The following is a 115,343-nucleotide window of genomic DNA, read 5'->3' as shown; positions in this document are numbered from 1 at the left end:
CAAGGAACTGGCCGAGACCGTGCTCCGACCGCTGGGTCTGCCCGCGGTTCCGCCCGGCAGCCACCTCGCCCTCCGCGGACAGCGCGCCTACACCGACAACAGCGGGGCCCTGGGAGAACAGAACACCCAGGAGGCGCAGGCCCTGCTCGCCGACGCCGGCTGGACCCCTGGCGGGGCGCTGCGGAAGCCCGCACCGGCAAAGGCCGGACCGAGTGCCTCGCCCGCCGCCGAAGACAGCGGGACCGACGGCAAGAACACCGGCAGAACTCCCGCCCGGGCCGCCGAGGCGACCTCCCCGGCGCTGTCGCGCCCGGACAGCCCCTCCGGCGACGGCCTCTACATCGTCGGGGACGAGGGGTCCGGCCGCGGCGCCACCCGGGTCCTCGCCCCGGCGCCGGTGACCTTCGAGGATCTCTCCCTCCAGCGCCGCGCCGACCGGATCGCCGACGTCGACGGAGGCACGGGCACCGGCCGTTCCGGAGAGAAGGACGCCAAGGACAAGAAGGGCGGGGTCACGGGCGCCTACGCTCCTGCGGGCACCGCCGCTCCCCTTGCCGCGGGCGGCCGCCTCGGCAAGGACGGCAAACCGCTGACCCTCCGCTTCGTCCTCCCCTCGGGACCCGGCTCCGAATCGCTGCGGTCCGTGGGCGAGAAGATCAGCCGGATGCTGAAGCGGATCGGGGTGGAGACCCGGATCACCAAGGTCGCGGACGAGAGCTACTTCAAGGACCACATCGCCTCCGGCCAGTACGACCTCGCCCTGTACTCCTGGCCCGCCACCGCCTACCCGGCGACCGACGCCCGCCCCATCTACGCCAAGCCGGAACCCGCCAGTGACGGTTCGCTGCTGGTCGAGCAGAACTACACCCGGGTCGGCACCGACTACATCGACCAGCTCTTCGACCAGGCCGCGGCCGAACTCGACCAGGACGAGAACCGCGATCTGGTACGCCGGGTGGACGCCAGGATCTGGGCGGCGGCCGGTTCGATTCCGCTCTACCAGCGGCCCGAGCTGGTCGCGGTCCGGCCCGTCGTACTGAACGCCGGGGCCTTCGGCTTCGCCACTCCCAGGCTCCAGGACATCGGCCTCACCAAGGCCGCGGCGCGCAAGGCCGGGCCCCCGCCGGTCCTGCCGAACCCGTCGGCGAGCCCGTCCGAAGACGCCGAGGAGGGTACGGAGGAAACGTCGGAGTAACCCGGCCGTCCGCCGCCGGACGCTGCCGGACCCCGGGAACCCGAATCCGGTGGTAACCGAGGGTAACGGTCGCTGACCTCGACAACCTCAGAAGAGCCTCAAACCTCTTGCCCGCCGGTCACCCGGCGGGCAAGATCGTGCCCGGCCCGTTGACCCCCGGTTCAGGATCCACCGCGCGTCCCCACGCGCTTCCCCGCCCCGCATCGGGCGGCCGCCCCGGTCCGCGACGACCGCCCGAGTCCGCCCGAGCCCCGCGCGTCCCGACCGGTCATTTGCCTCCCCGCCGACCCGAGTCCCGCCACCTGCCGCCGCACCCCTGGCAGCCCGCCCCACGGCCGCCCCTTCCCCGCGTCCCCGCTTCCACCGGCCCGAGAGCCCCTTGCGGTCCGCACTCCGGGCCCCCGCGCTTCCGGACGGCTGCCGCCCGACCCGGCCTTTCCTTCGCCCGGCCCCTCCTTCTCCCGGGTCCCCCGGACGGCGCCCGTACGGCTGCGCCCCCTGCTCGCGGTCCCGCCCAGCGGACCAGGAGGCCCCGAATCCCGGGGCCCCGTACCATAGGGAGAAGCCGTGGCGCGTCAGCCCCGGCGGGGCGCAGGGAAGACGCCGCCCCTCACGAACGCCGCATCCCACGATCGAGAGAAGCGCCAGCCAGCATGCCCACCCGCCACGACATCCGTAATGTCGCCATCGTCGCCCACGTCGACCACGGCAAGACCACCCTGGTCGACGCCATGCTGAAGCAGGCCGGCGCCTTCGCCGCCCACCAGCAGGTCGACGACCGGGTGATGGACTCGAACGACCTGGAGCGTGAGAAGGGCATCACGATCCTCGCCAAGAACACGGCGGTCAAGTACCACCCGAAGGCCGGCGGCGCCCCCGTCACCATCAACATCATCGACACCCCGGGCCACGCCGACTTCGGCGGTGAGGTCGAGCGCGGCCTGTCCATGGTCGACGCGGTCGTACTGCTGGTGGACGCCTCCGAGGGCCCCCTCCCGCAGACCCGGTTCGTGCTCCGCAAGGCCCTCCAGGCCCGGATGCCGGTGATCCTCTGCATCAACAAGACGGACCGCCCGGACTCCCGGATCGACGAGGTCGTCAACGAGACCTACGACCTCTTCCTCGACCTCGACGCCGACGAGGACCAGATCGAGTTCCCGATCGTCTACGCCTGCGCCCGGGACGGCGTCGCCTCGCTCACCAAGCCCGCCGACGGCACGGTCCCCGCCGACAGCGACAGCCTGGAGCCCTTCTTCTCCACCCTGCTGGAGTACGTCCCGGCTCCCGAGTTCGACGCGGCAGCGCCCCTCCAGGCCCATGTCACCAACCTGGACGCCGACAACTTCCTCGGCCGTATCGCCCTCCTCCGCGTCGAGCAGGGCGAGCTGCGCAAGGGCCAGACCGTCGCATGGATCAAGCGCGACGGCACCATGTCCAACGTCCGCATCAGCGAGCTGATGATGACCGAGGCCCTCACCCGCAAGCCCGCCGAGGTGGCGGGCCCGGGTGATATCTGCGCCGTCGCCGGTATCCCCGACATCATGATCGGTGAGACGCTCGCCGACCCGGAGAACCCGGTCGCGCTGCCGCTGATCACCGTGGACGAGCCCGCGATCTCCATGACCGTCGGCACCAACACCTCGCCGCTGGTCGGCCGGGGCGGCACCGGCAAGGGCGCGGACAACAAGGCCGCGGTCAAGGACCGCAAGGTCACCGCCCGCCAGGTCAAGGACCGGCTGGACCGCGAGCTGGTCGGTAACGTCTCCCTCCGCGTTCTGGACACCGAGCGCCCGGACGCCTGGGAGGTGCAGGGCCGTGGTGAGCTGGCGCTCGCCATCCTGGTCGAGCAGATGCGCCGCGAGGGCTTCGAGCTGACCATCGGCAAGCCCCAGGTCGTTACCAAGGAGGTCGACGGCAAGGTCCACGAGCCCGTCGAGCGCATGACGATCGACGTTCCCGAGGAGCACATGGGCGCCGTCACCCAGCTCATGGGTGTCCGCAAGGGCCGTATGGACAACATGTCCAACCACGGCTCCGGCTGGGTCCGCATGGAGTTCGTCGTGCCTTCCCGCGGCCTCATCGGCTTCCGTACGGAGTTCCTCACGAACACCCGCGGCACCGGTATCGCCCACTCCATCCACGAGGGCCACGAGGCCTGGTTCGGCACGCTGAGCACGCGCAACAACGGTTCGCTGGTCGCCGACCGCTCCGGTGCCGTGACGGCCTTCGCGATGACGAATCTCCAGGAGCGCGGCGTTCTCTTCGTGGAACCGGGCACCGAGGTCTACGAGGGCATGATCGTCGGTGAGAACTCCCGCTCCGACGATATGGACGTCAACATCACCAAGGAGAAGAAGCTCACCAACATGCGCTCCTCCTCGGCCGACTCCTTCGAGGCGATCGTTCCGCCGCGCAAGCTCTCCCTGGAGCAGTCGCTGGAGTTCTGCCGCGATGACGAGTGCGTCGAGGTGACCCCGGAGGCCGTGCGCATCCGCAAGGTGAACCTGGACGCCCGGGAGCGGGCCCGCGCCGCCTCCCGCGCCAAGCACGGCTGAACCACCCGATAACACCCGTACGATCCGCGGCGGCCGGCAACGGCCGCCGCGGCCGATTCCGCCGGGCCCGGCACAGGCCCCCGGCGGCTCCGCCGGGCGGACACCACGCCCGTCGTGTGATCAAAAAGACATAGCGTACGAACCAGAACGGCTCGGGCGGTCCCACATGTTGGGACCGCCCGAGTTGTTTGCCCGTACTCCACGGGTGGAAGGCTCCGGGATTGGAGCGCTCCCCAAGGCCGTTCGTCAAGAGGTTTTCGAAGAACGATTGTCCGACTATCGGACGTCGCTCACCGGAAACCTGTATTAACAGTCCGTTTCGGGGGTGTCTGTCTGTGATCCCTTTGTCCGGATTCTGGTCCTCCGGGGTTCACTGATGTTGCCAAAACGAGATGCTTTAAGTGTGGTTTACGGCGTGAACTTACCCAATAGTTGGCTTCACTGAGCTCGGGTCAACGGGTCATGCGCTGTGGGGAGCGCCGACTCACGAGCACACGGGGTACAGCTCTTCGCCGTCAGGGGTGTCGGCGGGTGTTATGTGCCCAGCCTTGCAGTGAACACGTGGACTCATGAGGAGGAACCCATGCGCGGTGCCACGAGCGCCAGCGGGGTCGGGTCGTCGCAGACGGTACGGACGACCGGTTTCCAGCGCATTCCATCCCATCGCGCCGCCATCGGCGGCGGACAGCGACTCTGAGCCCCGGTCAACCGCTCGGCTCGCGCTCCTGATGAGGGTGGGATCAATCCCTATTGACGACCTTTCCTGCCGTTTTGCCCCTGGGGGAACCCCTGGGCGTACGGTGATCCGGCTGTACCCGCCTGGCGGGTGACGGCCGACCAGGGGGGAACGTCAACCGGTGGCCATGACGGCGACGAGTGCATCGACTCGACCGTCCGAACCACCGTGCGCAGGAACGCGGGTCACCCGACACCCGTGAATGGACACACCATGACCAGTCCAATCGAGACCGAGGGCGCCGACTCCTCTGTCGCCTTGGACAAGAGCACCGCGCCCAAGACAGAGGCGGCCGACGGCCAGGCCGTGACCGGCCGTTCGCCGGGCCAGCTGATGTGGGCGCGTTTCAAGCGCGACCGCACCGGAGTGATCTCCGCCGTCGTCGTGCTCGCGTTCTTCGTGATCTCCGCGCTGGCGCCGGTGATCTCCTGGCTGTACGGCAAGGATCCGTACACGCTCTATCCCAGCCAGGAGGGGTACGAGAACATCCTCGACGACTTCTCCATGCCGGTCGGCACTTTCGGCGGAGTCTCCGGGGACTTCTGGTTCGGCGTCGAGCCCAACCTGGGCCGCGATGTGTTCACGATGCTGCTCTACGGCGTCCGGACCTCCCTCTACATGGCGCTGGTCGTGACCACGCTCATGGTGATCACCGGAGTGATCATCGGCATGGTGAGCGGTTACTTCGGCGGCAAGGTCGACTACTGGCTCAGCCGGATCACCGACTTCTTCCTCGCCTTCCCCCAGCAGCTCTTCTTCATCGCCTTCATGCCGGTTGTGGTCGCGATGTTCGTCTCTCCGAAGGACGAGACCCCCACCTACCTGCGAGCCGTCGCCATCATCCTGGTGATGTGGTTCCTCGGCTGGATGGGTCTGGCCCGACTGGTGCGCAGCTCCGTGCTCTCCCTGCGGGAGCGTGAGTTCGTCGAGGCCGCCAAGGTCTCCGGTGCCTCGCGCTGGCGGATCGTCCGCAAGGAGATCCTCCCGAACATCGTCACGCCGATTCTGGTGCAGGGCACCTACATGCTGCCCAGCTCCATCCTGACCATCGCCTTCCTCTCCTATGTCGGTGTGGGCTTCGTCGAGCCGACTCCCGACTGGGGCCGGATGTTCGCGATCGGCGCCGAGGTGTACGAGCAGAACCCCTCGTTCATGTTCTTCCCCGGCGTTGCCATGGTGACGTTCATCCTCGCCTTCAATCTTCTCGGCGACTCGGTACGGGACGCGTTCGACCCCAAGACCGGACGGTGACGTTCCAGGGCGGGGGCCGCTGCCGCCCCCGCGCCGGGCAACCGGACGGCAGGCAGCTCTTGATGAATGACAACGGACAGGTAGGTGCATCAAGCATCATGAAGCCACTTCGCTCACGTTCCGTGCGCGTCATAGTCGCCGCAGCTGCGGTCGGCTCCCTGGCGCTCACCGGCTGCTCCAACAACGACGGCAACACCAAGGACGAGTCCAAGTCCAAGAAGGACGCGGCGGCTCAGTCCAAGCCGGTCACCTACGGTGACGCTGCGGCCTCTACCGGCCCCGCGGCCGAGGTCCCGGGCGCCAAGCCGGGCGGCTTCATCAACGTGTACATGGAATCCGACATGAGCCATCTGGACCCGGGCCAGATCTATGTCAGTGATGCCGGCCAGTTCTCCAACCTGATCCACCGTGGTCTGACGAACTGGAAGGAGGACAAGGACGGCAACCTGACCGTCGTCGGTGACCTCGCCACCGACGCCGGCAAGATGTCCGACGGCGGTAAGACCTGGACGTACACGCTGAAGGACGGCATCAAGGACGCCAACGGCAACCCGATCACGTCGGCGGACATCCGCCACACGATCGAGCGTCTGTACGCGAAGTTCATCTTCGACGGCCCGACCTACGTCCAGAGCTGGCTGTCGGGCGACGACTACCGTAAGGCGCTGCCGGAGGGTCCGTACACCGGCAAGAGCCTGCCGGACACGGTCCTCGCCACCCCGGACGCCAAGACCGTCGTCTTCAAGTTCCAGACTCCGCAGGGTGACCTGCCGCAGGCGCTGGCGATGCCGGGTTACAGCATCGTGCCCAAGGCCGCGGACACCAAGGAGAAGTACGACAAGGCCCCGGTCTCCCTGGGCCCGTACAAGATCGCCGAGTACAAGTCCGGCAAGTCCATCAAGCTGGTCAAGAACACCAACTGGGACCCGAAGACCGACTCGGTCCGGAAGCAGTACCCGGACGGCTTCAACTTCACCCTCACGGTCGACCAGGGCAGCCAGACCAAGCGTCTGATCGCCGACCAGGGCGAGGCCAAGAACGCGATCCAGTTCACGGACTCGGTCGAGCCGACCCAGATCAAGGACGTCATCAGCAACGCCGGTGTCAAGGCGCGTGCCGTGATGGGCTTCCAGCCCTACGTCTGGCAGATGACCTTCAACCTCGACTCCGCGGTCATGAAGGACAAGAAGGTCCGTGAGGCCATCACCCGCGCCATCCCCGGCAAGCGGATGATCGCGGCCGACGGCGGCACCTACGGTGGTGAGCTGGCCGGCGGTCTGATGGGCCCGACGCTCCCCGGCTACGACCCGAACTACGACCCGTACGACAAGGTCAAGAAGCCGAACGGTGACCTCGCTGCGGCCAAGAAGCTGCTGGAGGAGGCGGGCGTCAAGAAGGGCACCAAGCTCACCTACGCCTACGCCACCGCGCCGCGCAGCCAGAAGCAGATGGTCATCATCAAGGAGGTGCTCGGCAACCTCGGCTTCGACGTCCAGGCCAAGGAGATCGAGCGTTCGACCTTCTACGAGCAGATCGGCAAGGTCAAGAACCCGTACGACCTGTACATGACCGGCTGGGGCCAGGACTGGCCGTCCGCGTCCACCGTGATCACCCCCGTCTACGACGGCACCAAGGTCCAGGACGGCGGCTCGAACTACTCCCACATCAACGACCCGCAGGTCAACGAGGGCATCAAGAAGGCCCTGGCGCTGCCTCCGACCGAGGCCGCGGCCGAGTGGGAGAAGGTCCACCACCGCATCGTCGAGGAGATCCTCCCGGCGGGCCCGGTCTACTACGCCAAGCAGATCCAGCTCTCCGGTTCCAACATCGGCGGTCTGCGGTACAGCACCGAGGCGAGCTACATCGACATCAACAACCTGTTCCTGAAGAACCCGTAAATCCCGGGTCGTAACCCTCCGGTTCACGGTTGATCCCGTGGGGGTGTGCGCCAGGCGGAGCACACCCCCACGGGTCCACGTCTGACCCCCGCCGCCTTCGAAGAGAGCAGCCTCCCGCGATGCTTCAGTTCCTTCTCCGCAGGTTGACCGGCGCCGTCGTGATCATGTTCCTGATCGGCGCGTTCACGTTCTTCCTGTTCTACACAATCCCCCAGGACTTCGCCGAGCTCGCCTGCGGCAAGAACTGCACGCCGGAGAACATCGCGGTGATCCGCGAGAACCTCGGCCTCGACAAGCCCATCACCGCCCAGTTCTGGGAGTTCATGGGCGGAATCGTGACCGGCCGGGACTTTGCCGTCGGCCACTGCCCGGCGCCTTGCCTCGGTGTCTCTTTCGACTCCGGAGACTTCGTCTGGGAGTCGATCGTCGACCGCTTCCCGCTCACCCTCTCGCTGACCGTCGGCGGTCTGGTGGTCTTCCTGGTCCTCGGTCTGGGCTCGGGCATGCTGGCCGCGTGGAAGCGCGGCACACCGGTCGACAAGTTCGTCAGTGGCGCCTCGATGGTGCTCAGCTCCTTCCAGATCTACTTCCTCGGCCCGATCGTGCTCGGCATCTTCGTCTACAGCACCGGCTGGATGGACTCCCCGAAGTACACCCCGATCGGCGAGGACCCCGTCGCCTGGTTCACCGGAATGCTCATTCCGTGGGCCGTGATGGCGACCATCTTCACCGCGCAGTACACCCGTATGGCGCGCTCGACGATGATCGAGCAGCTCCAGGAGGAGCACGTCCGCACCGCCCGCGCCAAGGGCATGCGTCAGCGGTACGTCTTCTTCCGCTACGCCTGGCGTGGTTCGCTCACTCCGATCGTCACGATCCTCGGTATGGACATCTCCGCGCTGCTGACCGGCGCCGTGGTCACCGAGTTCACCTTCGACCTGGCCGGTGTCGGCCGGCTCGCGGTGGACTCCTCGCTGACCAAGGACCTGCCGATGACCATGGGCGTGATGCTGTTCGGAGCGTTCTTCATCCTGCTCATGAACATCATCGTGGACATGGCCTACGCCTACATCGACCCGCGCGTGCGCCTCGCCTAGGAGAACGACCGTGACCACTCTGACCAAGACCGAGGGGACCCCGGCCCCGACCGGACCGGATGCCTTCCTCTCGGTGCGCGACCTGCGGGTGCGGTTCTCCACCGAGGACGGCGTCGTCAAGGCAGTCGACGGGCTCTCCTTCGACGTCGAGCGCGGCAAGACGCTCGGCATCGTCGGTGAGTCGGGCTCCGGTAAGTCCGTCACCAACCTGACGATCCTCGGCCTGCACAGCAAGAAGAACACCGCCATCGACGGCGAGATCTACCTCGACGGCCAGGAACTCGTCGAGGCGCCCGAGAAGGAGATGGAGAAGCTCCGCGGCAACAAGGTCGCGATGATCTTCCAGGACCCGCTGACGGCGCTCTCGCCGTACTACACCGTGGGCCGCCAGATCGCCGAGCCTTATATGAAGCACACCGGCGCCTCCAAGAAGGAGGCGAAGGCGCGTGCGATCGAGATGCTGGCCAAGGTCGGTATCCCGCAGCCCGCGACCCGCTTCAACGACTACCCGCACCAGTTCTCCGGCGGTATGCGCCAGCGGGCGATGATCGCCATGGCACTGATCTGCGACCCGGACCTGCTGATCGCCGACGAGCCGACGACCGCGCTCGACGTGACCGTGCAGGCCCAGATCCTCGACCTGCTCAAGGACCTTCAGCAGGAGTTCGGCTCCGCGATCGTCTTCATCACCCACGACCTGGGCGTTATCGCCAATATGGCGGACGACCTGCTGGTGATGTACGCGGGGCGGGCGGTGGAGCGCGGCAGCGTCCAGGAGGTTCTCCGGACCCCCAAGCACCCCTACACCTGGGGTCTGCTGAGTTCGATGCCGCGGCTCGGGAGCGATGTCAACGAGGCGCTCATGCCGATCCCCGGCTCTCCGCCCAGCCTGCTGAACCCGCCGTCCGGCTGCCCCTTCCACCCCCGGTGCGCCTTCAAGGACGAGGTGGCGGGCGGACTGTGCTCGGCCGAGCGTCCCACGCTGGCCACCGGGCGCGCGGCTGCCTGCCATCTGTCGGACGGGCAGAAGCAGTCCATTTTCATTGATCAGATCAAGCCCCGGCTGGGCTAGGGAGACGCAGAGACATGAGCGAGAACGTCACTCTGCCTAAGCAGCAGGATGCGACCGGCGGAAGCCCGGGCGGCGAGCCTTTGCTCTCCGTCGAGGGCGTGAAGATGCACTTCCCGATCTACGGGGGGTTCCCCTTCAAGCGGAAGGTCGGCGCCGTCAAGGCCGTCGACGGCATCGACTTCACGGTGCACGCCGGTGAGGCCCTGGGCCTCGTCGGTGAGTCCGGCTGCGGCAAGTCGACCACCGGGCGGATGGTCACGCGGCTGCTGGAGCCGACCGAGGGCAAGATCATCTATCGCGGTCAGGACATCGCGCACGCGGGCCGTCAGCAGCTTGCGCCGATCCGCTCCGAGATCCAGATGATCTTCCAGGACCCGTATTCGTCGCTGAACCCGCGGCAGACCGTCGGCACCATCATCAAGAGTCCGATGGAGGTCAACGGGATCAACCCGCCCGGTGGCCGTGACTCCAAGGTCCGTGAGCTGCTGGAGGTCGTGGGTCTCAACCCCGAGCACTTCAACCGCTTCCCGCACGAGTTCTCGGGCGGTCAGCGGCAGCGCATCGGTGTGGCCCGGGCCCTGGCGCTCCAGCCGAAGCTGATCGTCGCCGACGAGCCGGTCTCCGCGCTGGACGTGTCCATCCAGGCCCAGGTCGTCAACCTCCTGCAGAAGGTGCAGGAGGAGATGGGGATCGCCTTCCTCTTCATCGCCCACGATCTGGCGGTCGTCCGGCACTTCTCGCAGCGGGTCGCGGTGATGTACCTGGGCAAGGTGATGGAGATCGCGGACCGCGACTCCCTGTACAACCGGCCCCGCCACCCGTACACCCACGCCCTGCTCTCCGCCGTGCCGGAGCCGGACATGGACACGAACGCGCAGAAGGACCGGATCCGGCTGGCCGGCGATGTGCCGTCGCCGATCATGCCGCCGTCCGGCTGCCGCTTCCGCACCCGGTGCTGGAAGGCGCAGGACAAGTGCGCGACGGAGGAGCCGCCGCTGGTGCGCCTCTCCGGGAACGAGGAGGGCCATCTGACGGCCTGCCACTTCCCCGAGGACCCGTCGGCGGAGGCACGCGACATCGTGCTCGACCCGGCGCTCGCCGCGCTGGAGGAGAAGGACTGATCCCTTCCGGAGCCCCCGGGGGCCCGTGGCCGGACGGCTGCGGGCCCCCGATCCGTTCCGGGGGCCGTACGACCGTTCCCGGGCTCCCGCGCCCGCCCGCCCGCTGCGGCCGGCGCGCCGCCGGTGGTTGCTACGGCCCCACGCCGCCGGTGCCGAAGCCCACGGCCGGTGGTTGCTACAGCCCCACGCCGCCGCTGCCGAAGCCCGCGGCCGGTGGTTGCTCCGCCCGCCCCCCGGGGGCCGTACCCGTACCGAAAACGCGTTGCGGCGGCCCCTTCCGGCGGCCCAGAGTGAGGGGATGACTTCCTCCTCGACCTCCCCTGTCGTCGTGCGCCCGGCCGAGCCCGGGGACGCCGAAGCCGTCTGCGCCCTGCTGAACGCCGTCGACGTCATCGAGGTCGGAAGGCCCGAGACCGACCTCGTCTCCGTACGGGCCGATCTGAGCCACCCCGAAGCGGACCTCCCGAACAATTCGTGGCTCGGCTTCCGCGACGGCGAGCCGGTGGTCTACGGACTGCTGTGGGACGACTCCGGCGCCGAGCGGATCGACATCGACCAGTACGTCCTCCCCGAGCACCAGGACGCGGCCGCCGCTGTCCTGGCGCTCCAGGAGGAGCGGGCCCGCGCCAAGGCCGCGGCGAACGGCGCCGAGCGGGCCGTCCTCCACCTCCACCTCAACACCGCCCCCACCCTCGACACCGCACTGCTGGTAGGCCGGGGCTGGTCGACCGTCCGCCGCCACCACTCCATGGTCCGCGCGCTGGACCCCGCGGCCGACACCGTCCCCGTGCCGCCGCCCGGCGTGACCCTGCGGGACTGCCGGGACGAGGCGGACCGCAGGATCGCCCACGCCCTGCTCCAGGAGACCTTCGCCGACCACTACGACCACCAGGGCCGTTCGTACGAGAAGTGGCTCGCCGATCTGGGCGAGCTGGTGGACTGGGAGCTGGTGTGGATCGCCTCCCTCGACGGCGAGGGCGACGCCGCCGTGATGGTCACCGGCAACCACCGCGAGGCCTACGGCTGGATCAGCAGCCTCGGCGTCCGCCGCCGGGCCCGGGGCCGGGGGCTCGGGGGCTTTCTGCTCCGCCATGCCTTCGGGGTGTACGCGGGCCTGGGCCGCGACGCCCTCGGTCTGGGCGTGGACACCGACAACGTGACGAAGGCCCTGGGACTGTACGAGGCCCACGGCATGGAACTGCACTTCGCGGTGGACACCTGGGAGGCGGTGCTTCCGGTGGCTCCGACGGCCGCGCCCCGGGAGGGCGCCGGGGCCTCGGCAGTGGGGTGATGTCTCCTCCGTTCGGGTGAGCGGACATGCGGTCTGCCCCACTTTGCGGGGATATTCGGTCCTGAGTGGGAGAGCGCCGGCTCAGGACCGAGGAGGCACCGGATGGGGCGAGTCACGCACGTCCTCAAGGCCGCGGGCGGTGCCCTCGCCACCGTCCTGGCCGCCACGGCCCTGACCGGGTGCGGCGGGGGAGTCTCCCGGGGCCCCAGCGGCCCGGACGGCATCGTCAGCTCCTCCTGGGGCGACCCGCAGAACCCCCTGGAGCCCGCCAACACCAATGAGGTGCAGGGCGGCAAGGTCCTCGACATGCTCTTCCGCGGTCTGAAGCGGTACGACCCGAGGACCGGCGCGGCCCAGGACATGCTCGCCGAGCGGATCGACACCACCGACTCCATCACCTTCCACATCACCGTCAAGGACGGCTGGAGCTTCAGCAACGGCGAGAAGGTCACCGCCCGCTCCTTCGTCGACGCCTGGAACTACGGCGCCTATCTGAAGAACGGCCAGAAGAACGCCTACTTCTTCGGCTACATCGACGGCTACGACCAGGTCCACCCGGCCGAGGGCGACCCCACCGCCACCACCCTCTCCGGACTGACCGTCACCGGGGACCGGACCTTCACCGTCCGGCTCAGCCAGAAGTTCTCCACCTGGCCCGACACCCTCGGCTACGCGGCCTTCGCCCCGCTCCCCAGGGCCTTCTACGACGACCACGCCGCCTGGCTGGCCAAGCCCGTCGGCAACGGCCCGTACGCCGTCGACTCCTACGTCCGCGGCTCCCAGATGTCCCTGCGCCGCTGGGACGGCTACCCCGGCCCCGACAAACCCCTCAACGGCGGTGTCGACCTGAGGGTCTACATCGACAACAACACCGCCTACACCGATCTCGTCGCCGGCAATCTCGACCTCGTCGACGACGTCCCCGCCTCCCAGCTCCGGAACGTGAAGCAGGATCTCGGCAACCGCTATATCAACACCCCCGCGGGCATCATCCAGACCCTCGCCTTCCCCTATTACGACAAGCGGTGGAACACCCCGAAGAGCTACAAGCTCCGCACCGGCCTCTCCATGGCCATCAACCGCCCGAGCATCACCGCCCGCATCTTCCGCAACACCCGTACCCCTGCCAAGGACTGGACCTCACCCGTCCTCGGCACCGAGGGCGGCTTCGACGACACCCTCTGCGGCAGTTCCTGCGTCTACGACCCGGCCCGCGCCCGCCAACTGGTCGAAGAGGGCGGCGGAATCCCCGGCGGCACCATGAAGATCTCGTACAACGCCGACACCGGCTCCCACAAGGAGTGGGTCGACGCCGTCTGCAACAGCATCAACAACGCCCTCGGCAACGACCGCGCCTGCGTCGGCAACCCCCTCGGCACCTTCGCCGACTTCCGCAACCAGGTCACCCAGTCCAAGATGAGCGGCCCCTTCCGGGCCGGCTGGCAGATGGACTACCCCCTCATCCAGAACTTCCTCCAGCCCCTCTACTACACCGGCGCCTCCTCCAACGACGGCAAGTGGAGCAACAGCACCTTCGACGGGCTGGTCGACCGGGCCAACGCCGAATCCGACACCGCGACCGCCGTCCACACCTTCCAGCAGGCGGAGAAGGTGGTACGCGACCAGATGGCGGCCATCCCCCTCTGGTACCAGAACGGCAGCGCCGGCTATGCCCCGCGCATCTCGAACGTCTCCCTCAACCCCTTCAGTGTCCCGGTCTACAACGAGATCAAGGTCGCCTGACGGCAGCCTTCGGGAGCCCCCATGGGACGTTATGTGATCCGGCGTCTGCTCCAGATGATCCCGGTCTTCTTCGGCGCCACCCTTCTCATCTTCCTGATGGTCAATGTGATGGGCGACCCCATCGCCGGGCTCTGCGGCCAGATCCAGTGCGACCCCGCCACCACCGCCCAGCTACGCGCCCAGTACGGCCTCGACCAACCCCTCTGGCAGCAGTACGCGACCTATATGGGCAATGTCTTCCAGGGCGACTTCGGCACCGCCTTCAACGGGCAGCCCGTCACCGAACTGATGGCCGCCGCCTTCCCCGTCACCATCCGGCTCACCCTCGTCGCCATCTGCTTCGAGATCGTCATCGGCATCAGCCTGGGCGTGCTCACCGGGCTCTGGCGCGGCCGCCCGATCGACACCGGCGTCCTGCTGCTCACCCTCGTCGTGATCTCCGTGCCGACCTTCGTCACCGGTCTGCTGCTCCAGCTGCTGCTCGGCGTCGAATGGGGCATCATCAAACCCGCCGTCTCACCCGGCGCCCCCCTCGACGAACTCATCGTCCCCGGACTGGTGCTGGCCTCCGTCTCCCTGGCGTACGTCACCCGCCTCACCCGCACCTCCATCGCCGAGAACGCCCGCTCCGACTACGTCCGCACGGCCCGCGCCAAGGGACTGCCCCGCCACCGCGTCGTCACCCGCCATCTGCTGCGCAACTCCCTCATCCCGGTCGTCACCTTCATCGGCGCGGATGTCGGGGCCCTGATGGGCGGGGCGATCGTCACCGAGCGGATCTTCAATATCCACGGCGTCGGCTACCAGCTCTACCAGGGCATCGTCCGCCAGAACACCCAGACCGTCGTCGGCTTCGTGACCGTACTGGTGCTGGTCTTCCTGCTGATCAACCTGCTCGTCGACCTGCTGTACGCCGTACTCGACCCGAGGATCCGCTATGCCTGAGCCGCAGTACGATCCCGACGGCACCCTCGGCGGCGCGATCGCGCCCACCGGCGCGGGCGGCACCATGGACCTGGCCACCTCGGAGGGCGCGACCCTGGAGCAGGCCCCCGGCGGCGGACCGCCGGGCACCGGACCCGCGGCCAAACCCCGCAGCCTCTGGTCCGACGCCTGGCACGATCTGCGCCGCAACCCCGTCTTCATCATCTCCGCGCTGGTCATCCTCTTCCTGGTGTTCATCGCGATCTGGCCGCAGGCCATCACCTCCCAGAACCCCCTCGACTGCGATCTCGCCAAATCGCAGGAGGGGTCCCAGTCCGGCCACCCCTTCGGCTTCGACGGCCAAGGCTGCGACGTCTACACCCGGACCGTGTACGGGGCCCGGGCCTCGGTCACCGTGGGCTTCTGCGCCACCCTCGGCGTCGCGCTCCTCGGCTCCGTCCTCGGCGGTCTCGCCGGATTCTTCGGCGGCGCGGGCGACGCCGTGCTCTCCCGGGTCACCGATATCTTCTTCGCCATCCCGGTCGTCCTCGGCGGACTCGTCCTGCTCTCCGTCGTCACCAGCAACACCGTCTGGCCCGTCATCGGCTTCATGGTCCTGCTCGGCTGGCCGCAGGTCTGCCGGATCGCCCGCGGCTCGGTGATCACCGCCAAACAGAACGACTACGTCCAGGCCGCCCGCGCCCTCGGCGCCTCCAACAGCCGGATGCTGCTCCGCCATATCGCGCCCAACGCCGTCGCGCCCGTCATCGTCGTCGCGACCATCGCCCTCGGCACGTACATCTCCCTGGAAGCGACCCTGTCGTACCTCGGCGTCGGCCTCAAACCCCCGACCATCTCCTGGGGTATCGACATCTCCGCCGCCTCCCCCTACATCCGCAACGCCCCGCACATGCTGCTCTGGCCCGCCGGGGCGCTGGCGGTCACGGTGCTGGCGTTCATCATGCTCGGCGACGCGGTCCGCGACGCCCTCGACCCCAAGCTGCGCTGAGGAGAGTGCCGGGATGCTGCTCGAAGTCCGCGATCTCCAGGTCGAGTTCCGTACCCGCGACGGTGTCGCCCAAGCCGTCAACGGCGTGAGTTACGGCGTCGACGAGGGCGAGACCCTCGCCGTGCTGGGCGAGTCCGGCTCGGGGAAGTCCGTCACCGCCCAGGCGGTGATGGGCATCCTCGACAGCCCGCCCGGCCGGGTCTCCGGCGGCCAGGTGCTCTTCCGCGGCCGCGATCTGCTCACCCTCAAGGAGGCCGAGCGGCGCCGGGTGCGCGGTGCGGAGATCGCCATGATCTTCCAGGACGCGCTCTCCGCCCTCAACCCCGTCCTGAGCGTCGGCACCCAGCTCGCCGAGATGTACACCGTCCACCGGAAACTGAAGCGCAAGGAGGCCCGCGCCAGGGCCGTGGAGCTGATGGAGCGGGTCGGTATCCCGGCCGCCGCGGAGCGTGCCGGTGACTATCCGCACCAGTTCTCCGGCGGTATGCGCCAGCGCATCATGATCGCGATGGCGCTCGCCCTCGAACCCGCCCTGATCATCGCGGACGAACCCACCACCGCTCTGGACGTCACCGTCCAGGCCCAGGTCATGGAGTTGCTCGCCGGGCTGCGGGACGAATTCGCCATGGGGCTGATCCTGATCACCCACGATCTCGGTGTCGTCGCGGACGTCGCGGACCGGATCGCCGTGATGTACGCGGGCCGGATCGTCGAAACCGCCCCGGTCCACGCCATCTACCGCGCCCCCGCCCACCCCTACACCCGCGGACTCCTCGATTCCGTCCCCCGGCTCGATCAGAAGGGGCACGAGCTGTATGCGATCAGAGGGCTGCCGCCGAATCTTCAGCGGATCCCCCCGGGCTGCGCGTTCCACCCCCGCTGCCCGATCGCGCGGGACATCTGCCGGACCGATGTACCACCGCTGTACGAGGCGGGACCGGGCCGCCTCAGCGCCTGCCACTTCTGGCGCGAGACGCTGGCGGGTGCAGCGGGTGCGGCGGGACCGGGTGGTGCGGCGGGTGCGGCGGGTGCGGCGGGACCGGGTGGTGCGGGCGGTGCGGGCGGTACGGGCAGTGCAGGCGGTACGGGTGGTGCGCGGGGCTCAGGAGACGGCGGTACGGCCGCGGAGCCCGGCGCCGCCGCAGGTCCGGACCCCGGCCCCGCCACCCCGGGCGGCGAGGAGGCGGACGGCCGTGACTGAGACCACCGTTCAGCGCTCGGCCGGCGGCACCACGGCCGAGCCGATCCTCGAAGTCCGCGAACTGGTCAAGCACTACCCCCTCACCCAGGGCATCGTCTTCCGCCGCCAGGTGGGAGCCGTCCGCGCCGTCGACGGAGTGGACCTCGACCTCTACGGCGGCGAGACCCTCGGCATCGTCGGTGAATCCGGCTGCGGCAAATCCACCCTCGCCCGCATGCTGGTCCAGCTCGAACGGCCCACCGCGGGCCGGATCCGCTACCGGGGCGAGGACATCACCCGGCTCTCCGGACGGGCCCTCAAGGCCGTGCGCCGCAATATCCAGATGGTGTTCCAGGACCCGTACACCTCCCTGAACCCCCGGATGACCATCGGCGACATCGTCGGCGAACCGTACGACATCCACCCGGAGGCGGCACCCAAGGGGGACCGGCGGCGCCGGGTCCGGGAACTCCTCGACACCGTCGGCCTCGACCCCGACTACATCAACCGCTACCCCCACCAGTTCAGCGGCGGCCAGCGCCAGCGCATCGGGATCGCCCGCGGTCTGGCGCTGCGCCCGGAGATCGTGGTCGCCGACGAACCCGTCTCGGCCCTCGACGTCTCCGTCCAGGCGCAGGTGGTCAACCTGCTGATGCGGCTCCAGCGCGAGTTCGGCCTCAGCCTGGTGTTCATCGCCCACGACCTGTCGATCGTGCGGCATATCTCCGACCGGGTGGGCGTGATGTACCTGGGGCGGGTGGTGGAGCTGGGGCGCCATGAGGAGATCTACGACCATCCGACGCATCCCTACACCCAGGCGCTGCTCTCCGCCGTGCCCGTACCGGACCCGGAGGCACGGGCCCACCGGGAGCGGATCATCCTCGGCGGGGATCCGCCCTCGCCCGCGCACATCCCCTCCGGCTGCCGCTTCCGGACCCGCTGCTGGAAGGCGCAGGAGCGGTGCGCCTTGGAGGTGCCGCTGCTGGCGGTCCCGGCGGAGTTCCGGCTCGCGGAGGAGGGTCCGGTACGGCACCCCTCGGCCTGCCACTTCGCGGAGGAGCGGCAGGTGGTCCCGCCCGGGGGGCCGGCCGGCCCCGACCGTCCGCAGGACCCCGGAGGCCACCCCGGCCACCCCGGCCCCACGGGTCCCGGCGCTCCGCCGAACGGCTGACACTCTTTTACACGGCGGCAATCCTGTTGTCTCCGCGCCGATATACGGGCCCGGCAGGCTGCGGGGCGTACGGCCGTGCGGGTGTCGTACTCCGGCCGGGGCCTCCTGGAGTGGCCCCGGCCGGCACCCGCCCCGGACCGCCCCCTCAGCTCGCGGACCGGCCGGTGCCGAGGCTCCGCCGGAGGAAGTCCACCTGGAGGTGGAGCAGGTTCTCCGCCACCTCCTCCTGCGGCGTCATATGGGTCACCCCGCTCAGCGGCAGCACCTCGTGCGGGCGGCCCGCCGCCAGCAGGGCGGCGGACAGGCGCAGGGAGTGCGCGACCACCACATTGTCGTCGGCCAGACCGTGGACGATCATCAGCGGTCTGGCGGGCTCCGCCGCGCCGCTCAGCCCCTCGTCCGTGACGAGCGAATTCGCCGTGTACACCTCGGGGTGCTCGTCCGGGTGGCCGAGATACCGCTCCGTGTAGTGCGTGTCGTACAGCCGCTGGTCCGTCGCGGGCGCCCCCGCGACCGCCGCGTGGAAGACATCGGGCCGGCGCAGTACGGCCATCGCGGCGAGGAAGCCGCCGAAGGACCAGCCCCGGATCGCGACCCGCCCCAGATCGAGCGGGAAATCGCCCGCGAGCGCGTGCAGCGCCGCGATCTGGTCGTCGAGGACCACACCGAAATCGCCCGCGACCGCCTTCTCCCAGGCCGGGTCCGGACCGGGGGTGCCCCGCCCGTCGGCGACGACCACCGCGAACCCCTGGTCGGCGAACCACTGGGAGGTGAGATGGGCGTCATGGGCGGCGACGACCTTACGGGCCCGGGGGCCGCCGTAAGGGTCCATCAGCACGGGCAGCGGCCCCCGGGCCCCGTCGTAGCCCGTCGGCAGCAGCACCGCGCAGGGGATGCGCCGTTCGCCGGCGGCGACCAGCCGGGGCCGGGCGGTGAGCAGCGGCTTCTCGGCGTACGAGGCGATCGAGGCGACCCGCTTGCCGTCCCGCAGCACCGCGTACTCCGTACCGGGGGCGCCGGGGCGGGCGGAGACCAGTACGGTCACCGGGCCCGAGCGGACCGCGGTATGCACCCCGGGGCCCTCGGAGATCCTTGCCGCGCCCCGTTCCCCGACCCGGTAGACATGGACCTCGCCCAGCTCCGGCGCCGCCGCCCCGGCCCCCGCCGCGGCCGCCACGAGGACGTCCTCGTCACCGATGCCGAGAACGGCCCGGACCTGGAGTCCGGCGCCGGTCAGCGCCCGGTCGCCGACCACCAGCACCCGCGCCCCGCCCTCGTCGGCGATCCGGACGAGCTGCCCGCGGGGTGTCCAGGCGGGCACCGCAGGGAAAAGTTCAAGCCAGATCGGATCCTCGTCCAGATGGACGGTACGGGTCTCGCCGGAGCCGGTGTCGACGGCAAGACAGCGCTGGGTGCGCTGGTCCCGCGCCTGCACCAGCAGCAGCGGCGCACCGGCCGCCGACCAGTGCACCCGCGCCAGATAGGGATAGGCGTCCCGGTCCCAGACCACCTCGGTCCGCGCCCCGCCGCCGACGGGCACCAGGAAGAGCCGCACCTCGGCGTTGGCGGTACCGGCCGAGGGGTAGGCGACCGGGCGCGGAGCCCGTTCCGGCCGCGCCGGGTCCGCGATCCACCAGCGCCGTACCGCCCGGTCGTCGACCCGCGCGACCAGCAGCCGGTCCGACTCCGGGGCCCACCAAAAGCCCCGGTCACGGCCCATGCTCTCGGCCGCGATGTACTCGGCGGAGCCGTACGAGACCCCGCCCGCCCCGCTCTCCCCGCCGTCCCCCGCCTCCCCGGGCGAGGGCGCCGCGACGGCCCGGTCCCCGGCGCCGTCCGAGCCGACGACCCGCAGCGCGCCGCCGGACACATAGGCGATCAGCTTCCCGTCGGGTGACGGCCTCGGGTCGATCACCGGCCCCCGTACGGGTAGTTCGCGGGATACGCCGGTGCGCAACTCCGCCGTGAACAGACGTCCGGAGAGCGCGAAGGCCGCCCGTTCCACCCTTCCGTCGACCGCATAGCCCACGATGCCCGCCGACCCGTCCCGGCTCCGCTCCCGGCGGGCCGACTCCGCCGTCGGCAGTTGCTCCTGCGAATTCCCCAACAGGGCACGGGGATCGGCCACCGACCGTTCCCGGAAAGCCCCTTCCGGCCCTACCGTGGTGGGGTGGTCGTCGAGGTCGAGCACCCACAGCCCGCCCTCCCGGTCGGTTCCGGACACCGAACGGATAAAGACCACACGGGAGCCGTCCGATGCCACCGTGAACGAGCGTGGTGCACCCAGGGAAAACCGCTGGGTACGGGCGAACTGGCGTGGAAAGGAGCTGTGTTGCCTCATGGTCATGCCGTTGAACCTAGTGCGCTGTGCGCCCCCGTGTGCTGCCGTGCACCGACTGATGCGTTAGTACGGATAGTTATGATCCGTAGCGCGAGATGGGTAGGAACCATCTGCGCGTGCAACCTGCCTGTCCCGATCGAATATCTGTGGAGGTGAACCGCCGTGGCACTCTCAGTTTCGGCGGTGGTGCTGCTGGCGATCGTCGTCTTCCTGCTGGTCCGGAAGTCCGGACTCAAGGGCGGGCATGCGGTTGTCTGCGTATTGTTCGGTTTCTTCCTCGCCAGCTCGTCCTTCGAGCCGACGATCACCGATCTGACGACGAGTGTCAGCGACATGATCGGTGACCTGAAGTTCTGACCGGGCTCCCGCCCGTGTGCGGGGGTCCTTCTTTTTGGCCGCTTCCGGCTCCGCGCCGGTTCAGCGCCGGTCCTGCGCCCTGCGTGCGCCGGTCCAGCGCCGCTCCGTCCTGCCCGGCGGCCGTCCGCTCTTTTCCCGACATTCCCGACGCTCCCGACATCCCCGACCCCTGCCGACCCCGACCCCGGAACGCGCGCCGGGCCGCGACTGCGACCCCGCCGCGATCCCGACCCCGCCGCGATCCCGGCCTCACCGGCCATGGGCCACCCTCCGGCCGGGACCACCTCCGCCCCGGCCCGACCCGACCGTCCGGGCCGGGCGACCCTCCCGCGATCCGGACGTACCCGGGCGGTTCCCCGGCCGGCCCGGAGGGACCGCCGCGGGATCGCGTTGCATCCGCATCGCATGGGCTGCGAAGCCGCCCGCGACTGCGTCCGACCGCCCTCGACCGCCCTCGATCGCCTTCGACCGTCGGACGAGCGGTGCCGCCCGGATCCGACCTCCGGCGGTTCATGGACCGACCGGCCTGTGACCGGGGGACTCCACGTTCCGCCACGCGCTCCGGCCCGGCCTCGTAGGCTGTGTCCATGAAGGATCTTTCCACCCGTCGTCTGCTCCTCGTGCACGCGCACCCGGACGACGAGTCGATCACCAACGGCGCCACGATGGCCCGGTACGCGGCCGGTGGTGCCCGGGTCACCCTCGTGACCTGCACCCTCGGCGAGGAGGGCGAGGTCATCCCGCCCGGCCTCGCCCATCTCACCGCCGACCGCGACGACTCCCTCGGCGAGTACCGCATCGGTGAGCTGTCCGCCGCCATGAAGGAACTGGGCGTCACCGACCACCGCTTCCTCGGCGGCCCCGGGCGCTTCCGGGACTCGGGAATGATGGGCCTGCCCCAGAACCGCCGCGACGGCGCCTTCTGGAACACGCCCGTCGACGACGCGGCCCCGTACCTCGTGGAGATCATCCGCTCCGTACGCCCCCAGGTCATGGTCACGTACGACCCCCACGGCGGCTACGGCCACCCGGACCATATCCAGGCCCACCGCGTCGCCGTGCGCGCCGCCGAGCTGGCCGCCGAACGGGCCTTCCGGCGCGATCTCGGGGACCCCTGGACCATCGCCAAGATCTACTGGACGCGGATGCCGCGCTCCGTCGCCGAAGAGGGCTTCGCCGCGCTGAGAGCGGCCGGGGCCGGCTTCCCCGGTGTCGCGTCGGTCGACGATGTCCCGGGTGTCGTCGAGGACGACGAGATCACCGCGGCGATCGACGGCAGCGCCTATGCGGAGCGCAAGGCGGCCGCGATGCGCGCGCACGCCACCCAGATCGCCGTGGACGGGCCGTTCTTCGCCCTCTCCAACGACCGCGGCCAGCCGATCTTCACCACCGAGTACTACCAGCTGGCCGAAGGCGAGCCCGGAGTTCCCCGGGGCCGCCGCGAGGACGACCTCTTCGCGGGGATCCCGGACGGCGCAGGCCCGGAGGTCCCCGGCACGGCCGGGGTGCCCGCATGAGCACGGCGCCCGGTACGGGCCTGACCCGGGACTGGTCGGCGCAGAAGCCGCGGCCCGGCCGGATCGCCGCGTACCTCCTTCTCGTCCCGCTCGGCGCGCTCGTCGGCACCGCCGGGTCCCTGGTCCAGGCGGCCTGGTTCCCGGCCGGGCTGCTGCTCGCCCTGCTGGGCTCCGCCGGGCTCTTCTACGGAGCCCGTACGGCACTGGGCAACCAGCTCGGTGTGGCGGCGGCGGGCATCGGCTGGCTGGCCGCGATCGTGCTGCTGAGCCTCGGACGCCCCGAGGGCGACGCACTGTTCGGCGCCGGGATCGGACCGCTGCTCTTCATCCTCGGAGGGATGGTCGTCGCTGTGATGTGCGCCACCCTGGGGGGAGCGGCGCAACCGGGCCCCGGTGCGGGGCGACTTGAGAAGTAGGGCGCCCCGTCCACGGGACGCCGCGGGAGCGGGACACCGTCGAACCGGTGCTGCTCCCGGCGGCCCGGAGGCCGTCCGGACAGGCGGACCTCCGTCCGACGGCGGGCCGGAGCCGGTGTCGCGGCGGCCGAACCGCCGTCCGTACGGGCCGAACCCCCGTCCGTACGGGCCGCGCTGACGGCCGGAGCGATCCGGCAGTCGTACACCAGTAGTGGAAGAGGGCCGATCCGGTGCCCTTTCCACAGTCGCGGCGTGCGTGTCACCGGCGGCCAGTATGGTGGTGCGCGCCGCCGAGCCGCCCAGCGAACGAGGACACAGTAAGAGACGGGCGGCGGAGCCAACCGGGAGATCCTGCTTTGAGTCGTGAAACTGATAGTTCGTCCTCCGGGCCCCAGGGGCGCGGTGGAGCCGCCTACCCCTCCGGGACACCGCCGTACGGGTCCGGCCGCTTCGGCGGCGGCGCGGCGGCCGAAGGCGAGCCGAAGAAGCCGGACGCGGCCAAGTCCGAGCCCAAGACCGAGACGACGATCACCACCCGGATCCGGATCAACATCCCCGGATCACGGCCGATTCCGCCCGTCGTGGTGCGTAAACCGGCCCATGAGCCGGGTGCCGGGGCGGCGGACGCCCCCGCGGCGCCGGGCGGCTCCGGCGGTGAGGCCGAGGCGGAGCGTACGGCTGCGATGCCGGTGGCGTCGTTCGGTGGTCCTGGCGGTCCTGGTGGCCCCGGCGGTCCGGTGCCCGCGGACGGCGGAGCGCCCGCGGGCGACAAGGCGGCGAACGACTGGTTCGCGCCGCGGAAGTCCGGGACCAACGGCGCCGGCATCAAGGTGCCCGGCGATCCGGGCGCGGGCGTTCCCGGCGGCGCCGGTGCGCCAGTCGGTGCGGGGCCCGCCCCGGGCGGACCCGGTGCGGCCGGCACCCACAGCGCCCTCAGCGACCTCTCCGGAGGGGCGCCCGCCGGAACGGCCGCGCCCGCCGGTTTCGCCCCCGGCTCCGACGCCCCGTCGCACGGTGTGCGCCCGTCGGCCGGTGCCGGCCCCGACGGGCCGACGACGGGCCCGGCCCGCGGAGCCATGCAGACCGGTGCGCCGGTGCACGCGGGCGCTGTCGCGGCCCCGCCGCGGCTGTCCGACGACACCGCCGTCCTGACCCCGCAGCGACCCGTACCGGGCCGCCCCGCGGGTCCCGGCGGCCCCGGGGCCCCCACAGATCAGGGCGGGCCCGGGGACCATGTCTCGGGGGATACGCTGACCAGCGGAGTGCCGGCCGTCCGGCCCGATACGGAGTCGCCGTTCCCGGCGGGTCCCGGCGCCGCCGCCAAGCCCTCCGGCCCGGCGGGCCCGCCCGCCGCTGCGTCGTCCGCGCCCGCTCCGGCCTCCCGTCCGGCGCCCCCGCCGCCCGCCAAGAAGGGCCGCTCCAAGACGGCCCTGATCGGGGTCGCCGTGGTCGGCCTGGCCGGTATCGCCTACGGCGCCGGACTGCTGCTGAACCACTCCGATGTGCCCAAGAGCACCACGGTCCTCGGCGTCGACATCGGCGGCGGTACCCGCGACCAGGCCGTCGACAAGCTCCAGGGCACCCTCGGCAAACGTGCCGCAACCCCGCTCCAGCTCTCCGTCGGCGGCAAGAAGATCACGCTCGCCCCGGACAAGGCGGGCCTGTCCTTCGACGCCCAGACCACCGTGCGCAATGCGGCGGGCAGCGACTACAACCCCATGTCGGTGATCGGCTCCCTCTTCGGCGGCGCGCGCGTCGCCGAGCCGGAGATCGTCATCGACGAGGAGAAGCTGCGGGTGGCCCTCGCCGATCTGGCGGGCAACTCCGGCTCGGCCGTCGAGGGCACGATCAGGTTCGAGCCCGGGAAGATCGTCGTCGTGCCCGGCAAGGCCGGTCAGGGCATCGACGTCAACCGCTCGCTGACGATGGTCAAGGACGCGTACCGGGCCCAGGTCGAGTCCGGCCGTCCGAACGCCGTACAGCTTCCCGTCGCCGGTCTCCAGCCGTCGATCGGCCAGGCGGAGCTGGACCGGGCCGAGAAGGAGTTCGCCGAGCCCGCGATGTCCGATCTGATCACGATCAGGGCGGGCGGCCGGAAGATCGACTTCGGCCCGCAGCGTTCGCTGCCGCGGATCCTCTCCATGAAGGCCGTGAACGGCAAGCTGGTGGAGGTCTACAACAAGGAAGCCATCGAGGAACTGGTCGGCGGCACCTTCCAGGGCGTCATGGTCACCCGGGCCGACGGCAAGAAGCAGCAGCTCGACGCCGATGACATCGCCAAGGCGATGGGCCCGGCCCTGCGCGGCGAGACCCGGCAGGAACGCACGGCGGACATCAAGTAGCGACAGCGAAGGGCCCGAGCGGCCGGACAGGCGTGCGGCCTCCACCCGGATCCGGGCGGAGGCCGCACGCCTGTCCGGAGAGGACGGCCCCCCGGAAGAGGACGGCCCCCGGACGGGCCGGAGGCGTTCCACAGCCCGGGGCCCGGTCCGGCGGGGGTGTCGCGGGGGCGTCAGTTCAGCATCGCGCGCGCTGCCCGGGCCCGGCCCCGTACCGCCTCCGCCGTCGCCGGTTCGACCATCGCGACCACATCGGCGTAGGCGTCCAGCTCCGCCGCGCCGGTCAGGAAGTCTCCGCGCCGGACCAGGAGTTGGGCGCGTTCGTAGCGCAGCCGGGCCGGGTGGGAGGGAAGGAGCAGGGACAGGTCCACGGCCCAGAGGGCCACGTCCGAGCGTTCGGGGCGGGCCGTGGCCCAGGCGCGGATGTTGTTGAGGATGCGGACCATCACGTCCTGCGCGGGCGCGGGCGTGAGCATCGACGGTTCGAGACGTGTCCCTGTCGCACCCGCGACCAGCTGCGACGCATCCGACTCCGACAGCACCCGGCCACCGTCGAAGGGGTCGGCCAGAACCTGCTCCTCCGGCTCCCCGAAGCCGATGACGAAGTGCCCGGGGAGCGCGACCCCGTACACCGGTGCACCCGCCCGCCGGGCCACCTCCACCCAGACCACGGAGAGCAGGATCGGCAGTCCGCGCCGCCGCCGCAGCACCTCGTGGAGCAGCGACGAATCCAGGCGTCCGTAGTCCGCGGCGGTGCCGTGGAAGCCGAGTTCACCGCCGAGCAGCCGCTCCAGGGCGCTCGCCCAGGCATGGGGCGTACGGAGTCCGTACGGCAGCAGCCCGGCCAGGCGGTCCAGTTCGATCTGGCCGGCGTCGACCGCCGTATCGTCGTCGGCGCCGTCCGCGACCGCCCCCAGCAGCAGGCAGAGCAGGGACAGATCGGGCCGGTCGGCACGGGCCTCTTCGGCGAACCGGCGCAGATGGCCCGCGGGGTCGGCGGAGGCGGCTGAGTCGTCGTGCATAGGCCCACAGGTACCCAACGAGCCCCTGCCGCGTCCACTCGCCGCGAGAGGGATTCCCGGCGGAACCGAGCGGACGGGACGGTACGGAGCCGAATGCGCCGGACGGTACGGAGCCGGACCCGGCCGGAGCGGTAGGGGGCCGGACGCGCCGGACGGTACGGAGCCGGACCGGACCGGAGCGGTACGGGCCGAGCGGACCCGACCGGCTCGGCCCCGGGGTGCCACGGCCCGGGCCGGGTCGGGTCGGGTCGGTACGGAACCGAGCGGACCGGTTCCGCTCCGTACCGTCCCGCTCCGTGCCGTACGGCTCAGCCCCGCGGCCCGCGGTAGTGGTGGTAGCTGTGGTGCGTGGTGAAACCCATGCCCGCGTAGAGCGCGCCCGCCGCCGTGTTCTCCCTCTCGACCTGGAGCCACGCCGCCGACGCACCCTCCTCCAGCGCCCGGTCGGCCAGTGCCGCCATCACGGCCCGCGCCAGACCGCGGCGCCGCTGCGCCGGGTCGACCTCGACCGCCATGAAACCGGCCCAGCGCCCGTCGACGACGCACCGCCCGATCGCGACCGGAGTCCCGCCGTCCGCGTCCCCGGGCCCGGACTCGGCGGCCACCGAGGCGAACCAGACCGAAGGGCCGCTCTCCAGAACCCGCAGCAGGTGCGGCGCCGGGCCGCCCGGGGCCCGCTGGTACCGCCGGAGCCAGCCGCCGCCGGGCCCGCCCGCCGACCGGGACAGGGTCACCCGGCCCCGGTCCGCGTCGAGATCGGCGACCGGGGCCAGTCCTCCGATCCGTACATCCGCCGACACCTCCCGCGTCCAGCCCCGCTCCTCCAGCGCCGCGCACAGCGCCTCCTGGGTCCCGGCGGCGCCCGTGGCCGCCTGGACGTACGCGGGCAGGGACCGCTCCGCGTACCACGACCGCACCCGGTCGAGCGCCTCGTCCAGGGGTACGCCCGGATCGCCGAGGGCCAGCGCCGAGTTGGCCCGCCGGGTGAAACCGGACGCGGCCCGCAGCTCCCACTCGCCGAGCCGTTCGCTCTCCACCGGCCGCCAGGCGCGGGACGCCACCCGGGTCAGCTCCGCGAAGTCGGCGGCGGGGCCGCGGCGTCGGGCCGGGGCGGCGGGGACGGTCTTCCCCGCGACCAGCGACGCTGCCGGAACGCGGACCACCTGGCCGGAGCGCCGTGTGATCACCAGCACACCGCTCTTGTCCCATGATGTGAGAACCCCGACCACATCCGTGAACGCCCCCGCCCCCTCCGAGGGATCGACCAGGCGTCTGATTGATACCCGTTTGCCCACGTCAAGGGGTGTAATACGGACTTCGAGCCGTCCCGCGCCGATGATTTCCACTGCTCTCTACGCCCCTCCTGTTCGGATCGTCCCCAAGAACGGAGATACTAGGGGCGGGCATCGACGACGCCGCGCTCCCGCGCAAGCCACAGCCCTACCGAGGAGGAACGACAGCGTGACCTACGTCATCGCGCAGCCTTGTGTCGACGTCAAGGACAAGGCCTGCATCGAGGAGTGCCCCGTCGACTGCATCTACGAGGGTTCCCGGTCCTTGTACATCCACCCCGACGAGTGCGTCGACTGTGGTGCCTGTGAGCCGGTCTGCCCCGTCGAGGCGATCTTCTACGAGGACGACACGCCGGAGGAGTGGAAGGACTACTACAAGGCGAACGTCGAGTTCTTCGACGAGCTGGGCTCGCCGGGCGGTGCCTCCAAGCTCGGGCTGATCGAACGCGACCACCCCTTCGTCGCCGGTCTGCCGCCGCAGAACCAGTAACCGGCGGTCGGCGGTCCGCCGATCACCGCACTGCCGGTCCCGTACGGTCGACGTCCGTACGGGACCGTTGCGTTTCCGTTCCGGCCGTCCCACCCGGTACGGGTTCGTCCGCACCCGGTACGGCCCGTCCCCACCCGGTACGGGCCCGTACGAGCCCGTACGAGAAAGAGAACAGCCCGTGTCCGCAGCCTCATCCGCACCCTCGACCGGCTCCGACTCCGGCCTCGGTTCCGGCTCCGGTTCCGGCCCCGGGGGCGATCCACGCCGGGTCTCCGCGCGTCTGCCCGTCTTCCCGTGGGACCGGCTGGAGCCGTACAAGGCGACCGCCGCGGCCCACCCGGACGGAATCGTCGACCTCTCGGTCGGCACTCCCGTCGACCCCGTTCCGGAGCTGATCCGCCAGGCGCTGGTGGCCGCGGCCGATTCACCCGGCTATCCCACCGTCTGGGGTACGCCCGCGCTGCGCGACGCGCTGGCGGACTGGGTCGGGCGGCGGCTCGGCGCGACCGGTGCCGGGCACCGCAACGTCCTGCCCGTGGTGGGCTCCAAGGAGTTGGTGGCCTGGCTGCCCACCCAGCTGGGCCTGGGCCCCGGCGACCGGGTCGGCTACCCGCGGCTGGCCTATCCGACGTACGAGGTCGGCGCCCGGCTCTGCGGGGCGACGCCCGAGGTCTACGACGACCCGACCGCACTCGACCCGGACGGGCTGAAGCTGCTCTGGCTGAACTCCCCGTCGAACCCCACCGGACGGGTGCTCGCCAAGGACGAGCTGATCCGGATCGTGGCCTGGGCCCGGCGGCACGGCGTCCTGGTCTTCAGCGACGAGTGCTATCTGGAGCTGGGCTGGGAGGCCGAGCCGGTCTCGGTGCTGCACCCGGAGGTCTGCGGCGGTACGTACGAGGGCCTGGTCGCCGTCCACTCCCTCTCCAAGCGGTCCAACCTGGCCGGATACCGGGCCGCGTTCATCGCGGGCGACGAGGCGGTGCTGGGCGAGCTGCTGGCGATCCGCAAGCACGGCGGGATGATGGTCCCGGCGCCGGTACAGGCCGCGACGGTGGCCGCGCTCGGCGACGACGTACATGTGGCGGAGCAGCGGGCGCGGTACGCGGCCCGGCGCGCTGCGCTGCGGACCGCCCTGGAGGGCCACGGCTTCCGGATCGAACACTCGGAGGCCAGCCTCTATCTGTGGGCGACCCGGGGCGAGTCCTGCTGGGAGACCGTCGCGTACCTGGCGGAGCTGGGGATCCTGGTGGCGCCCGGCGACTTCTACGGCGAGGCGGGGGAGTCCTTCGTCCGGGTGGCGTTCACGGCCACGGACGAGCGGGTCGACGCGGCCGTGAAACGGCTCGCGGCAGCCGGCTGAGCAGCCCCGGCCCGCGGTGGTCCCGGTGGTCCCGGTATCGGGGGAGCGGATACGCGGGTACGGCGAAGGGGCCCGGGGAGCGGACATCCGCTCCCCGGGCCCCTTCGCGCCTCCCCGGATCAGGTGAGCGGCAGGCTCTCCGTCGGCAGGGCGCTGACGGGCAGGCTGCCCGACGTCAGACCCTCGGTGGGCAGGCTCTCGGTCGGCAGCCCGCCCTCCAGGGAGCCCGCCGTCAGACCGCTTTCGCCCAGGGCCGTCGTCGCCCCGTCCGCGGTCTTGCCGAGCAGACCGCCCGCGTTGCCCGCGGCCTCGCCCGCGGTCTCCTGGGCGGCGGGGGCCGCCGTCCGGCCCGTACCGCCGACCGCCCGGCCCGCGGCGGGGACGGTCTGCTTGACGGCTTCGCCGCCCGTCTGTCCGGCCAGTTCGGAGGTCTGCCGCGCGGCGCCGTCCAGGGTGCCGCTGACGCCGTCGGCGTCGAGCGCGGTCAGCCCGGCGACCGGTACGGCCTGCGCGAGGTCGGCGGCGCTCGCGGAACCGGCCGCACCGACCACGGGGGCTGCGCCGGCCGCGATGAGCAGTGCGGCGCGGGCGATCCGACGGGTCAGGGGGAGGGACATGATGCTCCTTGAGACGAGGGGGCATGGGGTGTTTCGCCGTGACAACCGTGGTGAGGGCGGGGGAAGTTGCGGCACCCCGAGGTAAAGAGTTGGTAATGCATCGCATTATCGGTCTCGGATGAAAGCGGGCGAATGCCGCTCGCTGCGACCGGCTGCTGAATCGTCACTTCGCTGGTTTCCCAAGGGCTGGGGAGGGGGTGGGAGGGGGTGGCGGCCATACGTCGCGCCCCTGGGGACGGGATACCGACGCTCACCCCTGCGGGGGACCTCCAGAATCAGCGTTCGAGTCGAATCCGGACTGCACCGGTGTCTGTACCCGTGGGTTGGGCGGTGCCCGGCGTCGCCGCGGAGCCCGCCGCCTCCATCCGCCCGCCGCCGTCCGGCCCGCCCCTGCTCCAGCCGTCGTCCGCATCATCGGCGCGCCACACCCGGCCGCCGTACGAGACCTCCGCGATCCGCAGCTGCTGGGCCCGTGCCACGGCCCAGTGCGCCAGCTCCCAGCCCCGCGCGGCCCCGCTGCCGGCGGCCGCGGCCCCCGGGCGTACCGGCACGGTCATCTCCCGGGCACCCCGCCCCGCCGCGGCCTCCTCCGCACCCGCCTTCGGCAGTACGGCCGGGCCGAACGCCCGCACCAGCTCGGTCCGGACCCGGGCCGGATCGCCCGCCGCCCCCGTACCGCTCCCCGGTACGCAGCTCAGCGCCGCGCCCGCCCGGCCGGTCAGCGCGGCGGCCAGCAGCGCCGCATTCGTCTCGTGCTTCGCGTACGCCTGCGGGAAACCGCTGCGCTGCACCTTCTGCGCGGCGACCGTCAGCGGCAGCCGCGAATAGCCCGGCACCGCCGCCAGACCGTCGTAGAACTTCCCGGCCGAGTACACCGGGTCGAGGATCTGCTCCGGCGTGCCCCAGCCCTTCGACGGCCGCTGCTGGAACAGGCCGAGGGAATCGCGGTCGCCGTGCGCGATGTTCCGCAGCCCCGACTCCTGGAGCGCGGTCGCCAGCGCGATGGTGACCGCACGCTCCGGCAGCAGCCGGGTGGTGCCGACCGCGGAGATCGTCGCCGCGTTCGCCGCCTGCTGATTGCTCAGCTCGTACGCGGGACCGCCCCCGCCCGAAGCGGCCCGCACTGTGCAGCCGGGGGCGCCGTTGCCGGTGGACTGCTGCACCACGACATAGCCGATCAGCGCGGCGAGCACCGCGAACCCGGCGGTGATCCGCGGAAGCCGGCGGTACGGACGGACAGCGGGGACGTTCTCTGACACAGGGCCACCGTACTAAGGGCTGTCCCGTAGTCCCCGGCGGGCGCGCGACGACAGCTACGGCCCTCCCCCTGGGCCTGGCGGCCCGGGCGGTACCCCCACGCTGCGTTGTCGGAATACCCGAATACATCCAGTATGCGGATACCCCTCCGCCTTGCGATGCACCGCATCTGACGCCGCGCGCTGATCCGCCAGGGATTACGGGACAGCCCTTAGGCAGTAGCCGTTTTGCCCCGGGTCGTGACCTCTCGCCGCGGCTCCTTCCCCGCCGCCGGTAGGGTCGCTCCCATGCGCCCCACCACGCTCGACCTCCGCCTCGACGGCCCCGCCCTCACCGCCGCCCTCGTCGATTTCCCCTCCGTCAGCGGCGACGAGAAAGCCCTCGCGGACGCCGTCGAGGGCGCACTGCGCGCGCTGCCGCACCTCTCCGTCGACCGGTACGGCAACAACATCGTCGCCCGTACCCATCTCGGCCGGGCCGAGCGGATCGTCCTCGCCGGACATATCGACACGGTGCCGATCGCGGACAACGTCCCCTCCCGGCTCGACTCCGACGGCGTCCTGTGGGGCTGCGGCACCAGTGATATGAAGTCCGGGGTCGCCGTCCAGCTGCGGATCGCTGCCACCGTCCCCGCGCCCAACCGCGATCTCACCTTCGTCTTCTACGACAACGAAGAGGTCGCCGCCCATCTCAACGGCCTCGGCCGGATCGCCGACGCCCACCCCGAATGGCTGGCGGGCGACTTCGCCGTACTGCTCGAACCCTCCGACGGCGAGGTCGAGGGCGGCTGCCAGGGCACGCTCCGGGTCCACCTCCGTACCAGCGGCGAACGCGCCCACTCCGCCCGGAGCTGGATGGGATCCAACGCCATCCACGCCGCCGCCCCGATCCTCGCCCGCCTCGCCGCGTACGAGCCGCGCCGGCCGGTCGTCGAAGGGCTGGAGTACCGGGAGGGGCTCAACGCGGTCCATATCGACGGCGGAGTCGCGGGCAATGTGATCCCCGACGCCTGCACCGTCGTCGTCAACTACCGCTACGCCCCCGACCTGGACGAGACGCAGGCGCTGGCCCATGTCCGGGACGTCTTCGCCGACTGCGGGGTCGCCGAGTTCATCGTCGACGACCACAGCGGCGCGGCCCGCCCCGGCCTCACCCACCCCGCCGCCCTCGCCTTTATGAAGGCCGTCGGCGGCACCGCCCGCCCCAAGTTCGGCTGGACGGATGTGGCCCGCTTCAGCGCACTGGGCGTGCCTGCGGTGAACTACGGGCCCGGCAATCCGCTCCTCGCCCACAAGCGGGACGAGCACGTGGCCGTGGAGCGGATCACCCACTGCGAGGAGAAGCTGCGCCAGTGGCTCACGTCCTGAGCAGCCCGCACGGCGAAAGAACGATCTACGCTTGATCAAGGTACGGCCAACGACGACGTCCGCGGTGCGGACGTCCGGCGGAGGGAGCAGGTCCATGGGCAATCCCGATGGTGCGCGCGGCTGGGAAGAGCAGCGGCAGGGGCCGGTACTGCGCCGCAGAGACCAGGTCCAGCCCGGCACCACCGACCAGCGGCTGCTGGACACCGAAGGCGACTCCGAATGGGTCCACACCGACCCCTGGCGGGTCATGCGGATCCAGTCCGAGTTCGTCGAGGGCTTCGGCGCGCTCGCCGAACTGCCGAGCGCGATCAGTGTCTTCGGCTCCGCTCGGACCCCGCAGAACACCTCCGAGTACGAGGCGGGCATCCGGATCGGCACCGCACTGGTCGAGGCGGGCTTCGCGGTGATCACGGGCGGTGGGCCCGGTGCGATGGAGGCCGCCAACCGGGGCGCGAGGGAGGCGGGTGGCGTCTCCGTGGGGCTCGGTATCGAACTGCCGTTCGAGCAGGGGCTCAATCCGCATGTCGATATCGGGGTGAACTTCCGCTACTTCTTCGTCCGGAAGACCATGTTCGTGAAGTACGCCTCCGGCTTCGTGGTGCTCCCCGGCGGGCTGGGGACCCTCGACGAACTCTTCGAGGCGCTCACCCTCGTCCAGACCGGCAAGGTGACCCGCTTCCCGATCGTGCTCTTCGGCAGCGCCTACTGGAGCGGTCTCGTCGACTGGCTGCGGGACACCGTCGTCGCCCAGGGCAAGGCGTCCGAGCGCGATCTGCTGCTGTTCCACGTCACGGACGACGTCGACGAGGCGGTGGCGCTGGTCACCAAGGAGACCTCGCGCTGAGAACGTGAACGGCGAGGGGGTACGGGGCCGGGCCCGTACCCCCTCGCCGTCATGACCACCCGCGGGTCAGGCGAGACCGCGGCGGGCCACCCGCGGTGCGCGGTGTCCGGCGATCGCGGCCACCATCTCCAGCACCTGGCGGGTCTCCGCCACCTCGTGCACCCGGTACACCTGCGCACCCAGCCACGCCGACACCGCCGTCGTCGCCAGGGTGCCGATCAGCCGCTCCTTCACCGGCCGGTCCAGGGTCTCGCCGACGAAGTCCTTGTTGGAGAGGGAGACCAGGACCGGCCAGCCCGTGTCCGCCATCTCACCGAGCCGGCGGGTGGCCTCCAGGGAGTGCCGGGTGTTCTTGCCGAAGTCGTGGCCCGGGTCGATCATGATGCCGTCGCGCCGGACCCCGAGGTCCGCCGCCCGCTCCGCGAGGCCCACGGTGACCCGCAGGATGTCGGCCATGACATCGTCGTACGCGATCCGGTGCGGCCGGGTCCGCGGCTCCACCCCGCCGGCATGGGTGCAGACCAGGCCCGCCCCGTAGCGGGCCGCGACCCCGGCGAGCTTCGGGTCGAAACCGCCCCAGGCGTCGTTGAGCACATCCGCGCCCGCCTCGCAGACCGCGGCGCCGACATCGTGACGCCAGGTGTCGACGCTGATCACGACCGAGGGGAAGCGGCGCCGTACCTCGGCGACGAAACCGACGGTACGGCGGATCTCCTCCTCGGCGGTGACCTCCTCGCCCGGTCCGGCCTTCACCCCGCCGATGTCGATGATCGCCGCACCCTCGGCCACCGCCTGCTCGACCCGGGCCAGCGCGGGTTCGTCACGGAACGTGGCCCCCTGGTCGTAGAACGAATCGGGGGTACGGTTCACGATCGCCATGATCACCGGCTCGTGCGCGGCGAATTCGCGCGTTCCCAGCCGCAGCATCAGCGGTTTCCTCCTCTGGTGGTCCGGCTGCGACCCTAACTGTCGGACCGGCGTGGCACGATCAGCACCGGACGCATCGGCCCTCGGGTCATTCCTCGGTCCTCGGGTTCCACGGGAAGGGACGCTCGCTCGTGTTCTTGTTCTTGCTGATCGCGATGGTCGTGGTCGTCGGCGCGGTGACGCTCGCCGTGCTCGGCGGCGGCGACAGCACGGCGCTGCCCGAGGCGGCGCCCGAGCGGCTGGTGGATCCGCTGCCGGAGAGCAGACCGGTGGGACGGGCCGATGTGGAGGCGCTGCGGCTGCCGGTCGCGGCCCGGGGCTATCGGATGGCGGACGTGGACGACGCGCTGGCCCGGCTCGGGGCGGAGCTGGCCGAGCGGGACGCGCGGATCGCCCGGCTGGAGTCGGCGCTGGCGGGGGCGCGGGCGACGGCCCTCGGGGGCCGGGAGCTGTTCGCCGGGGCGGCGGGGCCGGACCCGGACGCGGTGCCCGGTGCGCCCGGCGGCCCGGAGCACCTCCCGCACACCGCCGCCGGCCCGGGGCCGGATGCGGACCCGGACGCGGTGCCCGGTCCGGACCGCGACCCGACGCCGGATCCGGAGCCCGGCCCGGCCGTCGGCGCGGACGCCGGTGCGGACGGGAAGCCGGCCGGGAGCGCCGTACCGGACACCCCCGGAGAGGCATACGGGGCGGGGCTCACCGCGCCGGATCCCGGGGGCCCGGACGCCGCGGCCGAGGGGCGCGACCGATGACCGCCGGCGGAGCCGTCCCCGGGCCCGACGGGCGGCCGCGCTGCCCCTGGGGGCTGTCGACGGACGACTATCTGCGCTACCACGACGAGGAGTGGGGGCGTCCGGTCCACGGCGACGACGCCCTGTTCGAGCGGCTCTGCCTGGAGGCCTTCCAGTCCGGCCTGTCCTGGCTGACCATCCTCCGCCGCCGCGAGGGCTTCCGCCGCGCCTTCGCCGGATTCGCCATCGCCGAGGTCGCCGCCTTCACCGATACGGACCGGGAGCGGCTCCTCGCCGACGAGGGGATCATCCGCAACCGGGCCAAGGTCGACGCCACCCTCGGCAACGCCCGGGTGCTGGCGGGCTGGGCCCCCGGCGAGCTGGACCGGCTGATCTGGTCCCACGCACCCGACCCGGTGGACCGCCCCGCCCCCGCGACCCTGTCCGACGTGCCCGCCGTCACCGACGAGTCCAAGGCCCTGGCGAAGGCGCTCAAGAAGGAAGGACTGCGGTTCGTCGGACCGACGACCGCCTATGCCCTGATGCAGGCGTGCGGACTGGTCGACGACCATCTGGCGGAATGTGTGGCCCGGGGCTGAGGGCGCGCGGTGGTCGCCGGCGGCGGGGACCGGCCCGTCAGCGGCCCTCGAAGACGGGCTTCTGCTTCGCCGTGAACGCCACCACCGCGTCCCGGTGGTCCCGGGAGGCGCCCGCCCGGGTCTGCAGCTCGTCCTCCTTGGCGAGGGTCTCCTCCAAGGAGTGGGAAGCGGAGTGGGCCAGGGACTCCTTGATCGCCGCGTAGGCCAGGGTCGGGCCGTCGGCCAGGGCGCGGGCCACCGCGCGGGCCTCGGCGGCCAGGGCGTCCGCGGCCACCAGCCGGTTCGCGATACCCAGCTCGTACGCCTCCTGAGCGGTCAGGCTCCGGGGGAAGAGCAGCAGATCGGCGGCGCGGCTGTGGCCGATCAGCCGGGGCAGGGTCCAGGACACTCCCGAGTCGGCGGTGAGTCCCACCGCGGCGAAGGCGGTGGTGAAGGACGCGGTGTCGGCGACGACCCGGATGTCCGCGGCGAGCGCGAAGCCCAGACCCGCGCCCGCGGCGACCCCGTTCACCCCGGCGACCACCGGCTTCGCCATCCCCGCCAGGGCCCGGACGATCGGGTTGTAGTGGTCGCCCACCGTGCTCATCACGGCGCGGGAACCGGACTCCTCGTCCCGGGCCAGCAGCCCGGCGTGCTCCTTCAGATCCTGGCCGACGCAGAAGGCGCGGCCGTTGCCGGTGAGCAGCACCGCCCGGACGGCCCCGTCCGCCGCGGCGGCCCGGACGGCCTCCCGGAGGGCGACCTTGGCCTCGGTGTTCAGCGCGTTCATGGCGTCGGGCCGGTTGAGCGTGATGGTCGCGAGCCCGTCGGTCACGTCGTAGAGCACGGAGTCGGCCATAGCGGGATCCCCTTTTTTCGGCGTCTCGGCACGTCGGTGGCGGTGTCGCGGATGGTGGCGCGACGGCGCTCAGCTCAGCATGGCGGAGATCGCCGGGAACAGGGCCGCGGGCTGTGAGCTGTTTCAAAGAAAATTCCCGGGCGGTTCCGGTCCGGTTTCCCGTCCGGTTTCCGGTCCGCTTGCCCCCGCGTGCGGAGAAGGCCCCGGAACGCCGGAGAGGCCCGGAGGCGGGGCGGGAAGGGGTACGAGAGGGCCGCACCAGGCCGGAGACCAGCGGAGAGTCCGGTCCGGCCGATCACCGAATTGAGTGGTTTTGGGAAAGTGCGTTGCCCAAGCGATGCCGACCGATGTTGGTCATCGGGTCCCGCCATGCGGGATAATGACCTGGAAGCAATGTGTTCGATGCCGTGATGACGGGCGCCCGCGGGGCCGCCGGTCGGCAGTCGATGAGCTGGTTTCAGGAAGGGGAACGAGCATGGCGGCCATGAAGCCGCGGACGGGCGACGGCCCGCTCGAGGTGACCAAGGAGGGGCGGGGCATCGTCATGCGCGTTCCGCTCGAAGGCGGCGGTCGGCTTGTCGTCGAGCTGACTCCGGACGAGGCCGAGGCCCTCGGCGACGCCCTGAAGCAGGTCGTCGGCTGACGCGTCGGTCGTTTGAAGACCCTGGTCACTGCCCCGGTACGGTCCCGTGCCGGGGCAGTGGCACATCCGGGTCCGCCTGTGCCCGTCGGTGTCTATTCGGGTCCGCCCGTCGGTGTCTATCCGGTTCCGTTCGGGTCCGTCCGGTCCGGCAGGGCCGGTCTCAGCCCCGGCGTACCGCGCAGAGCAGTCCGTCCCCCACGGGCAGCAGCGACGGCAGCAGCTCCGGACTCTCCCGGACCGCGCGCAGCAGCTCCCTCAGTCGCAGCACCTCGGCCGGCTGGGCCGCCGCGTCGACCGTACGGCCCCGGGCGAAGACGCCCTCGAAACAGACCAGGCCCCCCGGCCGCAGCAGGCGCAACGATTCGGCGAGGTAGTCGAGGTACTCCAGCCGGTCGCCGTCGCAGAACACGAGGTCGTAGCCGCCGTCCGCGAGCCGGGGCAGGACGTCGAGGGCGCGTCCCGGTATGAAACGTGCACGGTTCCCGGCGAAGCCCGCCTCCCGGAAGGCCTGCTTGGCGAACTGCTGCCGCTCCGGTTCCGGGTCCACGGTGGTCAGTACGCCGTCGGGCCGCATGCCCAGCAGCAGATAGATACCGGAGACACCGGTTCCCGTCCCGATCTCCGCCACGGCCTTGGCGTCCGTGGCGGCGGCCAGCAGGCGCAGCGCGGCACCGGTGCCCGGTGACACCGAGGGGACGCCCGACTCCCGGGCCCGGTCGCGGGCCCGGCGCAGCGTGTCGTCCTCGGCGACGAAGGCATCGGCGAATGCCCAGCTCGTCTGCCGGTTGGCGGTAATGGGCCTCTCCTGTCCCCGTAGTTGAACGCGACGTTGACTGTATCCGCTGGAGCCGGGAACCCGCAGATGGGACCGTTCGTTGAGCGGGAGGACACCGCAAGAGGCGGAACGGCAGCGGAACAAAGGGCAACAGCCGCCGGGGATATCGCGGGATGACGCCGGGGCGGTCGCTTTCGACCGGGTGGACGGGGGAGCGCATGGAGCCGGGCCATGAGCGGGAGCGCTATCCAAATTCGCGTAAAGATTCTTATCCTGAGCTAACGGGCGAGGTGGCTATGGTAGGGGCTCCGCTGGACACCACCAGAGCCGATAGGGGAGGTGCGGCTGCACCTGCGGATCGTCGGGGAGCGCTGCGGCGTTTTCTCGCCAGGTCACCGGGTGAGCCGAAATCCGTGACCGACATTGCTGACCGTTCCACCGCCGCCACGACCGCAGCCGCCACCGCGACCTTCGCCTCGGACGCGGAATCACAGGCGTGGACACCCCCTTCGTGGGAGGAGATCGTCAGCACCCACAGCGGACGCGTCTACCGTCTCGCCTACCGCCTCACCGGCAATCAGCACGATGCCGAGGATCTGACCCAGGAAGTCTTCGTCCGGGTCTTCCGCTCCCTGTCGACGTACACGCCGGGGACCTTCGAGGGCTGGCTCCACCGCATCACCACCAATCTCTTCCTGGACATGGTCCGCCGGAAGCAGCGCATCCGCTTCGATTCGCTGGGCGACGACGCGGCGGAGCGGCTCGCCAGCCGTGAGCCCTCGCCGCAGCAGGTGTTCAACGACAGCCACTTCGACGCCGATGTGCAGCAGGCGCTGGACACCCTCGCGCCCGAGTTCCGGGCCGCGGTGGTCCTCTGTGACATCGAGGGTCTGTCGTACGAGGAGATCGCCGCCACCCTGGGCGTGAAGCTCGGCACCGTCCGCAGCCGGATCCACCGTGGCCGCTCGCATCTGCGCAAGGCCCTGAAGCACCGTTCGCCCGAGGCCCGCGCCGATCAGCAGCGTGCGCTCGCGGGGGCCGTGGGGCTCGCGGGGGAGGGTGGACCGGCGTGAGCGGATCGACCCCCCTTCCGAGGACCCCGCAGTCCTCTCGTACGTCGCGTACCTCCCCCGCCGAGCACCACCTCGGGGACCGGCTCGCCGCGCTCGTCGACGGAGAGCTGACGCACGACGCCCGCGACCGGGTGCTCGCCCATCTGGCGACCTGCCCCCGCTGCAAGGCGGAGGCCGATGCCCAGCGCATGCTGAAGGACGTCTTCGCGCGGAGTGCGCCGCCGCCGCCGTCCGCGGGGCTGCTCGCCCGGCTCCAGGGGCTGCCCGCCGGGCCCGGACCGCTGGGCTCCGACGGGGACGACCCCCGCGGCGGTCCGTTCGGCGGGGGCCGGGACCGGGGTTCCGTCTTCGCCGCGCCCGTCCCGGCGGACGGCCGCCGGCCGGTGCCCTTCGGCTATCTGCCCGGCGGTCACGGCCTCGGCGGTGCCCCGGCACCGCTCGGTGCCGGTCCCCGGGGCTTCGGGGTGCACGAGGTCGGCAGGCCCGAGGGCGAGCGTTCGCCCTGGCGCGGCCGCCGCTTCGCCTTCGCCGCCGCCAGCGCGGTCTCCTTCGCCGCGATCGCCCTCGGCGGCTCCATGCCCGTGGACGGCTCCGCCCAGGCAGGGCCGCGCTCCGGCGGTTCCGGCACCGGCGGTACGACCGCGGTGAACACCGGAGCGGGCAGCGGCACCGCGGGTACGGCCCAGGGCACCGCGACCGGATTCGGCACCTCCGCGGCGGCGAACCGGGCCGCGGAGTACGAGCGCCGCAGAAACAGCGGCCACGGGCCGACCCGCTCCGAGGAGCGCACCGCCGGCCGTTCCGTGCCCGGGGAGCCCGAGGTGCCGCTCAATCTCGCCTCCCTGCCCGCCCCGGTCGCACTGAACGCCGCCTACCCCGCGTTCCCCGCCTTCAAGGAACCGCTGATACGCCCCCTGGGGTACGCCTTCCACCTCCGCGCCCCGCACGGCTTTCTGCCGTCGGTCGCCTCGCCCGCGCCCGTGGCCCCGGCGGCTGCCGCCTCGCCCGCGCCCGGCCACCGGCTGCCGGCGTCGCAGGGCCCGGTGACCAACACCCGGTGAGCCCGGTCCCCCGGGGCCTCCTGCCGGTGATTCGCAAACCTGGTTGAATCTCCGGGGGTGTCCGCCGGGGCGCCGCCCAGGCCGGCAGTTTGCGGGGAGAGTATGGACGACGGGAAGCACACCGGACCGAGGGCGGCATGGTGGAACCGGGCCGGTGCCCGGCGCCGGGCCGAAGCGGCGTCCGCGACACCGGCCGACAGCGGTCCGGGACCGGTCGACGGCGTGCCCGGCGTCCCGGGAGCCGCGGCCGGACAGCCCCGGCCGCTCCACGAACCCGACGAGTACAGCACCCCGCCCTACGGCGGCCCCGGACCGTGGGCGCCCGCCCCGCCCGTCCAGCGGCCCGTACCGACCCCCGCGCACGGCACCGCCGTACCACCGGCCCATTCGCCCCACGACGCCCCCGGGCGGCCGCCGACGGCCGCTCCCGGGGCCCTGGGAGCGGCCGTCGTCCCGCCCGTGACGCCCGCCCCGCCCGTGACGCCCGCCCCGGCCGTGCCCGCAGCGCCCCCCGCCCCGGCCGGACCTCCCGCCGCCGGGCAGCCGGCGGACGGCGCCGGGTTCACCGCCGCACCCGCCGTGCCGGCGCAGCCCGTACCGCCGCAGACGGCGTTCGCGCACCCCGCCGCCGAGCCGCCGCCCGCCACCGGTGCGCAGTGGCTTCAGTACGACCCCTGGGGCGCCCCCGCCGGCTCCGGCGACGGCCGTCCGCCCGCCGCCCCGCTGGACTATCCGGACGGACCCGGCCCCCGCCGCAGCAGCAACCGGGGCCCCCTGGTCGCCGGGGCGGTCCTGCTGGCCCTGGTCTCCGGAGTCATCGGCGGCGGCATCGGCTCCTACACCGAACGCAACGGCGGCTTCGGCACCGACCGCGTCGAACTGGACCAGGCCCCCAGGGAGGACCGCGACCGCGCCCCCGACAGCGTCGCCGGGATCGCCGCCCGCGCCCTCCCGGGAGTCGTCACCCTCCATGTCGGAGGGGGCGGGGAGCAGGGCACCGGCACCGGCTTCGTCCTCGACAAACAGGGCCATATCCTGACCAACAACCACGTCATCGACCCGGCGGGCGGCTCCGGCCCGATCTCCGTCACCTTCAGCAGCGGCGAGACCGCCGCCGCCACCCTCGTCGGCAAGGACAGCGGCTACGACCTCGCCGTGGTCAAGGTGACCGGAGTCTCCGGGCTGACGCCGCTGCCCCTCGGCAATTCGGAGAACGTCCGCGTCGGCGACCCCGTCGTCGCCATCGGCGCCCCCTTCGACCTCCAGAACACGGTCACCTCCGGCATCATCAGCGCCAAGGAGCGCCCCATCACCGCGGGCGGGGAGAAGGAGGGCAGCGACGTCAGCTATGTCGACGCCCTCCAGACCGACGCCCCCATCAACCCGGGCAACTCCGGCGGACCGCTGATGGACTCCCGGGGCCGGGTCATCGGTATCAACAGCGCCATCCGGGCCGCCGACAGCGGCAGCGGCCCCGAGGGCAGCCAGTCCGGCTCCATCGGCCTCGGCTTCGCCATCCCGGTCAACCAGGGCAAACGCGTCGCCGAAGAGCTGATCAACACCGGCCGGGCCACCCATCCCGTGATCGGCGTCAGCCTCGATATGCGCTATAGCGGCGAGGGCGCCCGGATCAGCTCGAAGAACAGCGACGGCTCCCCGTCCGTCGTCCCCGGCGGCCCCAGCGCCAAGGCGGGCATCCGGCCCGGCGATGTGATCACCAAGGTCGACGGCCAGAAGGTGAACGGCGGTGAGGAGCTGATCGTCAAGATCCGCGCCCACCGCCCCGGCGACGAACTGGAGCTGACCGTCATCCGCGACGGCCGGAGCATAACCAAGCAGCTGACCCTGGGCTCCGCCACGGGCGACTGACCGGTCCCGGACGGCGGTGACCGGCCGCGGGGCACCCGGATGAACGGCGGATGGACGGGACGGTTCCGCGCGGATCACCCCTTACCGGCACGTGACGCGCGGAACTTCCGCCGGGTACGGTGGATCGGATCCCGTACCCATGGGAGCCGCGGGCCACGGAGAACACGAGGAGTAGCAGGGTGTTCAGTGACATAGGCGTACTGGAGCTGGTGGCCCTCGTCGTGCTCGCCGTGCTTGTCTTCGGCCCCGACAAGCTGCCCAAGGTCATCCAGGACGTATCGCGCACGATCCGGAAGATCCGCCAGTTCTCCGACAGTGCCAAGCAGGACATCCGCGATGAACTCGGACCGGACTTCAAGGACTTCGAATTCGAGGACCTGAATCCGAAGACGTTCCTGCGCAAGCAGCTCGACCAGAACGACGAGCTGCGCGAGCTGAAGGAGCTGGGCGACTCCTTCGATTTCCGCAAGGACCTCAACGATGTCGCGGACTCGGTCAACGGCACCGGGCCCGAGCCCGCGGCCGTGGCGGGCACCTCCGCAGCGAAGACCGCGCCGCCCTCGCCCGGCACCCCGGACCTGCTGAAGAAGCCCGAGCCCGGGCGGGAAGAGCGTCCGCCGTACGACGCCGACGCAACCTGACGTACCTGACTAGCGGACGGTCCGAGCGGCCGTACCGCCGGGGCCCGGAGCGCACTCACAGCGCCCCGGGCCCCGGCGCGTACCGGCATCCGCTCCGGACCGGAGGCTCCGGCGCACAGAGCCGTGAGCGACCGCGCGCGACCCGCCGCGGAGCGCGCCGAGACGCGCCCCGGCCGAGCCCCTCAAGGGTCCCTGCGGGGCTGTACGGGTCCGTACGGGGCTTTCCGGGCCGTTGGGCCAGGCGGCCGCATACCCGGGCGGGCGGGGGCGGCAGTCGGGTCCTACACGCCTCCCGACAGCGGTCAATCCCGTTGCTCCGGGGCGGGGTGGTTATTCTCTCCATCGGCCAGGACGCGAGGACGCCCGAGGGGGGCGGGTCCGCTCCCGGCCCCGGACACGGAGGAGGCGGCCCGATGGAGACGACGAGCCCCGAGGCGGACCGGACCGCGCCCGAGCGGCGGAGGCAGCAGGCGGAGCGGACGCTCGACGACTACGGCCGGGCGTCCTTCCCCTGGTACGGGCTGGACGCGGCGTTCACCGGCCCGCGCCGGCTGATGCAGGTCGGCGCCGCCGCCGACGGCATCGTCCAGCACGGTTCACTCGGCCACGGCGACACCCCGTCGATACGGTCCGCCGCCGTGGGGGACGAGGAGAGCAAGGAGCGCTTCGCCGTCGTCGTCACGGTCGCCGCCAGCCCGGTGCGCCGCGACGGTACGGGGGTGCTCGACGCGACCTCGGTCTCCTCGGCCGCCTGGCTGGCGGGCTCCGGTCTGCTGGCCCACACCTGGCCGCCGCAGATGGACCACGCCCTGCGCGACGACTGGCTGGACCAGCAGACCGAGACGGCCTTCGAACTCGCCGACGACCTCGACGGGCCGGTCTGGACGGTGCTCTCGCTGCCGGTCGACGGCGAGCCGACCCCGTTCCACTACCGCGAGACCGACTTCGGGTGGATCCTGGCGGGCTCGGCCACCGGCGGCGTGCACCTGGGCGCGTACGGGCGGGGCATGAGCGCGTACGGCCTCGGCTTCGCGGTCGTACGCGACCTCGAACCGTACGTCTGAGCCGGTCCGCCCCGGCGCCGCCCGGGGCGGACCGGCCCGCGCACCCGGCCGGCTGCCCGGACCTCTGTGCCGTACCGCTGCGGACCGGCCGGACCCGGCCCGGATCCCGGGGACCTCAGGGACCTCCGCGGGGCCGGTGGCCGGGGCGTACCGGCCGCCGCCCCGGCGGTGCCGTCAGAACTTGTTCCGCGGAGTGATGCCGAGGCTCAGCCCCGAAAGCCCCCGCTGCCGCCCGCCGAGCTTGCCCGCGATGGCCCGCAGCGCGGAGCCCGCCGGGGAGCCGGGGTCCGTGAGGACGACCGGCCGGCCGTCGTCCCCGCCCTCCCGGAGCCGTACGTCGATCGGGATGGACCCCAGCACCGGCACCGTCGTCCCGGTGGTCTGCGAAAGGCCCTCCGCGACCTTCTGGCCGCCGCCGGTGCCGAACACGTCCACCATCTCGTCGCAGTGCGGACACGGCAGCCCGGCCATGTTCTCCACCACGCCGACGATCTTCTGATGGGTCTGTACGGCGATGGACCCGGCGCGCTCCGCGACCTCCGCCGCCGCCTGCTGCGGGGTGGTGACGACCAGGATCTCCGCGTTCGGCACCAACTGCGCCACCGAGATCGCGATATCGCCGGTGCCCGGCGGCAGGTCCAGCAGCAGCACGTCCAGATCGCCCCAGTACACATCGGCGAGGAACTGCTGGAGCGCGCGGTGCAGCATCGGTCCGCGCCACACCACGGGCGCATTGCCCGGGGTGAACATGCCGATGGAGATCACCTTCACGCCGTGCGCCGACGGCGGCATGATCATGTTCTCGACCTGGGTGGGCCGGCCGTCCGCGCCCAGCATCCGCGGCACCGAGTGGCCGTAGATATCCGCGTCGACGACGCCGACCTTCAGACCGTCCGCGGCCATCGCCGCGGCCAGATTGACCGTGACCGACGATTTGCCGACCCCGCCCTTGCCGGAGGCGACCGCGTACACCCGGGTCAGCGAGCCCGGCTGGGCGAAGGGCACCTCGCGTTCGGCGGTCGTCCCGCGCAGGGAGGCGGCCAGCTCGCGCCGCTGCTCGTCGCTCATCACATCCAGCGTGACGTCGACCCGGGTCACGCCGTCGACCCGGGAGACCGCTTCCGTGACGTTCCTGGTGATCGTCTCGCGCATCGGGCAGCCGGAGACGGTCAGACAGACCGTGACGGCGACCGCTCCGTCCGCCCCGATCTCCACCGCTTTCACCATGCCGAGGTCGGTGATCGGTCGGTTGATCTCGGGGTCGTTCACCGTCGCCAGTGCCGCGAGCACCGCGTCTTCCGTAGCCATACGGAGATGGTACGGCGCGGCCCGCCGACCCGGGAAAGCCCGTCAGCGGTCGCCTTCGTCACGCCCCGGACCGCCCCGGTCCGGGAATACCCCGGGGCGGCCCGGAGCCCCCGGGCGGGCCGTGCGCTCGGGTTGCCCCGGCCGCCGGCCGTCGCCCGTGCCCAGATCCCGGAGCAGGTCCTGGAGCTCCGAGCGGATCCAGTCGCGGGTGGCGACCTCGCCCAGGCCCATCCGGAGCGCCGCGATCTCCCGGGTCAGATACTCGGTGTCCGCGATGGACCGCTCGTTCTGCTCCCGGTCCTGCTCGTGGGTGACCCGGTCGCGCTGGTCCTGCCGGTTCTGCGCCAGCAGGATCAGCGGCGCGGCGTAGGAGGCCTGGAGCGACAGCATCAGGGTGAGGAAGATGAACGGATACGGGTCGAACCGCAGTTCCCGCGGGGCCCAGATATTCCACAGCACCCACACGATGATGACCGCGGTCATCCAGACGATGAACCGGCCCGTCCCCAGGAAGCGCGCGATCCGCTCCGACAGACGCCCGAAGGCCTCCGGGTCGTACTCCGGCAGGATCGTCAGCTTCGGCACCTGCGGCATGTCGAGCCGGGCCCGGGGCCGTACCGTCGTACGGTCCTTCGGCTCGCCCCGGTCGAGCGGAGGGCCGTAGTCGCCGCTCACCGCGCCGTCCGCCCCGGGGAGCCGTCCGCAGCGCCGCCGCGGGCGGTCGCGTCCTCGTGGAACGCGGACTCCTCGAACTCGGTCTCCCGCCAGTCCTCCGGCAGCATATGGTCGAGGACGTCGTCCACGGTCACCGCGCCCAGCAGCGACCCGCCCTCGTCCACCACCGGCGCGGCCACCAGGTTGTAGGCGGCCAGATAGCCGGCCACCGCGGGCAGCGCGGAGCCGGGGGCCAGCGGCGGCAGGTCGCTGTCCACCACCGAGGCGACCAGCGTGTACGGCGGCTCCCGCAGCAGCCGCTGGAAGTGGGCCGTCCCCAGATACCGGCCCGTCGGCGTCTCGTCCGGCGGGCGGCAGACGTACACCTGCGCCGCCAGTGCCGGGGGCAGATCCTGCTGCCGCACCCGGGCCAGCGCGTCCGCGACCGTCGCGTCCGGCCGCAGCACGATGGGCTCCGTCGTCATCAGACCGCCCGCCGTGTGCTCCTCGTACGACAGCAGCCGCCGCACATCGGCCGCGTCGTCCGGGCGCATCAGCGTCAGCAGCCGCTCCTGGTCCTCCTCCGGCAGCTCGGAGAGCAGGTCGGCGGCGTCGTCGGGGTCCATCGCCTCCAGGACGTCGGCCGCCCGCTCCTGGTGCAGTTTGCCCAGGATCTCCACCTGGTCGTCGTCGGGCAGCTCCTCCAGCACATCCGCCAGCCGGTCGTCGTCGAGGGCCGCCGCCACCTCGGCCCGGCGTTTGGGCGACAGATGGTGCATCACATTGGCGAGGTCCGCCGGGCGGAGCCGTTCGAAGGTGGCGACCAGGCTCTCCGCACCCTGGGCGTCCTCCTCCAGCGAGAAGCCGGTGACCGCCGACCACTCGACGGTCAGCGTCTCGCCCTTGCGGCGCAGCGCCCCGCCCTTGCCGCGGCGGACGAAGACCCGGTCGATCTCCCAGTCGCGGCGGGCCGGAAGCCGCCGTACCGAAACATCCAGCACCGTCACCTCCTCGCCCGGTTCACCGTCTCCCGTGCCGCCCCCGACGAGCTGCACCCGCCGGTCCAGCAGCTCGCCCAGCACCAGCCGCTCGGTGGGCCGCTGCTCGAAGCGGCGGACGTCGAGCACCCCGGTGGTGATGACCTGGCCGGACTCGATACCGGTGATCCGGGTCATCGGCAGGAAGATCCGCCGCCGGGTCAGCAGCTCCACGACCATGCCGAGCAGCCGCGGCGGCCGGTGGCCGACGCGGAGCATGGCGACCAGATCGCGTACCCGGCCGACCTGGTCGCCGTTCGGGTCGAAGACGGGGACACCGGCGAGATGGGAGACGAAGACGCGGGAGGTGCTTCCGGCCATGCTGCTCTTTCGTCCGGTTCCACGGTGAACGCTGCCGTTCAGGGGTTTCAGGCTAGCCCGTACCGATTGTCGCCGCCGGTGATCGGCGTCCGTATGGCTGCGGTACGGCTCCGGTGCCCGGCCCGCGCGGCACCCGCGCGGCTCCGGCGCACGGGTCGCTCGCCGCCCCCGCGGCCGCGGAACCGAACGTACGGGCCCCTGGCCCGGGTACCGGACGAGGCCGATGCACGACACCGGTACGCTGCGCACTGCCACCCCATCAGACGCCGTCGAGAGGCAGTGTGCAGGTGACCCTTCGCGCCTCCGTTTTCCGGACTTCCGCCGCCCGGCCCCGGCCCCCGTTCCGTGCCGCCGCCCGGCCCCGGCGGGCCCTGCTCGCCGTGGTGCTGAGCGCGGGGCTCATGACCGGACTCGTGTCCTGCGCGGCGGAGGAGGACCCCGACCAGGGCACCAACGGCGTGGGCAAGCTGACCGCCGTGGAGATCGAGACCCGGGCGCGGGCCGCGGCGGACGAGGCCAAGGCGGTACGGCTCTCCGGGACGCTGGTCAGCAAGGGCGGAACGTACAAGCTGAACATGCGACTCAAGGACGGCGGCGGCAGCGGCTCGGTCACCACCGACGACCACGCCTTCGAACTGCTGCGGATCGGCGACGACCTCTATCTGAAGGCCGACGCGGCTTTCTGGAGCAACCGGGGCACGGGCGGTTCCGAACCGGCGGAGGCGGACGCGGACGCGGAGGCGGCCGGGAAGCTCGGCGGCAAATACGTCAGGGTGCCGCGCGGCGACGCGGCGTACCAGCAGTTCCGCGGTTTCACGGAGAAGGACGGGATGCTCGACGGCTTCCTCGGCATGGAGGGCGAGCTGAGCAAGGGAGACCGGACGAAGATCGGCAATGTCCGCACGGTCAAGGTCACGGCCGAGGAGGGCAAGGGCGGAGTCCTCGACGTCTCCCTGGACGGGCAGCCCTATCCGGTCCGGTTCGCCCGCGCGGGGGGTGCGGGTGTGCTGACGCTCGCCGAGTGGGACGTCGACTTCCCGCTGGCGCCCCCGGCCCGGGGCGCGGTCGTCGACTACGGAAAGGATCTGCGGGGCGGGAGCGAGGGCAAGAGCGGCGAGAGCGGCGGCAGCGGTGAAGGCGGCGGTGGCGACGGCGAGGGCGGGCAGGGCGGGGGAAGCGGCTGAGGCCCCTCCCGCCGGACTCCTCCTGCGCCCCGGTGGGCCGGGGCCTTGCCCGCCGGGCTCCTTCCGGCGCGCCCGGCGCGGCGGGTTCAGCTCCGGCGGCGGCGCAGCAGCAGTCCGGGCAACGACGCCGGAATCGGCCGGCGGGTGGTCACGGGGGTGGCAGCGGGCGGTACGGCCAGGGAGCCGTCGGGCAGCGACCCGGCCACCGACACCGGGGTGAGCCTGAGCACCCGGCAGGACCCGGCCCACAGCTCCGGCAGCCCCTCGGTGTCGGCCGCGTTCAGCCGTTTGGACTTCAGCTCGGCCACGGCGGACTCCCAGGCCTCGGAGCGGGGCGCCAGTTCGGTCACCGACGCGCTCCAGGACACCAGCCGGCCGCCCTTGTCCTTGCTGCGGACGGTGATATCGGCGGTGCCGCCCGCGACGAGACCGGGCAGCGGCTGCTCACCGGGGCCGTCGCCCACGACATGGGCCGCGCCCTCGTGCCAGATATGCCACAGCGCCCGCTCGGGAGCGTCCTGGCCGGTGCCGCGGACCCAGATCAGACCGGACTTCTTCACGGCCTCCTCGACCAGCGCGAGGGGGAAGTCCGCATCCGCTTCGGTGCCGGAGCTGCCGGAAGTGGCGGAGGCGGCGGCTTCCGGACGGGCCGCGGCGGACTGGGCGTCTGTCATGGCCGCAGCCTACCGGCGCCCGCCGCCGCGGCCGGAGCCCCCGGCCCCGGCCCGTTCTGACGCCCCGCGGTTCAGAGCCAGCCGTTCCGCTTGAGCGTGCGGTGAATGGTGAAACAGATGACGCCGATGGAGGTCAGCACCATCGGATAGCCGTACTTCCAGGTCAGTTCGGGCATGTATGCGAAGTTCATCCCGTACACCCCGCAGACCGCCGTCGGTACGGCGATGATCGCAGCCCAGGAGGTGATCTTGCGCATGTCCTCGTTCTGGGCCACGGTCGCCTGCGCCAGATTGGCCTGGAGGATGGAGTTCAGCAGCTCGTCGAAGCCGAGGACCTCCTCCTGGACCCGGGCGAGGTGGTCGGCGACATCCCGGAAGTACTTCTGGATGTCCGGGTCGATCAGCCGCATCGGCCGCTCGCTGAGGAGCTGCATCGGCCGCAGCAGCGGCGTCACGGCCCGCTTGAACTCCAGCACCTCCCGCTTCAGCTGGTAGATCCGGCCCGCGTCGGTGCCCCGGGCGCTGCTGCCCTTGGAGGGCGCCGAGAAGACTTCGATCTCGACCTCGTCGATATCGTCCTGCATCGCTTCGGCGACCGCGATATAGCCGTCCACGACATGGTCGGCAAGGGCGTGCAGCACCGCGGAGGGGCCCTTGGACAGCAGCTCCGTGTCCTTCTGCAGACCGTGCCGGAGGGCGCGCAGCGACCCTTTGCCGCCGTGCCGGACCGTGATGACGAAGTCCCGGCCGGTGAAGCACATCACCTCGCCCGTCTCGACGACGTCGCTGGTCGCGGTCAGCTCGGCGTGCTCGACGTAGTGGACGGTCTTGAAGACGGTGAACAGGGTGTCGTCGTACCGCTCCAGCTTGGGCCGCTGGTGGGCGTGGACCGCGTCCTCCACCGCCAGCGGGTGGAGGCCGAACTCGGCCGCGATCCCGGCGAACTCCTCCTCCGTCGGCTCGTGCAGCCCTATCCAGGCGAATCCGCCGCCCTCGCGGACCCGCAGCATCGCCTCCCGCGGGGTGAGACAGGCGTCGCTCTCCAGCCGGCTGCCGTCGCGGTAGACGGCGCAGTCGACGACGGCACTGGAGGCGGAGGGGTCGCGGGGGGTGTCGTATCCGGCCGGGTAGGCGGCGGTCGTGGGGTGGGTGGCATCGCCGGTCCGGCGCCGGGAGGGGCGGACGGCGGCGCGCAGGTCACGGATCATCGACATGGCTGACTCCGATCATGGAGAGCCGCCGGTGCGGGGACGGCACAGCCCGGAATGGGGACGTGGACTCACGTCCGCAAAGCGGGCGGCACCGAGGGTCGGCACGGTGACGGCGTTCGCAACAGACAGACGGACTTCGCAACAAGCAGGGTCGAGCCGGTGTGGACCGGAACGGCCGGCGGTACCGTGCCCGGAGCGGGCGCCGGAGCCGGAACGGGCCGGTGGACCGGTACACCCGGTACGAGCGGGGTCGATGCTCTTCCGCCGTGCAAAGTCGCCACCGGCGACCGGGGAACCGCCGTACGCGGGGGTACGGGGCGGCTCCGCGATCCCGTCAGCCGGACAGGCCGGGACGGGCGGGAATCACCTGGTGGGCGCGGGCGCGAACGTGGCGCCGGGACGGGGCCGTACGGAAGAGCGGCTGGTACTACACGGTCGACTTCGATCCACCGTGGATCCCACCTCCTCCGGCCGGTCCCCCGTGAGGGACGACGTACCCCCGTGAAGGGGGCTCAGATCGTCGATCGGGACACGGTTGCGCCGTATGTGACGCAACGGCCTGCTGATGTACCGACCAGCCGCCAACACTATCAGCCGACCGACGGTCAACAGGTGTCTTTGCCCGTTCCCTACGCGTTTTATGCTCCCGGCATGGCTGATGTTCTCGTTCTGGTCGAAGCCCGTTTGCGCGACGCCCTCGGGGAGCCGGACGCCCGGGCCGCGGTGACCTTCCTGGGGACGGACCGCTTCGAGGTGCTGCGGTTCCGCGCCGGTACGGAGGAGCCGCCCGCCGCCAAAGCATCCGGCGCATCCGGCGCGGCCGGAACGGGGGACGGCGGCCCTGACGGCCTGGTGCGCTACGCCACCCTCGGGATGTCCGCCCGTCCGATGGCCGAGCCGACCGCGGCCTTCGCCGATCCGGTGGCGGGGCCGCGCGCCGAACTGCTGCTGACGGTACGGTCCGGGCTCGCCGATACCGACAAGGTCCTCCGCGCGCTCACGGTGCTCGCCGCCTCCCCGCAGGTCGAGGGGGTGGTGGTGGCCCCGGGTGCCTCCCTCGACCTCGGTGCGCCGCTCTGGCCCGGCGCCCCCTTCTCCTCCGTCCTGGCCGGAGAGCCGGGCGGTCTGGTACCGGATCTGGAACTGGACAGCCCGCTGGACCCCGTCCGCTTTCTGCCGCTGCTGCCGATGACCCCGAACGAGGCGGCCTGGAAGCGGGTCCACGGCGCCGCGGCGCTCCAGGAGCGCTGGCTGCGGTTCGGCACGGACCTCCGGGACCCGCTGCGGGCCCCGGTCCGGCTCGACGACTGACGTACGGAGAGGTCCCGGGCCCCTCTCCGTACCGCGGGCCGCGTCGCTACACCGGCCGCCCACGGTCCGCAAGCGCACACGCCGGAAAGAGTGATCGTCCTTGACGCGGCGACGGCCTGGTAGGACCGTTGGGCCCTATGAGGGGCGAACCCAGTTGCCCGAAGTGCGGTGGCCGGGTCAGGGCGCCCGGTCTCTTTGCCGACTCGTGGCAGTGCGATGTGCACGGCGCCGTGCACCCACTGCAACCGGTGATCCCGCCCAGTGTCGAAGCCCTCGGCGTCGCGGTGCACCGCGCCCGGGTGCCCGTGTGGATGCCCTGGCCGCTGCCCGTCGGCTGGCTGTTCACCGGGGTGGCGTACGCGGGTGACGACCGCAGCGGCGGCCGGGCCTCCGCGGTCGCCTGCACCGGCCCGGGACCGCTCGGCGGGGTCGGTGAACTCCTGCTGATCGCCGAGGAGCTGGGCGTCGGACTCGGGGCACGCTACGCCGGAATCGACGGCCCCGACCCGGGTCCCCACCTCAGCACCGACCGCGCGCCGCAGGCGAAGATACTGGCCGCCGGCCGCCCCACCCCGCTCTGGCACGTCCTGGCCGCCCCCGACGACCGGGCGGTCTTCGCGGGCGAGGCCCGCGGGCTCTGGCTGTGGGCGATCGTCTGGCCCGGCCGGTCGGGACTGCTGATGTACGACGAACTCGTGCTGACCGATCTGCGGGATGCGGGCAGCGAGGTCGAGCTGGTGCCGTGCGGCGCGCTGTCGCCCCGGCTGCTCTCCTGAGCGCTGTCCGTGACCCGGGGGCCACATACCCCCCGGAGCGACTGCGGGATGTGACCGGAGCGACGTCCGGGGCGGCCGGTCCCGGTGGGGTCGGCCGATACACTGGAGCGCCCCCTGTCCGCCCGTCCCCCGGAGTCCGCGTGCGCATCGACCTGCACACCCACTCCACGGCGTCGGACGGTACGGACACCCCCGCCGAGCTGGTGCGCAACGCCGCCGCGGCCGGGCTCGACGTGATCGCCCTGACCGACCACGACACCACCCGGGGCCATGCCGAGGCCATCGCCGCGCTTCCCGGCCTCGACCGCCCCCCGACCCTGGTCACCGGTGCCGAGCTGTCCTGCGCCGTCGACGGAATCGGGCTCCATCTGCTGGCCTACCTCTTCGATCCCGAAGAGCCCGAACTGCTGGCCCGCCGCGAGCTGCTGCGCGACGACCGGGTGCCGCGCGCCCGGGAGATCGTGGCCCGGCTCCGCGAGCTGGGCGCCCCGGTCACCTGGGAACAGGTGGCCCGGATTGCCGGGGACGGCTCCGTAGGCCGACCCCATATCGCCGCCGCGATGGTCGAGCTGGGTGTCGTACCGACCGTTTCGGACGCCTTCACCGCCGAATGGATCGCCGACGGCGGCCGGGCCTGGGTCGCCAAACACGAACTCGACCCCTTCACCGCGGTACGGCTGGTCAAGGCCGCCGGGGGAGTGGCCGTCATCGCCCACCCGGCAGCGGTCAAACGAGGCCGGACCATCTCCGACGCCACCATCGCGGAGCTGGCGGAAGCCGGTCTCGACGGTATCGAAGTCGACCACCTGGACCACGACGAGCCGACCCGCGCCAGGCTCCGCGGTCTCGCCGCCGAACTGGGGCTGCTGACCACCGGCTCCAGTGACTACCACGGCAGCCGCAAGGACATTCCGCTCGGTCACTTCACCACCGACCCGGAGATCTACGGCGAGATCACCCGCCGTGCGACCGGGGCGTTCCCGGTCCCGGGCGCCGGGGGATCCGCCGCGTAACCGCAGACCCGCTCTGCTCCGTTCCGTTCCGCGTTCCTTACGACGGGCCCGCCGCTCCCCGGCGAGGGCTCCGGCGGATCCCGCCCACGGGTACCGGACCGCGCCCTTCCGCGCACGGTCGGCCGTGCGCCTCCCGCTCCCTTTCCGCGCTTCTCTCTCCCCCTAGGCACCACCGTGTTCGACGTCGCCGTCTTCGGCTCCCTCTTTCTGACCCTCTTCGTGATCATGGATCCGCCGGGGATCACCCCGATCTTCCTCGCCCTGACCTCCGGACGGCCCGCCAAGGTGCAGCGCCGGATGGCCTGGCAGGCGGTGGCCGTGGCCTTCGGTGTGATCACCGTCTTCGGGCTGCTGGGCCAGCAGATCCTCGACTATCTCCATGTGTCCGTACCCGCGCTGATGATCGCGGGCGGTCTGCTGCTGCTGTTGATCGCGCTGGACCTGCTCACCGGCAAGACCGACGAGCCCAAGCAGACCAAGGACGTGAACGTCGCGCTCGTTCCGCTGGGCATGCCGCTGCTGGCCGGTCCCGGTGCGATCGTCTCGGTGATCCTGGCGGTCCAGAACGCCGACGGTGCCTCGCAGCAGGTCGCCGTCTGGACGGCCATCGTGGCCATGCATGTGGTGCTCTGGCTGACCATGCGCTATTCGCTGGTCATCATCCGGCTCATCAAGGACGGCGGTGTGGTGCTGGTGACCCGGCTCGCGGGCATGATGCTGTCCGCGATCGCGGTCCAGCAGATCATCAACGGCGTCACCCAGGTCGTCCAGGGCGCCTGACGTCACCGGCGGCAGAACACGACGGTGCCCCCGCGGATCTCCGCGGGGGCACCGTCATGATGCCGGGGTCTGCCGGTGCGCCGGCCGGCGCCGTCCGGCGGCCGACGGAGCTATGAAGCGGGAGTGTCGGCCGGGCGGATGTAGAGGCGCTGGCCCTTGGCCGCCGCCTGCTGAACGATCCGGTTGACGGAGGCGGCGTCCACGACCGTGCTGTCCACGGCGGTGCCGTCGACATCGTCCAGTCGCATGATCTCGAAGCGCACGGCTTCTCCCTTCGTCTGATCCTCCTGCCGGAGGGTGATCCTCCTGCTGAAGAGCTGAGTGCTGGTACAGCACGCACAACAGACCTGGGCCGGGCAAATATTCCCTACGCTAAAGAAAACTTTTCGCTGCCTAACGAGTGCCGGGCCGCGGCCGCGCACGAACGGGCCCGCGGGGATACGCGGCCTGCGTCAGTGCCGGTCCCAGAAGGCCGCGAGCGCGGCGGCCGTTTCCGCGGGCCGGTCGGTGTTGGGCGAGTGTTCGGCGCCGCGGATCACCGTACGGAACGCTCCGAGCCGTACCGCCATCTCGTCCATCAGCGGTACCGGCCAGGCGTCGTCGCGCTCACCGCTCAGTACCTGCTTGGGCAGCGACCGTACGGCGGCCAGCTCGTCGACCCGGTCCGGTTCGGCCGTCAGCCGGTGCCCGGTGGTGATCAACTGGAGCGGGTGGGTCCGCAGCCACCGCTCCCGCAGCCGGTCCTGGGTGGCCCCGCCGCCCGGCTCCGCGGCCTCCTCCGCGTCCGCCGGGGGCTCCAGCGCCTGCATGGCCTCCCAGACCTCCGTCATCGGCAGATTGGCGAGCGCGTCCCGGAGCAGGTGGATCCGCTTCTGTTGGGCGGGGCCGACCGCGGCCGGTCCCGACGCCATCAGCGTCAGGCTCCGGAAAGGGGACGCGTCCATCAGCACGGCGGCGCGGGAGATCAGCCCGCCCAGCGAATGCCCCATCAGATGCACCGGTCCGCCGCCGTCCTCCCCGGCCACCGCCGCGGCCTGCGCCAGCAGATCCCGGGCCAGCTCGGGCTGCTCGTAGGCCCCGGGCTCGTCGGGCCCCGCCGACTCGTACTGTCCGCGCCCGTCGACCGACACGACCCGGTAGCCGGCTTCGGTCAGCGGCTGGAGCAGGGCGATGAAATCCTCCTTGCTGCCCGTGAAGCCGGGAACGAGGAGGGCGGTGCCCTTCGGCTCCGCCGCCGCGGCTCGTCCGCGCCCACCGGGCCGGGCGTCGAGAACGGCGAAGTCGCCCCGGGCGGTGCGCAGGGTCCGGGAGCGGGCGCAGGCGGGCGTGGTGAAGGTGGGTGGGCGGCTCATGCGTCGAGCCTACGGCCCCGGGCGAGGGGGAACGCCGACGGCCCGCTCCCCGTGCGGGGGGCGGGCCGTCGGCGGTGCCTTCGGATCAGCTCTCGGGCTGTGCCACGGCTGCCTTGCGGGCCCGGGGGGCACGCTTCGGCTTCTCGGCGGCGGGGGCCTCCGCGGCCTCCGCCGTCTTCTTCACCGTCCGCGTCCGCTTCGGCTTCTCGGCCACCACGGCTTCCGCGGCCGCTACGGCCTCGGCGGGTGCTTCGGCCACGACCTTCTTGACGGTCCGCTTCCGCTTCGGCTTCTCCGCGACTTCGGTGGCCGCGGTGGCGACGGCGGCCGGGGCGGTGGCCGCGGTCTTCCGGGCCCGGGTCCGCTTCGGCTTCTCGACGGTCTCAGCGGTCTCAGCGGTCTCGGTGACCGTGGCGGCCGCTGCGGCCACCACGGCTTCCGCGGCTTCCGCGGCCGCTACGGCCTCGGCGGGTGCTTCGGCCACGACCTTCTTGACGGTCCGCTTCCGCTTCGGCTTCTCCGCGGCCTCGGTGGCCGCGGTCGCCTCGGTGGCGACGGCGGCCGGGGCGGTGGCCGCGGTCTTCCGGGCCCGGGTCCGCTTCGGCTTCTCGGCAACCTCGACGGTCTCCGTGGCCCGGGCGGCCTCGACGATCTCGGCGGGGGCTTCGGCGGTGGCCTTCCGGACCGTCCGGGTCCGCGTCCGCTTCGGCTCCTCGGCCACGGCTGCGGTCTCGACGGCAGTGACCGTCTCCACTGCTTCCACCGTCTCCACCGGCCGGGCCGTACGCGTCCGGCGGCGGCGCGGCTTCGCCACGGTCTCCGCGACCACGGTCTCGGCCGTCACGGCCTCCGCCTGCTGCGGTACGGCCGGCGGAGCCACCGGCTCCACGACCGCCGCCACGGCCACCGGGGCCTCGGACGACGCACCCGCACCCGCACGGGTACGGCGACGGCGCCTCGGCGTCCGTACGGCAGAGGTGTCCGCGGCGGTGTCCACCGCGGTCTCCCCGCCGGCCGGACCCTGAGCGGGCGCCACGGACGGCACGGCGGCGGCATCGGCCGACGAGCCGCCACGGGTACGGCGGCGCTGACGCGGCGTACGCGTACGGGCCGGACGCTCGGCCGGGGCGGCGGGCTGCTGCTTGCGGCCCCGCCCACCGGTCTCGCCGAGATCCTCCAGCTCCTCCGCGGCCAGTCCGGCCCGGGTGCGCTCGGCACGCGGCAGAACGCCCTTGGTGCCGGCCGGGATATTCAGCTCCTCGAAGAGGTGCGGCGAGGTGGAGTACGTTTCGGCGGGCTCGTGGAACTTGAGGTCGAGCGCCTTGTTGATCAGCTGCCAGCGCGGGATGTCGTCCCAGTCGACCAGCGTGACCGCGGTACCGGAGGCGCCCGCGCGGCCGGTGCGGCCGATGCGGTGGAGGTAGGTCTTCTCCTCCTCCGGCGACTGGTAGTTGATCACATGGGTGACGCCCTCGACATCGATACCGCGCGCGGCGACATCGGTGCAGACCAGCACGTCGACCTTGCCGTTGCGGAAGGCCCGGAGCGCCTGCTCGCGGGCGCCCTGGCCGAGGTCGCCGTGGACCGCCCCGGAGGCGAAGCCCCGGCGCGCCAGCTGGTCGGCGATGTCCGCGGCCGTCCGCTTGGTCCGGCAGAAGATCATCGCCAGTCCGCGGCCCTCGGCCTGGAGGATCCGCGATACCAGCTCCGGCTTGTCCATCGAGTGCGCGCGGTAGACGCGCTGGGTGATGTTGGCGACGGTCGCACCCTCGTCGTCCGGGGAGGTGGCCCGGATATGCGTGGGCTGCGACATATAGCGACGGGCGAGCCCGATGACCGCGCCCGGCATCGTCGCGGAGAAGAGCATTGTCTGCCGGCGGGCCGGCAGCAGCTGGATGATCTTCTCGACATCGGGGAGGAAGCCCAGGTCGAGCATCTCGTCGGCCTCGTCGAGGACGAGGGAGCGCACCTTCGACAGGTCGAGCTTCTTCTGCCCGGCCAGGTCGAGCAGCCGCCCGGGGGTGCCGACGATCACGTCGACACCCTTCCTCAGGGCCTCGACCTGGGGCTCGTACGCCCGGCCGCCGTAGATCGCCAGCACCCGCACATTGCGGACCTTGCCCGCGGTGAGCAGGTCGTTGGTGACCTGGGTGCACAGCTCACGGGTGGGGACCACGATGAGCGCCTGCGGGGCGTCGGTGAGCTGGTCGGGCCGGGCCCGGCCCGCCTCGACGTCCGCGGGGACGGTGACGCGCTCCAGCAGCGGCAGCCCGAAACCGAGCGTCTTGCCGGTGCCGGTCTTGGCCTGGCCGATGACATCGGTGCCCGAGAGGGCCACCGGGAGCGTCATCTCCTGAATGGGGAAAGGGTGGAGGATGCCGACGGCTTCAAGCGCCTCGGCGGTCTCCTGAAGGATCCCGAGATCCCGGAAAGTCGTCTTCTGCGTAGTCAGGATGTTGCCTCTTCTGTGAGACGCGGCGCGAGGCGAGCGAAGGGGGTCGTACCGCACCTGGGTATCGCACCGGGGTGCTGTCCGGCCGCGGGTTGGCCGATGGCGCGGGACCACTGCCGTCGCTCGAGCGCTCGTGCCGCTGAGGGGGCCCCTCGTCTGCGGTCGTACGCGAGGGCGCACGGTCCGCGCGGAGGGCGGTCGGTTCGGAGCCGATCGTGCCACCGACCGGGCATCCTCATGGGGTCAGAAGGACCACCGGAGCCCGGCCGGACCTGGAAAAGCCCGGAGGATCGGCACAGAATCCTTCATCCCTCAGTCAAACACTGCGATCGCCCGCCGAACCGTTGTGCAGTCGCAGACACAACTCTCTCAACGCTCCAGCAGGCGCCATACCACTGTACCCCGGAATCGCGCATGTGTGTTGGCGGATGTCACGGAAACCGGGGGGGTCGCCGGTGGAACGCGCCCCCCGGACCGGCGGCCGACCGCTTCCCGCGGGGGTGCGGCGGGCTATTGTGCGGTTCATGGAGACGCCTGATCACGCCCCTGAACCCGATAACGCCGCGAAGGCGGAGGACGCCCCCCGGGCCGCGGGTGCCGCGGCCGGTGCCGGGGCCGATCCGAGCGCGGAGGAGGCGGCGGCGCCCACCGGGATCGCCGCTCAGGACTGGGCCACGGCCTCCGCCGACCCCCGGTACCGCGCGGCCGTCGTGGATCTGCTGGGCGCGCTCGCCTACGGCGAGCTGGCCGCCTTCGAGCGGCTCGCGGACGATGCCAAGCTGGCGCCGACCCTGGGGGACAAGGCCGAACTGGCGAAGATGGCGTCCGCCGAGTTCCACCACTTCGAGCGGCTCCGCGACCGGCTGGCCGCCATCGCGGAGGAGCCGACCGCGGCCATGGAACCCTTCGCCCGGGCCCTGGACGACTTCCACCACCAGACCGCCCCGTCGGACTGGCTGGAGGGCCTGGTCAAGGCCTATGTCGGTGATTCCATCGCCAGCGACTTCTACCGCGAGGTCGCGGTCCACCTCGACTCCGACACCCGCGCGCTGGTGCTCGCCGTGCTCGACGACACGGGCCACGGCAACTTCGCCGTCGAGAAGGTGCGCGCGGCCATCGAGGCCGACCCCCGGATCGCCGGACGGCTCGCGCTCTGGGCCCGCCGGCTGATGGGGGAGGCGCTCTCCCAGGCACAGCGGGTGGTCGCCGAGCGGGATGCGCTGTCGACGATGCTGGTGGGCGGGGTCGCGGACGGGTTCGACCTCGCGGAGATCGGCAAGATGTTCTCCCGGATCACCAAGGCCCACACGCTGCGGATGGCCGCGCTCGACCTGGCGTCCTGACTCCCCGTCCGCCGTCCGGCCCGGCCTCGGGGTCCGGGCCCGGGGGCGCGGTCAGGAGGGGATCGCGCGGCTGCGCAGCCGCCGGCCGGTGGGGCGCAGCAGCAGCGAGAGCGTGACGGCCCCGATCAGCAGGGCCCCCACCAGCGTCCCCACGGTGTGTCCGGGGCCGAGGGCGACATGCGTCACATGGGCGCCGAACAGGGCGCCCAGCGGGCCGGTGAGGATGACCGCGCGGCGCTCCGGGAGCCGGTCGGCGAAGAGGCGGACGGCCGCACACGACAGGGCGAGGCCGAGCAGGACGGAGCCGATTGCTTCCAGCAGCACTGCTGATCACCTCACGGACGGAGAACGGGGGGTGCGGTCACAGCCCGTACTACCCCCTGACCCGGTGGAACAACCCTCCGTGCCCCCTCGGTACCCCTCCGGTGCGGTCCGCTCCGGAGCCGGTTTCGCGGGCGCGGGCGGTGCTCCCGTACCCCCGTGGCTCCGTACGGTCACCACCCGGATGCCGGTCCGGGGCGGAGTTCGCCGGAACGCAGCAGGGCCCCGGCGGAGTATCCGCCGGGGCCCTGCCGGAGCGTCGGGTCAGAGCGCGCCGAAGCCCACGCGCCGCGTGGCCGACTCGCCGATCTCGACGTAGGCGATCCGGTCGGCCGGCACCAGCACCCTGCGGCCCTTCTCGTCCGAGAGGCTGAGCACCTGCGCCTTGCCCGCGAGTGCCTGGCCCACGGCGTCCTCGACCTCGGCGGCGGTCTGCCCGCTCACCAGAACGATCTCCCGGGGCGCGTGCTGCACGCCGATCTTGACCTCCACGGCTATGTCCCTCCGAACGGTCAGTGCGTTGCGCGATCACCGCGCCGTACCCAGCACACATTAGCCCGGCGGTGGGCCCCCTCGGCCACGCCGGAGCACGCCATCAGCGAACAGCGGCGCGGGGACGGCCCCCGGGCGCCGCCGGGCCGGGGGCCTCGGCAGGCCCGTGGTCCGGAGCGTGCCCCCGGCGATGTACGGCGGCCGCGGTCCGGCCCGGATCAGCGCTGGGGGCCCTCGGCGCCGTCCGCGCCGTGCAGCGGGAAGCCCGCGATACCCCGCCAGGCCAGCGACGTCAGCAGCCCCACGGCCCGGTCGCGCGGAATGCCCGTCTCACTGGAGAGCCAGTAGCGCGCGACCACCTGCGCCACCCCGCCGAGCCCCACGGCCAGCAGCATCGACTCGTCCTTCGACAGATCGGTGTCCTCCGCGATGACGGCGGAGATCGCCTCCGCGGTCTGCAGCGACACCCGCTCCACGCGCTCGCGCACCGCGGGCTCGTTGGTCAGATCCGACTCGAAGACCAGCCGGAAGGCGCCGCCCTCGTCCTCGACGTACGCGACATAGGCGTCCATCGTGGCCGCCACCCGCTGCTTGTTGTCCGAAGTCGACGCCAGTGCGGTACGCACCGCCTGGAGCAGTGCCTCGCAGTGCTGGTCCAGCAGTGCCAGATAGAGGTCGAGCTTTCCGGGGAAGTGCTGGTAGAGCACCGGCTTGCTGACGCCCGCCCGCTCGGCGATATCGTCCATCGCGGCCGCGTGGTACCCCTGCGCCACGAAAACCTCCTGGGCGGCGCCCAGAAGTTGGTTCCTGCGGGCTCGGCGTGGCAGGCGCGTGCCCCGCGGGCGCGCCGCCTCTGTCTGCTCGATGGCTGTCACGCCGCCTCCCAAAATCGTTCCGTGCGCGGTCGTCGCCGCGCCCGCCATCGTACTTTTGGGTAACCCGCCCGTGCGCGCCGCGGACGCAGAATTTCACGGACCGGACAGCCGCGGTAGCTCCCGATTCGGGGGCAAAAGGGGGCACGCCACGGGTAGCGCCGCATCCGCGAGGCCCGCTGTCACCTGCAGTCGGCGGAGGGTCACCGATAGTCGTCCTCGTCCTGGGCGGCCGTCCTGGCCTGCTCGACGGCGTCGGCCTCGTTCGCCCGGTCGCGGTCGATCCGCGGTGGTTCGTCGTGCTCGGGACGGACCTCGGTACGCTGCTCGGCGGCGTCGGCCTCCGGAATCTCCTCGTCCGGCCGGTCCGCCGTACCCGCGCCGCCGGACGCGGCTCCGGTCCGGGCCCCGTCCTCTTCCTCTTCGCCGCTCTCGCGGCCCTCGTACGCCGCGAAGGCTTCCGGATCGCCGGCATCGACGACAGCCATTGAGGCACCTTCTCCCCGGTTCGCTCTCCTGGCCCGTCCGCCCGTCCCGTGGTCACGGTCCGCCGTCGCGGGCGAGTGCGGTCCCCTTCCCCGTTCCTTGTCCGCTCCTCTCGCTGCTCTTCTTCTTCCCCGTTCCCCTTCTTCCCTGCTCCCCTGCTCCTCTGCTTCCCTTCACCTCCCTCTGCCTTCTCCCCTTCTTACGAGCGTAGGAGCAGACCTTCGGAGGCGCTATGCGATCCGCTGCCTCTTGTGACGCCGAACACACGTTTCGCGGTGTGATCCTCTCGTAACATTGCCGCATGTCTTCGACCGAGCTGCCCGGCGCCCGCGCACCCCTCGTGCCCGTGGTGCCCGACCTCGTCGCCGTGCGGATCGCCGAAGGGGAGGAGCTGCGCACCGTCACGCTCCCCGGTCTCGGGCTGGCCGTCCGGGCCCGGCCACCGGCCCGCACCGGGCTGCCACCCGCCCTCTATCTGCACGGGCTGGGCGGCTCGTCCCAGAACTGGTCGGCCCTGATGCCCCTGCTGGCGGACGTCGTCGACGGCGAGGCGCTCGACCTGCCCGGCTTCGGTGCCTCACCGCCGCCCGACGACGGCAACTACTCGCTCACCGGGCATGCCCGGGCGGTGATCCGCTACCTCGACGCCGCCGAACGCGGGCCGGTCCATCTGGTGGGGAACTCCCTCGGCGGTGCCGTGGCCACCCGGGTCGCCGCCGTCCGCCCCGATCTGGTGCGCACCCTCTCCCTGGTCTCCCCGGCCCTGCCCGAACTGCGGGTCCAGCGCAGCGCCGTACCGGCCGGACTGCTCGGCCTGCCCGGTGTCGCCCGGCTGTTCGGCCGGATCAGCCGCGACTGGCCGGCCGAGCGCCGTACGCGCGGTGTGATGGCGCTCTGCTACGGCGATCCCGGCCGGGTCTCCGACGAGGCCTTCGGTCATGCCGTGGCCGAGATGGACCGGCGGATGAAGCTGCCCTACTTCTGGGACGCGATGGCCCGCTCGGCGCGCGGTATCGTCGACGCGTACACATTGGGCGGCCAGCACGGGCTGTGGCGTCAGGCGGAGCGGGTGCTCGCGCCGACGCTGCTGGTGTACGGCGGGCGGGACAAGCTGGTTTCCTACCGGATGGCCGACAGGGCGTCCGCCGCCTTCCGGGACTCACGGCTGGTGACGCTCCCGGACGCCGGCCATGTGGCGATGATGGAGTACCCGGAGACGGTTGCGCAGGCGATCCGGGACATGATCGACGACTGCGGCAGGAGCTGATCGGGGCCCGTGGGACGACACAGCCGTAAGGGCCCCGCGCCCAAGTCCTCTCCTCGTACGGACTCCTCCGCTCCGGCGGATGCGGGGCAGGCCGCGCAGCCCGGTCCGGACACGGCACACGGTGCCGGCCCCGGGACGGACGCCGCCGCCTACGACGCCTATGACCCGGGCAGCGGTCCTTCCGGTGCGTACGGCACCGGGGGGCAGCCGGGGCAGCAGCCCGCGGGCGGATACGGCCCCGGTGGCCGTCCTCCCGTAGCCGACGGCTACGGCAACGGCGGCAGCGGCTACGGCGCGGGCGCGCAGTCCGGTGGCGGCCGCGAACGGGGCGGACAGCCGGCCGCCCGTTACGACGCGGGCGGGCAGCCTGCTCCCGGTTACGACGCGGGCGGGCAGCCTGCTCCCGGTTACGACGCGGGCGGGCAGCCGGCCGCCGGATACGGCGTGGGCGGGCAGTCCGCTCCCGGCTACCACCGGAGCGCCCACCACCCCGGCGACTACGGCACCGGTGCACACCACTCCGCCCCCACCGGTCCGGGCGCCTTCACCACCCCGCAGCAGGGGCAGGCGGGTCCGGCCGCACCCCTCGGCCACGGCGCCGAGCACACGGCCACCGGGTACGGGGTTCCGCAGGCCCGCGGTGGCCACCCCGAGCAGCACGAGCCCGGGGGCGGCTGGGGGGCCGGCCCCGGGACCGCCGTACCGCCGCACGATCCGGCGACCGCCGTGCCCCCGCACTCCGGCGCTCCCACCGGGCCGCTGCCGCGGCCGTCCGGTCCGCAGGCCCCGCCCGGGGCCGCCGCGACCGGATCCCGGATACCGGGCCCGCGCCGCGAGTTCGTCGACGCATTCGACCCGTCCGGAGCCGCCTCCGGCCCCGGGGCCGACTCCGGTACCGCCACGCTTCAGGGGGCCGAGGCACCCGGTGACCGGCCCCGGGACGCCGCGCCCGGCGCCGTACCGGACCAGCGAACTCCGCTCAGCGGTACCAAGAGCCGCACCGTCACCGGTATCGCCGCCGCGGCCGTCACGACCGTGCTGGCGATCATCGTTGCCGGGCAGGTCGCCACGGAGAACGAGCGCCGCGAGGAGACCGGGACCACGGGCGACGAGCGCGCCGAGGACACCGGACCGGCCTCGCGCTCCGACAGCCGCACCCCGCCGCAGCCCGCCGTGCGCGACACCAAACCCCAGGCCCCCACATACGAGCAGCTGATGGCGACCCGCTTCCCCATCGACCGGGAGTTCACCGGCAGCGGCACCTTCCAGGCCGTCCCGGGCTTCGACAAGGCACCCGGCAAGGGAAAGAAGATCCCCTACCGGGTGGACGTCGAGAAGGGCCTGAAGATGGACGGCCTGCTCTTCGCCACCGCCGTCCAGCGGACCCTCAACGACCGGCGGAGCTGGGCCGGGAACGGCGAGATGGCCTTCGAGCGGATCTCGTCGGGCGACCCCGCGTTCGTGATCACCCTCGCCAGTCCGGGCACCACCGACGTCTGGTGCGCCAAATCCGGGCTCAACACGTCCATCGACAAGGTGAGCTGCGACTCCGCCTCGACGAGCCGGGTCATGATCAACGCCTACCGCTGGGGGCTGGGCTCGGAGACGTACGGGCCGGGCGCGATGTTCGCGTACCGGCAGATGCTCATCAACCACGAAGTCGGCCACCGGCTCGGCCACGGCCATGTGAGCTGCCGGACCGAAGGCGCCCTGGCGCCCGTGATGCAGCAGCAGACCAAGTCCCTGAACATCGATGACATCCGCTGCAGGCCCAACCCCTGGGTTCACCCGAAGGGCTGAGGCCGCCCGCAGTCCCCGCCCGAAGGCATGGCCTGCGCTTCACCGCTGGTGACAGAGAGCGTTCATAGCGCGACAGAACGCTATCGCGCCAGGAAAGTTACGGGTTTTCACCCCTTCCGGTGGCGCGGCGGACAACCGTCCGCCGTACCCCCGTCGCACCGGCTTACGGTCGTTCCGCCGCGTGCCGCCGAGTCCAACGGCGGTGGTCGACAAGGGAGATCGGGGGTGCGTTCATGCGGATCGGACTGCTCACGGACGGTGGCTGTCAGGATGCGTTCGGTGGCTCGGCGGGCTGGTGCGACCGGCTTGTGCGCGGGCTCGCGCAGCACGAGTTCGATGTCTACGCAGGCCACGCCGTATGCGCCGGGGGAGCCTCCGGCGCAAGTGGTACGGGGCGGGCCGCGGACCCCGGCGCCCGGTGCTCTTCGCCGGCCCCGTCCCGTTCGGAACTGCCGCCGCAGGTCCGGACGGTCCGGACCGCGCCCGCGGGACCGGCGGACCGTGACGGGGGTGCCGCGCTGGGCCGCCGGGAGCGCAGACGCTTCCTCGAACACTTCTCGGATCTGGTGACGGCTGTCCGGGGTGCGGGTAACTCCCCGGCCGGCTCGGCCGGCCCGGTGGATTCGGCGGGTTCGGTGGATGCGTCGGGTGCGGCGTGGTTTGCCGAGGGGCTGTACGGGCTCGCCGAACTCGCCCGTGAACACGGCGGGCTCGCCGCCGCCCTGCGCTCCGAACCCGCCGTAAGGACCGTGGAATCCGTCTGCCGCACCCCCGGCGCACAACGGAGCGTGCACACCGCCGCCGTCACCGACTACCTCGCCTTCGCCGGGGAGTTGGAGCGGGCGCTGCGCCCCCTGTCCTTCGACTGGTACGGCGACGAGGCACTCGGCGCCGTCGACCTCTGCCATGCCGTCTCCGGCGGCACCACGGCGCTGCCCGGCCTGTTGGCCAAACGCTTCTTCGGGGTTCCGCTGCTGGTCACGGAGTACGGAGTCGATCTGCGCGCCCACTATCTCGCCACCGGAATCGCGTCCGGAAACGCCGTCGGGAGCGCGGTCGGCCACTCCGGAGGGGCGGGCACTTCCGCAGGCGTCGACACCCTCGGCAGGCCTGGGGCGCCCGCCGGGCCGTACGCGCCGGGCGTATTCGGCCCGCCCGGGGTCTCCCGTCCCCGGCTGAGCGCGCCGGTCCGCGCCCTGCTCGCGGGCTTCCGGCGGGCGCTCGCCGCCGAGGTGTACTCCCAGGCGGCCCTGATCACCCCGGGCGACGCCCGGATCCGCCGCTGGCAGCGGAAGTGCGGCGCCGATCCGGCGAAGCTGCGCACGGTCCACCCGGGCGTGGACGCCGACCGGTACGCCGCCGTCGGCGAGGCCGCCGACCCCGGCGACCCGTACACCCTCGTCTGGATGGGCCGGACCGGGCCCGGGAAGGATCTGGTGGGGCTGTTGCACGCCTTCGCCGATGTGCACCGGCGCGAACCGCGGGCCCGGCTGCGGCTGTTCGCCCGGCCCGCGGCGGGGGAGGAGGCCGGCTACCTCGCCCACTGCCGGTCGCTCGCCGCCCATCTCTTCGCCGACGGGGGCGTCGACGTCCTTCCGGCGGCCGACAGCCCGGTCTCCTTCGAGCCGCTCGGAGGAGACGGCGGTTGGACGACCGCCGAGGCCTGCGCGAGTGGTGCCGTCGCGGTTTCCGCCAGTTCCGTCGAGGGCTTTCCGCACACCCTCGTCGAGGCGATGCTCTGCGGCCGGGCCACCGTGTCGACGGACGCGGGTGCGGTCGTCGAAGTCATCGGGGGCACCGGGCTCGTCGTACCGCCGCGCAGCCCGCGGGCCCTGGCCGACGCCTGCCTCGCGCTCCTCGGCGACCCCGCGCGGACCGCCCGGCTCGGCGCCGCCGCGCGCTCCCGCGCGCTCGAACTCTTCACCTCCAACCGGAACACGGCCGCCTTCCGCGCGCTGTATCTGGAGGTGATCTCGCGTGCGCCGGTCCATCGCGACACGGTCGGTGCGTACGGCGAACCGCTGCCCTTCGCGCGTCCGGCGGAGACTCTCGTTCCGGTGAGGTGGGGCGGCAGTGCGCCGTATGCCGGCGGGGGTTCGCTGCCGCGCCCGTCGACGGTTGTCGGGGACCCGGGGGCCGGACCGGTGGGGACGGGGGGTACGTGGCCGGGGACGGTGGTCGGTGCCGGTCCCCTGTCGGGGGCGAGGCCGGGATCCGGATCGGGGTCGGAGGGTGCCGAGGGCACGCGGTCCGGTGCCGTGAGGGGCGGCGGAGGCGTGCGGTCCGGTCCGGCGCGGGCCGGGAGTCCACGGCCCGGGGCGGCGGCCGGCGCGGACACGTGGCCCGCTGGTGCGCCGGCCTGGAGTCCGGTGCCCGTGCCCGACCCTGCGCCGGACGGGAACGTGTGGCCCGGTTCTCTGTCCGGCGGGAGCGCGTGGCCCCGTCCGGCGGGTGGCGCGAGCGCGTGGCACGGTCCGGTGCCGGACGCGAGCGCGTGGCACGGACCGCTGGGCGTCGTGGTGAAGGAGGCCCGTACATGACCGCCCCCGGGGCCGCAGGACGCGGCGGAGCCTCGCAGGCAGCCGGGAGCACCGGGAGCACCGGGGGCGTCGGGGTCCGGGGAGCCTCCGGGCGCCCCGGCGAGGGCGGCCGTACCGCAGCCGTACCGCCGTCTTCCACCGCTGCCCGCACCGCCGTTCCCCGCTCCACCGCCCCCCGTTCCGCCGCGGATGCGCCGCGGCCACCGGTCAGCCACGGCGGCTGGGACGCCCGTTCCCACGCGCTCCTCGGCCCCCGCGGCGGATCCGGGCCGGCCCCCGCCCCCGTACCCGCAGCGGTATCCGCGCCGGGGAAGCCGACCGCGGCCGGGCCCCGGCCGGCCGGTGGACCCCACGGGTCCGCCGACCCCGTCAAGGCACTGCTCCACCGCCACAAGGACCTGTGCGAACGCGCCGTCGACCCGCTGGAGATCGCCGCCGGACTGGAAGCCCACGGAGTGACCGACCGGATCGCGGCCCGCTTCCGGCACCGGGACGTCTTCTCCCTCGCCGAGGAGCTGTACGCCCGGGTCCCCGGGAACACCGCCGAACCCGCCCCCCGGCCCGGCCCGGCGAACCGTCCCGCCCGCGGCGCCGCCCTCGCCCTGCTGCCCGGAACGGCCGCCGTGCTCGCCGCCACCGGCTGGGCCCTCCTCGGCGGACCCGCCCGTACGGCGGCCGCCCTGCTCGGCGCGGCCGCCGTCACCACCGCCGTCCTGCTCTGCCTCCGGCAGGGACCGCTGCGGGCCCGGGGCCGGCGGCCGGTCCGCGCCGTCCGGTCCGGAGCCGTGCGTACCGCCGTCCTGATCGGCTTCGCCGCCTGCGGTCCGGGGCTGACGGCCCGGCTCACCACGGGCGGCCCCGGGGGAGCGGCGCTGTTCGCCCCCGGCCCGTCGGTCGCCCTCGCGGTCTCCGTCGCGCCCGCTGCCTGGTGCGCCGGACTGCTCGCGGCCGGGGCCCGGCGCAGGCTCGGTGACAGCCGCAGGCTCGACGACTTCGCCGCCGGAATGCGGCCGCTGCTGCTGAGCGTTGCCGGGCTCTACACCACGGCCCTGGCCGCGGTGGCCGTGGCGACCGGGCTGCTGCTGACCGACGGCAGCACCCCCGCCACGGCCGTAACCCTCGGCCTGCTGCTCTTCACCGCCCGGCTGCTGGCGATCCACGGCTTCCCGGAGGCCGCGGCCACCGGGCTCGGCGCCGCCTGTGTCGGGCAGGCGTTCGTCCTCCTCCTGCCGCTCGCCGGACGGCTCCCCGGACTCGGCCTGCCGGCCCGCCCTGTCGACGCGGTGACGGCGGCGTGGGGTCCGGGCGCGGCCTGCGCCCTGGTCTGCGGAGCGGCGGCGGGCGGACTGCTCGTCCACACCACCGCCGTACTGTCCCGGGCTTCGGCCCACACCTGACGCCGACGGTTCCGGCGGACGGACGAGAACCCCCGGCAGGGGATCCGGAGCCCCCGCTCTCACCACGAGGCCCGGCCCCCTCCGTACCCCAGCACCTGACCGCCGCCCCGCCGTCCCCGACCGCCCGGCCCTCCCGACCGCCTGTCCACCCTGCCGTCCGCATCCCGGACCGCGCCCCGCACCGCCGAGGCACCGAACGTGTCCCGCGCGGCAGCACCGCGCACCACCCCGCACCACCCCGCACCACCTCGTACCGCCCCGCACCATTCCGAACGACCTCTGTGCGCCGTACCACCGGCTCCACTGGATCAGCCGTCGCCGCCACGAGCGCGACACCGAAGGAGAAACGCCAACATGATCCGCCAATCCCCAGCCAGGACCCGTCGTCAGGAAGGGGCCGCGCGATGAGGGTGCTGCTGCTCGGAGCCAACGGCTTCCTCGGCCGCTTCGTCGCCGACCGGCTGCTCGCCGACCCGGCCGTCCACCTGACCACTCTCGGCCGAGGCGACGACGCCGATGTGCGCTTCGACCTCGCGGGCGGCAGCCCCGGCGCCCTCACCCGCTTTCTGACCGCCGTCCACCCCGGCGTCGTCATCAACTGCGCCGGTGCCACCCGCGGCGGCGCCCGCGAACTCACCCGGCACAACACCGTCGCCGTCGCCACCGTCTGCGAGGCGCTGCGCCGCAGCGGCTGCGGGGCACGGCTGGTCCAAGTGGGCTGCTCGTCCGAGTACGGACCCTCGCAGCAGGGCTCGTCGACCGCCGAGGACGCGATCCCGCGGCCCGGCGGACCGTACGGAGTCAGCAAGCTGGCCGCGACGGAGCTGGTCCTCGGTTCCGGTCTTGACGCGGTCGTCCTGCGGGTGTTCTCCCCGGTCGGACCCGGTACCCCGGCCGGATCCCCGCTCGGGCGGCTCGCCGAGGCGATGCGGCGCGCGATGCAGTCCGGCGACGGCGAGCTGAAGCTCAGCGGCCTCGGGGTGCAGCGGGACTTCGTCGACGTACGGGACGTGGCCCGGGCGGTGCACGCCGCCTCCCTCTCCGCCGCCCAAGGCGTGGTGAACATCGGCACCGGGCGGGCGGTACGGCTCCGGGACGCGGCGGCGGTCCTCGCCAGGGTCGCGGGGTACGCGGGTGCCCTCCACGAACTGGACACCCCGCCCGGACGGCCGGGACCGGGCGCGCTCGGCGGCCCCGGCCCGCTGGGACACGGCGGCCACTCGGGCCCGGTCAGTCACGGCGGTCACGGCGGTCACGGTGGGCCGGTGGGGCACCCCGGTCACGGCCCCCTCGCCGGTCATGGCATCGGAGCGCCGCGCTCCGAATCCGTTCTGGAACAACTCGCCGCCACCCCCGTCCCCTACCCCGACGGCTGCGGCAACTGGCAGCAGGCGGACATCCGCACCGCCCGCGACCGGCTCGGCTGGCGGCCCCGGATCAACCTGGAGGAGTCACTCGCCGATATCTGGATGGAGGCGGCATGCCGCATCTGAGCACCGGCGGCGGAGCGGCCCGGTGCACCGGACGGCGCGGGGCGGCAGCGGGGCCGGGCTTCGGGGGCGATCAGGGAACCACGGAACTGCCGGGCTCCCGGGGCCCCTCGGGCGATCCGGTGGATCCGTCTGCTCCTGTCGGTCCTGTCGGTCCTGTCGGTCCTGTCGGTCCCGTCGGGGCCGGTGCTCGGGGTGCTCGGGGTTCTCAGGGTGCTCCGGTGGCTCCGGATTCGGCGGGCTTCCCCGGCATCTCGGGTGGCACGAGTGGCACGAGTGGTGTGAGTGTCCCGAATGGCCCGGGTTTCCACGGTCACCATGGTCACCACGATCACCATGGGCTTCATGGGCTTCATGGTCTTCATGGTTTACACGGTGCCCCGGTGGGCGGGCGTGGCCGGGAGGCGTCTCCGGATCCGGGCGGCGGTGCCGGTGCCGGGGCCTGGGGCCGGTTGCGGATCGGGGTGCCCGGATACGCCCATCCGCTGCTCGCCGCGGCCGAGTGGGCGGAACTCACCCGGCCGGGCACCCCGCTGGACTGGGTCGTCCTCACGGTGGCCAACGGGCCCGGCGACCGCCCGGACCCGCACTGTCTCGCGGCCGCCGGAAGGCTGGTCAACGCCGGGGTACGGGTCCTGGGCCGGGTCGATCTCGCCGGAGGCGCCCGGCCCCTCGGGGAAGTCGTCGCCGACGCCGACCGCTATGCCCAGTGGTACCGGGTCGGCGGATTCCTGCTGGACCGCTGCCCGGCCGACCCCGCCGCTCTGGAGGCGGTACGGCTGGCGGTGACGGCCGTGCGGACGGTCGTCGAGGGTGCCGGCACCCGGGCCGTGAGCGGCTGCGGACGGCGCCGGACCGGGGGCGGAGCCGGGAGTACGGGCCGGACCGGGGCCGGTAGCCCGGACGGGTACGTCGTCCTCGGCCACGGCAGTCATCCGCACCCCGCCTACGCGGACCTCGCCGACCAACTGATCACCTTCTCCGGGCCCTGGGCCGACTACCGCTGGTCGCAGGCGGCCCCGTGGACGGCCGACCATCCGCCGGAGCGGTTCGCCCACTTCGTCCACGGGGTCCCGCGCACCCATCTGGAAGAGGCCGCCCGGATCGCCCGCTGGCAGGGCGCTGCGACGGTCTTCTTCACCGACCGGCCGGGCGGCGACCCGGCCGGATTCGGCACCACGCACCCGGCAACCGCCGGGGCCCCCGGAGCCTCCGGCGGACATTCCGGGGCATTCGAGAGCCTGCCCGGCTACTGGGACGAATTCGTCTCGCAGATCGGACCAGGTGTCTCGGAATGAGGAGGTGCGTGGCAGTGTTGACGGGAGAACAACCGTATTGACTTACCCACGCAACGGAGTCCCCGTGTCGCTGCCACCCCTGGTCGAGCCCGCCGCAGAGCTCACCGTCGACGAGGTCCGCCGGTACTCCCGCCACCTGATCATCCCCGACGTCGGGATGGACGGGCAGAAGCGGCTGAAGAACGCCAAGGTGCTCTGTGTGGGCGCGGGCGGCCTCGGTTCCCCCGCGCTGATGTACCTGGCCGCGGCCGGGGTCGGGACGCTGGGCATCGTCGAGTTCGACGAGGTCGACGAGTCGAACCTCCAGCGTCAGATCATCCACAGCCAGGCCGACATCGGCCGGTCCAAGGCCGAGTCCGCGAAGGACTCGGTCCTCGGGATCAACCCGTACGTCAAGGTGGTCCTTCACCAGGAGCGGCTCGAAGCCGACAATGTGATGGACATCTTCAGCCAGTACGACCTCATCGTCGACGGCACGGACAACTTCGCCACGCGCTACCTCGTCAACGACGCCTGTGTGCTGCTGGGCAAGCCGTACGTCTGGGGCTCCATCTACCGCTTCGACGGCCAGGCTTCCGTCTTCTGGTCCGAGTACGGCCCCTGCTACCGGTGCCTCTACCCCGAGCCCCCGCCGCCGGGCATGGTCCCGAGCTGCGCCGAGGGCGGGGTACTCGGTGTGCTCTGCGCCTCCATCGGCTCCATCCAGGTCACCGAGGCCATCAAGGTCCTCGCCGGTGTCGGGGAGCCCCTCGTCGGCCGGCTCATGATCTACGACGCCCTGGAGATGCAGTACCGCCAGGTCAAGATCCGCAAGGACCCGGACTGCGCGGTCTGCGGCGAGAACCCCACCGTCACCGAGCTGATCGACTACGAGGCGTTCTGCGGGGTGGTGTCCGAGGAGGCCCAGGAGGCGGCCGCCGGCTCGACGATTACTCCCAAGCAGCTCAAGGAGTGGATCGACGAGGGCGAGAACATCGAGATCATCGACGTCCGCGAGGTCAACGAGTACGAGATCGTCTCGATTCCGGGCGCCAAGCTGATTCCCAAGAACGAGTTCCTGATGGGCACCGCGCTCGAAGGACTGCCCCAGGACAAGAAGATCGTCTTGCACTGCAAGACGGGTGTCCGCAGTGCGGAAGTGCTGGCGGTCCTCAAGTCGGCGGGATTCGCGGACGCCGTCCATGTCGGTGGCGGTGTCATCGGCTGGGTGCACCAGATCGAACCGCACAAGCCCGTCTACTGACCGGCCCGTACGCACCGTTCCGAGGTTCGTCCCGCCCCGGTACTGCCTGTCGGCCCGTCCCGCCGCTCCGGGCGGCCGGGTCGGCGGGGACGTGCGAAGGAATCTGTCCGGGCCCCCGGGGCGCATCGGCCGATGCGCCCCGGGGGCCCGCTCCCTGCCGGCTCCGTACCGGGACGGGCCGGACCGTCAGGCAGAGCAGACGGTTCCGCTCCGGGGGACCGTGCCTTTCAGCAGATAGTCGTCCACCAGCCGGGTCGCGCACTTCGAGAAGCCGTACGAGCCGTGGTTCTCGCCCTCGCTGGTGACCAGCACGCCGACCCCGGTGCCCAGACCGTCCGCCATCTTCTTCGCGCCCTCCACCGGCGTCGCCGGGTCGCCCGTGGTGCCCACGACCAGGATCGGCGCCGCACCCTTCGCCGACACCGGCGGCTTCTCCCACGCCCCGTCGACCGGCCAGTCGGCGCACCAGCCCGCGACGTCCCAGGCGAGATACGGGCCGAAGACCGGGGAAACCGCGGTGAAGTCGGCCAGATGGCGCGAGGTCACCTCCGCGGCCGTCGGCCGGGAGGCCGAATCGGCGCACGATATCGCCCGCTGGGCATGGTCCTGGGTCGAGTAACGGCCCTTCTCGTCCCGGCCGGTGTACATATCGGCGAGGGCGAGGAGTTCGGAGCCGTCACCCTTCCCGGCCGCCTTCAGCGCGTCCGTGAGATAAGGCCAGTACTGCTCGGAGTAGAGCGACTGGATGATGCCGGTCCGGGCCATGTGCTCGGTGAGGGTGCGGCGGTCCCCGGCGGGTATCGGCCGGGCGTCGAGCCGCTTGAGGAGTTGCACCGTACGCGCCGTACCCTCCGCGGCACCGATGCCGCGGCTCTTGTAGTAGTTCTCCAGGGCCCGCTGGAAACCGACGGCCTGGTTGCGCGTACCGCGGGCGAGATCGGCCGTCGGGTCGACCACACCGTCCATGGCCAGTCTTCCGACCTTCTCCGGGAAGAGATGGGCGTACACGCCGCCCAGCTCCGTCCCGTACGAGAAGCCAAGGTAGTGCAGCTTCGTATCACCGAGGACCTGCCGCATCAGGTCCATGTCGCGGGCGGTGTTCGCCGTCCCGACATGGGGGAGGACCTTCCCGGACCGCCGGGCGCAGTCCGCCCCGAAACCCGCCGACGCAGCCATGAACGCGCGCTGCTCGGCCGGGCCGTCCGGGGTGCTGTCGACCCGGTGGGAGGCCGCGATGGCCTTGTCGTCGCGGCAGACGACGGCGGAGCTTTCGGCGACCCCCCGCGGATCGAAGCTCACCAGGTCGTAGGCCCCGCCGAGCTTCTTCACGATGTCGTCACCGCCGGGCAGAGCCGCGACTCCCGAGCCGCCGGGGCCGCCGAAGTTGAACAGCAGCGAGCCGATGCGCTTTCTGGAGTCCTTCGCCACGCTCCGGATCAGGGCGATGCCCAGCGTCTCCCCGTCCGGCTCCGTGTAGTCCAGGGGCGCCTTCAGGGTCGCGCACTGCCAGCGGGCGCCCGGCTTCTCCGCGTACATCCCGTCGGCCTTGACCGGCGCCTTGCACGCCGACCAGCCGAGTTTCTGCCCGGTCAGGGCGGCGGGCAGCGCGGCGGTGGTGACGGGCGCCCGACCGGGATCCGAGGGCGGCGACGCCGGCGCGCTCGGTGCCGCGCTCGGAGCCGTACTGCCGCTTCCGCCGCCCGCAGCGGTCCCGGCGCGCTCGCCGGGACCGCCGCCTGCGCTGCCGTCCTTCGTACAGCCGAAGACCGTCCCGGCCAGCAGCAGGGCAGCCGCCGTCAGGGCGCTCGCCCGGAATCGGCCGTGCCCGATGTGCCCGATGTGCATGCTGCGTCCCCCCGTCGGGCCCGGACCTTCACGGCCCGCCGCCCGGATGTCGTACCCGTGCCGCCATCCTAGGCACCCCTACTGACAGACGGTTCCGGCCGCCGGAACCCTGCCCTCCAGCAGATAGGCGTCGACCGCACCCTTCACACAGGTGCTCGTCGCGTTGTAGGCGCCGTGGCCCTGGCCGCGATAGGTGATCTCCACCCCGACACCCGGGCCGAGGGCCTCCACCATCGCCCTGGCGCCCTCGTACGGCGTCGCGGGGTCACCGGTGTTGCCGATCACCACGACCGGGGCTGCGCCCGGGGCCGAGACGTCGGGGTGTTCCCAGGTGCCGGGCACCGGCCAGTTGGTGCAGCCGAGCATGCCCCAGCCCAGATAGTCCCCGAAGACCGGCGAGGCCGCGCGGAACTCCGGGAGCTTCGCCCGGGTCTGCGCCACCGAGTAGCGGTCCTTGGTGTCGACGCAGCTGATCGCGTTGAACGCCGCACCCATATTGTCGTACCGGCCATCCTGGTTCCGGCCGTTCATCGCGTCGGAGAGTGCGAGCAGCAGGGAGCCGTCGCCGCCGTCGGCCTCGTCGACGCCCTGCTCCAGCAGCGGCCAGAACTGCTGCGAGTACAGCGACTGGGCGATGCCGTTCAATGCCTGGGTCTGGGTCAGCTCGCGGCCGCCGCCGGCCGGGACCGGCCGGGCGTCGAGACGCTTCAGCAGATCGGTGATCTGGCCCTCGACCTCCGCCCGCGTCGTACCGGCGATCAGACACTGGTCGCCGCGGTCCACGCAGTCCTGGGCGAAGTTGTCGAGGGCGAGCTGGAAGCCCTTCGCCTGGCCGAGCGACCCCTCTTCGGAGTCCTTCGTGGGGTCGACGACCGCATCGAAGACCGCGCGTCCGACGTTCTGCGGGAAGAGGTGGGCGTACACCCCGCCCAGCTCGGTGCCGTAGGAGATACCGAAGTAGTACAGCTTCTCGTCGCCGAGGACCTGGCGCATCAGGTCCAGGTCCCGGGCCGCGTTCAGGGTGCCGACATGGGGGAGTGCGCCGCCCGAGTGCTGTTTGCAGGCGGAGGCGTACGACTTCAGTGCGTCCGAGTAGGCGGTGACCTCGGCGTCGGTGTCGGGGGTGGCGTCGAGGGAGTAGAAGGCGTCGAGCTGTTTGTCGTCCTCGCACCGGACGGGGACACTGCGGCCGACTCCGCGCGGGTCGAAGCTGACCAGGTCGTAGCGGGTGTTGAGGGCGGTGTAGTCGGTCGCGGCCGCGGGCAGCGTGGTGATTCCGGAGCCACCGGGTCCGCCGAAGTTGAAGATCAGTGAGCCGATACGTTTCTGCGGATCGGTGGCCCGGGCCCGGATCAGGGCGAGGTCGAAGGTCTTCCCGCCCGGGTCCGCATAGTCGAGCGGCGCCTTGACGGTCGCGCACTCCCAGGCCGAGCCGCCGGGCGGCGGTTGGGGCGCCGCGCCGCCGCCTTCGGTGCCGGAGGGTGCCGGACACGTCTTCCACGCCGGTTTCTGGCCGGTCAGCTCCTTGCCGAGGGGCGGGACCGGGTTCGAGGTGCCCGGTGAACTCGTCGTACCGGGGGTACTGGACGAGCCGGTCGGGGCGGCGGACCGGGACGTTCCGGACGCGGCCGCGGAGGCCGTGCTGGTCGTCCCGGCGGCCGGGTCCTGCGCCCGGTCCCGGTCACCGCCGCCGGAGCAGCCCGCGGCCAGCAGGACGGACAGGGAGGCGGCGAGGGCCGCGGCGTGTGCGGTCGCGGTGCGCACGGCGGTGGCTGAGGGAGGCATGCCGCCATCGTGCGCGCCGTGCGCCCGGCCCGCCCCCGCGGTGGTCCGGTCGGGTGGTATTCCGCAGTGATGACGGCGTGGCTCCCGCGCCCCGGCCCACTCGCAGCTCGCAGCTCGCCGGTTACGCCGGGCCGCCCCGGGGGTCCGCCGGTCCGGCGTCCCGGGGCGGCCGGATCGCGCCGGGCCCCGAGGGGCGTCCCGGCCCCGGCCTACAGGGCGCCCTTGCGCGACAGACTGCTGAACGCCAGCCAGCCCGGCAGCACCGGCAGCCACAGCGTCAGGATGCGGTACAGCAGCACCGACGCCGTCGCGACGTCCTTCGGCACGCCCGCCGCGATCAGACCGAGGATCAGCGCGCCCTCGACGGCGCCCACACCGCCGGGCGTCGGCGCGGCCGACCCCAGCGCGTTGCCGGCCAGGAAGACCACGGCGAGGCTGGCGTAGCTCAGTGGCTGGCTGCCGTCGTTGAACGCCCGGATCGACGCGTCGAGGCACATCACGAAGGCGAAGGTGAGCAGCAGCTGGCCACCGATGCCGGTGAGCAGCTTCACCGGCCGCTGGAGCACGTCCAGCATGCGCGGTACGACTCCGGCGAACAGCGACCGCAGCCGGGTGGAGACGAACTTCCGGAGGAACGGGATCGCCGTCACCACCAGTACCAGCACGGCGACCGTCAACAGGCCCGCGATCACCGTTCTGGACGGGCTGAGGGACGGGGTCTTCTCCGTGCCCGTGAGATAGCCGAAGGTCAGCAGCAGCAGGATGTGCGCCCCGAGCCCGAAGAGCTGGGCCGCGCCCACGCTCGCCACCGCGAGGCCGGGCCGGACACCCGAACGCTGGAGGAAGCGGGTGTTCAGTGCGACTCCGCCGACCGCCGCCGGGGCGACGATCTTCACAAAGGACCCGGCGACCTGGGCGAGGACGGTCCGTGGGAACGGCACCCGTTCGGGTACGAAGCCCAGCAGGCTCATCGCCGCGGCGACATAGCTCAGTGCGGAGAACGCGGCCGCGACCGCCACCCAGACCCAGTGGGCGCTGCTGAAGTCGGCGCCCAGGTTGTTGCCGGCGATCTGCGAGAGCAGGAAGTACGCGGCGACGGCACCGGCGATCAGGCTGACCAGGGTCCGCGGCCGGATCCGCTCCAGCCGGACGGGCTCCACCGGGGCCTGGGGCCGGATCAGCAGCACCTGGTGGCGGATCTGGGTGAGGAGGTCCTCCTCGCGCGCCGCGTCGAGCGCCTCCTCGACGGCGCGTTTGTCGGCACGCCGCTCCGCGTGCGGGGCGGACTTCGCCGGGTGGCCCGCGGCGGGTCCGGTGGGGGCCGTGACCGCGGGCGGGCGCGCTGCCGCTGCCGGGGGGGTACGGCCGTCCTCCGGACGGTCGCCGGCCGCGGCGGACGCCGGGGCTCCGGCGGTCCCGGTCCTGTCCGGACCAGTGCCCGCGCCTTCGGCGGTCCGGCCTGCGTCCGGGCCGGTCTGTGCTCCGGTGCGGTCCGTATCCGGTTCGGTCTGCGCTCCGGTGCGGTCCGTATCCGGTTCGGTCTGCGCTCCGGTGCGGTCCGAATCCGGGGCGGCCTGCGCTCCGGTCCGGTCCGTATCCGCAACGGTGTCTGTGATGGCGCGGTCCGTGTCCGGACCGGTCGCCGATTCTTCGGTGGCCGGTCCGCTTGCCTGGGCCGAGGCCTCCGCGCGGGCCCTGCGGGCCGCCGCCGACGCCTTCAGAACGGCCTCGCGCTCCCGCTCGGCCCGCTCCCGTGCCAGTCTCCGCAGGGTCGCACGGGTGGAGCGGCTGAGCGCGATCGGCTGAAGCAGCGGCAGACAGTCGGCGACCGCGTCCGGCCCCAAGACCTCCAGCGCCCCCGACACCGCACGCTCCGCGCCCACCCGCAGGCCCATGGTGACCAGGAGCTGGGCGACGTCCATCCGCAGCACCAGATCGCCCGCGGCGATCTCGCCGCCGCGCAGATCGGTCAGGATGACCTTGCCGGAACGATCCACCAGGATCGCGTCCCCCGTCAGCCTGCGGTGTGCGATCCGGCGCGACTGGAGCGATTTGACCTGCCGCCAGGCACCGCGGACCACATCGTCCGTGATCTCCGTGTCCTCCAGGTTGTCCAGGGACCTGCCGCCCAGGTGCTCGTAGACGAGCATCACGGCGTCCGGACCCAGCTCGGAGGTGGCGATCAGCTTGGGCGCGTTCGCTCCGGCGGCGATCGCCGCGTAGGCGAGGAGCGCCTCCTGCTCCAGCGCCTGGCGCAGCGACTGGAGGGAGGAGCGGCGGGTGGTGATGGAGCGCAGCGTGAGCCGGCGCCAGAGCCGGTAGAAGAAGCCGTGCGCCTGCTGTTCCCGGTCGACGACGGTGACGTCGAGGGGCGGGCCGTCCTCCAGGGTGACCAGATAGCGGCGTCCCCGGTCGCCCTGCTCAACCGTGCCGTCCGTGCCGTCCGGTACGTCCTCGGTGCGCATTGCGGTGACCGGGCGGAAGCCGACGTGGCGCAGGCCTGCCAGCAGGGTCTGGCCGGTGGGCCGGACATTGGGTGAGCCGACCGCGTACAGCGTGCCGTACGCCACGGTCCAGCCGAGGAGGACGGTCAGGATGATGGAGAACGGGGTGGTGTATCCGCCGACCAGCATCGCGAAGGCGTCCAGCAGCAGCACCACCCAGAGCACGACCCGCCAGCGGGGTCTGCGGGCCATGCCGACCGCTGTCATATAGGCGATGACGGGGGCGAGATAGCCGTGCACGGGGTCCGTGAGCCCGCTGCCCTGGGAGCGGGTGAGGGCTTCCTGGATGCTGTCGGGCGCCGCCTGGGCGACCCAGAGGTCGGTGGCGAGGGTGATGCCGTGGGCGAGGACCGCTGCGAGCACGCCGTCGGCGATCCGCAGTCCATCCCGTTTGATCAGCCGTTCGATAGCGAAGGCGATGGGGACGAGGAGTACCGCGATGGAGGAGACCAGCCCGGCGAGCTTCACCAGGAGTACGGGTGCCTGCTCGGTGCCCTTGCTGATGTCGTGTTCGAGGCCGGTGGTGGTGCCCTGGGCGAATGCGGCGATGGCGAGGAGGACGGCGATCGCGAGGATTCCGCCGAGGAAGCGCATGAGGTCCGAGGGGCGGTGCACCCGGGCGGCGAGCAGGGGCTCGTCACCGGAGACCCGGTCGGCATCGGTGCCGGGGGCGTCGCCGTGACGGTCCGCGTGTCCGGCCGCGGACCGCTCTTCGGAGCCTGTACCCGGGGGCCCGGCGGGCTCGCCTTCGGATGCTGCCTCGGGCTTGCCTTCGGGTGCTGCCTCGGGCCGGTGCGCGGGAGCGCCCCCCGCGCCCGTTCCCCCGTCTCCGTCCTTCGGGGCACCGTCACCGCCGCCGGACCCGTCACCGGAGTCGATACCGGGACCGCAGCCGGAGCCGTCACCGGAGCCGGTGATGTTTTCGTCCGCGCCGGGGGAGGAGCCGGGAACCCTGCCCCGGCCGTCCCCGTTCCCGTCCCCGCTGCCGTCCCCGCTGCCGTCCCCGTTCCCGTCCCCGCTGCCGTCGCCGTTCCCGTCTCCGTCGCCGTCCGCGCTCTCCGCCGGGCCGTTCCGCCGGGCGTTGCGCGAACCGTTCCGCGGGCTGGCGCCCGGACGGTCCGCCGGACCTGCGCCGGCGCCGCCCGCAGGGGGACCCGACCGGGCACGGGCACGCCGACGGCCGTCGCCGGTGCTGCCGTCGCGCCGGTCGCCGTCGTCGTCTGCCTGCTTCTTGTCCTCGATCGGTTCTACGTCCTTGTCGATGGGCATCGGGCCGTCCGTGGACGGCGCTGGTGCGCCGGCACCGTCCGGGCACGGCCCCGTACCGAAGGCGTCAGCCGCCGTGCCAGGCCGCACACCCCGCTCCCTTCCCCGCCTGCTCGGTCTCTCCCCGGTCACGCCTCACCCGTCACCGTCCGCGCACGATGGTGACACGAGCGGGCGTCCGAGAAGGTCATCAGGGTCGTCGGCGCGGGCGTGACCTGCGCAATAGTTCGCGATGAGTCGGTCATGGTCACCCTATTCGCCCCGTTTCATCCGGTCTGCCGTGGTCTGCTGCGGCCTGGCTGAGCTATCCGCTCCATCTGTTCCACCTGCTCCACCTGCTCCACCTGCTCCATCTGCTCCATCTGCTCCGTCGACGGTTCGTGGCGGGTCCGCCCGTAGTGGTCTGCCTGTCGTGGTCCGCCGTGCCGTCCGTCCATCCTGGCCGCCCGCCGCGTCCCGCGCACGGAGTTGTCCACAGGCCGGGCCGCTTGTCGGTGCGGTGCGGCAGGATGGCGGGATGGAACAGCTCGCGGAGATCCCCGACTACGCGGAGCGGGTGCTCGATGCCGCCGAGCGGATCCCGCCCGGGCGGGTGATGACGTACGGCGATATCGCCGAGTGGCTCGGTGAGGGCGGTCCGCGCCAGGTGGGCCGGGTCATGGCGCTGTTCGGCGGTGCCGTGCCCTGGTGGCGGGTGGTCCGGGCCGACGGCACCGTACTGCCGGGCCACGAGCCCGAGGCCCTGGCGCACTACCGCACGGAGGGCACCCCGCTGCGTGCCGCGCCCCCGAGCGCCGACGGCCATGTCCCGCGCATCGACATGAGGCGGGCCCGCTGGGACGGCGCCCATACGGACACGGGCCACGGCCCCGGTGCCGGTGGTGCCGGTGGTGCCGGTGGGGTGGACGGCAGAGGTGCGGCGGACGGTAGCGGCATATGACGGTGGCCGCCGGACCCTGCCGCGCCGGAGGCCCCGGGCGGGCGGGGTAGCGTCGTCGGCGTGCGGTTCCGGCCGCAACTGCTCCCTCAGCACCACCACACCCACCAGGACCGGCGATCCACGTGAGCTCCTCCTCCACCACCGGGCGTACGCCGTACCGGCAACAGGCACGGCAGGGGGATTCCGCGCGCCCTCCCAAGGGGCGCCGGGGGCGGAATCCGGGTGCCTACCGGTTGGTGCGTACCCCGCCCGAAACCCCGGATCCCCCCCTTCTGGACGCCGCCCAGCGTGCCGTGGTTGACCACGAACACGGCCCCCTGCTCGTGCTCGCGGGTCCCGGCACCGGGAAGACGACCACCCTCGTCGAAGCGGTGGCCGCCCGGATAGCCCGTGGCACCGACCCCGAACGCATCCTCGTGCTCACCTTCAGCCGCAAGGCCGCGGTGGAACTGCGAGACCGGATGGCCCTGCGCCTCGGCGGTGTGCGCGGCCCCCGGGCGACCACCTTCCACTCGTTCTGCTACGCCCTGGTCCGCTCCCACCAGGACGCCGAGCTGTTCGCGGAGCCGCTGCGGCTGCTCTCCGGTCCGGAGCAGGACGTCGCGGTCCGGGAACTCCTCGCCGGGCAGATCGGTCTGGAGGCCGACGGTCTCGCCCGCAACGAGTGGCCCGATGAGCTGAGGGCCTGTCTGACCACGCGCGGCTTCGCCGACGAGGTGCGGGCGGTTCTCGCCCGCAGCCGTGAGCTGGGTCTGGACCCGTACGCGCTGAAGCGTTTCGCGGACCGCACCGGCCGGCGCGACTGGCGGGCGGCCGCGTCCTTCCTCGCCGAGTATCTCGACGTCCTCGACATGCAGGGCGTTCTCGACTACGCCGAACTGGTCCACCGGGCCGTCCTCCTCGCCGAGAGCACGGCACCTTCGCGGAGCTTCCCGCACGACTTCCCGTACGACGCGGTGTTCGTCGACGAGTACCAGGACACCGACCCCTCGCAGGTCCGGCTGCTGCGGGCACTGGCGGGCGGCGGCCGGACCCTGGTTGCCTTCGGTGACCCCGACCAGTCCATCTACGCCTTCCGGGGCGCCGATGTGAACGGCATCCTCGGCTTCCCCGCGGCCTTTCCGCACGCCGACGGGAGACCGGCGGACGTCGCCGTGCTCACCACGTCCCGCCGGAGCCGCGAGGGCCTGCTGACGGCGACCCGGCTGCTGACCCGCCGCATGCCGCTGACCCGGCTGCCCGCGGAGAAGGTCAGGGCGCACCGCGAACTGGCCGCGACCCGGGAGGGCGGCACGGTTGAGGCGTACACCTATCCCACCTCGTCGGCCGAGCTGGACAACATCGCGGACATTCTGCGCCGGGCCCATCTGGAGGACGGTGTCCCCTGGCACGATATGGCGGTCCTGGTCCGGGCCGGCAGCCGTACGATCCCTGCCGTCCGCCGGGCGCTGACCTCGGCCGGGGTCCCGCTGGAGGTCGACGGCGCGGACGTCCCGCTGCGGCACGAGCCCGCGGTCGCCCCGCTGCTGACGGCGCTCCGGGCGGTGGCGGCCCCGATCGCGGACCGGCCGGAGGAGGAGACAGCTGCCGAAGCGGGGGCCGAGGCCGACACCGGAGCCGGAGCGGGAGCCGGGGCCGACACCGGAGCTGAAGCGGAAGCGGGAGCCGAGGCCGACACCGGAGCCGGGCACCCCGGCGGGTCCGCCGCCGGCTGGCTCGATACGGAGACCGCCCTCACCCTCCTCGCCTCCCCCCTCGGCGGGATGGACGCAGCCGACCTGCGCAGACTCGGCCGTGCCCTGCGCGACGAAGAACGTGCCGCGGGCAACCGGCTGCCGCCCCCGTCCGATCTGCTCATCGCGCGGGCCGTCGCCGAACCGGAACGCCTCGTCGTCCACGACCCGGCCTATGCGCGCCGCGCCCAGGAACTCGGCGCGCTCCTCGCCCGCGCCCGCTCCGTCCTCGACGGCGGCGGCACCGCCGAGGACGCACTCTGGGAGCTGTGGAACGGCACGTACTGGCCGCAGCGCCTGGAGAACGCCGTGCTGCGCGGCGGCGCGGCCGGGCGGAACGCCGACCGGGACCTCGACGCCGTCTGCGCCCTGTTCGACACGGCAGCCCGCGCCGAGGAACGGACCGGCGGCCGCGGCGCCCTCAACTTCATCGAGGAGATCGAAGCGCAGGACATCGCCGCCGACACCCTCTCCTCGCGCGAGACCCGCCCCGACACGGTCCGGCTGATGACCGCCCACCGCTCCAAGGGCCTCGAATGGGGCCTCGTCGTGGTCGCCGGGGTACAGGAGGGCCTCTGGCCCGACCTGCGCCGCCGCGGCTCCCTCCTGGAGGCCGACCGCATCGGCCGCGACGGGCTCGCCGAACCGCTCACCCCCGGCGCCCTCCTCGCCGAGGAGCGCCGGCTCTTCTACGTCGCCGCCACCCGGGCCCGCGACCGGCTCGTCGTCACCGCCGTCAAGGCCCCCGCCGACGACGGCGACCAGCCCTCCCGCTTCCTCACCGAACTCGGCATCGAGCCGGTCGCCGTCGCGGGCCGGCCCCGGCGGCCCCTCGCAGTCTCCGCGCTCGTCGCCGAGCTGCGGGCCACCACCGTCGACCCCGCCGCCCCGCCCGCGCTCCGCGACGCCGCCGCCCGCAGGCTGGCCCGGCTCGCCGCGCTCCGTGACGACGAAGGGCTGCCGCTGGTCCCATCGGCCCACCCCGACCGCTGGTGGGGTCTGTACGAACCCACCCACAGCAGCATCCCCCTCCGCGACCGCACCCGGCCCGTCGCCCTCTCCGGCAGCGCCTTGGACCAGCTGGCCAACGTCTGCGCCCTCCAGTGGTTCCTGGGCCGCGAAGTACGCGCCGAGGCCCCCGCCACCTCGGCCCAGGGCTTCGGCAACGTGATCCACGTCCTCGCCGACGAGGTCGCGTCCGGCCGTACGCCCGCCGATCTCGCCGTACTGATGGAACGTCTCGAATCGGTCTGGGGCGGTCTCGCCTTCGACGCGCCGTGGAAATCCGAACAGGAGAAGCGGAACGCCAGGGCCGCCCTGGAACGCTTCCTCCGCTGGCACGTGATGGACCGCGGCGGCCGGGTGCCCGCCGCCACCGAGCGCGCATTCGACGTCGTGCTGGCGGCGGGGGAGTACGAGGTACGGATCCGGGGGTCCATGGACCGGGTGGAGAAGGACGCGGAGGGCCGGGCGTACGTCGTCGACTTCAAAACCGGGAAACAGGCCCCGACCGGGGACGAGGTCGCCCGCCACGCCCAGCTCGCGGTGTATCAGCTCGCGGTACGGGAGGGGGCGGTCGACGAGTCCTTCGACGGCAGCCGGCCCCTGCCCGGCGGCGCCGAACTCGTCCAGCTACGGCAGCCGGCACCCGCCAAACAGGGTGGCGAAGCGCTGCCCAAGGTCCAGGCGCAGCAGCCCCTGGAAGGCGAATGGGCCGGAGAGCTGCTGGCCACGGCGGCGGGCCGGGTCCTCGACGAACGCTTCACCCCCACTTCGGGCGGCCACTGCGCGAACTGCACCTTCCGCGCCTCGTGCAGCGCGCGGCCGGAGGGCCGCCAGGTGGTGGAGTAGCGCCCGCCGCGCTTCGGCACCCGGACCCCGGTCCGGAAGCCGCAGCCGTACGACCGGCGGCGGTCCGGTCCCGGTCCGCGCGCCCCCGGCCCGCGCCCCGCTGTCGGTGGGGGACCGTAGCCTTTTCGTGTGACCGCGCGTATCAGTGACCCCGAAGAGCTGAAGGAGCTGCTCGGGATCCCCTTCACCCCGGAGCAGACGGCCTGCATCACCGCGCCGCCCGCCCCGCAGGTCGTCGTCGCGGGCGCCGGGTCGGGAAAGACGACGGTCATGGCGGCCCGCGTCGTCTGGCTCGTCGGCACCGGCCAGGTCGCCCCCGAGGAAGTCCTCGGTCTCACCTTCACCAACAAAGCCGCCGGAGAACTCGCCGAACGGGTCCGCACCGCCCTCGTCCGGGCCGGGGTCACCGACCCGGACACCATCGACCCGGACAACCCCCCGGGTGAGCCCCGGATCTCCACCTACCACGCCTTCGCCGGCCGGCTCCTCGACGACCACGGCCTCCGGATCGGCCTGGAGCCCACCGCCCGCCTCCTCGCCGACGCCACCCGCTACCAGCTCGCCGCCCGCGTGCTGCGGGAGGCCCCCGGCCCGTACCCCGCGCTGACCCGCTCCTTCCCCACCCTCGTCAGCGACCTCCTCGCCCTCGACGCGGAGCTCTCCGAACACCTCGTCGACCCGGCTCGGCTCGCCGCGTACGACGCCGAGCTGCTCCGGGTCCTCGACGGCACCCGCCTCGGCAGCGCCGAACTGCGCAAGGTCCCCGAAGCCGTCGCCGCCCGCCGCGAACTCCTCGACCTCACCGTCCGCTACCGCGCCGCCAAACGCTCCCGCGAACTGCTCGACTTCGGCGACCAGATCGCCCTCTCCGCCGAGCTGGCGCTCACCCGCCCCGAAACGGGCCGGATCCTGCGCGACGAATTCAAGGTCGTCCTCCTCGACGAGTACCAGGACACTTCCGTCGCCCAGCGGCTGCTGCTCTCCGGACTCTTCGGCCGTGCCACCCGCCCCGGCGCCGCCGGACCGGCCCCCACCGGCCACGCCGTCACCGCCGTCGGCGACCCCTGCCAGGCGATCTACGGCTGGCGCGGCGCCTCCGTCGCCAACCTCGACGACTTCCCCGACCACTTTCCGCACCGCGACGGCACCCCCGCCACCCGGTACGCCCTCAGCGAGAACCGCCGCAGCGGCGGCAGACTGCTCCGGCTCGCCAACGGCCTCGCCGCCCCCCTGCGCGCCCGCCACGAAGGCGTCGAGGCACTGCGCCCCGCCCCCGGCGCCGAACACGACGGCACCGTCCGCATCGCCCTGCTCCCCACCCATCAGGAGGAGATCGCCTGGACCGCGGACTCCATCGCCCATCTGGTGCGCACGGGCACCGCGCCCGGCGAGATCGCCGTCCTGTGCCGGACCGCCGCCGACTTCCCCGAAATCCAGGGCGCGCTGGTCGCCCGCGATATCCCCGTCGAAGTCGTCGGCCTGTCCGGTCTGCTCCATCTGCCCGAGGTCGCGGACCTCGTCGCCGTCTGCGAAGTCCTCCAGGACCCCGGCGCCAACGCCTCCCTGGTACGGCTCCTCACCGGACCGCGCTGGCGGATCGGCGCCCGCGACCTCGCGCTCCTCGGCCGCCGCGCCCGGCTCCTCGTCCACCGGCAGGGCGACGGTGCCGATCCTGCCGATGCCGACGAACGGCTCGCCGCGGCCGTCGAAGGCACCGACCCGGCCGAGGTGATCTCCCTCGCCGACGCCCTCGACACCTTCATCGACCCGCCCGGAGCAGCCGCCCCGGGCGGCAGCGGCGGTCCCGGCGGCACCGATGACGGGCTGCCGTTCTCCGCCGAGGCCCGGGTCCGCTTCGCCCACCTCGCCGCCGAACTGCGCGAACTGCGCCGCGCCCTGGGCGACCCCCTGATGGACGTCCTCCACCGGGTCCTCGGCGCCACCGGCCTCGACGTGGAGCTGTCCGCCTCCCCGCACGCCCTGGCCGCCCGCCGCCGCGAGACCCTCGCCAACTTCCTCGACACCGCCGCCGCCTTCGCCGGCCTCGACGGCGAAGCCACCCTCCTGGCCTTCCTCGGCTTCCTGCGGACCGCCGCCCGGTACGAGAAGGGCCTGGACAACGCGCTGCCCGGCGGAGAGAACACCGTCAAGGTCCTCACCGCACACAAGTCCAAGGGCCTGGAGTGGGACGTCGTCGCCGTACCCGGACTGGTCGCCGGACAGTTCCCGAACGACCGCGGGCGCGAGGCCTGGACCTCCCACCCCCAGGTGCTGCCCCACGCCCTGCGCGGCGACGCGGACACCCTCCCCTCCGTCACCGCCTGGGACTCCAAGGGGCTCAAGGCCTTCAAGGACGGAATGAAGGACCACCAGCACACGGAGGAGCTGCGCCTGGGCTATGTCACCTTCACCCGTCCCCGCTCCCTGCTGCTCGGCTCCGGCCACTGGTGGGGGCCGGTCCAGAAGCGCCGCCGCGGTCCGTCCGCGTTCCTGACGGCGCTGTACGACCACTGCGCGGCCGGGCACGGTGAGATCGAGGCCTGGGCCGACGAGCCCGCCGAAGGCGAGGAGAACCCGGCCCTGGCGGAGACCGGGCCCGACCACGCCTGGCCGCTGCCGCTCGACCCGGCGTCCCTCGCCCGCCGCCGCCGCGCCGCCGAGACGGTACGGGCCTACCTCGACCGGGAGCCGGACCCGCAGCCCGCCCCGGTCCGGGCCGGCGGTCCGGGTCCGGAGCCCGGGAGCGAGCTGTTCCCCGAGGGCCTGGACGATGCGGAAGCGCCCGACGCCTTCGACGAGGAGTGGGCCGGCCCGCCGCCGTACCCGGAGGGCGATCCGTTCGAACACGACGATCAGTACAGCGAACGCGACGATGCGTACAGCGAGTACGACGATCCGCACAGTCGGTGCGGCTCCGCGCACGCCGCACCCGGCGCCGTACTGCCGCACCAGCCGACGGGCCCCCCGCCCCCCGCCGGCCCCGAGGACGGCCTCACCCCCGAGGAGCGGCGCACGATCGCGTCGTGGGACCGCGATCTCGACGCCCTCGCCGGGGAACTGCGCCGTACCCGAGCCGCCGTCCGGGACGTGAACCTGCCCGCTTCCCTCACCGCTTCCCAGCTCATCCGGCTCGCCGCCGACCCCGACGGCTTCGCCCGGGAGCTGGCCCGCCCCATGCCGCGCCCTCCGCAGCCCGCGGCCCGCCGCGGCACCCGCTTCCATGCCTGGGTCGAATCCCGGTTCGAGGAGTTGCCGCTGCCCCTGCTCGGCCCCGACGAACTGCCCGGCGGCGATCCGGCGGACGCCTCGGACATCGAGGACGAGCAGGACCTCGCCGAACTGAAGGAGGCCTTCGCCCGCACGCCGTACGCCCGTCGCACGCCGTACCGGGTCGAATCGCCTTTCCAGATCACCCTCGCGGGCCGGGTGATCCGGGGCCGGATCGACGCCGTCTACCGGATCCCGGCCGGCGACGGAGCCCCCTCGCGGTACGAGATCGTGGACTGGAAGACCGGCCGGACGGGTACCGCCGACCCCCTTCAGCTGGCGATCTACCGCCTCGCCTGGGCGGAACAGCACGGACTGGCGCCGGAGGACGTCGGCGCGGCCTTCGTCTTCGTCCGCGACGGAGAGGTCGTCCGGCCGTCCGCCCTGCCCGGCCGCGCCGCACTGGAACGCCTCCTGCGTGACGAACACGACGAGGGCAGCGAGCGGGACGAGTGGGACGAGGGCGGAGGGGACCCCGGGCACCCCCGCAGACCCGGCGCCGGTGGGAAAGCCGGACCGGGCGCCGGACCGGACGCCGGAGGGGGCGTCCGTACGGGGACGGCGGAGGAGCCCACCCCCGGCGCCGGTTAGGCTCATACACATGAGCGACACCTCGGACAGCGCCGTCCGTACGTACATCCGGCAGCACCGCGACGCCTTCATCGGCGACCTCGTGGAGTGGCTGCGGATCCCCTCCGTCTCGGCCCAGCCGGAGCATGCGGAGGACGTACGGCGCAGTGCGGACTGGCTGGCGGCCCGGCTGCGGGAGACCGGCTTCCCGGTCACCGAGGTCTGGCCGACGGCGGGCGCGCCCGCGGTGTTCGCCGAATGGCCCTCCGACGACCCCGGTGCCCCCGTCGTGCTGGTCTACGGCCACCACGACGTCCAGCCCGCCGCCCTCGCCGACGGCTGGTACTCCGACCCGTTCGAACCGCGGCTCGAAGGCGGCAGGCTCTACGCCCGGGGCGCCGCGGACGACAAGGGCCAGGTCTTCTTCCACACCCTCGGTGTCCGCGCGCACCTCGCCGCGACCGGCCGGACCACCCCCGCCGTCCATCTCAAGCTGCTGATCGAAGGCGAGGAGGAGTCCGGTTCGCCGCACTTCCGCACCCTCGTCGAAGAGCAGGCGCACCGGCTGGCCGCCGATGCCGTGATCGTCTCCGACACCGGGATGTGGTCCGAGACGACCCCCACGGTCTGCACCGGGATGCGCGGACTCGTCGACTGCGAAATCGCGCTGTACGGCCCCGGGCAGGACATCCACTCGGGCTCCTTCGGCGGTGCCGTGCCCAATCCGGCGACCTTCGCCGCCCGGCTCGCGGGCGCCCTCCACGACGCCGACGAACGCGTCGCCGTCCCGGGTTTCTACGACGGCGTCGTCCCCATCGGCGCGGCCGAGCGGGAACTCTTCGCGGAGCTGCCGTTCGACGAGGCGGAGTGGCTCGGGACCGCGAAGTCGTCCGGCACCCTGGGCGAGGCGGGCTACACCACCCTGGAGCGGATCTGGGCCCGGCCGACCGCCGAGGTCAACGGCATCGGCGGCGGCTACCAGGGCGCCGGAGGCAAGACGATCATCCCCTCGTCCGCCCTGCTGAAGCTCACCTTCCGGCTGGTGGCCGGGCAGGACCCCGATGCCGTGGAGGTCGCCGTCAGCCGCTGGGTCGCCAGCCGGGTCCCCGACGGAATCCGCTACGACCTCACCTTCGCCGCCTCCACCCGGCCCTGTCTCACGCCCCTGGACCATCCGGCCCTCCAGTCGGTCGTCAGGGCCATGGGCAAGGCGTTCGACGGGCAGAAGATCCGCTTCACCCGGGAAGGCGGCTCGGGACCTGCCGCCGATCTCCAGGACGTCCTGAAAGCACCGGTCCTCTTCCTCGGTATCTCGGTACCCTCCGACGGCTGGCACGCCCCGAACGAGAAGGTCGAGATCGACCTCCTCCTCAAGGGCGTGGAAACGGCCGCCCACCTCTGGGAGGACCTCGGAGGGGCCCTGCGCTGACCACTCAGGACCGGACCGCCCCGGGACCGCCCGGGGACGTACCGGGCCGCCGAACCGTCCGACCGCCGAACTGGAACCCGTCCGGGGGAGTTGCACGTACGTGAGCACCGAGAGCCATGCCACCGCCGATCAGCCCATCAGCCTGACCGCGCCCAGCGGGATCGACCGCGCGGCCCACCACCGGCTCGACGAGGCGTGGCTCGCGGCGGCGTGGAGCCACCCGACGACCCGGGTGTTCGTGGTCTCCGGCGGCCGGGCCCTGGTGGACGACACCGCCGACGGCCGTACCGAACTCGTGATGACCCCCGCCTTCGACGCGCCGCTCACCGAGACCCACCGCTACTTCCTCGGGACCGACGGGAACGGTGTCCGCTACTTCGCCCTGCAGAAGGACTCCCTGCCCGGGCGCATGGACCAGTCCGCCCGTCCGGCGGGGCTGCGGGAAGCCGGGATGCTGCTGTCGCCGCGCGACGCCGGACTGCTGGCCCACGCCGTCGCCCTGGAGAACTGGCAGCGGCTCCACCGCTTCTGTTCGCGCTGCGGCGAGCGCACGGTCATCGCCGCAGCGGGCCATGTCCGCCGCTGCCAGGCCTGCGGCGCGGAGCACTACCCCCGCACCGACCCCGCAGTGATCATGCTGATCACGGACGAGGATGACCGGGCCCTGCTCGGCCGCCAGCTCCACTGGCCGGAAGGGCGCTTCTCGACCCTCGCGGGCTTCGTCGAACCCGGCGAGTCCGTCGAACAGGCCGTGCGGCGGGAGGTCCAGGAGGAGGCGGGGGTCACGGTCGGCGATGTCGAGTACGTGGCCAGCCAGCCCTGGCCGTTCCCGTCGAGCCTGATGCTCGGCTTCATGGCCCGCGCCACCTCCGCCGGGATCACCGTCGACGGGGAGGAACTGCACGAGGCCCGGTGGTTCTCCCGCGACGAGCTGAGGGAGGCCTTCGAGTCCGGCGAGGTCCTGCCGCCGTTCGGCATCTCCATCGCGGCCCGTCTTATCGAGATGTGGTACGGCAAGCCGCTCCCGAAGCCCGGAACGGCGCCCGCCGCCTGAGGGCCCGCAGTCCGGGGTCCGGGGTCCGGGCGCGCCGTCCGAGACCGGAAGGCCCCCGAGACGGCAGGCCCGCCGGTCCGCGGGGAACGTGAAGGCAGCCTCCGCGGGGAACGCGAAGGCCGCCCGGTCCGCCGTGGCGGCGGGACCGGGCGGCCTCCGTATGCGGGGGGCGCCTTTCGGCGCCCGCCCGTCAGGCGCCGAGCGCCTGCTTGACCTGTGCCAGGCTCGGGTTGGTCATGACCACCTCGGCCCCACCGCCCACGGGCACGATTTGCACCGTCGGCACGGTGTGGTTGCCGCCGTTCGCCTTCTCGACGAACGCGGCCGACTCCGGGTCCTGCTCGATGTTGATCTCGGTGTACGCGATGCCCTCGCGGTCCATCTGGCTCTTCAGCCGACGGCAGTATCCGCACCACGTGGTGCTGTACATCGTCACAGTGCCCGACATCGTCCTCAGACTCCTCTGCTGTCTCACCGGGGTGTCGAAGCACCCGCGCGGCGCGGTCCGGTCCGGTGCGATCCGTACCGACAGAAGAACGTACGTGACGAAGCCGCCATTCCCGTACCCGGTACCCGGTAGACGGCCCGCCCGACCCTCCGGACACTCCCGTGACCTCGGCCACAGGAGTCCCGGGCGGGCCCGGTCCGGCCGTCTCCCGGACGGCCCCCACGGCGCACCGATACGACAAACCTCCGCCTCCTGTGGACAACCCGCCGCACCCGCCCCGCGCGACCTGGCAGCATGGCGGGGTGACAGCAGCAACGCACTCCTCACTCTTCCCGCAGGTCCCCGAGTCGGCCGACGCGGTGCTCGACGGGCTCGACCCCGAGCAGCGCGAAGTCGCGACCGCCCTGCACGGCCCGGTGTGCGTGCTGGCAGGCGCCGGCACGGGCAAGACGCGCGCGATCACCCACCGCATCGCCTACGGTGTCCGCGCCGGAATCCTCCCGCCCGCCAGTGTGCTGGCCGTCACCTTCACCAACCGGGCCGCGGGCGAGATGCGCGGGCGGCTCCGCCAGCTCGGCGCCGGCGGAGTCCAGGCACGGACCTTCCACTCCGCCGCCCTCCGGCAGCTCCAGTACTTCTGGCCGAAAGTCATCGGTGGGGAGATGCCCCGGCTGCTGGAGCGCAAGATCCAGCTCGTCGCCGAGGCCGCCGCGCGCTGCCGCATCCGGCTCGACCGCAATGAGCTGCGCGATGTGACCGGCGAAATCGAATGGGCCAAGGTCACCCAGACCGTACCGGCGGACTACCCCGCCGCCGTCGCCAAATCCCTCCACGACGCCCCCCGCGACCCATCGGAAATCAGCCAGATCTACGGGCTGTACGAGCAGCTCAAGCGCGATCGCGCGGTGATTGATTTCGAGGACGTCCTCCTGCTGACCGTCGGCATCCTCCAGGACCGCCATGACGTCGCCGATCTGATCCGCCGCCAGTACCAGCACTTCGTGGTCGACGAGTACCAGGACGTCAGCCCCCTCCAGCAGCGCCTCCTCGACCTCTGGCTCGGCGACCGCGAGAACCTCTGCGTCGTCGGCGACGCCAGCCAGACCATCTACTCCTTCACCGGAGCCACCCCCGACCATCTGCTGAACTTCCGCACCCGCCACCCCTCCGCGACCGTCGTCAAACTGATCCGCGACTACCGCTCCACCCCCCAGGTGGTCCACCTCGCCAACGGCCTCCTCGGACAGGCCCGCGGCCGCGCCGCCGAGCACCGCCTGGAACTCGTCTCCCAGCGCGACCCCGGCCCCGACCCCGGCTACACGGAGTACCCGGACGAACCCGCCGAAGCCGAGGGCACCGCCCGGCGCATCCGCGAGCTGATCGCCGCAGGCGTCCCCGCCGGGGAGATCGCCGTCCTCTACCGGATCAACGCCCAGTCCGAGGTCTACGAACAGGCACTGGCCGACGCCGGAGTCCCCTACCAGCTGCGCGGCGCCGAGCGGTTCTTCGAGCGCCAAGAGGTCCGGGAGGCCGGAGTCGCCCTGCGCGGCGCCGCCCGCGCCGGATCCAACGACGCCCTCCTCGATGACGCCGAAGACCTTCCCGCCCAGGTCCGCGCGGTGCTCTCGACCAAGGGCTGGACCACCGAACCGCCGACCGGCTCGGGTGCCGTCCGCGACCGCTGGGAGTCCCTGGCCGCCCTCGTCCGGCTCGCCGAGGACTTCGCCCGGTCCAGGGCCGGGGCCACCCTCGCCGACCTCGTCACCGAACTGGACGAGCGGGCCGCCGCCCAGCACGCCCCCACCGTCCAGGGCGTCACCCTGGCCTCCCTCCACGCCGCCAAGGGCCTCGAATGGGACGCCGTGTTCCTGGTCGGGCTGACCGAGGGCATGATGCCGATCACCTACGCCAAGACCGACGAGCAGGTCGAGGAGGAGCGCCGCCTGCTGTACGTCGGCGTCACCCGCGCCCGGCTCCACCTCACCCTCTCCTGGGCGCTCTCCCGGGCTCCCGGCGGCCGTGCGGGCCGGCGCCCCACCCGCTTCCTCAACGGGCTCCGCCCCGGCTCCACCGCCCCCGGAAACCGGGCCGCCGCGGGCGGGTCCGGCGCCGGCGAGAGCGGCCGCCGCAAGCGCCGCGGCCCGGTCCTCTGCCGGGTCTGCGGCAAAACCCTCACCGACGCCGGCGAGATGAAGCTGATGCGCTGCGAGGACTGCCCCTCCGATATGGACGAGGCCCTCTACGAACGGCTCCGCGACTGGCGCTCGGGACAGGCCCGGCTCCTCGGCCAGCCGGCCTACTGCGTCTTCACCGACAAGACCCTGATGGCGATCGCCGAAGCCGTCCCCGGGGACGAGCGCGAGCTGAGTGCCATCTCCGGAGTCGGCGGCCGCAAGCTGGACCGCTTCGGAGCCGATGTCCTCGCCATCTGCGCAGGCCAGGACCCAGAGGAGGACCAGGAGGAGGACTGAGGAAACTCGTCGGAAAAATAGTTTGCGCATGCCCCGACCGTCCCCATAGGTTCTTAACCACGCGAACGGGAGCTTCTCCGAAGCCCCGTCCTCGTGATGTACTTATCCGAATACAGCGACCGGCTCCGGCCGGTCCCCCGAGACGCCGAGAGGAGGCGAGTGCAGTGATCACTATCAAGAACGTCAAAACCGTCAGCAACCCGATGGCCGATCGCCCGGTCGCCGCCTCCGCCTGCTCGCTCGGCTTCTCCGTGTCGCTCCTGACCGTCGGCCGTGGTGTCGGTAAGGGCACCGGTGTGTCCGGTGGCCTCGTCGCCGCCGCTGCCACCTCCATGCCTGCCACCGGACTCCGTGTCCTGGGCCTGGAGCGGATTGAGCGACCGACCTCGGCACCGACTGCCGTCGCAGCGAAGACGCAGGCCAAGGCCTATGCCTTCGCGGCAGCCAGTGCCCCGACCACGACGCAGAACGAGCAGCACCTCACCAAGTGGGCCTTCCGTGGGCTCGAACCCTGGAGTGATCCAGCCTGATCCGATCAGGCCGGCGCCTTCAGGGCCGCGGAATCCCACTCGGGATCCGCGGCCCTTCTGTTTTCCCCGCACCGGGGACAACGGAGCGAAGGGGCCTCGGGACAGCACCACCCGGTACCAAAGCACCCCGGCCCGGCCGGGGAACCGCCACCGGCCACCGGCCGGACCGACAAGACGAGGAAGACACACCGTGCAACTCGAAGCGCACGCCCCGTCCGTACCGCCTTCCCAGACGATCTCCCCGCCCGCGCACACGGAGGACTCCCTCTTGACCACCCCCACCGCGCTCACCGCGCTCGACGACGCCATCGAGAACCTCGGCGTACCCGTCCCCTGCCGCTCCTACGACCCGGAGGTCTTCTTCGCCGAGTCGCCGGCCGACGTCGAGTACGCGAAGTCCCTCTGCCGCACCTGCCCGCTGATGGAGGCCTGCCTCGCGGGCGCCAAGGACCGCCGCGAGCCGTGGGGTGTCTGGGGCGGCGAGCTGTTTGTCCAGGGAGTCGTCGTTGCCCGCAAGCGGCCGCGTGGCCGCCCGCGCAAGAACCCGGTCTCGGTATGAAAACCCTCGGAACCATCGACCGCCCCCACGCGCACGACCCCCAGAAGCAGGACCCCATGCCCACTTCCGTGAACGAGCTCCCGGGCTCGGCAACCCCAGATGTGAACACCACCGGCGCGGCCGTCTCGCGCCAGAACAGGACCCACGCCATGCAACTCATCCCAGAAGCCATGGCACGTGCACAGATGCACGACCGGCTTCGCCAAGCCGACGCGGAACGACGGGCGACGCGCCTGATCACCGCACGGCGTATGCAGCGCCGCGCCGAGCGCGCGTCCCTGCGCGCCCGGCGTGCGCTCGCCATGGCCGTCATGAACTGACGTCGCCTCCGAGAACAGCGACAGCAATACCGCGGGTGCCGGTCCGGACGGACCGGCACCCGCGGTGCGTTCAACCCTCCCCGGCCTCCGACGGGTTATCGTCACCGGGTGGACCAGCAGAAGACTCCCCGCCCGGACGGTACGGGCGCCGAGCGCACCGTGTGCTCCCGCTGCGGCAGCACAGCCGCGGGCACAGCCCCGCTCATCTGGACCTGCTCCATGGAGAACGGCACCCGCCGCTACTTCTGCGACACCTGCGCCCGCACCCATCTCCGCTCCATCGAAGGCCGCCTTGACTCCACCTGGTGGTAGGGCCCCCGCCCCTCCCCCCCCGCCCCCTCCCGCGCCCTTGTCTCGTTCCCCGGGTCAGACCATGGTCAGAAGATGGTCCGTGGGGGCGTAGTCGATCTTCCAGTCGGCGTAGAACCCGCAGAATCCGTCCGTGGTGCACCGCAGGCCCACGGTCACCCAGCGGACCGTGCCGTCGCCGCCCAACGAGAACGCCACCGCGACCTCGAACTCCCCGCTCCCGCAAGGGCAGCAGGCCGTGCCGGGTTCGTCGTCCTCCCAGTACTCCTCGGTCCAGTACTCCCCGGAATCCGCGATAAACGCCCGGCCGCCGCAGCCGGAGCACTCCCGTTCCGCCCCGGACGCATTGACCAGCACCGAGAACACCCGGCCGCCGCAGCCCCGGCAGACAGACGGAACGATCTTCACGGGACGGCGGTCATCGGCATCCCGCAGGAGCGCCACGAGTTCCGCGGGCACACCCCCGCCCACCTGATCATCAGCATGCACGGGCCCATCGTTCCAGACCGCACGGTGCCGTTCGCCGCCGCAAGGCCGGGTGCCGCCCGGTCTCAGACCGGGGTGCCCACCGGCATCTGGTCGTCGTCGGCCTCGTCTGCCTCGTCGACCTCGTCCGTCTCGTCGATGTATCGCGCCAGGAATCCCGGCAGCCAGTCCTCCAGTTCGTCCCGGAGCCTGACGGTCGCGTTCAACTGGCACAGCACCCCGATCGTGCTCAGCGTCACCCGGTGGATCAGCAGATAGGACGGCGGCAGATTGAGCTGCTTGCCGAGCTGGTGGGCGGGTGAGCGGATATCGGCGATCCGGGCGGCCTGAGCCCGTATCCAGCCGCGGGTGAAAGTGAACTCGTCCACCTCCGCCGGCTCGATGATCGGCACCAGATACTCCAGCACCGCATCCGGGTCGAGATCGATCTGCTCCTTGACGAAGCCCTCCTCCCGCAGCACCTCGTAGACCGCTTCCGCCTCGCCCTCCAGCGTCAGCCGCAGACAGTCGCCGATCTGCGGCGGCAGCCCACCGGGCAGCCGGTCGACCGTGCCGAAGTCGAGGACCCCCAACCGCCACTCCTCCCCGTCGGCCCCCGGCACCAGCCGGAAGTTCCCCGGATGCGGATCCGCGTGCAGCAGCCCCGTACGCGCCGGGCCGGAGAAGAGGAACCGCGCCAGCAGCTGTCCCGCGCGGTCCCGCTGCTCGGGGGAGCCCCGGTCGATCACCTCGGCCAGCGGCACCCCGTCCATCCACTCCGTCACCAGCACCTGCTCCGACTGGTGCACCACCCCGGGGACCAGCACATCCGGATCGTCCTCGAATTCCTCCGCATGCGCCCGCTGCGCCTCCGCCTCCAGCCCGTAGTCCAGCTCCTCCGCGATCCGGTCGCGCAGCTCGCCGATCAGCGGCTTGATGTCCATGCCCGGTATCAGCGGGCCCAGCAGTCTGGCGAACCTGCTCAACTGGGTCAGATCGGATAGCAGCGCCTCACCGGCCCCCGGATACTGCACCTTCACCGCGACCCGGCGGCCGTCGTGCCAGACCGCCCGGTGGACCTGGCCGATCGACGCCGCGGCCGACGGCTTCTCCTCGAACTCCAGAAACAGATCCCGCCACTGGTCGCCGAGCCGCTCCGTCAGCACCGCGTGCACCGTGCTCGTCGGCATCGGGGGAGCCGCGTCCTGGAGTTTGGTCAGCGCCACTCGGTACGGGCCGGCGATCTCCTCGGGGAGGGCGGACTCGAAGACGGACAGCGCCTGCCCGAACTTCATCGCCCCGCCCTTCAGCTCCCCCAGCACCTTGAACAACTGTTCCGCCGTGCGCTGCTGCAGCTCCCGGGCCACCAGCTCCGCCGGTCTGCCCCCGATCCGCTTGCCCAGACCCCAGGTGGCCCGGCCCGCGAACCCCAGGGGAAGTGCGGCCAATTTGGCGGTCCGGGTGACCGCCTTCCGGGGAAGATCAGACATACGCCCCTCCTCACAGCCGTGCCGCGTGAGCCCGCCGGTGTGGCCCTGTGACGCGTTACCCCGCCATTGTCTCGTGAGACCCCGCCGCTCCAGGGGTGTCCTCCCCCTTAGTTTTCCCTGATGCTCCCGATCCCCGGCCGGCTCCGCAGACACAGCGCGGATGCGGTGCCAGCGCTTCCCGCCGCCAGTCCAGCAGGGGGAGGGAAGTCTCCCAGCGGGCGCCCGTGGTCAGCGGCAGCTCGCCGTCGAGGAAGGAGAGCGCATGCGCGGCGGCCAGCCCGGCCACCGCGGACGCGAGCGCCAGATCACAGGCGGGCACCGGAATCCGGCGGCCGCCCGAACGCCACTGCGCCAGCAGCCTCGGCCGGCCCGGGTCGCGGTCCGCGCGGCCCAGCTCCAGACAGCCCGCGCAGGCCGTCCCGCCGGGCAGCACCAGCGGACCCACCACCCCCGTCGCCTCGACCACCCCCGCATACAGATGGGGGACCCCGCCTTCGACCCAGTCGGCCGCCGCCCCCGGATCGGGCGCATAGGCACCCAGCCCGTCCCGGGGACAGACCAGCACCAGCGAGAGCCCCGGATCCGCCGCCCCCGCTCCGGGCGCCGCGCTCGCACCCGCGGCCGGACGGGGCGGCCGCTGCGGGGCGCTCCTGCGCACCAGCCCGCGGGCGGCCTGCTCACGGCGCTCACCGACCGCCCCGACGGGCAGACCACCGGGTGTCACATCCCCCGGTTCGACGTGGCCGCCGTCCAGGACGTCCACCCGGCCCACCCCCGCCGCGGACAGCAGCGCCGCGACGGACGCGCCCACCCGTCCCGCGCCACGCACCTGGACCCGTATGCCCCGCCGGGCCGCGAGGCGCCGCATTCCGCCGCCCGGCTCGCGGTCGACAACCGACAGAGCGGCCGCGTCCGGCCGCAGCCGGTCGAGGACATCGGCCCGCCTGCGGAGCGCGTCGGCCGCGGGGCCGCCGCAGGTCGCATCGTCGATCAGGCCCGCTGCCGCGAGCCGGCGCACCAGTGCCCCGGCCAGTCCGTCCGGCAGCCCCATCGCCCGCGCCTGCGCGTCCAGCAGCTCCAGCCCACGGGTCCCGTCGATGAGTTCCAGCAAGGAACCGGTCGCCGGGTCCACCGGGCCGATCGACACCGCATGCGCGGGCGTCACCCCGAACTGAATCGTCTGCCGCTCCCGCCAGGCCCGCCGTAAGGCAGGTTTCACCATCGGATGCATACGGAATCCCCCCGTCTCGGTCTGAGGCGGCTCCGGCGCGGCACCCCGCGCCGTCCGCGGTGAGATCAGAATGCCCGGCCGTACCGGGTGGCGGAAAAAGTTGTCCACAGGGCCTGGGTATTAGTCGTTCAAATGGTGCAGCCGTGGGGTGGTTCATGGAGCGGTTCAGCGGAGAACCGACGCGGAGCCGGTGCTTCAGGGGCATTCAGCGGGTAACGTCGTGGCGTGTCCGCCGAATCTTCTTCCCGTATCGCCGGGCGGACTCCGCCGGGTGGCGGGGAAAGTCCGCGGCGCACTGCGGTCGGCCGTGTTCCCCGAGGCGCGGGGACGAGCGCGGTCGAGGTCCGCAGGAGCGCCCGCCGCAGCCGGACGGTCTCCGCCTACCGCGAGGGCGACCGTACGATCGTGCTGATCCCCGCCCGGATGTCGGAGGCCGAGGAGCGCCGCTGGGTGGGGGTGATGCTCGACAAGCTCGCCGCGCAGGAGAGCAGGCGGATTCCCGGCGACGGTGAACTCGCCGCGCGCGCCGAACGCCTGTCCGACCAGTATTTCGACGGCCGGGCCAGGCCCGCTTCCGTGCGCTGGGTGACGAACCAGAACACCCGCTGGGGCTCCTGCACCCCCGCCGAGGGCAGTATCCGGCTCTCCCACCGTCTCCAGGGCATGCCCGAGTACGTCGTCGACTACGTCCTCGTCCATGAGCTGGCGCATCTGCTCGTCCCCGGACACGGTCCCCGTTTCTGGCGGCTGCTGGAGGCGTATCCGCGCACCGAGCGGGCCCGTGGCTATCTCGAAGGCGTGGTCGCCGCGCAGCGCCTGCCCCAGGTGCATCCCGAGCCCCAGGACTGACACCCGGCGAGCAGCGCACCACAGCCCACCGCGGCCCACTGAGGCCGCGGCGGTCGCAGCGGTCCGCCCCGGTCCGCCGCCGCTGCTGCCGAGAGCCCGCCGTCGCTGCGCCGCGAGACCCGCCCCACCCGGCCCCGCCCGTCCGCCGTCCGGGGAACGCGCCGATATCACCGAACGTTGATCAGCATGTATCGAATGTGTCCCGGGGCGGCTTCAACCCTTGGCCGGATCCCGTAGGCAGCCGTTAGCCTGGCGCGACGCATTCGTAAGTTTTTCGGGATGGGGGACGGTCGTTACGCATGGCCAGGGAATTCCAACGCGGCCACAAGGCCAAGATCAGTGATCTCACCGCGGGTACGGATCTGTACGTCGGCGTATCCATCGCCGCCCCCGGTCTGACCTTCGACATCAGTTGCTTCGGACTGGACGCCGCCGAGAAACTCTCCGACGACCGGTACTTCGTCTTCTTCAACCAGCCGAAGTCGCCCGAAGAGTCCATCCAGTTGCTCGGCGCCCAGTCCGGGGACACGGAATCCTTCCGGGTGACCCTGGACCGTATTCCGGCGCACATCACCAGGCTCAGCTTCACCGCCACCATCGACGGCGGCGGGCAGATGTCGCAGATCGGACCGGGCTATCTCCGGATCGTGGCCGGTGGTGAGGAAGTCGCCCGCTATCCCTTCACGGGAGCGGAGTTCAGCACCGAGCGCGCGGTCATGCTGGCCGATTTCTATCTCAAGGACGTCTGGCGGTTCGCCGCCGTCGGCCAGGGCTTCGACGGCGGTCTGGACGCACTGCTGCGGAATTTCGGCGGAGAGGTCGCCGAGGACCAGCCGGCCGCCGCCGCACCGCCCGGGGCTTCCGCCGCGACCCCGGCGCCCGCGCCCGCGTTCGCCGCGCCGCCCCCGCTCCAGCCCGTGGCGCAGCCGCCCCAGCCGTACGCCCCTCAGGCCACCCCGGCCCCTCAGGCCCCCCAAGTGCCGCCGCCCCCGCAGCCCGCACCCGCGTTCGGCGGCCCCGTCGGGGTACCCGTCCCTCCGCCCGTCACCGCCCCGCCCGCCCCGCCCGCGGCGCCGATGCCCCCCGGCGCCGTACCGCCGCCCGCCCAGCCGCCGTTCGGCCAGGTCCCGGGCCAGGCTCCCGGACCGTTCCCGGGGCAGCCGCCGTTCGGACAGGTCCCCGGCGGGCTGCCCGGTACGGCCCTGCCGCCGGGCGCCGGTGCCGCCCCCTTCGCCCAGCAGGCCCCCTTCGCGTACGGACAGACCGGCATCCAGGGACAGCCCGCCGGTATCCCGCAGGGTGTGCCCGCCGCGGGCCCCGGGCTGAACGCCGCCCTCCAGGCCTATCGGGAGACTCCCACCGGCCTGCGCTGGACGCCGCAGAACCAGCACCTCATACGCGTCGACGTCGCCATGGGCGGCACCGGGATCCTCGCCCGCAGCGGCAGTATGGTGATGTACCAGGGGAAGATCGACTTCAGTCACAAGAGCGGCGGCTTCGCCGGCCGGGTCGTCGGCAACGCCACCGGCCAGGAGATGCAGCTCATGCGCTGCACCGGCCGCGGCCAGGTCTTCCTCGCCGAGAACAACGCCCATCTGCACCCCATCGAACTCCAGGGCGACGCCATCTGCGTCTCCGCCGAGAACGTCCTCGCGTTCGACGAGTCCCTCCAGTACGAGGTCCGCCGTATCGAGGGCCACGGGATCCCCGGCGGGGTGCTCTTCACCCTCCAGTTCCAGGGCACCGGCACCGTCGTCGTCACCACGCACGGCACGCCCGTCGTCCTCCCGGTGAACAACGCCACCTTCGCCGACACCAACGCGATCGTGGCCTGGTCCGCCGCCTCCCAGGTGAAACTCGCGTCCCAGGTGCGGCTGCGCCGCAACTCCTACCCCGGACACAGCGGCGAGACCGTCAACCTCCAGTTCCGGGGCGCCCCCGGCAACTTCATCGTCGTCCAGCCCTACGAGGTCTGAGGGAGCCCGAAGCCATGAACCAGCAACTCGCGGGCTACGCCCCGACCCCCCTCGCGGCCCGGATGGAGAACCACGGCCGCACCATGCTCAAGGTGGCCATGGCCACCGGCCACGATCTGTACGCCCGTACCGGCTCGATGGTCGCCTACGAGGGCTTCGTCCAGTACGAGGCCAACCCGCCCTCCGCACAGCAGGCCCTGGCGCAGTGGGCGACCGGCGAAGGCGCACCGATCATGCGCTGTCACGGCGACGGCGTTCTCTACCTCGCCGACTACGGCGCCGATGTCGTCGTCATCTATCTCAACAACGACTCCCTCTCGGTCAACGGCTCCAACGTCCTCGCCTTCGACGCCCACCTCCAGTGGAGCGTCCAGAAGGTCAAGGGCATGGCCAAGCTCGCCGGCACCGGCCTGTGGAATGTGGAGATCGCGGGCACCGGCTGGGTCGCCCTGACCTCCCGCGGCACCCCGATCGTCGTCGACTGCGGCCGCGGCCAGGACGAGACCTATGTCGATCCGGACGCCCTCGTCGCCTGGTCGCCGCATCTGAAGGTGAAGGCGAAACGGAGCATGAAGGCCGGTGCCCTCATCGGGCGCGGTACCGGCGAGGCGTACCAGATGGCCTTCTCCGGGGAGGGCATCGTCGTCGTCCAGCCCAGCGAGGACAACACCGACCGGCTGCGGATCCGGGGCTGAGGGGGAGCGGGAAACACCATGCAGAGCCCACTTTTCACCTATGGCGAGCAGCAGACCCAGGAACGCTTCGCCGTCCAGAACCCGCAGTTGCTGCGGATCACCCTCCGGGGCAACGACGACATCCTCGCCCGCAAGGGCGCCATGGTCGCCTACCAGGGGCTGATCGACTTCGACGGCGAGTACCAGAACACCAGCGAACGCCGTAAGCGCGAGCGGACCGGGGAGGGCCTCGACCTGATGCGCTGCTCCGGCCAGGGCACGGTCTATCTCGCCAACCTTGCCCAGTTCATCCATATCGTGGACGTCGACAGCGGTGGGCTGACCGTCGACAGCGCCTATGTCCTCGCGCTCGACCCTGCGCTGCACACGGAGATCCTCGCGGTGGACAGCGAGTACGGGATCTCCGGCTCCGGCAAATACCAGCTGAACATCACCGGCCACGGCAAGGTCGCCCTGATGACCTCGGGTCAGCCGCTGATGCTCCCGGTGACCCCGCAGACCTCGGTGAACGTCGACTCCGACGCCATCGTGGCCTGGTCGACCCGGCTGCGTGTGCAGATGGAGGCGCCCATGACCTCCACCAGCGTCCGCACCCGCCGCGGCAGCACCGGAGAGGGCTGGGAACTGAGCTTCCTCGGCCAGGGCTTCGTCCTGGTGCAGCCCAGTGAGGTGATGCCGCCGCAGAACGCGCAGATCGGCGAGGGGATACGGGGCCAGTTCGGCGCCGACGGACGCAACCGCAACAACGCCTGGAGCTGACCGGGCCCCGCCGGATCCGGTCCGTCCACCGGCACCGGTACGAGTGCCCGTGGCACCGGCACAACAAGGGCGCCTGCGGCCCCGGAATCCTCCGGAACCACAGGCGCCCTCGCCTTCCCCGACCGTGGTACGGCCACCGGGGCGCGGCCCGGTCGGCTACAGCGCGGCCCGGGTCCGTTCCAGCAGCCGTACCACGGAGGTGTCCGCAACCCCCGCCACCTCGTCGTAACCGAACCAGCGCAGGTCGAGCGACTCCTCGCTGATCCGGGCGGCCGCTCCCGCCGGGGCCAGCGCCGCGTACTGCACATCCAGATGCCAGTGGCACGGCGCCGGAATCGGATGCCGGTCGAGCCGCACCGGCTCCGGGGCACCGTCCGGCAGCAGCGTCAGCCCGGCGATGCCCGACTCCTCCGTGGCCTCCCGCAGCGCCGCGGCGGCCAGCGTCGGATCGCCCGGCTCGCAGTGGCCGCCCATCTGGAGCCACATGCCCAGCTTGCGGTGGAGGGTCAGCAGCACCCGCTCCCGCTCCGGATCCACGATCAGGGCGCTCGCCGTCAGATGCCCCGCCCCGCAGGCCTTCCACATACCGTCCGGGTGGGCCGTGAGATGGTCCAGATAGCGCTGCCGCAGCTCCTCCTGGCCCGGGTCGCCCCCGCCCTCCCCGGCCTCGTAGGACTTCAGTACGAGGACGGCGTCGTCGTGCAGGCTCACCGGCCCGGACCTCCCGGGTCCGACCCCGGCGCGCCCTTCCCGCCGTCGCCGTCGGAGCCGCCGTCGCTCTCCGTAGCAGACCCGTCGGAGCCCGTGGAACCCTCGGCACCCTCGGAGCCCGTGGAACCCTCGGAGTCCTTGGAGCCCTGGGATTCCTTGGAACCGTCGGGGCGGTGTCCGCCGCCGTCGCCGGACGCGGCCTCGCCCAGTATCCGGTCCAGCTCCGAGAAGTCGAGCTGCTCCCGGTGGACGAAACCGTCGGGGTCGTCGAGGTCGGTGGCCGTCGGCAGCATGTCCGGGTGCTCCCAGAGCGCGTCGCGCCCGTCCACCCCGCGGGCGTCCGTCAGCGAAGCCCACAGCCGCGAGGCATCCCGCAGCCGGCGCGGCCGCAGCTGGAGCCCGATCAGCGTGGCGAACGTCTGCTCCGCGGGACCGCCCGAAGCCCGCCGTCTCCGCAGGGTCTCCCGCAGCGCGGAAGCGGAGGTCAGCCGGTTCGACGCGGCCTCGTGCACCACCGCGTCCACCCAGCCCTCGACCAGCGCCAGGGCGGTCTCCAGCCGGGCCAGCGCCGCCTTCTGCTGCGGAGTGTCCTCCGGCTGGAACATGCCCTGCTGGAGGGCCTCCTGCAACTGCTCGGGATGGGTGGGATCGAACTGCCCGACGACGTCCTCCAGCTTCGACGTGTCGACCGTGATCCCGCGGGCGTACCCCTCGACGGCGCCGAAGAGATGCGAGCGCAGCCAGGGAACATGGGCGAAGAGCCGCTGGTGGGCCGCCTCGCGGAGGGCCAGATAGAGCCGTACCTCGTCCTTCGGGACACCGAGGTCCTTGCCGAGCGCCTCCACGTTCAGCGGGAGGAGGGCGGCCTTCCCGGCCGGGCCGAGCGGCAGGCCGATATCCGTGGAGCCGACGACCTCGCCCGCCAGCACCCCCATCGCCTGCCCGATCTGCTGCCCGAACATCGCGCCGCCCATGGAGCGCATCATGCCGATCAGCGGGCCCGCCATGGCCTGCATCTCCTCGGGCAGCACCCCGCCCATGGCCGTGCCCACCCGCTCGGCGACCGGGTCGACCAGCTGCTTCCAGGCCGGAAGCGTCGCCTCCACCCACTCGGCCCGGCTCCACGCCACGGCCGTGCTCGCACCGGACGGCAGGGACGTCACCCCGTCCAGCCAGACATCGGCCAGCCGCAGCGCCTCCTCCACCGCCGTACGGTCGGCGGGGCCGACGGAGGCGTCCTTCACTCCGTCCGCCGTCCCCTGGGAGACGGTCTGGCGGGCGATCTGCTTGGCCATGTCCCAGTTCACCGGGCCGCCCTCGTAGCTCAGCATCTGGCCGAGCTGCTGGAAGGCCGCCCCCAGGTCCTGGGGGTCGAAAGACCCGAACACGGAAGCGAAGGGATTGTCCCCCGCGCCCCCCTGCCCCGGTCCGAAACCGAAGGGATTCTGCGGATTCTGCGGGGACGAACCGCCGGCGCCGCTGCCACCGCCCGCGGGGTCCTTCTTCCTGCCCTCGTCGCCGTCCTCCGGCTCCTCCGGCGGAAGGCCGAATCCGAATGGGGTGTCACTCACGGGTTTCCTCGGCTCGTAGGGCCGCCGGCGCCCGGCCGGCGGCGAATGCCCTCACAACACCACCCAGCGTAGACATCCCGGCCCGCATCCGGGCTCGGTGCTCCGCCTGCTCGGGGCCTGGGGCAGGATGGATGCCACCTGGTCCGTACGCGTCATCACCGTACGTACTGAAGACAACCGCTGGAGACGCCTGGTGAGTTCCCCAGATCCGCAGGTTCGCGGAGCGCGAAACCGCTCAACCCCGACCCCCGGCGACGGAGCCGCGGGCCGCGGACCCGTCATCGCGGTCACCGGCGCCGCCACCGGCATCGGTGAGCTGCTCGCCCGGCAGCTGGCCGCATCCGACGAGGTCGGGCGGGTCGTCGCGATCGACGAACGCCGGGGCGAGGTCCCCGGGGCACAGTGGCACGTCCTCGACGTCCGCGATCCGGCCATCGCCGAGAAGCTGCGCGGCGCCGATGTCGTGGTGCACCTCGCGCTCGACCTCGACCTGGAGTCCGACTCCACGGCCCGTACCGCGTACAACGTACGCGGCACGCAGACGGTGCTCACCGCGGCCGCGGCCGCCGGAGTCCGCCGGGTCGTGCTCTGCACCTCCGCCATGGTGTACGGAGCGCAGCCCGACAACGACGTTCCGCTGTCGGAGGACGCCGAACTGCGGGCCACCGCGGAGGCCACCGGCGTCGGCGACCTGCTGGAGATCGAGCACCTGGCCCGCCGGGCGCCCCGCGCGCACCCCGGGCTGAATGTGACCGTGGTGCGCCCCGCCGTCCTGGTCGGCGGCACCGACACCGCACTGACCCGCTACTTCGAGTCCCCGCGGCTGCTCGTCGTTGCCGGATCCCGCCCCACCTGGCAGTTCTGCCATGTGGAGGATCTGGTCAGCGCACTGGAGTACGCGGCCCTGGAGAAGGTCGACGGCGAACTGGCCGTCGGCTGCGACGGGTGGCTCGAACAGGAGGAGGTCGAGGAGCTGACCGGAATCCGGCGGATGGAACTGCCGTCCGCGATCGCGCTGGGCGCCGCCGCCCGGCTGCACCGGATCGGTGTCACCCCCTCCCCGGCCGGGGACCTCGCGTACACGATGCATCCCTGGGTGGTCAGCATCGGCAGGCTCCACGACGCGGGATGGCGGCCCCGGTGGACCAACGAGGAGGTGCTCGCCGCGCTCCTGGAGGAGGTCGCGGGCCGTCACACGGTCGCCGGCCGCAGGCTGGGCAGGAAGGACGCCGCGGCGGCCGGTGCGGCCGGTGCGACGGTCGCCCTGCTCGGTACGGCCGCCCTGGTCCGCCGAGCCCGCAAGGCCCGCCGCCGGATCTGACCCCTCGGGCCGCGGACTCCGGCACGGTACGGGCGCCCTCGCGCCGTACCGTGCCGGAACCCGCGCGGGGCGTGCCCCCTGCTCGCGCGGGACGGGCGCGAGCGGGGGAGGCAGCTGTCGGACCGGGCTCGGCGTGCCCCCTGCGCGCGCGGGACGGGCGGCGGTGGTCCGGCCGGGACGGTGTACGGCACGATGTGGCCATGACGATCAGGCACGACCACCCCGGCGAGCGGGCGGCCCACGACCCGCTGCGGCTCCTCGCCGTCAAGGACGCCCCCCTCTCCGTCGACGAGGTCTTCGCCGCCGTCGGTGATCCCGCCGCGGGCGGTACGGCACTGTTCGTCGGTACGGTCCGAAACCACGACGCCGGTTCCGACGTCGACGCCCTCGGCTACTCGTGCCACCCCACCGCCGAGGCCGAGCTGCGGCGGGTCGCCGAGAAGATCGCCGCGGACTTCCCGGTCCGTGCCCTGGCCGCGGTTCACCGGGTCGGCGACCTCGCGGTCGGCGATATCGCGGTGATCGTCGCGGTCTCCTGCCCCCACCGGGCCGAGGCCTTCGAAGCCTGCCGCAGGCTGATCGACGACCTCAAACGCGAAGTGCCCATCTGGAAGCACCAGACCTTCTCCGACGGTACGGAGGAGTGGGTCGGCGCCTGACACCCACCCGGGACCGTGACCGGACACGCGGTACGTCCGCCGCCGCTGCGCCCCCCGTCCGGCCGTCCGCCGATTTGCGTAACCGGGCCCCAGCTACGAGCGTTGAACCGGTGAACGATTAATCTGTTGATCACTCAGCCGGATCCGCCCGTGAGGCGTGCTCCCGGCCGTTCTTTCACGGGGTAGGGAGGCCGCGATGGCAGCACTCGCGTGGTTGCTGATTCCGCTGTTCGCTGCCGTCGGTGCCGCCATATGGGGAGGCTGGGCGTCACGGAACCGGACCACCGGGGACGTGGCCGAGCTGGCCGGGTACGCGCGGTTCCGCGACGCGATGGAGAAGACCGGCTCCGCAGGCCCCCCGAGCCGCTAGGCCGCAGCCCGCAGCGGGGTCCCGGTCCGCGCGCTCGCCATGGTCCGCCGGGGAGCCCGGGGGCGCCTTCGCGCCCCTCCCCGGGGACTCCGCGCCGCTCCGTACGGAAGCCGCCGGCCGCCCCCGTACGGCCCGGCCCGAACGGCGCGCCGACGGTCCTGTCCCGTACTGTCGTTCCATGCCACGCCGCACCGCGACGATGCTCGCATCCACGCTGATCGCCGTCGCGCTGCTCTGCGCGGGGATCCTGATTCCGGTGAACTACGCGGAGATGTCGCCGGGCCCGACGGTCAACACCCTCGGCGACGCCGGTGGCGAACCGGTTCTGCGGATCGACGGCCGGAAGACCTACCCGGCGTCCGGGCATCTGAACATGACGACGGTCCGGGTGACCGGCGCCGACTACCGGATGAACCTGGTCGAGGCCGTCCACGGCTGGCTGGCCCACGACAACGTCGTCGTCCCGCACGACACGCTCTACCCCGACGGGCAGACCGAGGAGCAGTCCACCCAGGAGAACGCCGAGGAGTTCAGCCAGTCCCAGGAGAGCGCCAAGGTCGCCGCCCTGAAGCAGCTGAAGATCCCCGTCACCTCCCGGGTCGTGGTCGCCACGGTCGTCAAGGGCACCCCCGCCGAGGACCGGCTGCACGCCGGCGATGTGATCAAGGCCGTCGACGGTACGGCGGTCAAGGAACCCGGGGACGTCGCCAAGCTGGTCACCAAGCGCCGGCCCGGCCAGGACGTCGTCTTCACGATCGTCCCGGCGAAGGAGGCGGCCGCCGCGGAGAAGGCGGGCCGGGAGCCCACGGCGACCGAGGACATCACCCTCACCACGGCCAAGGCCGAGGGCGCCGACCGGGCGATCGTCGGTATCCAGGCCGGAACCGACCACACCTTCCCGTTCACCATCGACATCAACCTCGCCGATGTGGGCGGCCCCAGCGCCGGGCTGATGTTCGCCCTCGGCATCGTCGACAAGCTCACCCCCGGCGATATGACGGGCGGGAAGTTCGTCGCGGGCACGGGCACCATCGACGACGCCGGACGGGTCGGGCCGATCGGCGGTATCGCCATGAAGCTCGTCGGCGCCCGGGCCGCCGGTGCCCAGTACTTCCTCACCCCCGCCGACAACTGCGCGGCGGCGGCCGAGGACATCCCCAAGGGACTCACACTGGTCAAGGTCGACACCATCGCCGACGCCGCCAAGTCCCTGGAGAAGATCAAATCCGGTGACCGGGCGGACCTGCCGTCCTGCACGAAGAGCTGACCCACCCCACCGCAGAGACGGCGGCGGTACGGGTACGGCCCGAGGCCACGGCGTACGGCCGAGCCCGGCCCGCCCCCGCCGCACCCCCGCTCGCCCCGGTACGCCCGCCCGCAGGCACGACGGCGGACGACCACGGAGTACGAGAACCCCGCGCCCACCCGCCGCCCGCGTCCGCCGCTACGCCTCGAAGGTCGCCGCCAGCGCCTCCGACAGCCCCGGCACCAGGTCCCGGCCGGTGAGCACATCGGTGGCCGAGTCCTTCTCGCGCAGCCGCAGCGCGGACTCCCGCGCCCCGTCCCGCAGCACCGCCACGGTCATCCGGACCTCCTGCCGGTCCGGGTGCTTCGCCACCCAGCGGGCGAGGGCCGCCTCGTCCAGATTCTTCGGAACCGCCGCCTCCGCCGACGGGGGCAGCATCTGGCGCTCCACCGTCAGGGCGCAGCCCGCCACCGCTCCGGGCCAGGCGATGGTGGCGAGGAACTCGTCGAGCGGGGTGCCGGCCGGGATCTCGTCCTGCTCGACCGGCGTCAGCGGAGACGCCGCGTCGTCGTCGCCTTCGATACCGAGCTGCTCGGCCAGCGCGGGCTCCTGGGCGCGCAGGGCGGCGGTGTCGACCAGGGCGAAGAGCCGGGCGGGCTGGTCCCAGCCGAGCGTGGCGGCGTACTCGTCGATCTCCAGGACGGCCCGGGTCAGCGGGCTCGCGGCGATCGGTCCCGGCGAGGAGGGCGAGACGGGGGAAGCGGAGGAGGATTCATTGGACATGGTTCCTATCCTGCCCCGTCGGCGCCGCCCGGCGGGAACCGGCCGGTCCGGCAGGGCGGGCCCCCGCACCCGCGGCGGACCGTCCGCCCGCGCCCCCGGGGCCCCTTCGGGCCGGCCCCGGCAGCGGGCTACGAAACGGCTACGAACCGGACACGGGCGGAAGGCCGGATCGGGCCGGATCGTGACCCCGTGACGGGAACTAGGTAAAGCCTCAGTAAGTTGCACCAATGGGCTCTACGATCGCGGGGCCCGCTTCACACGGCCGCCCGGTACCCGTCCGGGCGGTCATACGATCGCGAACTTCGAGGTGCGCACGTTGGCTTTCCAGATGCCGGACCGCGGCGGAGGCCCCCCGACCGGGCCACGGATCAGGGTGGGACGGCCGTCCCGGCGTGTCCGCACCCTGCTGATGACACTGGGTGTGCTGGCGGTCCTGGCGATGGCGTTCGTCATGTTCGCCGGGTTCTGGACCGACTGGCTGTGGTACCGCTCCGTCGAGTACTCGTCGGTGTTCACCAAGACCCTCTGGACGAAAATCGGCCTCTTCGCCGTCTTCGGACTTCTGATGGCGACCGTCGTGGGCCTGAACATCTGGCTCGCGCACCGGCTCCGGCCGCCGCTCAGCGCGATGTCGCTGGAGCAGCAGAGCCTCGACCGGTACCGGATGGGCATCGCCCCGTACAAGAAGTGGGTGCTCCTCTCGGTCACCGCGCTGGTCGGGCTGATCGCCGGAGCCTCCGCCACCGGCCAGTGGAAGACCTGGCTCCAGTGGGTCAACGGGGTGCCGTTCGGTGAGAAGGACCCCCAGTTCGGGATGGACGTGTCGTTCTACGCGTTCGATCTGCCCTGGTACCGCTTCCTTCTCGGCTTCGGTTTCGCGGCCGTCGTGCTCTCGCTGATCGCCGCCGCGCTGACCCACTATCTCTACGGCGGGCTGCGCATCACCAGCCCCGGCGCCCGTGCCACCGCCGCCGCCACCGGCCATCTCTCGGTGCTGCTCGGCATCTTCGTCTCGCTGAAGGCCGTGGCCTACTGGCTGGACCGGTACGGCCTCGCGGTGAAGTCCAGCGACTTCAAGGCCACCGGCAACTGGACGGGCCTGCGGTACGTCGACGCCAACGCCTACCTCCCGGCGAAGACGATCCTGTTCTGCATCGCGGTCATCTGCGCGGTGCTGTTCTTCGCCACGCTCTGGCGGCGGACCTGGCAGCTCCCCGTCATCGGCTTCGGCCTGATGGTGCTCTCGGCGATCCTGATCGGCGGGCTGTACCCGGCGATCGTGCAGAAGTTCCAGGTCCAGCCGAACGAGCAGGCCAAGGAGGCGCCGTACATCCAGAAGAACATCGACGCCACCCGCAAGGCGTACGGCATCGACCAGGCCAAGCCCGAGGACTATCCGGGCCGGGTGACCGACCAGAGCCGCCGGGCCCAGCAGCGGGCCGACGCCGATACGGCGGCCAGCTACCGCGTGGTCGACTCCAATGTGGTGTCGCCCGCGTTCCAGCAGCTCCAGCAGGAGCGCAAGTACTACCAGTTCCCGACCACCCTGGACGTCGACCGCTACCCGGGCCCCGACGGCAAGCCGCAGGACACCGTGATCGGTCTGCGCGAGCTGAACATCGAGGGCATTCCGAAGCGGAACTGGATCAACGACCACTTCACCTACACCCATGGCTACGGCGCGATCGCGGCCAAGGGCACCAGCGTGGTCACCGACGCCGCCGAGGGAACGGTCGGCTCGCCCGACTTCACCGAGTCCGGCATGCCCACCAAGGGCACCCTCGTCGGCAAGGGCTCCTACGAGCAGCGGATCTACTACGGCGAGAAGACGCAGCAGTACTCCATCGTCGGCGGTCCGCAGAAGGAGCTGGACTACGAGGCGGCCAGCGGGGACACGAAGTACACCAGCTTCAAGGGCAAGGGCGGCGTCAGCCTCTCCAGCACCCTGAACCGCGCCGCGTACGCGGTGGCCTTCGGTGAACCGCAGATCCTCTACTCGGGCGCCGTGGGCGAAGGGTCGAAGATCCTCTACAACCGGACGCCGAAGGAGCGCGTCGAGGCGGTCGCGCCCTGGCTGACGATCGACGGCGACGCCTATCCGGCGGTCGTCGACGGCCGGATCCAGTGGATCATCGACGCTTATACGACGACCAACGGCTATCCGTACGCCTCCCGGACCACCCTGGGCGACACCACCACCGACTCGACGACCACGAGTCAGCGAGCGGTCGTCGCCCAGCAGAACCAGGTCAACTACATCCGGAACTCGGTCAAGGCCACCGTCGACGCCTATGACGGCACGGTGAAGCTGTACCAGTGGGACACCAAGGACCCGGTGCTGAAGACCTGGATGAAGGCCTTCCCGGGGACGGTGAAGAAGAAGAGCGACATCAGCCCCGAGCTGAAGTCGCACCTGCGGTACCCGCAGGACATGTTCAAGGTCCAGCGCGAGCTGCTGACCCGGTACCACGTCACCGAGCCCGACCAGTTCTACAGCGGCTCGGACGCCTGGCAGGTGCCGGACGACCCGACGAACAAGAAGGAAGCCAGCGCGGTTCCGCCGTACTACCTGAGCCTGAAAATGCCGGGAGACAAGGAACAGAAGTTCTCGCTGACGACCACGTTCACCCCCAACGGGCGGCCCAATCTGGGTGCCTATATGGCGGTGGACGCCGATGCCAACAGTCCCGGGTACGGGACGATAAGGCTGCTGAGAGTCACCGAGACGGTCCAGGGCCCCTCGCAGGTCCAGAGTGAGCTGAACGGTGTCGAGGAAGTGGCGACCTTCGTCCGTGACCTCAGAGGCACCGACTCGGACATCGAGTACGGCAATCTGCTGACGATCCCCCTGGACGGCGGGTTCCTGTACGTCGAGCCGGTGTACGCCCGCGGCGGCAGCGCGAACTATCCGCTGCTGAAGAAGGTGGCCGCGGCCTACGGCGGCGGTAAGCCGGTCTTCAAGGACAGTCTCTCCCAGGCACTGGACGCGGCCTTCGAGCAGCCGGTCAAGGAGCCGACGACACCGCCGGCCGAACAGCCGCCGGGCACCCAGCCGCCGACCACGCCGACTCCGCCGACCACGCCGTCGACCCCGCCGGCAACGGGTGACGCCGCGGTGAAGGAGGCCATCCAGAACGTCCTCAAGGCCCATGCCGAGGTCGACGAGGCCCTCAAGAAGGACCCGACCGACCGTGAGGCGGTCGGCCGAGCCGAGGACCAGCTGGATGCCGCGCTGGACCGGCTGGCCCAGCTCCAGGGCAGCGGTTCCGGTTCGTCGTCGAAGCCGCCGGCGGAGACCAAGAGCCCACCGACGTCCACCTAGGCCCTGTCCGGGGCCCGGTCCACCTCCGGGTGGACCGGGCCCCGAACGCGTTGGAGCAGGTCATTCCCCGCGTCTGATAGTGTTCGGACATACCGACGCGGGGTGGAGCAGCTCGGTAGCTCGCTGGGCTCATAACCCAGAGGTCGCAGGTTCAAATCCTGTCCCCGCTACTGAATCACCGAGGGCCCGGATCCATTGAGGATCCGGGCCCTCGGTGTGCGTATTGATGTTCGCAGGGCTGAGACACGACCCACAGCGGAAGGGGGAACCGCGCGCCGTGCCCGGGGAGTTCACCAGATAAGTGTTTGACTTATCTCTCTGTGGGCATGTCGACAAAACGCTGAAGTGACCTCACCCACTGCGGTATACCGGGTGTGAGCGGGTTGCGGGTGGTGCGACGATGGAATTTATGGGGGACAGGGCGACTCTGTTGGAAACCGGGCGGTTTGTACGGCGAGATGCCGGTACGGCGGCGCAAGCGCTGAATGCGGCGCCCTCGGCCACCGTCGCGGATTTCGCACATCTCACCGCCGGTATCCACCCGGGCGCGGGTGCGGGCACCATCGCCGGATCCGGCGCCCGGACGGTGGGCGGCCCGGTCGGCGGTCCGGCCGGGGGGCTCTCGCCGAGGCCAAGGTCCGGAGCAACTGATTCCCGTACGACATCTGGTGCGGGTGATGCTGCTGGTGCCAGTGTGGACGCCGTGGAGACGGCCGGAGCGGAGGCGCGGCACCGCCGCGCGGCCGACGCCGGCGATCCCGCCGCCATGAGCATGCTCGGTTCGATGCTGCTGCGCCGGGGCGATCTCGAAGGTGCCGAGCCCTATCTGCGCGGTGCCACCGCCGCCGGTGACCGGGCCGCGGCCAATAATCTCGGTGTTCTGCTCCATCAGCGCGGCCATCCGGAGGAGGCGGCCGGCTGGTGGCGGATCGCCGCCGTCGCCGGGTCCGCCGCGGCGGCCCACGCCCTCGGGCGCCATTTCCGGGAGCGCGGCGACGAGCCGGCCGCCGAGTACTGGCTGCGCCAGTCCGCGGAGCAGGGCCACGCGCTGGGCGCGTACGCCCTCGCGGAGCTGCTGGAGCACCGCAGCGACGTGGGCGCCGAACGCTGGCTGCGGGCCGCGGCCGAGCAGGGCCACCGGGAGGCCTCGTACCGCCTCGCCCGGATGCTCGACCTCCGTGCCGCGGACGAGGCCGCCCATCCCGGGAGCGCCTCCCGCGGCGGCGGGAGGGGCCCCGACACCGGCACCGGCGCCCGGACCCTGTCCGCGCTGGACGAGGCGGCCCAGTGGTACCGGCAGGCCGCCGCCCGGGGCCATCGGCGGGCCGCGCTGCATCTGGGCGGGATCCTGGAGAAGCGCGGCGAGCTGAAGGAGGCCGGCCGCTGGTATCTGACCTCCGCCAAGGACGGCGAGACCAAGGCCGCCTGCGCGCTCGGCTTTCTGCTGCGGGACGCGGGTGATGTGGAGAGCGCCGCGATCTGGTGGCTGCGGGCCGCCCAGGAGGGCGACGGCAACGCGGCCAACGCCCTGGGCGCGCTGCACGCCGCCCGCGGCGAGGCCCAGACCGCGGAGCGCTGGTACCGGGCGGCGATGAGCGCGGGCGATGTCAACGGCGCCTACAACCTGGGGCTGCTCTGCACCGCCCAGGACCGTACGGCCCAGGCCGAGCAGTGGTACCGCAACGCCGCCTACGCCGGGCACCGGGAGGCCGCCAACGCCCTGGCCGTACTGCTGCTCCAGGCCGGGGACCCGGTCGGCGCCGAGCCGTGGTTCTCCAAGGCCGCCGAGGCCGGCAGTGTGGACGCCGCCTTTAATCTGGGCATCCTCTACGTCGGCCGGGACGACGACCGCACGGCTCTGAAGTGGTACGAGCGGGCCGCCGCCGCCGGGCATACGGAGGCCGCGCTCCAGGTCGGCATAGCCCGGCTGCGCGACGGCGACGAGCAGACCGCCGAGCGCCATCTGCGCTGTGCGGCGGGCGGCGGCAGCGCGGAGGCGGCCTTCCGCCTTGCGACCCTGCTGGACGCCCGCCAGCCGCCGCCCGGTCCGCCCGCGCTGGGTGAGACGACGGCGGAGAAGACCGAGTGCGAGGAGTGGTACGAGCGGGCCGCCGAGCAGGGGCACCGCCGTGCCCAGGTGCGGGTCGGCATGCTGGCCGCGGCGCGCGGGGACCTGACCGGTGCGGCCCGCTGGTACCGGGAGGCGGCGGATGCGGGCAGCCGCAACGGCGCGTTCAATCTCGGACTGCTGCTGGCCAGGGACGGCAATGAGCGCGAGGCCGCGCTCTGGTGGAGCCGTGCCGCGCACGCGGGCCACGGCCGCGCCGCGCTCCGCCTGGCGCTGCTGGCGGCCCGCCGCGGCGAGCTGGCCGAGGGCAAGCGCTGGTGCGCCCGGGCGGAGGAGCTGGGTCCGGCCGAGGTCACCGAGCGCGCCGCGAAGCTGCGGGATGCGCTGCACCAGGAGCTGACGGCGTAGTCGCCTGCCGTCGTGGCGCAGGATGCGGCGGCAGGCGTACGCGGGTTGCCCTCCGGGCTGCCCTGCCGGCGCACCCGGCGGATCGTCCGGGGCGGACCCCGAGAGAGGCCCCGGCCTTGCCCTCCGGGCCGCCCGCGGTCCGGCCCGTGCTCCGGCTGGGATGCTGCCGGGGTGCGGGCGGGGCCGAAGGGCCGGTCGTGAGGACCCGTCCGCCCGGGTCCCGCGGGGCT

93 protein-coding genes and 1 tRNA gene (1 of these 94 cut by a window edge) are annotated in these 115,343 nt (G+C 72.3%); 63 read left to right on the top strand and 31 right to left on the bottom strand.

All coding sequences use genetic code 11. The annotated features are described in order from the left end of the window. From ACIQ9E_RS05510 to ACIQ9E_RS05450, 13 genes are all read left to right on the top strand, one after another. Positions 1 to 1,195, top strand: the 3' portion of a protein-coding gene (locus ACIQ9E_RS05510; RefSeq protein ID WP_403702319.1) for an ABC transporter family substrate-binding protein. Its footprint begins 1,193 nt before the window's first position; 1,195 of the gene's 2,388 nt are visible here — the last part of the coding sequence; the start codon falls outside the window, past its left edge; it ends in the stop codon at positions 1,193 to 1,195. 653 nt (positions 1,196 to 1,848) lie between these two features. After that, on the top strand, positions 1,849 to 3,750 hold the full coding sequence (gene typA / locus ACIQ9E_RS05505) for a translational GTPase TypA (RefSeq protein ID WP_403702316.1): 1,902 nt from the start codon (positions 1,849 to 1,851) through the stop codon (positions 3,748 to 3,750). A gap of 949 nt (positions 3,751 to 4,699) precedes the next feature. Continuing rightward, a complete protein-coding gene (locus ACIQ9E_RS05500; RefSeq protein WP_403702313.1) occupies positions 4,700 to 5,737 on the top strand; it encodes an ABC transporter permease in 1,038 nt (345 codons plus the stop codon). A 98-nt stretch (positions 5,738 to 5,835) separates the two neighbouring features. Further along, positions 5,836 to 7,635 carry an ABC transporter substrate-binding protein gene (locus tag ACIQ9E_RS05495; RefSeq protein ID WP_403702310.1) on the top strand — a complete coding sequence of 600 codons (1,800 nt, stop codon included), beginning with the start codon at positions 5,836 to 5,838 and terminating at the stop codon, positions 7,633 to 7,635. 119 nt (positions 7,636 to 7,754) lie between these two features. Beyond that, positions 7,755 to 8,732, top strand: a complete 978-nt coding sequence (locus tag ACIQ9E_RS05490) for an ABC transporter permease (RefSeq protein ID WP_403702306.1) — start codon at positions 7,755 to 7,757, stop codon at positions 8,730 to 8,732. A gap of 10 nt (positions 8,733 to 8,742) precedes the next feature. Next, complete coding sequence (locus ACIQ9E_RS05485) at positions 8,743 to 9,804, top strand: ABC transporter ATP-binding protein (protein WP_006346825.1); 1,062 nt, start codon at positions 8,743 to 8,745, stop codon at positions 9,802 to 9,804. A gap of 14 nt (positions 9,805 to 9,818) precedes the next feature. Continuing rightward, positions 9,819 to 10,925, top strand: coding sequence for an ABC transporter ATP-binding protein (locus tag ACIQ9E_RS05480; RefSeq protein WP_403702302.1), 1,107 nt, complete (start codon positions 9,819 to 9,821; stop codon positions 10,923 to 10,925). A gap of 298 nt (positions 10,926 to 11,223) precedes the next feature. Further along, positions 11,224 to 12,216, top strand: coding sequence for a GNAT family N-acetyltransferase (locus ACIQ9E_RS05475; protein WP_403702299.1), 993 nt, complete (start codon positions 11,224 to 11,226; stop codon positions 12,214 to 12,216). A 102-nt stretch (positions 12,217 to 12,318) separates the two neighbouring features. Then, on the top strand, positions 12,319 to 13,959 hold the full coding sequence (locus ACIQ9E_RS05470; RefSeq protein WP_403702296.1) for an ABC transporter substrate-binding protein: 1,641 nt from the start codon (positions 12,319 to 12,321) through the stop codon (positions 13,957 to 13,959). Positions 13,960 to 13,980: 21 nt separating this feature from the next. Next, positions 13,981 to 14,904 (top strand): ABC transporter permease, encoded by a 924-nt coding sequence (locus tag ACIQ9E_RS05465; RefSeq protein ID WP_006346821.1) that lies wholly within the window; start codon positions 13,981 to 13,983, stop codon positions 14,902 to 14,904. Next, positions 14,897 to 15,892 carry an ABC transporter permease gene (locus tag ACIQ9E_RS05460; RefSeq protein WP_403702292.1) on the top strand — a complete coding sequence of 332 codons (996 nt, stop codon included), beginning with the start codon at positions 14,897 to 14,899 and terminating at the stop codon, positions 15,890 to 15,892. Before ACIQ9E_RS05465 ends, ACIQ9E_RS05460 begins: the two co-directional genes overlap by 8 nt. Positions 15,893 to 15,905: 13 nt before the next feature. After that, positions 15,906 to 17,093: an ABC transporter ATP-binding protein gene (locus tag ACIQ9E_RS05455; protein WP_403702289.1), complete on the top strand. Its 1,188-nt coding sequence runs from the start codon at positions 15,906 to 15,908 to the stop codon at positions 17,091 to 17,093. After that, positions 17,086 to 18,243: an ABC transporter ATP-binding protein gene (locus ACIQ9E_RS05450; protein WP_403702287.1), complete on the top strand. Its 1,158-nt coding sequence runs from the start codon at positions 17,086 to 17,088 to the stop codon at positions 18,241 to 18,243. Before ACIQ9E_RS05455 ends, ACIQ9E_RS05450 begins: the two co-directional genes overlap by 8 nt. 145 nt (positions 18,244 to 18,388) lie before the next feature. Here the strand turns inward: ACIQ9E_RS05450 and ACIQ9E_RS05445 are convergent, their stop codons facing one another. Beyond that, positions 18,389 to 20,590: a prolyl oligopeptidase family serine peptidase gene (locus ACIQ9E_RS05445; RefSeq protein WP_403702284.1), complete on the bottom strand. Its 2,202-nt coding sequence runs from the start codon at positions 20,588 to 20,590 to the stop codon at positions 18,389 to 18,391. Between the two features lie 156 nt (positions 20,591 to 20,746). On the opposite strand from ACIQ9E_RS05445, the gene ACIQ9E_RS05440 reads away from it, so the two are divergent. The 4 genes from ACIQ9E_RS05440 (at position 20,747) to ACIQ9E_RS05425 (ending at position 25,216) form a co-directional block, all read left to right on the top strand. After that, complete coding sequence (locus tag ACIQ9E_RS05440; RefSeq protein ID WP_403702281.1) at positions 20,747 to 20,941, top strand: hypothetical protein; 195 nt, start codon at positions 20,747 to 20,749, stop codon at positions 20,939 to 20,941. 587 nt (positions 20,942 to 21,528) lie between these two features. Continuing rightward, on the top strand, positions 21,529 to 22,458 hold the full coding sequence (gene mshB / locus ACIQ9E_RS05435) for an N-acetyl-1-D-myo-inositol-2-amino-2-deoxy-alpha-D-glucopyranoside deacetylase (RefSeq protein ID WP_403702278.1): 930 nt from the start codon (positions 21,529 to 21,531) through the stop codon (positions 22,456 to 22,458). Then, positions 22,455 to 22,874 carry a DUF6113 family protein gene (locus ACIQ9E_RS05430; RefSeq protein ID WP_403702276.1) on the top strand — a complete coding sequence of 140 codons (420 nt, stop codon included), beginning with the start codon at positions 22,455 to 22,457 and terminating at the stop codon, positions 22,872 to 22,874. The genes mshB and ACIQ9E_RS05430 overlap by 4 nt, the downstream gene beginning before the upstream one ends. A gap of 356 nt (positions 22,875 to 23,230) precedes the next feature. Continuing rightward, positions 23,231 to 25,216: a peptidoglycan binding domain-containing protein gene (locus ACIQ9E_RS05425; RefSeq protein ID WP_403702274.1), complete on the top strand. Its 1,986-nt coding sequence runs from the start codon at positions 23,231 to 23,233 to the stop codon at positions 25,214 to 25,216. A 170-nt stretch (positions 25,217 to 25,386) separates the two neighbouring features. Here ACIQ9E_RS05425 and ACIQ9E_RS05420 read toward each other — a convergent pair whose 3' ends face one another. Beyond that, positions 25,387 to 26,235: a transglutaminase-like domain-containing protein gene (locus tag ACIQ9E_RS05420; RefSeq protein ID WP_403702271.1), complete on the bottom strand. Its 849-nt coding sequence runs from the start codon at positions 26,233 to 26,235 to the stop codon at positions 25,387 to 25,389. Positions 26,236 to 26,543: 308 nt separating this feature from the next. After that, positions 26,544 to 27,581 (bottom strand): GNAT family N-acetyltransferase, encoded by a 1,038-nt coding sequence (locus ACIQ9E_RS05415; RefSeq protein WP_403702268.1) that lies wholly within the window; start codon positions 27,579 to 27,581, stop codon positions 26,544 to 26,546. A gap of 115 nt (positions 27,582 to 27,696) precedes the next feature. On the opposite strand from ACIQ9E_RS05415, the gene fdxA reads away from it, so the two are divergent. Further along, positions 27,697 to 28,017: a ferredoxin gene (gene fdxA / locus ACIQ9E_RS05410; RefSeq protein ID WP_006346810.1), complete on the top strand. Its 321-nt coding sequence runs from the start codon at positions 27,697 to 27,699 to the stop codon at positions 28,015 to 28,017. 280 nt (positions 28,018 to 28,297) lie between these two features. Next, complete coding sequence (gene dapC, locus ACIQ9E_RS05405; RefSeq protein ID WP_403702920.1) at positions 28,298 to 29,380, top strand: succinyldiaminopimelate transaminase; 1,083 nt, start codon at positions 28,298 to 28,300, stop codon at positions 29,378 to 29,380. 119 nt (positions 29,381 to 29,499) lie between these two features. Here dapC and ACIQ9E_RS05400 read toward each other — a convergent pair whose 3' ends face one another. After that, positions 29,500 to 29,997: an ATP-binding protein gene (locus ACIQ9E_RS05400; protein WP_403702265.1), complete on the bottom strand. Its 498-nt coding sequence runs from the start codon at positions 29,995 to 29,997 to the stop codon at positions 29,500 to 29,502. Positions 29,998 to 30,272: 275 nt separating this feature from the next. Then, positions 30,273 to 31,256 (bottom strand): hypothetical protein, encoded by a 984-nt coding sequence (locus ACIQ9E_RS05395; RefSeq protein WP_403702262.1) that lies wholly within the window; start codon positions 31,254 to 31,256, stop codon positions 30,273 to 30,275. A gap of 285 nt (positions 31,257 to 31,541) precedes the next feature. On the opposite strand from ACIQ9E_RS05395, the gene dapE reads away from it, so the two are divergent. Then, the gene (gene dapE, locus ACIQ9E_RS05390) at positions 31,542 to 32,621 is read left to right on the top strand and encodes a succinyl-diaminopimelate desuccinylase (RefSeq protein WP_403702259.1); all 1,080 of its coding nucleotides are present in this window, start codon (positions 31,542 to 31,544) and stop codon (positions 32,619 to 32,621) included. A gap of 94 nt (positions 32,622 to 32,715) precedes the next feature. Beyond that, positions 32,716 to 33,465: a TIGR00730 family Rossman fold protein gene (locus ACIQ9E_RS05385; RefSeq protein WP_403702256.1), complete on the top strand. Its 750-nt coding sequence runs from the start codon at positions 32,716 to 32,718 to the stop codon at positions 33,463 to 33,465. Positions 33,466 to 33,531: 66 nt separating this feature from the next. Here ACIQ9E_RS05385 and folP read toward each other — a convergent pair whose 3' ends face one another. Further along, on the bottom strand, positions 33,532 to 34,392 hold the full coding sequence (gene folP / locus ACIQ9E_RS05380; RefSeq protein ID WP_403702253.1) for a dihydropteroate synthase: 861 nt from the start codon (positions 34,390 to 34,392) through the stop codon (positions 33,532 to 33,534). Positions 34,393 to 34,523: 131 nt separating this feature from the next. On the opposite strand from folP, the gene ACIQ9E_RS05375 reads away from it, so the two are divergent. Then, the gene (locus ACIQ9E_RS05375) at positions 34,524 to 35,144 is read left to right on the top strand and encodes a hypothetical protein (RefSeq protein WP_403702251.1); all 621 of its coding nucleotides are present in this window, start codon (positions 34,524 to 34,526) and stop codon (positions 35,142 to 35,144) included. After that, on the top strand, positions 35,141 to 35,722 hold the full coding sequence (locus ACIQ9E_RS05370) for a DNA-3-methyladenine glycosylase I (protein ID WP_403702248.1): 582 nt from the start codon (positions 35,141 to 35,143) through the stop codon (positions 35,720 to 35,722). Before ACIQ9E_RS05375 ends, ACIQ9E_RS05370 begins: the two co-directional genes overlap by 4 nt. A 37-nt stretch (positions 35,723 to 35,759) precedes the next feature. Here ACIQ9E_RS05370 and ACIQ9E_RS05365 read toward each other — a convergent pair whose 3' ends face one another. Continuing rightward, on the bottom strand, positions 35,760 to 36,560 hold the full coding sequence (locus ACIQ9E_RS05365; protein WP_403702245.1) for an enoyl-CoA hydratase-related protein: 801 nt from the start codon (positions 36,558 to 36,560) through the stop codon (positions 35,760 to 35,762). Positions 36,561 to 37,035: 475 nt separating this feature from the next. On the opposite strand from ACIQ9E_RS05365, the gene ACIQ9E_RS05360 reads away from it, so the two are divergent. Then, on the top strand, positions 37,036 to 37,203 hold the full coding sequence (locus ACIQ9E_RS05360; protein WP_006346801.1) for a DUF3117 domain-containing protein: 168 nt from the start codon (positions 37,036 to 37,038) through the stop codon (positions 37,201 to 37,203). Positions 37,204 to 37,363: 160 nt separating this feature from the next. Here ACIQ9E_RS05360 and ACIQ9E_RS05355 read toward each other — a convergent pair whose 3' ends face one another. After that, positions 37,364 to 38,065: an O-methyltransferase gene (locus tag ACIQ9E_RS05355; RefSeq protein ID WP_403702917.1), complete on the bottom strand. Its 702-nt coding sequence runs from the start codon at positions 38,063 to 38,065 to the stop codon at positions 37,364 to 37,366. Positions 38,066 to 38,274: 209 nt separating this feature from the next. Between ACIQ9E_RS05355 and sigE the strand changes: the two genes are divergently transcribed. From sigE to ACIQ9E_RS05330, 5 genes are all read left to right on the top strand, one after another. Further along, positions 38,275 to 39,051 (top strand): RNA polymerase sigma factor SigE, encoded by a 777-nt coding sequence (gene sigE / locus ACIQ9E_RS05350; RefSeq protein ID WP_403702242.1) that lies wholly within the window; start codon positions 38,275 to 38,277, stop codon positions 39,049 to 39,051. Then, positions 39,048 to 40,112: an anti-sigma factor family protein gene (locus tag ACIQ9E_RS05345; protein ID WP_403702240.1), complete on the top strand. Its 1,065-nt coding sequence runs from the start codon at positions 39,048 to 39,050 to the stop codon at positions 40,110 to 40,112. Before sigE ends, ACIQ9E_RS05345 begins: the two co-directional genes overlap by 4 nt. 102 nt (positions 40,113 to 40,214) lie before the next feature. Beyond that, a complete protein-coding gene (locus tag ACIQ9E_RS05340) occupies positions 40,215 to 41,981 on the top strand; it encodes a S1C family serine protease (protein ID WP_403702237.1) in 1,767 nt (588 codons plus the stop codon). A 179-nt stretch (positions 41,982 to 42,160) separates the two neighbouring features. Further along, complete coding sequence (locus tag ACIQ9E_RS05335) at positions 42,161 to 42,622, top strand: sec-independent translocase (RefSeq protein WP_403702234.1); 462 nt, start codon at positions 42,161 to 42,163, stop codon at positions 42,620 to 42,622. A gap of 413 nt (positions 42,623 to 43,035) precedes the next feature. Beyond that, positions 43,036 to 43,686 carry a hypothetical protein gene (locus tag ACIQ9E_RS05330; RefSeq protein ID WP_403702231.1) on the top strand — a complete coding sequence of 217 codons (651 nt, stop codon included), beginning with the start codon at positions 43,036 to 43,038 and terminating at the stop codon, positions 43,684 to 43,686. A 174-nt stretch (positions 43,687 to 43,860) separates the two neighbouring features. On the opposite strand, the gene ACIQ9E_RS05325 is transcribed toward ACIQ9E_RS05330, so the two are convergent. The 3 genes from ACIQ9E_RS05325 to ACIQ9E_RS05315 are packed head-to-tail and all read right to left on the bottom strand — an operon-like array spanning position 43,861 to position 47,006. Beyond that, on the bottom strand, positions 43,861 to 44,994 hold the full coding sequence (locus tag ACIQ9E_RS05325) for an Mrp/NBP35 family ATP-binding protein (protein WP_403702228.1): 1,134 nt from the start codon (positions 44,992 to 44,994) through the stop codon (positions 43,861 to 43,863). 42 nt (positions 44,995 to 45,036) lie between these two features. After that, positions 45,037 to 45,669: a DUF1003 domain-containing protein gene (locus tag ACIQ9E_RS05320; RefSeq protein WP_403702226.1), complete on the bottom strand. Its 633-nt coding sequence runs from the start codon at positions 45,667 to 45,669 to the stop codon at positions 45,037 to 45,039. Beyond that, a complete protein-coding gene (locus ACIQ9E_RS05315) occupies positions 45,666 to 47,006 on the bottom strand; it encodes a magnesium transporter MgtE N-terminal domain-containing protein (RefSeq protein WP_403702223.1) in 1,341 nt (446 codons plus the stop codon). The genes ACIQ9E_RS05320 and ACIQ9E_RS05315 overlap by 4 nt, the downstream gene beginning before the upstream one ends. 287 nt (positions 47,007 to 47,293) lie before the next feature. Between ACIQ9E_RS05315 and ACIQ9E_RS05310 the strand changes: the two genes are divergently transcribed. Further along, the gene (locus tag ACIQ9E_RS05310; RefSeq protein WP_403702220.1) at positions 47,294 to 48,190 is read left to right on the top strand and encodes a hypothetical protein; all 897 of its coding nucleotides are present in this window, start codon (positions 47,294 to 47,296) and stop codon (positions 48,188 to 48,190) included. A gap of 86 nt (positions 48,191 to 48,276) precedes the next feature. Here the strand turns inward: ACIQ9E_RS05310 and ACIQ9E_RS05305 are convergent, their stop codons facing one another. Then, a complete protein-coding gene (locus tag ACIQ9E_RS05305; protein WP_403702217.1) occupies positions 48,277 to 48,864 on the bottom strand; it encodes a hypothetical protein in 588 nt (195 codons plus the stop codon). Between the two features lie 71 nt (positions 48,865 to 48,935). Next, on the bottom strand, positions 48,936 to 50,078 hold the full coding sequence (locus ACIQ9E_RS05300; protein ID WP_403702214.1) for a magnesium and cobalt transport protein CorA: 1,143 nt from the start codon (positions 50,076 to 50,078) through the stop codon (positions 48,936 to 48,938). 648 nt (positions 50,079 to 50,726) lie between these two features. Between ACIQ9E_RS05300 and ACIQ9E_RS05295 the strand changes: the two genes are divergently transcribed. From ACIQ9E_RS05295 to ACIQ9E_RS05280, 4 genes are all read left to right on the top strand, one after another. Next, entirely contained in the window at positions 50,727 to 51,386 is a 660-nt protein-coding gene (locus ACIQ9E_RS05295) for a suppressor of fused domain protein (protein WP_403702211.1), read from the top strand. 137 nt (positions 51,387 to 51,523) lie between these two features. Then, a complete protein-coding gene (locus tag ACIQ9E_RS05290) occupies positions 51,524 to 52,162 on the top strand; it encodes a DUF6758 family protein (protein ID WP_403702208.1) in 639 nt (212 codons plus the stop codon). 140 nt (positions 52,163 to 52,302) lie between these two features. Continuing rightward, positions 52,303 to 53,175, top strand: coding sequence for a PHP domain-containing protein (locus tag ACIQ9E_RS05285; RefSeq protein WP_403702206.1), 873 nt, complete (start codon positions 52,303 to 52,305; stop codon positions 53,173 to 53,175). Between the two features lie 174 nt (positions 53,176 to 53,349). After that, positions 53,350 to 53,955: a MarC family protein gene (locus ACIQ9E_RS05280; protein WP_006346785.1), complete on the top strand. Its 606-nt coding sequence runs from the start codon at positions 53,350 to 53,352 to the stop codon at positions 53,953 to 53,955. Between the two features lie 110 nt (positions 53,956 to 54,065). Here ACIQ9E_RS05280 and ACIQ9E_RS05275 read toward each other — a convergent pair whose 3' ends face one another. The 3 genes from ACIQ9E_RS05275 to ACIQ9E_RS05265 all read right to left on the bottom strand — a co-directional run bounded on the left by ACIQ9E_RS05275 (position 54,066) and on the right by ACIQ9E_RS05265 (position 57,657). After that, a complete protein-coding gene (locus ACIQ9E_RS05275) occupies positions 54,066 to 54,218 on the bottom strand; it encodes a hypothetical protein (protein ID WP_366255002.1) in 153 nt (50 codons plus the stop codon). Positions 54,219 to 54,407: 189 nt separating this feature from the next. After that, a complete protein-coding gene (locus tag ACIQ9E_RS05270) occupies positions 54,408 to 55,307 on the bottom strand; it encodes an alpha/beta hydrolase (protein ID WP_403702203.1) in 900 nt (299 codons plus the stop codon). Positions 55,308 to 55,392: 85 nt separating this feature from the next. Continuing rightward, positions 55,393 to 57,657, bottom strand: coding sequence for a DEAD/DEAH box helicase (locus ACIQ9E_RS05265; RefSeq protein ID WP_403702200.1), 2,265 nt, complete (start codon positions 57,655 to 57,657; stop codon positions 55,393 to 55,395). Between the two features lie 617 nt (positions 57,658 to 58,274). Between ACIQ9E_RS05265 and ACIQ9E_RS05260 the strand changes: the two genes are divergently transcribed. Further along, positions 58,275 to 59,102: a ferritin-like fold-containing protein gene (locus tag ACIQ9E_RS05260; RefSeq protein ID WP_403702198.1), complete on the top strand. Its 828-nt coding sequence runs from the start codon at positions 58,275 to 58,277 to the stop codon at positions 59,100 to 59,102. Between the two features lie 51 nt (positions 59,103 to 59,153). On the opposite strand, the gene ACIQ9E_RS05255 is transcribed toward ACIQ9E_RS05260, so the two are convergent. The 4 genes from ACIQ9E_RS05255 to ACIQ9E_RS05240 form a co-directional block, all read right to left on the bottom strand. Beyond that, complete coding sequence (locus ACIQ9E_RS05255; RefSeq protein WP_403702195.1) at positions 59,154 to 59,426, bottom strand: hypothetical protein; 273 nt, start codon at positions 59,424 to 59,426, stop codon at positions 59,154 to 59,156. 261 nt (positions 59,427 to 59,687) lie between these two features. After that, positions 59,688 to 59,915: a DUF3107 domain-containing protein gene (locus ACIQ9E_RS05250; RefSeq protein ID WP_403702192.1), complete on the bottom strand. Its 228-nt coding sequence runs from the start codon at positions 59,913 to 59,915 to the stop codon at positions 59,688 to 59,690. A gap of 218 nt (positions 59,916 to 60,133) precedes the next feature. Further along, positions 60,134 to 60,790, bottom strand: a complete 657-nt coding sequence (locus tag ACIQ9E_RS05245; RefSeq protein ID WP_403702189.1) for a TetR/AcrR family transcriptional regulator — start codon at positions 60,788 to 60,790, stop codon at positions 60,134 to 60,136. A 200-nt stretch (positions 60,791 to 60,990) separates the two neighbouring features. Further along, positions 60,991 to 61,275: a hypothetical protein gene (locus ACIQ9E_RS05240; RefSeq protein WP_403702186.1), complete on the bottom strand. Its 285-nt coding sequence runs from the start codon at positions 61,273 to 61,275 to the stop codon at positions 60,991 to 60,993. A gap of 299 nt (positions 61,276 to 61,574) precedes the next feature. Between ACIQ9E_RS05240 and ACIQ9E_RS05235 the strand changes: the two genes are divergently transcribed. The 7 genes from ACIQ9E_RS05235 (at position 61,575) to moeZ (ending at position 72,308) form a co-directional block, all read left to right on the top strand. Then, complete coding sequence (locus ACIQ9E_RS05235) at positions 61,575 to 62,540, top strand: alpha/beta fold hydrolase (protein ID WP_006346776.1); 966 nt, start codon at positions 61,575 to 61,577, stop codon at positions 62,538 to 62,540. 9 nt (positions 62,541 to 62,549) lie between these two features. Continuing rightward, positions 62,550 to 64,340, top strand: coding sequence for a DUF3152 domain-containing protein (locus ACIQ9E_RS05230; protein WP_403702183.1), 1,791 nt, complete (start codon positions 62,550 to 62,552; stop codon positions 64,338 to 64,340). Between the two features lie 233 nt (positions 64,341 to 64,573). Beyond that, a complete protein-coding gene (locus ACIQ9E_RS05225; RefSeq protein ID WP_403702180.1) occupies positions 64,574 to 66,880 on the top strand; it encodes a glycosyltransferase in 2,307 nt (768 codons plus the stop codon). Beyond that, the gene (locus tag ACIQ9E_RS05220) at positions 66,877 to 68,277 is read left to right on the top strand and encodes a hypothetical protein (RefSeq protein ID WP_403702177.1); all 1,401 of its coding nucleotides are present in this window, start codon (positions 66,877 to 66,879) and stop codon (positions 68,275 to 68,277) included. The genes ACIQ9E_RS05225 and ACIQ9E_RS05220 overlap by 4 nt, the downstream gene beginning before the upstream one ends. 404 nt (positions 68,278 to 68,681) lie before the next feature. Continuing rightward, the gene (locus ACIQ9E_RS05215; protein WP_403702175.1) at positions 68,682 to 69,770 is read left to right on the top strand and encodes an NAD-dependent epimerase/dehydratase family protein; all 1,089 of its coding nucleotides are present in this window, start codon (positions 68,682 to 68,684) and stop codon (positions 69,768 to 69,770) included. Between the two features lie 461 nt (positions 69,771 to 70,231). Beyond that, a complete protein-coding gene (locus ACIQ9E_RS05210; RefSeq protein ID WP_403702914.1) occupies positions 70,232 to 71,065 on the top strand; it encodes a spherulation-specific family 4 protein in 834 nt (277 codons plus the stop codon). Between the two features lie 64 nt (positions 71,066 to 71,129). After that, positions 71,130 to 72,308: an adenylyltransferase/sulfurtransferase MoeZ gene (gene moeZ, locus ACIQ9E_RS05205; RefSeq protein ID WP_403702172.1), complete on the top strand. Its 1,179-nt coding sequence runs from the start codon at positions 71,130 to 71,132 to the stop codon at positions 72,306 to 72,308. Between the two features lie 186 nt (positions 72,309 to 72,494). Here moeZ and ACIQ9E_RS05200 read toward each other — a convergent pair whose 3' ends face one another. The 4 genes from ACIQ9E_RS05200 to ACIQ9E_RS05185 form a co-directional block, all read right to left on the bottom strand. Beyond that, positions 72,495 to 74,153 (bottom strand): alpha/beta hydrolase, encoded by a 1,659-nt coding sequence (locus tag ACIQ9E_RS05200; protein ID WP_403702169.1) that lies wholly within the window; start codon positions 74,151 to 74,153, stop codon positions 72,495 to 72,497. A 78-nt stretch (positions 74,154 to 74,231) separates the two neighbouring features. Next, positions 74,232 to 75,938 carry an alpha/beta hydrolase gene (locus ACIQ9E_RS05195; RefSeq protein WP_403702166.1) on the bottom strand — a complete coding sequence of 569 codons (1,707 nt, stop codon included), beginning with the start codon at positions 75,936 to 75,938 and terminating at the stop codon, positions 74,232 to 74,234. Between the two features lie 209 nt (positions 75,939 to 76,147). Next, positions 76,148 to 79,711: a lysylphosphatidylglycerol synthase domain-containing protein gene (locus tag ACIQ9E_RS05190; RefSeq protein ID WP_403702163.1), complete on the bottom strand. Its 3,564-nt coding sequence runs from the start codon at positions 79,709 to 79,711 to the stop codon at positions 76,148 to 76,150. A gap of 263 nt (positions 79,712 to 79,974) precedes the next feature. Then, on the bottom strand, positions 79,975 to 80,172 hold the full coding sequence (locus ACIQ9E_RS05185; RefSeq protein WP_403702160.1) for a hypothetical protein: 198 nt from the start codon (positions 80,170 to 80,172) through the stop codon (positions 79,975 to 79,977). Positions 80,173 to 80,225: 53 nt separating this feature from the next. On the opposite strand from ACIQ9E_RS05185, the gene ACIQ9E_RS05180 reads away from it, so the two are divergent. The 5 genes from ACIQ9E_RS05180 (at position 80,226) to nudC (ending at position 90,552) form a co-directional block, all read left to right on the top strand. Then, positions 80,226 to 80,648, top strand: coding sequence for an MGMT family protein (locus ACIQ9E_RS05180; RefSeq protein ID WP_403702157.1), 423 nt, complete (start codon positions 80,226 to 80,228; stop codon positions 80,646 to 80,648). Positions 80,649 to 80,770: 122 nt separating this feature from the next. Next, positions 80,771 to 84,232, top strand: coding sequence for an ATP-dependent helicase (locus tag ACIQ9E_RS05175; RefSeq protein WP_403702155.1), 3,462 nt, complete (start codon positions 80,771 to 80,773; stop codon positions 84,230 to 84,232). 129 nt (positions 84,233 to 84,361) lie between these two features. After that, positions 84,362 to 88,090 carry a UvrD-helicase domain-containing protein gene (locus ACIQ9E_RS05170; protein ID WP_403702153.1) on the top strand — a complete coding sequence of 1,243 codons (3,729 nt, stop codon included), beginning with the start codon at positions 84,362 to 84,364 and terminating at the stop codon, positions 88,088 to 88,090. A gap of 10 nt (positions 88,091 to 88,100) precedes the next feature. Continuing rightward, positions 88,101 to 89,498: a dipeptidase gene (locus tag ACIQ9E_RS05165; protein ID WP_403702150.1), complete on the top strand. Its 1,398-nt coding sequence runs from the start codon at positions 88,101 to 88,103 to the stop codon at positions 89,496 to 89,498. Between the two features lie 100 nt (positions 89,499 to 89,598). Next, entirely contained in the window at positions 89,599 to 90,552 is a 954-nt protein-coding gene (gene nudC / locus ACIQ9E_RS05160) for an NAD(+) diphosphatase (protein ID WP_403702147.1), read from the top strand. A 190-nt stretch (positions 90,553 to 90,742) separates the two neighbouring features. On the opposite strand, the gene ACIQ9E_RS05155 is transcribed toward nudC, so the two are convergent. Further along, entirely contained in the window at positions 90,743 to 91,000 is a 258-nt protein-coding gene (locus tag ACIQ9E_RS05155; RefSeq protein WP_403702144.1) for a mycoredoxin, read from the bottom strand. Between the two features lie 302 nt (positions 91,001 to 91,302). On the opposite strand from ACIQ9E_RS05155, the gene ACIQ9E_RS05150 reads away from it, so the two are divergent. The 5 genes from ACIQ9E_RS05150 to ACIQ9E_RS05130 all read left to right on the top strand — a co-directional run bounded on the left by ACIQ9E_RS05150 (position 91,303) and on the right by ACIQ9E_RS05130 (position 95,192). Continuing rightward, positions 91,303 to 93,471 carry an ATP-dependent DNA helicase UvrD2 gene (locus ACIQ9E_RS05150; RefSeq protein ID WP_403702141.1) on the top strand — a complete coding sequence of 723 codons (2,169 nt, stop codon included), beginning with the start codon at positions 91,303 to 91,305 and terminating at the stop codon, positions 93,469 to 93,471. Positions 93,472 to 93,635: 164 nt separating this feature from the next. Next, positions 93,636 to 94,001: a hypothetical protein gene (locus tag ACIQ9E_RS05145; protein WP_403702138.1), complete on the top strand. Its 366-nt coding sequence runs from the start codon at positions 93,636 to 93,638 to the stop codon at positions 93,999 to 94,001. 190 nt (positions 94,002 to 94,191) lie between these two features. After that, positions 94,192 to 94,560, top strand: coding sequence for a WhiB family transcriptional regulator (locus ACIQ9E_RS05140; RefSeq protein WP_366255024.1), 369 nt, complete (start codon positions 94,192 to 94,194; stop codon positions 94,558 to 94,560). After that, entirely contained in the window at positions 94,557 to 94,880 is a 324-nt protein-coding gene (locus ACIQ9E_RS05135) for a hypothetical protein (RefSeq protein ID WP_366255025.1), read from the top strand. The genes ACIQ9E_RS05140 and ACIQ9E_RS05135 overlap by 4 nt, the downstream gene beginning before the upstream one ends. A 108-nt stretch (positions 94,881 to 94,988) precedes the next feature. Further along, positions 94,989 to 95,192: a hypothetical protein gene (locus ACIQ9E_RS05130; protein WP_403702133.1), complete on the top strand. Its 204-nt coding sequence runs from the start codon at positions 94,989 to 94,991 to the stop codon at positions 95,190 to 95,192. A gap of 54 nt (positions 95,193 to 95,246) precedes the next feature. Here ACIQ9E_RS05130 and ACIQ9E_RS05125 read toward each other — a convergent pair whose 3' ends face one another. The 3 genes from ACIQ9E_RS05125 to ACIQ9E_RS05115 all read right to left on the bottom strand — a co-directional run bounded on the left by ACIQ9E_RS05125 (position 95,247) and on the right by ACIQ9E_RS05115 (position 98,375). After that, complete coding sequence (locus tag ACIQ9E_RS05125) at positions 95,247 to 95,678, bottom strand: hypothetical protein (protein ID WP_403702131.1); 432 nt, start codon at positions 95,676 to 95,678, stop codon at positions 95,247 to 95,249. Positions 95,679 to 95,740: 62 nt separating this feature from the next. Beyond that, complete coding sequence (locus ACIQ9E_RS05120; protein ID WP_403702128.1) at positions 95,741 to 97,144, bottom strand: ABC1 kinase family protein; 1,404 nt, start codon at positions 97,142 to 97,144, stop codon at positions 95,741 to 95,743. 55 nt (positions 97,145 to 97,199) lie between these two features. After that, positions 97,200 to 98,375, bottom strand: a complete 1,176-nt coding sequence (locus ACIQ9E_RS05115; RefSeq protein WP_403702125.1) for a TOMM precursor leader peptide-binding protein — start codon at positions 98,373 to 98,375, stop codon at positions 97,200 to 97,202. Positions 98,376 to 98,600: 225 nt separating this feature from the next. On the opposite strand from ACIQ9E_RS05115, the gene ACIQ9E_RS05110 reads away from it, so the two are divergent. The 4 genes from ACIQ9E_RS05110 to ACIQ9E_RS05095 all read left to right on the top strand — a co-directional run bounded on the left by ACIQ9E_RS05110 (position 98,601) and on the right by ACIQ9E_RS05095 (position 102,654). Next, complete coding sequence (locus ACIQ9E_RS05110; RefSeq protein WP_403702122.1) at positions 98,601 to 99,224, top strand: SprT-like domain-containing protein; 624 nt, start codon at positions 98,601 to 98,603, stop codon at positions 99,222 to 99,224. A gap of 299 nt (positions 99,225 to 99,523) precedes the next feature. Next, a complete protein-coding gene (locus tag ACIQ9E_RS05105; protein ID WP_403702120.1) occupies positions 99,524 to 101,200 on the top strand; it encodes a TerD family protein in 1,677 nt (558 codons plus the stop codon). A 14-nt stretch (positions 101,201 to 101,214) separates the two neighbouring features. Then, positions 101,215 to 101,895, top strand: a complete 681-nt coding sequence (locus ACIQ9E_RS05100; protein ID WP_403702117.1) for an AIM24 family protein — start codon at positions 101,215 to 101,217, stop codon at positions 101,893 to 101,895. 18 nt (positions 101,896 to 101,913) lie between these two features. After that, positions 101,914 to 102,654 carry an AIM24 family protein gene (locus tag ACIQ9E_RS05095; protein WP_403702114.1) on the top strand — a complete coding sequence of 247 codons (741 nt, stop codon included), beginning with the start codon at positions 101,914 to 101,916 and terminating at the stop codon, positions 102,652 to 102,654. 156 nt (positions 102,655 to 102,810) lie between these two features. Here the strand turns inward: ACIQ9E_RS05095 and ACIQ9E_RS05090 are convergent, their stop codons facing one another. Both ACIQ9E_RS05090 and ACIQ9E_RS05085 read right to left on the bottom strand, forming a co-directional pair. After that, positions 102,811 to 103,365 (bottom strand): NUDIX hydrolase, encoded by a 555-nt coding sequence (locus tag ACIQ9E_RS05090; protein ID WP_403702111.1) that lies wholly within the window; start codon positions 103,363 to 103,365, stop codon positions 102,811 to 102,813. Beyond that, entirely contained in the window at positions 103,362 to 104,936 is a 1,575-nt protein-coding gene (locus ACIQ9E_RS05085; RefSeq protein WP_403702109.1) for a zinc-dependent metalloprotease, read from the bottom strand. The genes ACIQ9E_RS05090 and ACIQ9E_RS05085 overlap by 4 nt, the downstream gene beginning before the upstream one ends. 193 nt (positions 104,937 to 105,129) lie before the next feature. Here ACIQ9E_RS05085 and ACIQ9E_RS05080 point away from each other — a divergent pair, with 193 nt between their 5' ends. From ACIQ9E_RS05080 to ACIQ9E_RS05065, 4 genes are all read left to right on the top strand, one after another. Further along, positions 105,130 to 106,257 (top strand): SDR family oxidoreductase, encoded by a 1,128-nt coding sequence (locus ACIQ9E_RS05080; protein WP_403702106.1) that lies wholly within the window; start codon positions 105,130 to 105,132, stop codon positions 106,255 to 106,257. Positions 106,258 to 106,457: 200 nt separating this feature from the next. Beyond that, a complete protein-coding gene (locus ACIQ9E_RS05075) occupies positions 106,458 to 106,916 on the top strand; it encodes a molybdenum cofactor biosynthesis protein MoaE (RefSeq protein WP_040914358.1) in 459 nt (152 codons plus the stop codon). Between the two features lie 196 nt (positions 106,917 to 107,112). Next, complete coding sequence (locus tag ACIQ9E_RS05070; RefSeq protein ID WP_403702103.1) at positions 107,113 to 107,286, top strand: hypothetical protein; 174 nt, start codon at positions 107,113 to 107,115, stop codon at positions 107,284 to 107,286. A 178-nt stretch (positions 107,287 to 107,464) separates the two neighbouring features. Continuing rightward, the gene (locus ACIQ9E_RS05065) at positions 107,465 to 108,553 is read left to right on the top strand and encodes a PDZ domain-containing protein (protein ID WP_403702100.1); all 1,089 of its coding nucleotides are present in this window, start codon (positions 107,465 to 107,467) and stop codon (positions 108,551 to 108,553) included. 177 nt (positions 108,554 to 108,730) lie between these two features. On the opposite strand, the gene ACIQ9E_RS05060 is transcribed toward ACIQ9E_RS05065, so the two are convergent. Beyond that, complete coding sequence (locus ACIQ9E_RS05060) at positions 108,731 to 109,315, bottom strand: PPA1309 family protein (protein WP_403702098.1); 585 nt, start codon at positions 109,313 to 109,315, stop codon at positions 108,731 to 108,733. Between the two features lie 328 nt (positions 109,316 to 109,643). On the opposite strand from ACIQ9E_RS05060, the gene ACIQ9E_RS05055 reads away from it, so the two are divergent. From ACIQ9E_RS05055 to ACIQ9E_RS05045, 3 genes are all read left to right on the top strand, one after another. Next, positions 109,644 to 112,637, top strand: coding sequence for a UPF0182 family protein (locus ACIQ9E_RS05055; RefSeq protein WP_403702911.1), 2,994 nt, complete (start codon positions 109,644 to 109,646; stop codon positions 112,635 to 112,637). Between the two features lie 96 nt (positions 112,638 to 112,733). Continuing rightward, positions 112,734 to 112,807: transfer RNA gene (locus ACIQ9E_RS05050), tRNA-Met, on the top strand. A gap of 230 nt (positions 112,808 to 113,037) precedes the next feature. Beyond that, positions 113,038 to 115,113 (top strand): tetratricopeptide repeat protein, encoded by a 2,076-nt coding sequence (locus ACIQ9E_RS05045; protein WP_403702095.1) that lies wholly within the window; start codon positions 113,038 to 113,040, stop codon positions 115,111 to 115,113. Positions 115,114 to 115,343 lie beyond the last annotated feature (230 nt).

It is taken from the genome of Streptomyces sp. NPDC094448 (assembly GCF_044763775.1).
GTDB lineage: Bacteria > Actinomycetota > Actinomycetes > Streptomycetales > Streptomycetaceae > Streptomyces.
The sequence above is the reverse complement of the archived record's forward strand: the minus strand, read 5'-3'. Positions and strand labels throughout refer to the sequence as shown.

Excerpts from the sequence above, each read along its gene's own strand:
- ACIQ9E_RS05065 (WP_403702100.1), top strand. The coding sequence starts at position 107,465 with ATGCCACGCCGCACCGCGACGATGCTCGCATCCACGCTGATCGCCGTC.
- ACIQ9E_RS05220 (WP_403702177.1), top strand. The coding sequence starts at position 66,877 with ATGACCGCCCCCGGGGCCGCAGGACGCGGCGGAGCCTCGCAGGCAGCC.
- sigE (WP_403702242.1), top strand. The coding sequence starts at position 38,275 with ATGGTAGGGGCTCCGCTGGACACCACCAGAGCCGATAGGGGAGGTGCG.
- ACIQ9E_RS05290 (WP_403702208.1), top strand. The coding sequence starts at position 51,524 with ATGAGGGGCGAACCCAGTTGCCCGAAGTGCGGTGGCCGGGTCAGGGCG.
- ACIQ9E_RS05340 (WP_403702237.1), top strand. The coding sequence starts at position 40,215 with ATGGACGACGGGAAGCACACCGGACCGAGGGCGGCATGGTGGAACCGG.
- ACIQ9E_RS05045 (WP_403702095.1), top strand. The coding sequence starts at position 113,038 with ATGGAATTTATGGGGGACAGGGCGACTCTGTTGGAAACCGGGCGGTTT.
- ACIQ9E_RS05460 (WP_403702292.1), top strand. The coding sequence starts at position 14,897 with ATGCCTGAGCCGCAGTACGATCCCGACGGCACCCTCGGCGGCGCGATC.
- ACIQ9E_RS05055 (WP_403702911.1), top strand. The coding sequence starts at position 109,644 with ATGCCGGACCGCGGCGGAGGCCCCCCGACCGGGCCACGGATCAGGGTG.
- ACIQ9E_RS05325 (WP_403702228.1), bottom strand. The coding sequence starts at position 44,994 with ATGGCTACGGAAGACGCGGTGCTCGCGGCACTGGCGACGGTGAACGAC.
- ACIQ9E_RS05270 (WP_403702203.1), bottom strand. The coding sequence starts at position 55,307 with ATGAGCCGCCCACCCACCTTCACCACGCCCGCCTGCGCCCGCTCCCGG.
- ACIQ9E_RS05305 (WP_403702217.1), bottom strand. The coding sequence starts at position 48,864 with ATGACAGACGCCCAGTCCGCCGCGGCCCGTCCGGAAGCCGCCGCCTCC.
- ACIQ9E_RS05115 (WP_403702125.1), bottom strand. The coding sequence starts at position 98,375 with ATGCATCCGATGGTGAAACCTGCCTTACGGCGGGCCTGGCGGGAGCGG.
- ACIQ9E_RS05075 (WP_040914358.1), top strand. The coding sequence starts at position 106,458 with ATGACGATCAGGCACGACCACCCCGGCGAGCGGGCGGCCCACGACCCG.
- ACIQ9E_RS05315 (WP_403702223.1), bottom strand. The coding sequence starts at position 47,006 with ATGGCCGGAAGCACCTCCCGCGTCTTCGTCTCCCATCTCGCCGGTGTC.
- ACIQ9E_RS05445 (WP_403702284.1), bottom strand. The coding sequence starts at position 20,590 with ATGACCATGAGGCAACACAGCTCCTTTCCACGCCAGTTCGCCCGTACC.
- ACIQ9E_RS05455 (WP_403702289.1), top strand. The coding sequence starts at position 15,906 with ATGCTGCTCGAAGTCCGCGATCTCCAGGTCGAGTTCCGTACCCGCGAC.
- ACIQ9E_RS05060 (WP_403702098.1), bottom strand. The coding sequence starts at position 109,315 with ATGTCCAATGAATCCTCCTCCGCTTCCCCCGTCTCGCCCTCCTCGCCG.
- ACIQ9E_RS05500 (WP_403702313.1), top strand. The coding sequence starts at position 4,700 with ATGACCAGTCCAATCGAGACCGAGGGCGCCGACTCCTCTGTCGCCTTG.
- ACIQ9E_RS05430 (WP_403702276.1), top strand. The coding sequence starts at position 22,455 with ATGAGCACGGCGCCCGGTACGGGCCTGACCCGGGACTGGTCGGCGCAG.
- ACIQ9E_RS05400 (WP_403702265.1), bottom strand. The coding sequence starts at position 29,997 with ATGTCCCTCCCCCTGACCCGTCGGATCGCCCGCGCCGCACTGCTCATC.
- ACIQ9E_RS05195 (WP_403702166.1), bottom strand. The coding sequence starts at position 75,938 with ATGCCTCCCTCAGCCACCGCCGTGCGCACCGCGACCGCACACGCCGCG.
- typA (WP_403702316.1), top strand. The coding sequence starts at position 1,849 with ATGCCCACCCGCCACGACATCCGTAATGTCGCCATCGTCGCCCACGTC.
- ACIQ9E_RS05070 (WP_403702103.1), top strand. The coding sequence starts at position 107,113 with ATGGCAGCACTCGCGTGGTTGCTGATTCCGCTGTTCGCTGCCGTCGGT.
- ACIQ9E_RS05155 (WP_403702144.1), bottom strand. The coding sequence starts at position 91,000 with ATGTCGGGCACTGTGACGATGTACAGCACCACGTGGTGCGGATACTGC.
- ACIQ9E_RS05100 (WP_403702117.1), top strand. The coding sequence starts at position 101,215 with ATGAACCAGCAACTCGCGGGCTACGCCCCGACCCCCCTCGCGGCCCGG.
- ACIQ9E_RS05360 (WP_006346801.1), top strand. The coding sequence starts at position 37,036 with ATGGCGGCCATGAAGCCGCGGACGGGCGACGGCCCGCTCGAGGTGACC.
- ACIQ9E_RS05200 (WP_403702169.1), bottom strand. The coding sequence starts at position 74,153 with ATGCACATCGGGCACATCGGGCACGGCCGATTCCGGGCGAGCGCCCTG.
- dapE (WP_403702259.1), top strand. The coding sequence starts at position 31,542 with ATGCGCCCCACCACGCTCGACCTCCGCCTCGACGGCCCCGCCCTCACC.
- ACIQ9E_RS05215 (WP_403702175.1), top strand. The coding sequence starts at position 68,682 with ATGAGGGTGCTGCTGCTCGGAGCCAACGGCTTCCTCGGCCGCTTCGTC.
- ACIQ9E_RS05385 (WP_403702256.1), top strand. The coding sequence starts at position 32,716 with ATGGGCAATCCCGATGGTGCGCGCGGCTGGGAAGAGCAGCGGCAGGGG.
- ACIQ9E_RS05365 (WP_403702245.1), bottom strand. The coding sequence starts at position 36,560 with ATGGCCGACTCCGTGCTCTACGACGTGACCGACGGGCTCGCGACCATC.
- ACIQ9E_RS05420 (WP_403702271.1), bottom strand. The coding sequence starts at position 26,235 with ATGCACGACGACTCAGCCGCCTCCGCCGACCCCGCGGGCCATCTGCGC.
- mshB (WP_403702278.1), top strand. The coding sequence starts at position 21,529 with ATGAAGGATCTTTCCACCCGTCGTCTGCTCCTCGTGCACGCGCACCCG.
- ACIQ9E_RS05105 (WP_403702120.1), top strand. The coding sequence starts at position 99,524 with ATGGCCAGGGAATTCCAACGCGGCCACAAGGCCAAGATCAGTGATCTC.
- ACIQ9E_RS05470 (WP_403702296.1), top strand. The coding sequence starts at position 12,319 with ATGGGGCGAGTCACGCACGTCCTCAAGGCCGCGGGCGGTGCCCTCGCC.
- ACIQ9E_RS05235 (WP_006346776.1), top strand. The coding sequence starts at position 61,575 with ATGTCTTCGACCGAGCTGCCCGGCGCCCGCGCACCCCTCGTGCCCGTG.
- ACIQ9E_RS05190 (WP_403702163.1), bottom strand. The coding sequence starts at position 79,711 with ATGCCCATCGACAAGGACGTAGAACCGATCGAGGACAAGAAGCAGGCA.
- ACIQ9E_RS05295 (WP_403702211.1), top strand. The coding sequence starts at position 50,727 with ATGGCTGATGTTCTCGTTCTGGTCGAAGCCCGTTTGCGCGACGCCCTC.
- ACIQ9E_RS05165 (WP_403702150.1), top strand. The coding sequence starts at position 88,101 with ATGAGCGACACCTCGGACAGCGCCGTCCGTACGTACATCCGGCAGCAC.
- ACIQ9E_RS05180 (WP_403702157.1), top strand. The coding sequence starts at position 80,226 with ATGGAACAGCTCGCGGAGATCCCCGACTACGCGGAGCGGGTGCTCGAT.
- ACIQ9E_RS05225 (WP_403702180.1), top strand. The coding sequence starts at position 64,574 with ATGCGGATCGGACTGCTCACGGACGGTGGCTGTCAGGATGCGTTCGGT.
- ACIQ9E_RS05240 (WP_403702186.1), bottom strand. The coding sequence starts at position 61,275 with ATGGCTGTCGTCGATGCCGGCGATCCGGAAGCCTTCGCGGCGTACGAG.
- ACIQ9E_RS05480 (WP_403702302.1), top strand. The coding sequence starts at position 9,819 with ATGAGCGAGAACGTCACTCTGCCTAAGCAGCAGGATGCGACCGGCGGA.
- ACIQ9E_RS05330 (WP_403702231.1), top strand. The coding sequence starts at position 43,036 with ATGGAGACGACGAGCCCCGAGGCGGACCGGACCGCGCCCGAGCGGCGG.
- ACIQ9E_RS05120 (WP_403702128.1), bottom strand. The coding sequence starts at position 97,144 with ATGTCTGATCTTCCCCGGAAGGCGGTCACCCGGACCGCCAAATTGGCC.
- folP (WP_403702253.1), bottom strand. The coding sequence starts at position 34,392 with ATGCTGCGGCTGGGAACGCGCGAATTCGCCGCGCACGAGCCGGTGATC.
- ACIQ9E_RS05490 (WP_403702306.1), top strand. The coding sequence starts at position 7,755 with ATGCTTCAGTTCCTTCTCCGCAGGTTGACCGGCGCCGTCGTGATCATG.
- ACIQ9E_RS05265 (WP_403702200.1), bottom strand. The coding sequence starts at position 57,657 with ATGACGCTCCCGGTGGCCCTCTCGGGCACCGATGTCATCGGCCAGGCC.
- ACIQ9E_RS05370 (WP_403702248.1), top strand. The coding sequence starts at position 35,141 with ATGACCGCCGGCGGAGCCGTCCCCGGGCCCGACGGGCGGCCGCGCTGC.
- ACIQ9E_RS05475 (WP_403702299.1), top strand. The coding sequence starts at position 11,224 with ATGACTTCCTCCTCGACCTCCCCTGTCGTCGTGCGCCCGGCCGAGCCC.
- ACIQ9E_RS05495 (WP_403702310.1), top strand. The coding sequence starts at position 5,836 with ATGAAGCCACTTCGCTCACGTTCCGTGCGCGTCATAGTCGCCGCAGCT.
- ACIQ9E_RS05135 (WP_366255025.1), top strand. The coding sequence starts at position 94,557 with ATGAAAACCCTCGGAACCATCGACCGCCCCCACGCGCACGACCCCCAG.
- ACIQ9E_RS05465 (WP_006346821.1), top strand. The coding sequence starts at position 13,981 with ATGGGACGTTATGTGATCCGGCGTCTGCTCCAGATGATCCCGGTCTTC.
- ACIQ9E_RS05095 (WP_403702114.1), top strand. The coding sequence starts at position 101,914 with ATGCAGAGCCCACTTTTCACCTATGGCGAGCAGCAGACCCAGGAACGC.
- ACIQ9E_RS05300 (WP_403702214.1), bottom strand. The coding sequence starts at position 50,078 with ATGTCGATGATCCGTGACCTGCGCGCCGCCGTCCGCCCCTCCCGGCGC.